This is a genomic window from Collinsella sp. CLA-ER-H9, assembly GCF_040092295.1.
GTDB lineage: Bacteria > Actinomycetota > Coriobacteriia > Coriobacteriales > Coriobacteriaceae > Collinsella.
The window spans coordinates 1-94,149 of record NZ_JBBNLV010000008.1 but is presented as its reverse complement, the minus strand read 5'-3'; the positions used below and the strand labels follow the sequence as shown (position 1 = coordinate 94,149).

Annotated in this window: 69 protein-coding genes and 3 tRNA genes; 62 read left to right on the top strand and 10 right to left on the bottom strand. The window is 59.9% G+C overall.

Features of this window, described 5'->3' with window-relative positions; all coding sequences use genetic code 11:
• The first annotated feature begins 202 nt into the window (after positions 1-202).
• From AAAX73_RS06540 to AAAX73_RS06515, 6 genes are all read left to right on the top strand, one after another.
• Positions 203-279: transfer RNA gene (locus AAAX73_RS06540), tRNA-Arg, on the top strand.
• Between the two features lie 268 nt (positions 280-547).
• Positions 548-624 (top strand) — tRNA-Arg (locus AAAX73_RS06535).
• A gap of 364 nt (positions 625-988) precedes the next feature.
• Complete coding sequence (locus AAAX73_RS06530) at positions 989-3,430, top strand: hypothetical protein (protein ID WP_349125426.1); 2,442 nt, start codon at positions 989-991, stop codon at positions 3,428-3,430.
• Between the two features lie 323 nt (positions 3,431-3,753).
• The gene (locus tag AAAX73_RS06525) at positions 3,754-4,836 is read left to right on the top strand and encodes an ATP-binding protein (protein ID WP_349125425.1); all 1,083 of its coding nucleotides are present in this window, start codon (positions 3,754-3,756) and stop codon (positions 4,834-4,836) included.
• 68 nt (positions 4,837-4,904) lie between these two features.
• Positions 4,905-4,995: transfer RNA gene (locus AAAX73_RS06520), tRNA-Ser, on the top strand.
• A gap of 253 nt (positions 4,996-5,248) precedes the next feature.
• Positions 5,249-6,367 (top strand): IS1249 family transposase, encoded by a 1,119-nt coding sequence (locus AAAX73_RS06515; protein WP_349125424.1) that lies wholly within the window; start codon positions 5,249-5,251, stop codon positions 6,365-6,367.
• A 123-nt stretch (positions 6,368-6,490) separates the two neighbouring features.
• Here AAAX73_RS06515 and AAAX73_RS06510 read toward each other — a convergent pair whose 3' ends face one another.
• Positions 6,491-7,831: a serine hydrolase gene (locus AAAX73_RS06510; protein ID WP_349125423.1), complete on the bottom strand. Its 1,341-nt coding sequence runs from the start codon at positions 7,829-7,831 to the stop codon at positions 6,491-6,493.
• Positions 7,832-8,028: 197 nt separating this feature from the next.
• Between AAAX73_RS06510 and AAAX73_RS06505 the strand changes: the two genes are divergently transcribed.
• The 19 genes from AAAX73_RS06505 to larD all read left to right on the top strand — a co-directional run bounded on the left by AAAX73_RS06505 (position 8,029) and on the right by larD (position 33,893).
• Entirely contained in the window at positions 8,029-8,724 is a 696-nt protein-coding gene (locus tag AAAX73_RS06505) for a response regulator transcription factor (protein ID WP_349125422.1), read from the top strand.
• A 25-nt stretch (positions 8,725-8,749) separates the two neighbouring features.
• A complete protein-coding gene (locus AAAX73_RS06500; RefSeq protein WP_349125421.1) occupies positions 8,750-9,988 on the top strand; it encodes an ATP-binding protein in 1,239 nt (412 codons plus the stop codon).
• Positions 9,989-10,091: 103 nt separating this feature from the next.
• The gene (pstB, locus tag AAAX73_RS06495) at positions 10,092-10,967 is read left to right on the top strand and encodes a phosphate ABC transporter ATP-binding protein PstB (protein ID WP_349125420.1); all 876 of its coding nucleotides are present in this window, start codon (positions 10,092-10,094) and stop codon (positions 10,965-10,967) included.
• A 64-nt stretch (positions 10,968-11,031) separates the two neighbouring features.
• The gene (locus AAAX73_RS06490) at positions 11,032-11,760 is read left to right on the top strand and encodes a response regulator transcription factor (protein WP_089572665.1); all 729 of its coding nucleotides are present in this window, start codon (positions 11,032-11,034) and stop codon (positions 11,758-11,760) included.
• A 3-nt stretch (positions 11,761-11,763) separates the two neighbouring features.
• Positions 11,764-13,188, top strand: a complete 1,425-nt coding sequence (locus AAAX73_RS06485) for an ATP-binding protein (RefSeq protein ID WP_349125419.1) — start codon at positions 11,764-11,766, stop codon at positions 13,186-13,188.
• Positions 13,189-13,364: 176 nt separating this feature from the next.
• Positions 13,365-14,021, top strand: coding sequence for a Wzz/FepE/Etk N-terminal domain-containing protein (locus AAAX73_RS06480; RefSeq protein WP_349125418.1), 657 nt, complete (start codon positions 13,365-13,367; stop codon positions 14,019-14,021).
• Between the two features lie 2 nt (positions 14,022-14,023).
• Entirely contained in the window at positions 14,024-14,761 is a 738-nt protein-coding gene (locus AAAX73_RS06475; protein ID WP_349125417.1) for a CpsD/CapB family tyrosine-protein kinase, read from the top strand.
• Between the two features lie 17 nt (positions 14,762-14,778).
• Positions 14,779-15,429: a CpsB/CapC family capsule biosynthesis tyrosine phosphatase gene (locus tag AAAX73_RS06470; RefSeq protein ID WP_022094060.1), complete on the top strand. Its 651-nt coding sequence runs from the start codon at positions 14,779-14,781 to the stop codon at positions 15,427-15,429.
• Positions 15,430-15,468: 39 nt separating this feature from the next.
• Positions 15,469-15,969 (top strand): GNAT family N-acetyltransferase, encoded by a 501-nt coding sequence (locus AAAX73_RS06465; protein ID WP_349125416.1) that lies wholly within the window; start codon positions 15,469-15,471, stop codon positions 15,967-15,969.
• A gap of 201 nt (positions 15,970-16,170) precedes the next feature.
• Positions 16,171-18,195: a molecular chaperone HtpG gene (htpG, locus tag AAAX73_RS06460; protein ID WP_349125415.1), complete on the top strand. Its 2,025-nt coding sequence runs from the start codon at positions 16,171-16,173 to the stop codon at positions 18,193-18,195.
• A gap of 445 nt (positions 18,196-18,640) precedes the next feature.
• Complete coding sequence (locus AAAX73_RS06455; RefSeq protein ID WP_349125414.1) at positions 18,641-21,406, top strand: YhgE/Pip domain-containing protein; 2,766 nt, start codon at positions 18,641-18,643, stop codon at positions 21,404-21,406.
• Positions 21,407-23,596: a YhgE/Pip domain-containing protein gene (locus tag AAAX73_RS06450; RefSeq protein ID WP_349125413.1), complete on the top strand. Its 2,190-nt coding sequence runs from the start codon at positions 21,407-21,409 to the stop codon at positions 23,594-23,596.
• 338 nt (positions 23,597-23,934) lie between these two features.
• Positions 23,935-24,918: a DMT family transporter gene (locus AAAX73_RS06445; RefSeq protein ID WP_349125412.1), complete on the top strand. Its 984-nt coding sequence runs from the start codon at positions 23,935-23,937 to the stop codon at positions 24,916-24,918.
• A gap of 116 nt (positions 24,919-25,034) precedes the next feature.
• The gene (locus AAAX73_RS06440) at positions 25,035-26,333 is read left to right on the top strand and encodes a M20 family metallopeptidase (protein WP_349125411.1); all 1,299 of its coding nucleotides are present in this window, start codon (positions 25,035-25,037) and stop codon (positions 26,331-26,333) included.
• Between the two features lie 3 nt (positions 26,334-26,336).
• Positions 26,337-26,756 (top strand): hypothetical protein, encoded by a 420-nt coding sequence (locus tag AAAX73_RS06435; RefSeq protein ID WP_349125410.1) that lies wholly within the window; start codon positions 26,337-26,339, stop codon positions 26,754-26,756.
• A gap of 192 nt (positions 26,757-26,948) precedes the next feature.
• Positions 26,949-28,262: a histidine--tRNA ligase gene (gene hisS / locus AAAX73_RS06430; protein WP_349125409.1), complete on the top strand. Its 1,314-nt coding sequence runs from the start codon at positions 26,949-26,951 to the stop codon at positions 28,260-28,262.
• A 338-nt stretch (positions 28,263-28,600) separates the two neighbouring features.
• Positions 28,601-31,333: a phosphoenolpyruvate carboxylase gene (locus tag AAAX73_RS06425; RefSeq protein WP_349125427.1), complete on the top strand. Its 2,733-nt coding sequence runs from the start codon at positions 28,601-28,603 to the stop codon at positions 31,331-31,333.
• Positions 31,334-31,834: 501 nt separating this feature from the next.
• Positions 31,835-33,112 carry a nickel-dependent lactate racemase gene (larA, locus tag AAAX73_RS06420; RefSeq protein ID WP_349125408.1) on the top strand — a complete coding sequence of 426 codons (1,278 nt, stop codon included), beginning with the start codon at positions 31,835-31,837 and terminating at the stop codon, positions 33,110-33,112.
• A 49-nt stretch (positions 33,113-33,161) separates the two neighbouring features.
• On the top strand, positions 33,162-33,893 hold the full coding sequence (gene larD / locus AAAX73_RS06415; RefSeq protein WP_349125407.1) for a D/L-lactic acid transporter LarD: 732 nt from the start codon (positions 33,162-33,164) through the stop codon (positions 33,891-33,893).
• 307 nt (positions 33,894-34,200) lie between these two features.
• Here larD and AAAX73_RS06410 read toward each other — a convergent pair whose 3' ends face one another.
• From AAAX73_RS06410 to serB, 4 genes are all read right to left on the bottom strand, one after another.
• Positions 34,201-34,740, bottom strand: coding sequence for a TetR/AcrR family transcriptional regulator (locus AAAX73_RS06410; protein ID WP_349125406.1), 540 nt, complete (start codon positions 34,738-34,740; stop codon positions 34,201-34,203).
• A 2-nt stretch (positions 34,741-34,742) separates the two neighbouring features.
• Positions 34,743-35,660, bottom strand: coding sequence for a LarC family nickel insertion protein (locus tag AAAX73_RS06405; protein WP_349125405.1), 918 nt, complete (start codon positions 35,658-35,660; stop codon positions 34,743-34,745).
• Positions 35,661-35,670: 10 nt separating this feature from the next.
• Positions 35,671-36,453, bottom strand: a complete 783-nt coding sequence (gene larB / locus AAAX73_RS06400) for a nickel pincer cofactor biosynthesis protein LarB (RefSeq protein ID WP_349125404.1) — start codon at positions 36,451-36,453, stop codon at positions 35,671-35,673.
• A 114-nt stretch (positions 36,454-36,567) separates the two neighbouring features.
• On the bottom strand, positions 36,568-37,203 hold the full coding sequence (gene serB / locus AAAX73_RS06395; RefSeq protein ID WP_349125403.1) for a phosphoserine phosphatase SerB: 636 nt from the start codon (positions 37,201-37,203) through the stop codon (positions 36,568-36,570).
• A 256-nt stretch (positions 37,204-37,459) separates the two neighbouring features.
• On the opposite strand from serB, the gene aspS reads away from it, so the two are divergent.
• The 7 genes from aspS (at position 37,460) to AAAX73_RS06360 (ending at position 43,354) form a co-directional block, all read left to right on the top strand.
• Positions 37,460-39,247: an aspartate--tRNA ligase gene (gene aspS, locus AAAX73_RS06390; RefSeq protein WP_118227174.1), complete on the top strand. Its 1,788-nt coding sequence runs from the start codon at positions 37,460-37,462 to the stop codon at positions 39,245-39,247.
• A gap of 145 nt (positions 39,248-39,392) precedes the next feature.
• Positions 39,393-39,641 carry an HPr family phosphocarrier protein gene (locus AAAX73_RS06385; RefSeq protein ID WP_035136856.1) on the top strand — a complete coding sequence of 83 codons (249 nt, stop codon included), beginning with the start codon at positions 39,393-39,395 and terminating at the stop codon, positions 39,639-39,641.
• A gap of 189 nt (positions 39,642-39,830) precedes the next feature.
• Complete coding sequence (locus AAAX73_RS06380) at positions 39,831-40,073, top strand: FeoA family protein (protein WP_271729059.1); 243 nt, start codon at positions 39,831-39,833, stop codon at positions 40,071-40,073.
• Positions 40,074-40,113: 40 nt separating this feature from the next.
• Entirely contained in the window at positions 40,114-40,335 is a 222-nt protein-coding gene (locus tag AAAX73_RS06375; protein WP_006234774.1) for a FeoA family protein, read from the top strand.
• A gap of 123 nt (positions 40,336-40,458) precedes the next feature.
• Positions 40,459-42,786: a ferrous iron transporter B gene (locus AAAX73_RS06370; RefSeq protein WP_349125402.1), complete on the top strand. Its 2,328-nt coding sequence runs from the start codon at positions 40,459-40,461 to the stop codon at positions 42,784-42,786.
• A gap of 175 nt (positions 42,787-42,961) precedes the next feature.
• Positions 42,962-43,162 (top strand): hypothetical protein, encoded by a 201-nt coding sequence (locus tag AAAX73_RS06365; protein ID WP_035136858.1) that lies wholly within the window; start codon positions 42,962-42,964, stop codon positions 43,160-43,162.
• 45 nt (positions 43,163-43,207) lie between these two features.
• Positions 43,208-43,354, top strand: a complete 147-nt coding sequence (locus AAAX73_RS06360; protein WP_349125401.1) for a hypothetical protein — start codon at positions 43,208-43,210, stop codon at positions 43,352-43,354.
• Positions 43,355-43,453: 99 nt separating this feature from the next.
• Here AAAX73_RS06360 and AAAX73_RS06355 read toward each other — a convergent pair whose 3' ends face one another.
• Entirely contained in the window at positions 43,454-44,158 is a 705-nt protein-coding gene (locus tag AAAX73_RS06355; RefSeq protein ID WP_117583373.1) for a response regulator transcription factor, read from the bottom strand.
• Positions 44,151-46,886 (bottom strand): sensor histidine kinase KdpD, encoded by a 2,736-nt coding sequence (locus AAAX73_RS06350; protein ID WP_349125400.1) that lies wholly within the window; start codon positions 46,884-46,886, stop codon positions 44,151-44,153. Before AAAX73_RS06350 ends, AAAX73_RS06355 begins: the two co-directional genes overlap by 8 nt.
• A gap of 334 nt (positions 46,887-47,220) precedes the next feature.
• Between AAAX73_RS06350 and kdpA the strand changes: the two genes are divergently transcribed.
• From kdpA to ligA, 10 genes are all read left to right on the top strand, one after another.
• The gene (gene kdpA / locus AAAX73_RS06345) at positions 47,221-49,044 is read left to right on the top strand and encodes a potassium-transporting ATPase subunit KdpA (RefSeq protein ID WP_349125399.1); all 1,824 of its coding nucleotides are present in this window, start codon (positions 47,221-47,223) and stop codon (positions 49,042-49,044) included.
• Between the two features lie 15 nt (positions 49,045-49,059).
• On the top strand, positions 49,060-51,120 hold the full coding sequence (gene kdpB / locus AAAX73_RS06340) for a potassium-transporting ATPase subunit KdpB (RefSeq protein WP_349125398.1): 2,061 nt from the start codon (positions 49,060-49,062) through the stop codon (positions 51,118-51,120).
• Between the two features lie 12 nt (positions 51,121-51,132).
• A complete protein-coding gene (gene kdpC, locus AAAX73_RS06335) occupies positions 51,133-51,723 on the top strand; it encodes a potassium-transporting ATPase subunit KdpC (RefSeq protein ID WP_349125397.1) in 591 nt (196 codons plus the stop codon).
• Between the two features lie 248 nt (positions 51,724-51,971).
• Positions 51,972-53,921 carry an NAD(P)/FAD-dependent oxidoreductase gene (locus tag AAAX73_RS06330; protein ID WP_148331705.1) on the top strand — a complete coding sequence of 650 codons (1,950 nt, stop codon included), beginning with the start codon at positions 51,972-51,974 and terminating at the stop codon, positions 53,919-53,921.
• Positions 53,922-54,127: 206 nt separating this feature from the next.
• Complete coding sequence (locus AAAX73_RS06325) at positions 54,128-54,820, top strand: GntR family transcriptional regulator (RefSeq protein ID WP_148331704.1); 693 nt, start codon at positions 54,128-54,130, stop codon at positions 54,818-54,820.
• A gap of 124 nt (positions 54,821-54,944) precedes the next feature.
• Positions 54,945-55,967, top strand: a complete 1,023-nt coding sequence (locus AAAX73_RS06320) for a LacI family DNA-binding transcriptional regulator (protein ID WP_158567272.1) — start codon at positions 54,945-54,947, stop codon at positions 55,965-55,967.
• A 134-nt stretch (positions 55,968-56,101) separates the two neighbouring features.
• The gene (locus tag AAAX73_RS06315) at positions 56,102-57,439 is read left to right on the top strand and encodes a glutamine synthetase family protein (RefSeq protein WP_349125396.1); all 1,338 of its coding nucleotides are present in this window, start codon (positions 56,102-56,104) and stop codon (positions 57,437-57,439) included.
• Between the two features lie 50 nt (positions 57,440-57,489).
• Positions 57,490-58,152 (top strand): response regulator transcription factor, encoded by a 663-nt coding sequence (locus AAAX73_RS06310; RefSeq protein ID WP_118080888.1) that lies wholly within the window; start codon positions 57,490-57,492, stop codon positions 58,150-58,152.
• A 208-nt stretch (positions 58,153-58,360) separates the two neighbouring features.
• A complete protein-coding gene (locus tag AAAX73_RS06305; protein WP_118080890.1) occupies positions 58,361-59,821 on the top strand; it encodes a trypsin-like peptidase domain-containing protein in 1,461 nt (486 codons plus the stop codon).
• A 248-nt stretch (positions 59,822-60,069) separates the two neighbouring features.
• Positions 60,070-62,298 (top strand): NAD-dependent DNA ligase LigA, encoded by a 2,229-nt coding sequence (gene ligA, locus AAAX73_RS06300; protein ID WP_118080892.1) that lies wholly within the window; start codon positions 60,070-60,072, stop codon positions 62,296-62,298.
• A gap of 162 nt (positions 62,299-62,460) precedes the next feature.
• Here ligA and AAAX73_RS06295 read toward each other — a convergent pair whose 3' ends face one another.
• Positions 62,461-63,807 (bottom strand): MATE family efflux transporter, encoded by a 1,347-nt coding sequence (locus tag AAAX73_RS06295; protein ID WP_118080894.1) that lies wholly within the window; start codon positions 63,805-63,807, stop codon positions 62,461-62,463.
• A gap of 357 nt (positions 63,808-64,164) precedes the next feature.
• Here AAAX73_RS06295 and AAAX73_RS06290 point away from each other — a divergent pair, with 357 nt between their 5' ends.
• From AAAX73_RS06290 to gatB, 14 genes are all read left to right on the top strand, one after another.
• Positions 64,165-65,202, top strand: a complete 1,038-nt coding sequence (locus AAAX73_RS06290) for a hypothetical protein (protein ID WP_118934959.1) — start codon at positions 64,165-64,167, stop codon at positions 65,200-65,202.
• 235 nt (positions 65,203-65,437) lie between these two features.
• Positions 65,438-66,493 carry a GTP 3',8-cyclase MoaA gene (moaA, locus tag AAAX73_RS06285; protein WP_349125395.1) on the top strand — a complete coding sequence of 352 codons (1,056 nt, stop codon included), beginning with the start codon at positions 65,438-65,440 and terminating at the stop codon, positions 66,491-66,493.
• Positions 66,494-66,497: 4 nt separating this feature from the next.
• Positions 66,498-67,802, top strand: a complete 1,305-nt coding sequence (gene mobB / locus AAAX73_RS06280) for a molybdopterin-guanine dinucleotide biosynthesis protein B (RefSeq protein ID WP_349125394.1) — start codon at positions 66,498-66,500, stop codon at positions 67,800-67,802.
• A gap of 268 nt (positions 67,803-68,070) precedes the next feature.
• Complete coding sequence (locus tag AAAX73_RS06275; protein WP_349125393.1) at positions 68,071-69,351, top strand: MFS transporter; 1,281 nt, start codon at positions 68,071-68,073, stop codon at positions 69,349-69,351.
• A 235-nt stretch (positions 69,352-69,586) separates the two neighbouring features.
• A complete protein-coding gene (locus tag AAAX73_RS06270) occupies positions 69,587-70,408 on the top strand; it encodes an HAD family hydrolase (RefSeq protein ID WP_349125392.1) in 822 nt (273 codons plus the stop codon).
• 573 nt (positions 70,409-70,981) lie between these two features.
• Positions 70,982-74,386, top strand: a complete 3,405-nt coding sequence (locus tag AAAX73_RS06265; protein WP_349125391.1) for an FctA domain-containing protein — start codon at positions 70,982-70,984, stop codon at positions 74,384-74,386.
• Positions 74,379-76,043 (top strand): SpaA isopeptide-forming pilin-related protein, encoded by a 1,665-nt coding sequence (locus AAAX73_RS06260; RefSeq protein WP_349125390.1) that lies wholly within the window; start codon positions 74,379-74,381, stop codon positions 76,041-76,043. The genes AAAX73_RS06265 and AAAX73_RS06260 overlap by 8 nt, the downstream gene beginning before the upstream one ends.
• Positions 76,044-76,151: 108 nt before the next feature.
• Positions 76,152-77,891: an isopeptide-forming domain-containing fimbrial protein gene (locus tag AAAX73_RS06255; protein ID WP_349125389.1), complete on the top strand. Its 1,740-nt coding sequence runs from the start codon at positions 76,152-76,154 to the stop codon at positions 77,889-77,891.
• A 513-nt stretch (positions 77,892-78,404) separates the two neighbouring features.
• On the top strand, positions 78,405-79,373 hold the full coding sequence (locus AAAX73_RS06250) for a hypothetical protein (RefSeq protein WP_349125387.1): 969 nt from the start codon (positions 78,405-78,407) through the stop codon (positions 79,371-79,373).
• Positions 79,355-80,128: a hypothetical protein gene (locus AAAX73_RS06245; RefSeq protein ID WP_349125385.1), complete on the top strand. Its 774-nt coding sequence runs from the start codon at positions 79,355-79,357 to the stop codon at positions 80,126-80,128. The genes AAAX73_RS06250 and AAAX73_RS06245 overlap by 19 nt, the downstream gene beginning before the upstream one ends.
• A 132-nt stretch (positions 80,129-80,260) precedes the next feature.
• On the top strand, positions 80,261-81,178 hold the full coding sequence (locus tag AAAX73_RS06240; protein WP_349125383.1) for a class C sortase: 918 nt from the start codon (positions 80,261-80,263) through the stop codon (positions 81,176-81,178).
• Between the two features lie 304 nt (positions 81,179-81,482).
• Entirely contained in the window at positions 81,483-81,794 is a 312-nt protein-coding gene (gatC, locus tag AAAX73_RS06235) for an Asp-tRNA(Asn)/Glu-tRNA(Gln) amidotransferase subunit GatC (RefSeq protein ID WP_349125382.1), read from the top strand.
• Positions 81,794-83,308, top strand: coding sequence for an Asp-tRNA(Asn)/Glu-tRNA(Gln) amidotransferase subunit GatA (gatA, locus tag AAAX73_RS06230; RefSeq protein ID WP_349125380.1), 1,515 nt, complete (start codon positions 81,794-81,796; stop codon positions 83,306-83,308). The genes gatC and gatA overlap by 1 nt, the downstream gene beginning before the upstream one ends.
• Positions 83,308-84,984 carry an Asp-tRNA(Asn)/Glu-tRNA(Gln) amidotransferase subunit GatB gene (gatB, locus tag AAAX73_RS06225; protein ID WP_118256189.1) on the top strand — a complete coding sequence of 559 codons (1,677 nt, stop codon included), beginning with the start codon at positions 83,308-83,310 and terminating at the stop codon, positions 84,982-84,984. The genes gatA and gatB overlap by 1 nt, the downstream gene beginning before the upstream one ends.
• Positions 84,985-85,200: 216 nt before the next feature.
• Here gatB and AAAX73_RS06220 read toward each other — a convergent pair whose 3' ends face one another.
• Positions 85,201-86,205, bottom strand: coding sequence for a helix-turn-helix transcriptional regulator (locus tag AAAX73_RS06220; RefSeq protein WP_349125378.1), 1,005 nt, complete (start codon positions 86,203-86,205; stop codon positions 85,201-85,203).
• A gap of 114 nt (positions 86,206-86,319) precedes the next feature.
• Between AAAX73_RS06220 and AAAX73_RS06215 the strand changes: the two genes are divergently transcribed.
• The 6 genes from AAAX73_RS06215 to AAAX73_RS06190 all read left to right on the top strand — a co-directional run bounded on the left by AAAX73_RS06215 (position 86,320) and on the right by AAAX73_RS06190 (position 93,440).
• Complete coding sequence (locus AAAX73_RS06215) at positions 86,320-88,143, top strand: ABC transporter ATP-binding protein (protein WP_346971877.1); 1,824 nt, start codon at positions 86,320-86,322, stop codon at positions 88,141-88,143.
• On the top strand, positions 88,144-89,901 hold the full coding sequence (locus tag AAAX73_RS06210; protein WP_349125376.1) for an ABC transporter ATP-binding protein: 1,758 nt from the start codon (positions 88,144-88,146) through the stop codon (positions 89,899-89,901). It abuts the gene before it with no gap.
• Between the two features lie 195 nt (positions 89,902-90,096).
• Entirely contained in the window at positions 90,097-90,342 is a 246-nt protein-coding gene (locus AAAX73_RS06205) for a DUF6110 family protein (protein WP_329738587.1), read from the top strand.
• A gap of 78 nt (positions 90,343-90,420) precedes the next feature.
• Entirely contained in the window at positions 90,421-92,436 is a 2,016-nt protein-coding gene (locus tag AAAX73_RS06200; RefSeq protein ID WP_349125374.1) for a heavy metal translocating P-type ATPase, read from the top strand.
• A gap of 138 nt (positions 92,437-92,574) precedes the next feature.
• Positions 92,575-92,928, top strand: a complete 354-nt coding sequence (locus AAAX73_RS06195; protein ID WP_349125373.1) for a hypothetical protein — start codon at positions 92,575-92,577, stop codon at positions 92,926-92,928.
• Positions 92,925-93,440, top strand: coding sequence for a PIN domain-containing protein (locus tag AAAX73_RS06190; RefSeq protein WP_349125371.1), 516 nt, complete (start codon positions 92,925-92,927; stop codon positions 93,438-93,440). Before AAAX73_RS06195 ends, AAAX73_RS06190 begins: the two co-directional genes overlap by 4 nt.
• A 58-nt stretch (positions 93,441-93,498) precedes the next feature.
• Here the strand turns inward: AAAX73_RS06190 and AAAX73_RS06185 are convergent, their stop codons facing one another.
• Positions 93,499-93,933 (bottom strand): hypothetical protein, encoded by a 435-nt coding sequence (locus AAAX73_RS06185; protein ID WP_349125369.1) that lies wholly within the window; start codon positions 93,931-93,933, stop codon positions 93,499-93,501.
• Positions 93,934-94,149: the final 216 nt, after the last annotated feature.

Genomic DNA, 94,149 nt, shown 5'->3' with positions numbered 1-94,149 from the left:
TCCGGACATGCCGTCCTCCGATCTCCCGGGGCCGGCCGATCCGGCCCTCAGGGTATCGGGTTCCCACATTCATCCGTACATGTACGGATGAATGTGGGAGGTGTTCGGATAAAGTCGATAATCAAGGATCACCACTCCGTAAAATTTTTTCAAATTGTCGCTTGACCCATCGGGGGCTCGCGTGCATAATAATCCGTGCGTTGCGGCGTTACCTCAGCTGGATAGAGGGTCTGACTACGAATCAGAACGTCATAGGTTCGAATCCTATACGCCGCACCAATTGACTTTAAAGCTCCCGGCAACGGGGGCTTTTCTTATATGGGAGCATTGCGGAGATTCGAACCTCGGTCGAAGCCGGAGTGGATGCGCGGAATCCTATACGTCGCACCAATAGACTTTAAAGCTCCCAACAACGACTGCTCTTCTATATCGCGAGGCATCGAAGATCGCACCAAGCCCTCCAAATGAGTAAAAACTAAATTCAATAACTTTTTTTGAAAAAATGCTTGACCATTATTCAGTCCATGTGCATAATAATCAACAAGTCGCGGCGTTACCTCAGCTGGATAGAGGGTCTGACTACGAATCAGAACGTCATAGGTTCGAATCCTATACGCCGCACCATTTGAGATTAAAGCTCCCGGCAACGGGGGCTTTTCTTTTACGTAAACACTGCATGGATTCGAACCTCGGTCGAGGCGCGAGCGTGAAGCGGACGCGGAGCGTCCGTAGCGAGCGGGCGAGTCCGCCGGCGGGCGGGCGAAGCCGGTGCGGATCCGCGAAGCGGATGCGCGGAATCCTATACGCCGCACCAATTGAAATTGAAAGCCTCCGGCAACGGGGGCTTTTCTTATGGGCAGGCGTCGCATGGATTCGAACCTCGGTCAAAGGGGACTATTTCTCATCGACTCGTGTAAGATTTCGAATATGCGCCTTGGTGAGCCCGTGGCGCGCTCTTTCTTTAGACGACCGATCAGGGTGATATTTCGTGGCAGAGCGTCCGACATACAAGCTCAGGTTTCTCGATCCCAAAAAGCGCTTTCCGGCCATGCCCGAGCAGCCTGCGGGACGCTCGTATGGCGTGGTTTGGAAGCTCTTTGACGAGGACCCGCATGAATCATGCTATGTCGTCGAATTCGTCGGCAAAAGCCATGTGTCGCTTTTGGGCTACGTGAGCGTTTCGGGTGAGGTCTATAAGGTGGACCGTCCCGTTAACGAGGTATCGCTGCCCGACGATCCCGACATGCAACTGATTCTTGACAAGTCCGATTCCAATATCGGTGAGATTGCGGTCAGGGGCGCCGATGGGACGATGCATTCCCGGGCGCGAGTCATCGGCTCTCCCGAAGGCACCATGCGCGAGCAATCCGATCGCGAGACGTGGAATTCGACACGCAGCCTTCGCTACGGCGAGTTCATGGCCTCGATGTTCTTGCGTTACGTGGTATTCGCCGATTCTGAAAACGCTGTCTCAAGCACGGCAGACGGTGACGGCCTCGACGAGGGCATGAAAAATGCCGTCGACAAGATCAAACTTGTAAAACTCCCCGAGCCGGTTGAGGTACTGCTGGGTTTTGATTCCACGCCGCTGCCCGATGCAATCGAAACGTTGCTCTACCGCATTGACCATACAGATAATCCAAGTGGCATTGAGCGCTATGCCGCCGCTTTGATGGGCGAAGTCAATCTGCCTCGCCTGCGCACCATTGCGGCCAAAACCGAAATGAGCCTGGCGCGCATCGATCGCTCAAGGCTCTTCTATCTCAATTTTGACCGTAGCCTGCTGGACCAGGACGAGATCGATACCCTGCTTGCCGTCGAGTGCCGCCTGAACCGCCTATCGGGCATTCTTGAGCGTATTGGGGCAGGGTTGGGCCCCGTTGCCTCGTCGCCGAGCTTTGAGGGCTGCTCGCTCTTTGACCTATGGCACATCAGCAAGACGACAAACGACGTTCCTCGCCTGCTCGAAACGCTGTCGAATGACAACCCGTGGGCCAAGCCGGGGACGGTTGCGTGCCAGCCGGGTGGCGAGTGGGACGTTCGCACCCGCTTTGCACGTATCGTAGAAGCGCTCAACGTGGTCACGCGGCTCGACTACACCTATCGAGCGAACGTCGCCGAGGGCATCATGCTGGTGCGATTTGGCCGCACGGTTGTCGATGCTATGCCGCAGCGCGAATACGATGCTCAAGATGACGCCTGGCGCGAGGTGGATGAGCCTAAGCGCGCAGCATGGGCCACCGAGCACGATGCGCGTATTGCGCTTACACTCGCAGCGGCATGCTTTGCCTCGGGTGCTCGCATCACGCGCTGCTACGTGCAGATTGCGGCTCCCGACGGCGAGCAGGGCGAGCGCGTTGTTAAAACGTACTCCTTTGGCCGTGCGGCTTATCTGGCCGATTGCGTTTCTGTCGCCAAGGATCTTGAGAGCATGGATATGGACGATATGCCGTGTAAGCGTGTGCTTGAGGCGTATGAGGCAGATGCACCGGACATGATTGAGCCTGCAGAGGTTCACGCCCGGCCACGTGATGACCATCGTCCACTGCCGCCTGCGCTTCGCGATTTGCTGCTCGCTGATACGGCTGATGAGCTTGAGGTCATGGAGGAGGACGATGACCCGTATGTGGCGCGCGTCATTGAGTTGCGCGAGCGGGCCAAAGTTGACCGTGCGGGTGCGTTTGAGGGCTTTTCTCGCCTTGTCGAGGAACTGGAAGCCAAGTGTGCTGTTGCTGAGCTTTTGGCGACGGGCCCGGTGCAGACCCAGTTCTGCGACAACCAGCTGGTGCGCATGGTGCTGCCGGTGATGGAGGAAGACCGTTCCGTGCGTATCCTTCGCGCTCCCGATGCGCTGTATTTTGCCCAGCACGAGATCTGCAGCTTTTACGCCGAACAAGAGGACTTTGAGCGTGCACTGCCCGAGGTGCGTCGTCTCTACGATTTGGCGCGCTCGTCCATGCAGTCTCACTTTGCCCTGATCAACGTGCTAGCACGCCTGGAGCGCTATGACGAGATTATCGAGGTGGCGCGCCACGGCCTGCGCATCGCCAGCGACCGGCCTTCGATCGGTTACCTGTTCTATCGCCTGGCGTTTGCCTATTGGAACTGCGACCAGCTCGAGCTGGCGCTGGCGTGCTACCGCCTGGTGCCGCGCGGCGAGGAGTCAGGCGGCAGCGCGCAGGAGGAGATGCAGGGCCTTATGAACGAGATGGGCGTCATCAAACCGCCCACGTTTGAGGAGGCTGTCGAGACCATCCGCAAGGCAGGTCTTGAGCTGCCGCCGGTGCCCGCCGTGACCAATCAACTCGCGGATGCTGCCGTGCAACTCGTCGATAACGGCTTCTTTTTCTTGGCGCGCGGCTGCATCTATCAAATGTGGCGCACCATGGGCAACGACGAGCTCGGCTCCCTCAACCGCTCGCTGGGGTAGGAGCGGCATAGAAGGGCTGGACCGCGCTTGTCATCCCATTTGCTCGCCATGCCGACAAAACGAAGGGGCTACTGCTACCGGCGGTACCGGGAACATTTGCGTATAGATAAGGTATAACGAATTTAAGTCGTAACGAATTAAAGTACGAATTACTGTATCGAGCAGGTTGCCGACAAATTGAATGGAGCCATTTGTATTGGCTCAGGTGGGTGGCTCCAGCAGGACCGGTAAGGTCAAAAGCGGCTAGGTCTGCTAAACCTGTTAAACTCTGCTAAAGTTGCTAAACTTTGTTAAAGTTGTTAAAACTAGCAGAGGAGGTTCGAATGTCGAAAGCCATTAATCCCTTTAAGCCAACGGCGGGCATGAATCCGCCTGAGCTTATCGGACGTGACGCTGTTTTGGATGATTTTGCCGAGGCCCTTGAGAATGGTCCTGGTGCCCCCGATCGACTCATGCGCATCTCGGGCGTCCGAGGCACAGGTAAAACGGTGCTTCTCAATGCATTGGGCGATCTTGCGCGAAAAAAAGGATTCGAGGTTGTTGACGTCGCCTCGAATGCCGGTTTTTGCAGTAGAATCCTCGAGGCTCTACAGCGAAATGTTCGTCTTGAGTCAATGTCGATTCCCCCATCTATTCGAGGAGTCAGCCTTGGCTCCGTTGAGGTATCGAAGTCGGCATCTCATCTGGGCGAGGCAATGTACGATGCCGCGAAGCGCGGAGGTCTGCTCATTACGCTCGACGAGATTCAGGATGCCTCAACTGAGGAAATGCGCGAGCTGGGCAATGAGATGCAGCTTTTGATTCGCCAAGGGGCGAATGTCGCTTTTGCATTCGCTGGCTTGCCAACATCGGTGGATGGCGTGGTGGTTGATGATACCCTTACGTTCCTTCAGCGGGCAAAACATATCGAACTCACTCGTCTCTCCGATTTTGAAGTCGGCGGATCGTTTGAGGATACAATGAGACGAGCGGGCAAGGAGCTCGATGAAGACGCCGCTGAGCTATTAACAAAGGCGTCAGCAGGCTATCCCTTTATGGTCCAGTTGGTCGGATATTACGCTTGGCAGGCTGCTGCGCGCAGCGGGGCGGAGAGCGTGAACGAAGGGTCCGCGCGTACGGGTATCCAAGCAGCTCTTGATAGCTTTAATGCTATGGTGATTGCCCCGGCGCTGCGCAGGGTTTCAGAACGACAGTTTCAGTATCTTGCGGCAATGGCTCAATGCGAGGGCGATGAGATTGCCAACGGTGATATCGCCAAAAAGATGGGGCTGCCGGCGAACAAGGTCGGCTCGTATCGTAAACGTCTCATCGATGCGGGGTTGATTGAGCCTGCGGGCTATGGCTGTGTTTCGTTTGCAATTCCGTATATGCGTGACTATTTGTTGGAGGCGGTGCGGGAAAGGTAAAAATGGAATCGCTCCAAATTCCCTCTTGCCCATCCTCGACTGTTTGGTTACTATAGAACGGCTGTTACGGAGAGCTGACCGAGAGGCCGAAGGTGCTCGCCTGCTAAGCGAGTATGCCCCAAAAGGGCATCTGGGGTTCGAATCCCCAGCTCTCCGCCAGTAAGACTTTAAAGAAGGGTTCCGAAAGGGACCCTTTTTTAGTTGAACCACGTTAGCTGGGGATTCGGGCTTATAGGACATAATGTGTGTCCACGTTGGGGGCATCGGCGCAGGTCGATGCCCCTTTTTCAGCCGCTTAAATTCCGTGCCCGCTTTTAACCGCTCGGACAGAATGTGTGTCCGGTTGCCTATCGTTCCCGCAGGTAGATAACCTTTTCCGGAACCGTTAAATACCCTTTCGGAAGAGGTGCCCATGAAGGCCGTTTATTGCCCCTACTGCGGCGGTCGGACCAAGCGCAACGGCAGGACTTCATCGGGGTCCCAGCGGTGGAGGTGCACGTCCTGCGGCGCGTCGACGACGGTGAGGTACGACGACACGGCGACGAGGCTGGACGAGTTCCTCGGGTGGCTCCTCTCCAAGGACTCCCAGGCGGCGATGCCGGGCGGCGGGCGTTCCTTCAGGCGCAGGACGGCCGAGTTCTGGGAGGTCTGGCCCATGCCCGTCCCCGACGGCGAGCTGCACCGCGTGCTCTACGTCGACGGGATCTGGGTCGCGCGCGACCTCGTGGTGCTCATATGCTGCAGCGGCGAGCGGGTGGTCTCCTGGTACATGGCGAGGTCGGAGAACTCGAGGGCGTGGTCGGCCCTCATGGCGCCGATCCCGGCGCCCGAGGTAGTCGTCACCGACGGCGGGAGCGGGTTCGCCAAGGCCGTGCGCGAGACCTGGCCGCGCACCAGGGTCCAGAGGTGCACCTTCCACGCCTTCTCGCAGGCCAAGCGCTACACGACGACGCGGCCGAAGCTCCAGGCGGGGCGCGAGCTCTACCTCATCGCGCGCGACCTCATGGGCATCGAGACGCTGCACCAGGCCGAGCTCTGGGTCGAGCGCTACCTCGACTGGTGCGGGTTCTGGGCCGACTTCCTGGAGGACAGGACCGTGGTGGACGGCAGGAGGGCCTGCACCCACGAGAGGCTGAGGCGGGCGCGCTCGTCGCTGTCGTCGCTGGTGTCGGCGGGGACGCTGTTCACCTACCTCGACCCCGCCCTGGCCAAGGCCGGCCCGCTGCCGTCGACCAACAACATGATCGAGGGAGGGGTGAACTCGCAGCTGAGGGCCGTCCTGCGCAACCACCGGGGGCTGACGTCGGTCAAGCGCGTGAAGGCGGTGTTCTGGTGGTGCCACGCGCACTCGGGGGACGCGAGGACTGCGCGCGAGAAGCTCGCCACGATGCCGACCGACGCGGACATCGACTTCCTGTTCAGCGTCTACTCCGCCTCGCCGTCGCGCGAGGACGGAGGGCCGGAGTGGGGCGACAGGGCCGTGTGGGAGGACCTCCACCACAGGGACCCGTACCCGTTCTGGCTGGATTAATGGATGGAAACGGATGTTCTATCGGGACACACATTATGTCCTATAAGCCGGGATTCGAACCCTCAAAAAAATGAAGCGCCCCGTTGGACGCCTCATTTGGTTCGATGTGATAACGCTTTGGCCCTACACCTCAGGAGCCTTGGCTACGGTTTCGCTCTCGGCTGTGAGCGGGCGGTTGTCGATGCGGCGGCCCAGGCGGTCGAGCTTCACGAGCAGCCACTCGATGGGATTGAGCCCTGTTCCTTCCTCGTCGGCAACCAGGTCCATGACGGCAATCTTGGTGCTGCCCTGTTTAAGCGTAACGCTGCCCACCTTGTCGCCCACATGCACCGTGCCCGAAAGATCGTCGTAGCTAACCTTTTCGGTCACCTCGCCGGCAAGGGAAAACACGGTCGCTTGCGCCGTAGGATCGGCGAGTGTGGCGTCGATCGTCTTATCAGTCCAGTCGGTTTGACCAATGCGCGCCATAAGCGGGTTGCCGTTGGCGGTCTTTTCCTGCGTGTTGGCGATTGCGACCGTCACCTTGTGACCGTAGTACCAATTGGCAAGGATTGCGGTATCGGTAAAGCGCTGGTCGGTGGTGGTGGAGTTCAAAACGACAGTGTAGATCTCGTCGCCATCGCGGTTGTAGGCACCCGTAAAGCAATAGCCTGCATCGTCGGTAGTGCCGGTCTTGCCACCGATGTTGCCATCTTGGCCCAGCAAATAGTTATGCGTGTCCATGGAATGCGAATGGTCGGTGCCGTCGGCGCCCGTGACCTCGATCCAGGAATCCTCGCTCGCTACGACCTTGCGGATCGTGTCGTTTTTCATGGCCTCCTGCATCATCAGCGCTACGTCGTGTGCGGTTGAGTGCATATCGCCAGCCCACTCATCAAAGTCCAGACCATGCGGGTTTTCAAAAAGCGTACCGGTGCAGCCGAGCTTCTTAGCGCGCTCGTTCATGGCCTTCACAAATGTGGCCTCGGCGTCTTTGGTCTTAGGGTCGATCTTCTTGCCCATATATTCGGCGAGCACGATGGCGGCGTCGTTGCCCGAGGGAATCATCAGGCCGCGCAGCGCCTGCTCCACGGTAAGCTCGTCGCCTTCGAGCAAGCCGGCGGTCGAATTACCCACGGTGGCTGCGGCGTTGCTCACCGTGACCTTCTCGTCCATCTTGCAATTCTCAACGGTTAGGATTGCGGTCATGACCTTGGTGATCGAGGCGATTTTGACCTGCTCATCGGCGCCGCGCCCATAGTAGACGGTGCCGTCTTTGCCCATGACGAAGGCATTGGTCGCATCGATATCGGGTAGATTTTCGGCCGTGATGCCGCGCGCATCGGCGGTTTTGCCACAGACATTGTCGGTCGTGAGCACTTGGGCGCCGGCGACGGTGGGCACGCCAGCGGCAAGGGCGATAGCGCAGACAAAGCCGGCGGCAAGCTGGGCTGAGCGCTTTGTAAAAGAGGTGAGGGACTTCACAGATTTCGCTTTCGACGGGATGGTCTCTTCTGGAACTAGAGTATATCGTTTGCCGGCATCGGCGATCATCGCGTGCGTGCGCGGCCCACATCCGCGCCCGAACGGGCACAAGGGTGCTTAAGGCCGACTTAATCACCCACGCTTGTTGTGTGTGACGGGCGCCCCCTCGGGCATAATGGAGCGCGAGAGGAGCACGCATGAACGAACGCATACTGGTAGTTGATGACGAGAAGGCCATCGCCGACCTAGTTGGCATCTACCTTACAAAAGAAGGCTTTGACGTACAGGTCGCCTATAGCGGGGCCGATGCTGCCAAGGCAATCTTGGAGCAGGAGTTCGATCTGGCGCTGCTGGATGTCATGCTGCCCGATATCGATGGCTTTGAGCTGTTGCGTACGATCCGTTCCAGCCATACCTATCCCGTGATCATGCTGACGGCGCGCGATGCCCAGCAAGACAAGATCGAGGGCCTTTCGCTTGGCGCAGACGATTATGTGGTCAAGCCGTTCCGTCCGCTGGAGCTCATTGCACGCGTCCATGCTCAGCTTCGTCGTTATACCAGCTACGGCAGCCGCGCACAGGCGGCCGAGTCGCCGATCATCCAGCTCGACGGCCTCGAGATCAACCGCGACGCCCGCTCTGTGACGGTGGACGGTGCGCCGGTGCGCCTTACGCCCATCGAGTATTCCATCTTGCTGTATCTGGTCGAGCATCGTGGTAGCGTGGTGCCCGTGGAGGACCTGTTCCGCGCGGTGTGGAACGAGGACTTTATGCCCGGCTCCAACAATACGGTTATGGTGCACATTCGCCATCTGCGCGAAAAGATTGGCGACGATGCCCAGAAGCCGCGCTTTATCAAAAACGTCTGGGGCGTCGGCTACATAATCGAATAACGCCTTTGATGGTTGGGGAGTAGATATGACAAAAGACGATAGGCGGGCATTCGAGGTACCCGATCGACTCTTTGAATACGTAAGGGCGGTCGTTGACAACCGTGCGTTAGCGACGGTGCTGCTCTTTTTGCTGAGTCTGCTGCTCATCGGCATTGACAATATCGTTGGCATCCTGGCAGTTCTACTCATTGGCTTTTTGCTGATTGATCGATTCGAAATCGTTCGCCGCTGTGTGGTGATCGGCGGCGCCGCGTGGACTATTACGTTGGCGATCGGGTCCATGGCGCTTGGCGGTATTGGCGAGCCCGTATTCTTTGACGCCGGCTTTGTGTTCAACATGCTTGGATTTGTGCTGGCGCTTGCCGTGTGCGTCCTGTTCTTCTGCGGACGCGCCCTGTACTACCAGGGTTACGAGCAGGGCGAGCTGCACGCCGACCGCGTGATTGCCGCCCGCATTCAGGATCGTCTGATCGATAACCCCGACACATGGGACAACATTGACGGCGACTTCCTCGAGGTCGAGGGCGCGCTCAACCGGGCGCGCGATTGCGAGCGTAGGGTTCAACAAGCCCTGCGTGACGAATCGCACCGCAAAGATGACCTGGTGACGTACCTGGCGCACGACCTGCGCACGCCGCTCGCCAGCGTGGTGGGCTACCTTTCGCTCTTGCAGGAGGCCCCCGATTTGCCGCTTGAGCAACGTGCACGCTTTACGGGCGTGGCACTCGACAAGGCCCACCGGCTCGATGCGCTCATCGAGGAGTTCTTCGACATCACGCGCTTTGATTTCCACGATATCGTGCTCACCCGCAGCTACGTCGATTTGGGGCTCTTACTGGCACAGGTGGCCGACGAGTTCTATCCCATTCTCAACGAACAGCATAAAGAAGCCCAGGTTGATATCTGCGAGGATCTGACGGTGCTCGTGGACGGCGACAAGATGGCTCGCGTATTCAACAACATCATGAAAAACGCCGTTGCCTATAGCTATGAAGGCTCGATGATCACGATTGAGGCCAGACGTTTGGGTAACGGCGGCGTGCGCGTACGATTTATAAACCAGGGCGATCCGATCCCTGAGCCAAAGCTCAAGGTGATCTTTGAGAAGTTCTATCGCCTGGATGCGGCGCGTGCGACCAATCGCGGCGGCGCTGGGCTGGGTCTCGCCATCGCCAAGGAGATTGTATGCGCGCATGGCGGCACCATCGCGTGCGAATCGACGCCCGAGCATACCGTTTTTACCATCGAGCTGCCCGCCGCGTAGCGTAGGCGCCCTTACAAACACCTGACAATGCGCTCACGTGCGTATGAGCCGCGGTTTCTACTATCGATACTGCTGAATTGATATCGACGTGGAGGTATGCGGTATGACGGCTGGTGTGGCTATGGAGCCCACGGAGCTCGAGGAGCTAATGGAGGCGCGAGCCGAGGCTGCGCACGAGCGCGAAGTCGGAGACGCGACGCGCCCCACGGCGCAGGACCTTGCCGCCTCGCCGACGCGCATCGACGTCGAGGGCCTCGACCTGTTCTATGGCGACCACCACGCACTTAAGGACGTGTCCATCAAGATCCGCGACAAGCAGATCACCTCGTTTATCGGTCCTTCGGGCTGCGGCAAGTCGACGCTGCTACGTTGCTTTAACCGCATGAACGACGGCATCAAGGACTGTCACATAGAGGGCAAGATCGCGCTCGATGGCCAAGATATCCTGGGCGACTACGACATCTGCCGTCTGCGCCAGCGCGTGGGCATGGTGTTCCAGCGTCCTAACCCGTTTCCCATGAGCATTTATGACAACGTCGCGTACGGCCCCCGTGGCATGGGCGTGCGTGATCGCGCTGTGTTGGATGAGCTGGTCGAGGATTCCCTTCGTCGCGCCGCGCTCTGGGATGAGGTCAAGGACAAGCTCAAGGAGTCGGGCCTGGGTCTTTCGGGTGGACAGCAGCAGCGCCTGTGCATCGCCCGCGCACTTGCCGTGCAGCCCGACATTCTGCTGATGGACGAGCCGACCTCGGCGCTCGACCCCGTGTCGACGTTGGTGGTGGAGCAGCTGGCCTGCGAGCTCAAGGAGACCTGCACGTTGGTGGTCGTGACGCACAACATGCAGCAGGCCGCGCGTATTTCCGATTCGGTTGCGTTCTTTTTGCTGGGTGAGCTGGTGGAGCACGCGCCAACCGCGCAGCTCTTCAAGAATCCGACCGATCCGCGCACGGCGGATTATTTGACGGGACGTTTTGGCTGATACCATCTCGTAAAGGTACCTTTAGGGTTAAGATGCGGTCATGCCGGCCGCAAAGGGGTTCAACATGATCTATTACGTCGAGGACGATGACAACATCAGGGATTTGACGGTCTATGCGCTGCGCAAGCAGGGGATCGAGGCCGAGGGCTTTTCGTGCGATGGCGAGTTTAAGGCTGCTGTGGCGCGACGGGTGCCCGATGCTGTCCTGCTCGACATCATGCTGCCCGATACCGATGGCCTGGCGATTATGCGTCGCCTGCGTGCCGATCGCCTGACGGCGACGGTGCCCATCATGATGCTTACCGCCAAGGACACCGAACTCGACAAGGTGATGGCGCTCGATGGCGGTGCCGACGATTACCTGACCAAGCCGTTTTCGCTCATGGAGCTTGCCAGCCGTTGCCGTGCGCTGCTGCGTCGCGGCGGCATGGTCAAGCAGGCGAGCGATGTGCTCAGCGTGGGCGACATCGTGCTTTCGCCCAGCCATCGCGAGGTGACCGTTGCCGGCGAGCCGCTTAAGCTCACCCTGCGCGAGTTCGACCTGCTCGAGTACCTCATGCGCAAGCCCGGCGTTGTCTTTACCCGCGAGTCGTTGCTGCAGAGCGTGTGGGGCTGGGACTTCGACGGCGGTTCGCGCACCGTTGACGTGCACGTGCAGACGCTTCGCCAAAAACTGGGCGAGCATGCCAGCGCCATCGAGACCGTGCGCGGCGTGGGCTATCGCCTGGCCGAGCCTTCTGCCGGTGATGGTGCCGAAGGCGACGACACCGCGGCCACCGCATCGGAGGAGTAACCCGTGGTCTTCGCCCCCCAGGGAAAACATACGCTGTCGCACCGCGTTTTTGTGACGATCTTTGTCTGCGCCATGGCGGTTATCGTGGCGTTTACGGTGCTGGGTGCGTTCTTTGTGCAAAACACCTTGGCGGATGCCACGAGTGCCAATCTGGCGCAGGAAACCGAGCTCATTGCTGCCGCCCTCGACGAGCAGCAGGAGCCCATCCCGTTCTTGCGTAGCCTCGATCGCGAGGACTTGCGCATCACGCTGATTAACAAGGATGGATCGGTTGCCTACGACAACGAGGCGTCGCCTTCCACACTGCCCAACCACGGCGATCGCCCCGAGGTCATCGAGGCCTTTGAGAATGGTTCGGGTTCCGCGGAGCGTGCAAGCTCTACGCTCGACGAGATTATGCTGTATCGCGCCGTCGCCCTTGATAACGGCCAGGTTGTCCGCTTGGCGCAGGCCCAGCCTGGCGTTGCGGCGATTTTGCTGTCGATGGTGGCGCCGATGCTGCTTATCGCAGCAGCGGGTGCGGTACTCTCGTTTTTCATGGCGCGCCGCGAGTCCCGTGCCATCATCGCGCCGTTACAAGAGGTGGATTTGGACCACCCGCGCCGTAGCTATGAGCACGCCTATGCCGAGATGGTCCCCATGCTTGAGCGTATCGAGTCGCAGCGCCAGGAACTCAAGCGCCAAATGGCGGTGCTAGCGGACAACGACCGTATGCGCCGCGAGTTCACGGCGAATATCACCCATGAGCTCAAGACGCCACTTACGGCGATTTCGGGCTATGCCGAGCTCATCGCAAACGGCATGGTTGAGGGCGAGGATGACCTGCGCAACTTTGGCGGTCGCATCTATCGTGAGGCGGGCCGCTTGGCAGCGCTTGTCAACGATATCCTTACGCTGTCTAACTTGGACGAGGCCGAGCGTGCAACTGAGGGCGAGGCGGTGCCCATTGGGTCCACGGAGCCTATTGAGCTCTCGCGTGCCATCTACACGGTTGAGCAGCGTCTTGAACAGGTTGCCCGTCAGGCGAATGTGACGATAAGTCATGAGACCAAGCCTGTGGTCATCGAAGGCGTGTCGCGCTTGATTGACGAGCTCATCTACAATCTGGCAAGCAACGCCATTCGCTACAACCAACCTGGCGGTACGGTCACGCTGCGCTGCGGAACCAACGATGAGGGCCGTCCGTACCTGTCTGTTGCTGACACGGGTATCGGTATTGCGCCCGAAGAGCAGGGTAAAGTGTTCGAGCGTTTTTACCGTGTGGACAAGAGTCGTTCTAAGGCGCGTGGCGGAACAGGCTTGGGTCTGGCCATCGTTAAGCATGCCGCCGTGTATCACCATGCTTCGCTCGACCTATCGAGCGAGCTGGGTGTGGGGACTACCATCACGGTGACGTTTCCCGTACAGCAGGACGAATCATTTGCGTAGCAATGCAGCAAACGTGTTGTTTTGACGCCGCACCGGGGTTGCCGATGCGGCGTTATTATTGCGCAACATTGCCGTATGTGCTGTATCTTATGTATAGAGTTCGGACTTGGCGGAAAGATGCGATATGATACGAGCAGTTTTGTCGATATGAACTAGGGAAATGAAAGGCAAACTGCATGACCCTTCTCGAACTGTTCCAGCTGCTTAAAAAGCACCTCAAGCTGGTCATCGCCCTTCCGGTGATTTGCGCGGTCGCCATGGGCATCGTGTCCTTCACCATGATGGACAACACCTACACCGCCACGACGAGCATGTACGTTCTCGCCAAGACCGACGATAGCAGTCAAATGAGCTACACCGATCTTTCGGCGAGCCAGATGCTTTCCAACGATATCGCCACGCTGCTCGATAGCGATAGCGTTAAGGGTGGTGCTGCCAAGGATCTGGGCCTCGCCGATCTGGACGACTACAAGATTTCCGTTTCCTCCGAGACCACGACGCGCGTCATCACGCTTTCGGTGACGGGCACCGATGCCGAGGAGACGGCAGAGGTGGCAAGGGCCATGGCCAGCTCGGTGAGCACGGTCGCCCAGAACGTCGGCGCTGCCCAGAGCATCAACGTTATCGATAAGGCTAAGACCCCCGAAGCTCCCAGCGGCCCCAAGCGCGCGCTGTACGTCGCCGTTGCGTTCCTCGCCGGTATCTTTATCGCAGTTGCCTATGTCGTTTTGGCAGACATGCTCAATACCCGCATCCGCGGTGCCGAAGAGGCAGAAGAGCTCCTGGGTATTCCCGTTGTTGGCCGAATTCCGGCTATGAAAGGTGGTAAATAGGCATGGCTAAGGCAAAGAACACCGATAAGCTCGTTGTACAGAATGCCGCCAAGACCCTTCTGGCCAACATCCGCTTTGCGAGCGTGGACGACCCCATTCGCACCATCACCGTTACCTCCTCGATTCCCAACGAGGGCAAGTCTACGGTTGCCATTAACCTTGCTCAGGCAATCGCCACGAGCGGCAAGTCCGTGCTCCTGGTCGAGGCCGATATGCGCCGCAGGTCCCTTTCCGATATGCTCGGCGTTCGTTCGCGCGGCGGACTCTATGCGGTCCTTTCCGAGCAGATTTCCATTGACCAGGCAATTGTCGAGACGGGTCAGAAGAACTTTTACTTTCTCGATGCCGAGCCGCATATTCCCAATCCTGCAGACATCATCGTCTCTCATCGCTTTTCCAAGTTGGTCAAGGCACTGTCTGCTAAGTTCCAGTATGTCATCTTCGATGCTCCTCCGGTCGGCACCTTCATCGATGCTGCCGAGATTGCCAGCCTGACCGACGGCACGCTGTTTGTGGTGCGCGAGGACTTTACCAAGCGCGAAGAGGCGCTCAACGCTATCGCCCAGCTTAAGAAGTCCGAGAAGGTCAAGCTCATCGGTACCGTCATGAATTACTGTGAGACCGAGACCAGCGAGTACTACTATTCTTACTACACCAAGGACGGTAAGAAGGTTAAGAAGGGCTCCGCCGATCAGGGCACTTCCAAAAAGGGCATCTTCACCAACCGGGCAAACGTTTAGTTGATTAAGGCCGACCTATGCGTGACATTCATTGCCATATCTTGCCGGGTGTAGACGACGGCGCCGCCGACCTCGATGAGAGCTTGGCGATGCTCGAGGCTGCCAAGCGGGCCGGTGTAACCAGAATCGTTTGCACTCCTCACTGCCGTGATCCCTATTTTGATTACGACAAGATGTGGGATGCCTTTGAGCTGCTGCGTGATAACGCTGACGGTTTTCCGCTCCAAATGGGCTTCGAAGTCAACCACCGAAAGCTCGTTGAGCTTGGTATCGATGCCGCGGAGCACTTGCATTTCGATGGGACCAACGAGTTCCTGCTCGAGCTTTCGACGCATGCCGATGCGTATGCGTTTAGAGAGTACGAGAACACGATTTACGATTTGCAGTGCCGTGGCTACCAGGTGATCATCGCTCATCCTGAGCGCTATCGTGCGGTTCAAAAGGATGTAAGCGTGGCGGAGCGCCTGGTCGATATGGGCTGCAAACTGCAGGCTTCGGCGGACTTTATTGCCGGCGGTCGCTTTGGTCGCGAGAAAAAGCCGGCACAGCGCCTGTTCGATCAGAACCTGTACAGCTTCATCGCGAGCGATGCCCATAACGTGGGTCATTACGACTGCCTGGCGAAGGCTCGCGCGAAGTTTAGCGTGCGCGGAGCTCATTTTCGCTAAAATCTGTCCCTAACGTTCGCATTGAATGAAAGGGCAGCCATGGATATCCAACTTAAGACGGGATGCTTTGATGACGCGGCGTTGGTGCGCCGCGTCGTTTTTATGGCCGAGCAGGGCTACGAGAGCGAGTTCGACGCTATCGACGAGGACCCGAACTGCATTCATGTGACGCTCTATGTAGACGGCGAGCTTGCCGGTTGCTCGCGCGTGTTTCCCGAAGAGCTTGAGCGCGTGGCTGACGCAGAGGCCCCGGTGTTGCCGGCATGCGACATGGACGAAGGCGTTGCGGCGGGGGAGACCTACATTATGGGGCGCGTCGCCGTGCTGTCCACCATGCGCCGTCGCGGTCTGGCAAGCAAGATTGTCGAAGCCAGCGAAGCTGCTGCGCGCGATGCCGGCGCCAAGCTCATAAAGTTGCATGCACAGGAGTACGTGCTGCCTCTCTACGTCAAGGCGGGCTACACGCAGATCGCGCCGGTAGACTACGAAGACGAGGGCCAGCCCCATGTCTGGATGGCCAAACTGCTGGGTGACAGATAGGGACGTTCCTTTTCTGCCGGCAGTTGGGGCACTCCTTGGCAATTGGCGCATCAGAGCGCTTTGACATACAGTTTTTCGATTCCGTATGTATATATGCGCGCTAATGGGTTATAAAATCTAAGTCTGAACATAGCAGGTCTGCGATGCGGCTCGGGCAACCGGGCCGTTTTTGCGGACGGGGGTAGCGCGAAAGGACTGCACATGCGTCAATTTAAGACCGAGAGCAAAAAACTGCTCGACCTTATGATCAACTCCATCTACACCAATAAGGAAATCTTCCTGCGCGAGCTTATCTCTAACGCGAGCGACGCCGTCGACAAGCTCAACTTTAAGAGCCTGCAGGACCCGAGTGTCAAGCTCGATCAGGGCGACCTGGCTATTCGCGTCTCCTTTGATAAAGACGCCCGCACCATTACCATCTCGGATAACGGCATTGGCATGACCGCCGAGGAGCTCGAGCGCAACCTGGGCACCATCGCCCATTCCGGCTCCGAGGAGTTTAAGACCGAGAACGCCGAGCAGCAGGGCTCCGATGTGGATATTATCGGTCAGTTTGGCGTGGGCTTCTACTCGGCCTTTATGGTCGCCAGCCATGTGAAGGTCGTGAGCCGCGCCTATGGCGAGGATACCGCCCACGTTTGGGAGTCCGACGGTCTTGAGGGTTACACCATCGAGGATGGCGAGCGCGCCGAGCACGGTACCGATGTCATTCTGACGCTGCGTGAGAACGAGAAGCTCGACGCCGACGGCGAGGCCGAGACCTACGATCGCTTCCTGACCGAGTGGGGCCTCAAGAGCCTGATTCAGCAGTACAGCAACTATGTGCGCTACCCGATTCAGATGATGGTGAGCAAGAGCCGCCAGAAACCCAAGCCCGAGGACGCGCCGGATGATTACAAGCCCGAGTACGAGGACTACCAGGAGCTCGAGACCATCAACTCCATGACGCCAATCTGGAAGAAGCGCAGCTCCGACGTTGAACAGAAGGATTACAACGAGTTCTACAAGTCCACGTTCCACGACTTTGACGATCCGGCGCGCACCATCAGCTTCCATGCTGAGGGCACGCTCGAGTATGACGCCCTGCTGTTTGTGCCGGGCCGCGCGCCGTTCGATCTGTACAGTAAGGACTACGAGAAGGGCCTGGCGCTCTACAGCTCCAACGTTTTGATCATGGAGAAGTGCGACGACCTGCTGCCCGACTACTACAACTTTGTGCGCGGTGTCGTGGACTCTGCCGACGTGACGCTCAATATTTCGCGTGAGACGCTGCAGCAGAACCGTCAGCTCAAGGCCATTGCCAAGCGTGTCGAGAAGAAGATCACCGCCGACCTTGAGGATATGCGTGACAACGACCGCGAGGCCTACGAGAAGTTCTTTGAGAACTTTGGCCGCGGTCTTAAGTACGGCATCTACTCGAGCTATGGCATGAAGGCCGATGAGCTCGCCGACCTGCTGCTGTTCTGGTCTGCCAAGGAGCAGAAGATGATTACCCTGGCCGAGTATGCCAAGGGCATGCCCGAGGATCAGAAAGCCATTTACTACGCCGCCGGCGACTCGCGTGAGCGCTTGGCCAAGATGCCCGTGGTAAAGGGCGTGCTCGACCGCGGCTACGATGTACTGCTGCTGACGCAGGACGTGGATGAGTTCACCTTCCAGGCCATGCGTGAGTACGTGGCTGCCGATATGCCCAAGGTCTACGAGGATGACGCTGCTCGCGAGGCTGCCGAGAAGGCAGTTGCCGATGGTGCCGAGCCTGAGGTCGAGGATCGTCACCTGGAGCTTAAGAACGTCGCGACCGGCGATCTTGACTTGGCGACCGATGACGAGAAGAAGGAGGCCGAGGACGCCACCAAGGAGAACGAGGACCTCTTTAACGCCATGAAGGAGGCGCTCGGCGACAAGGTCGAGAAGGTTGCCGTCTCCGCGCGCCTGACCGATGCCCCCGCCTGCATTACCACCGAGGGCCCGCTTTCGCTCGAGATGGAGAAGGTGCTCCAGAAGGGTCCCGAGGGCGCGCCCGACGGTATGCCCAAGAGCCAGCGCGTGCTCGAGCTCAACGCCAAGCACCCGGTCTTTGCCAAGCTCGTCGCTGCCCAGAAGGCGGGCGACACCGACAAGATCAAGCAGTACTCCGGCCTGCTCTATGACCAGGCCCTGCTGGTCGAGGGCGTTTTGCCCGAGGACCCCGTGGCCTTCGCGGCGGCTGTCTGCAACTTGATGTAGTTAGGTAGTTACGCGGTTTTACCAAACCGCGTAACAGCTCGACGCTGCAAACGCCCCTAAGCGGCAATCTGACGTTCAATCGTCGGTCGCGTACCGAAGTACGCTTCCCTCCTCTTTCGCGTCACCTTGCTCGCTTAGGGGCGTTTTCGCTTACTTATGCTCAACCAGCGACGCTTTCGTGGTCCTAAGTAGTCATTGGGGGCGTTTTTGTTTGACTAGTCGTTTAAGAACGTCCCCGATGCTATTTGAATTGCTAATTTGTGCGGGTTGTGGTTTTGTGACCTGCTGAAATTTAAGATACTGTACAACTGTACGTTAATTCGTCTTCGTAGTATATTGCTACCCGCAAAACTCAATACCATTGTGCCCTGAGACGCTAAAGCGCCTACGTACAATGGTTGTCGATAGTACGATTTGATTCAACGACAGGATGGATGGCCCAAGCGTGAGTCTCGGCAGCAAACTATCCGATGCAAAGGTCTCCTTTGCGATATTCAAGCGCGACATTAAGCGACTACTTGTGAACCCCGTCGCCTTGGTGGTTACCCTCGGCGTGTGCGTTATTCCCTCGCTGTATGCCTGGTACAACATCGTGGCAAACTGGGATCCGTACGGAAACACTCAGGGTATCAAGATTGCCATCGCCAACAACGATCAGGGCACCCAAAACGACCTGGTGGGTGAGCTCAACGCGGGTGATAAGGTCGTCGATCAGCTCAAGGAGAACGATCAGTTGGGCTGGACCTTCGTCGATTCGGCGGCCGACGCCAAGGAGGGCGTCGAGAGCGGTGAGTACTATGCGGCCATCGTAATCCCCAAGAACTTCTCGGATAACCTGGTCTCGATGCTCGACGGCAACTACCATCAGCCCAAGCTTACGTACTACGTCAATGAGAAAAAGAGCGCTATTGCACCCAAGGTTACCGACACCGGTGCAAACACCATCGAGCAGCAGATTAACTCGGAGTTCGTCTCCACGGTGGGTGAGACCGTTGCCAGTATTGCCAAGGATGCCGGAGTCGATTTAAAGGACAAGGCAACCCAGGCTCAGGATTCGTTGGCCGGTTCGGTATCAGAGGCTTCTGACACGTTGGGCGAAGTGCGTGATTCGATTGGCGACATGAATGCCGCCATCGATAAGACGAGTGGTTCCATTGCCTCGGCAGATGCAGCACTTGCCGGTCTGCAGGGTCAGGCGCCGTCGCTGACGCAGGCGATCTCCCAGGGCAACGACCTGCTGGGCGAGGCTCGCGCCACGGCGGGTAACTCTGTCGCCTCGCTCTCCAAGGCGCTCTCGGAAGGCAGCCTTGCGCTCACCAAGACGTCAGCCTCCGCGAACGCTGCGATTGGCAAGCTGACGGGCACGATCACATCTACGACCACCCGCATCGACAACTCGCTCGAGTCTCTCCAGGCGACGATCGACCACAATAAGGCCGTTATCGGGCACTTGGAAATTCTCGTCAATGACACGTCGACAGGTTCCAAGGAAATTGACGCGCGCATTGTATCGACCATCGATTTGCTCCGCAAGCAGAATGAAAAGCTTCAGAGCATCAAGGACGGTCTGTCTGCACAGTCGAGCGCCATGGCGAATGACGCCGCGGCTGTCTCGGGTGCCAGCGACGCTATCAATAACGCAATCCAGACCGGTGCGACCAACCTTGGCCAGGCCCAGACGGACCTGGGTCAAAACGCGCTGCCGAAGGCCTCGAGCGCGCTTGATTCATTTGCCGCCGTCTCGGGTGATCTGACGGGAATCGTGTCTGGCCTCACGCCTACTATTGCAAGTGCGCGCGGTACACTTTCGCAACTCAACGCTACGCTCGGTCAGGCCAAGACCACGCTGTCCCAGACCGACGCCTCGCTTGCCAAGGTCCAGGACAAGCTCGCCACCGCCGCCAACGACATCGCGGCGCTGCAGACCTCCGAGTCCATGGGCGAGCTGGCCGACCTGATGGGCGTCGACGTCGATGACGTTGCTGACTTCATGGCATCTCCGGTCGAGCTGACCTCCAAGTCGATCTATCCGGTTAAGAGCTTCGGCTCGGGCATTGCTCCTTTCTACACCAATCTGGCGCTTTGGGTGGGCGGCTACGTGCTCATCGCCATTTACAAGCTCGAGGTCGATCGCGAAGGCGTTGGCAGCTTTACCGCGCGTCAGGGCTACTTTGGCCGCTGGTTGCTCCTGGTGATCCTGGGCGCGTTGCAGGCCATTATCGTTACGGTGGGAGATCTTGTCATTGGTGTACAGTGCGTCAGTCCGCTCCTATTTGTGCTGGGCGGCATCGCCATCTCATTTACGTACGTCAACATCATTTACGCGTTGTCCACTACGTTTAAGCATATCGGCAAGGCAATCGGCGTCATTCTTGTCATCGTGCAGATCCCGGGTTCGTCGGGCATGTACCCCATCGAGATGATGCCCGGCTTCTTCCAGTGGCTGCACCCGCTGCTGCCCTTTACCTATGGCATCAATCTGCTGCGTGAGACGGTCGGCGGCATGTATTCGTTCAACTACCTGTTTAACCTGTGCATTCTGGGCGTGTTCTTGATCGTGGCGCTCTTTATCGGCCTGCAGCTGCGTCCGCTGCTGCTCAACCTCAACCTGCTCTTTGATAAACAGCTTTCCACGACCGGTATGATGATTTGCGAGTCTAACGACCTGCCGCGCGAGCGCTACTCCTTGCGAACGGCCATGCGCGTCGTGCTCGATTCCGATTCGTACCGTCGCGAACTGCTCGATCATGCGGTCGCCTTTGAACATCGCTACCCGTACTACATCAAGGGCGGTTTTGCCGCCGTGGTGGGCGTTCAGGTCCTGCTCTTTGTCCTGTCGACGGTTCTCGATATCGACAATAACGGCAAGATCATCCTGCTTGTCATTTGGATCATCTCGGTTATTGCCATCTGCGGCTGGCTTATCAATATCGAATATATCCGCGCGAGCCTCAATACCCAGATGCGCATCTCGGCGCTTTCCGATGAGGACCTGCGTCGCGAGATGCGCGAGCACACGGCCGCCATTCCTGCCGCCCGCCGCATGTTTGGCCTCAACGCCAGCGAGCGTGATGCCAAGGGTGGCGATCAGTCCACGGGCCGCTTGCCGCATATAGGCTCGCACCATAAATCTCAGGGCAGCGACAGCACAGCCACAAATGATGGAGATACCACCCCGCTTGGCAAGCACTCCAAAGGAGGTGAGGCATAAATGAAGAACATCCTGCATCTGTTTAAGCGCGATGTCCAAAACGTGTCTCGCTCCGTAATCGGCTTGGTTGTCGTGATGGGCCTCATTATCGTGCCGTGTCTGTACGCGTGGTTTAACATCGCCGGCAGCTGGGATCCGTACGGCAACACCGGCAACCTCAAGATCGCCGTGGTCAACACCGATGAGGGTTACGAGAGCGATCTGATCCCCGTCGAGGTTAACGTGGGCGAAAACGTGACCGCCACCCTACGCGGCAACGAGAGCTTCGATTGGGTTGTGCTTAACGATCGCGATAAAGCTATCGAGGGCGTAAAGTCGGGTGCGTACTATGCGGCCGTCGTTATCCCCAAAACGTTTAGCGCTGACATGATGACGCTTTTCTCGACCGACGTGAAGCACGCCGATATCGAGTTTTACGAGAACCAGAAGGCCAACGCCATCGCGCAGATCGTGACCGAGAAGGGTTCGAGCGCCGTTCAGAACCAGGTTAACGAATCTTTTACCGAGACCATTACGAGCGTCGGTCTTAAGACGGTGTCCAGCCTGCTCGATTACATGAGCACCGACCAGGTCAGCAACTTTATCGCCAACCTGTCCTCGACGCTCGGCGATTCGGTCCAGGACCTGCAGGACGTTCAGGCCAGCGCAACGTCGCTTGCGGGCATTTTGAGCTCCACGGCCGATTCGCTGACGTCGGCGAGCGGTATGCTCCAGCAGACGGGTACGGTCGATGAGTCGACCAAGCAGCTGATGGAGCATGCCAAGAGCGGCATCGATGATTCCAAAGAAGCGCTTAAGACGGCAAACGATGCCATCGATGCCGCGATCGATGGAAGTGCGGGTTCGTTCGACAATGTGTCTGCCGAGCTCGCGAAGGCGTTCGATGCCGCGAACCAGCATGTCGACCTTACGGTGTCCCAACTCAACGATGCCGCGACGGCGCTCAATACACGTGCCGACGATATCGACGCCACGGCCGACCAGCTCCGCAGCTTTGCCGATCAGGTGAGTGACGAAAAGCTCCGGGACAGCCTCAAGTCTGTGGCTACATCGCTGGGCAGGATCGCGACGGAGTATCGTAACAATGCCAACGACCTGAGGGCAACCGCTAAGTCCCTTTCTGACAGTATGGCAGAGGTCAACAGCACGCGTGCCGAGGTCGACCAGGCCATCGCCGATGCCAAGGCGGGCATCTCGGGCGCTAAGTCTGACTACGATTCCACGTTCTCGGTCAAGGCCAAGGAGCTCAAGAAAACTATTTCGGGCGTGTTGGATTCACTCGACGGCATCTCGGGCGACCTGGATAGCGCTGTTGCCGGCCTGACCGACGCATCCGGTTCGCTGGCAAAGGGTCTCTCCAAGGCCGCAAAGCTGGTCAACAAGGCTTCCGATCAGCTGGGCGAGGCGTCGGACAAGATCAGCGCGTTCAAGGACGAGCTCGACGGCGCCCTGATGTCGGGTGACCTGGCGACGATCAAGACGATGATCGGCAACGACCCCGAGGGCCTGGCCGTGTCGCTTTCCGGCCCCGTCGCGCTCGACCGCAAGCCGGTCTATCCGATTCGCAATTACGGCTCTGCCATGGCGCCGTTCTACACGATTCTGTCGCTCTGGGTCGGCTCGATCGTACTGGCGGCCATGATGAAGGTCTCGGTCGACGACGAGCTCATCAATGAGCTCATCCCCGTACGCCTGCACGAGATCTATCTGGGCCGTTACCTGTTCTTTGGCGGTTTGGCCCTGCTGCAGGCGACGCTCGTGTGCGCGGGCGACATCCTGTTCTTTGGCATTCAGTGCGACAACCCGCTGCAGTTTGTGCTGGCTGGCTGGGTCGCGAGTCTCGTGTTCTCCAATATCGTCTACACGCTTACGGTTTCGTTTGGCGATATCGGCAAGGCGCTCGCCGTCGTGCTGTTGGTCATGCAGGTCGGCGGTTCGGGCGGAACGTTTCCCATCGAGATGACCGGCCCCGTGTTCCAGGCGATCTATCCGTTCCTGCCGTTTACCCATGGCATCAACGCCATGCACGCTGCCATGGCCGGCGCCTACCATATGGAGTACTGGGTTGAGCTGGGTATTCTGGCGAGCTATCTGATTCCGTCGCTGGCCCTAGGCGTCGTCTTCCGCCGCCCGGTCATCAAAGCCAACGACTGGATCATCGAAAAGCTGGAGAGTACTAAATTAATCTAGCGCAACAATGTAAACGCTGATGCTGCGGCAATGCCAGCGAGCGAGCCGCATTTGCGCCAAGGTGACGTGAAATGAAAGGGCACTGACCTTCTGGTCGCGCCCTTGAAATTGAACGTCAGATTGGCGTGAATGCGGCTCGCGCAGCGTCGGCCGGTCCGCCGTTCGGTAGAACGGCGGAACAAGGCGCTTTAGCGTAGTGAATTGCGTGGGTTGCTTGGTTGTTGCTACAGTAGCGGGGCGTGCCGGGGGTCCGGTGCGCCCTGTTTTATTTGACCATGAGGCGGCATGCGGTCAAGCGCGTGCGGACACCACGCCCAGATTGAGCGCGAGGATGCCCTATGCCCCAGCATGTCACTGACAATATCGAAATGATGCCCGATAGCCCTGTTGCTCGCGAGGACCTGGGTGCGGGCGGCGCCTCCCGTGGCGCCGGTGCTCGTTCGCCGTTGTTCTGGAAAGTTCTACTGCTTTCGGTGGCGATTATCTGGGGCTACTCCTTTACCACTATGAAGGACGCGCTCGACACTATTCCGGTGTTTGAACTGCTCTACGTGCGCTTTCTGCCTGCGGCGTTGGTCATGTTTGCCATCTTCTACAAGCGCATCATCGCGCATCTCAACGCCCGCAACCTTATCGTCGGACTTGGAATGGGCGCACTTATGTGGGCCGCCTACGCTCTGCAGACAGTCGGTCTGGCGCACACCACGGCGGGCAAGAACGCTTTTTTGACGGGCACTTATTGCATTCTGGTCCCGTTCGCGAGCTATTTCCTAAGCGGCGAAAAGCTCACCCGCTATAACCTGGGTGCAGCACTGCTGTGCCTGGCGGGCATTGGCTTGGTGGCGCTCGATAGCGTCGAGTTCAATGTCGGCGATGTCATCACACTGGGCGGCGCGGTCTTCTTTGCCATCCAGATGGCGGTGACCGCCAAGTATGGCCGCAAGATGGACATCAACGTCATCACGTTTTGGATGTTTGTGGGCAACGGCGTGCTGAGCCTGATCTCGTCGCTGCTATTCGAGACCCAGGCGCCTCTGTCCGTGTGGACGCCGAGCTTTATCGGCGTAATGGCCTTTCTCTCGGTGGGCTGCACGTGCGTGGCGCTGCTCATCCAAAACGTCGGCCTGGCGCATGTCCCGGCTTCGACGGACTCACTGCTCCTTTCGATGGAGTCGCCTTCGGGTGTGTTGTTTTCGGTGCTGCTGATGGGGGAGGCGCTCACCTCGCGTCTGCTCGCCGGCTTCGCGCTCATCTTCCTGTCGATTATCTTGAGCGAGACGCATTTCGATTTCTTGCGCCGAAAATCACACCCGCAATTGTAAACAACTTGTTGCGCCGCCCTCCCAGGGCGGCATTTTTTATGTCATGCCCTTACAGTTGTGCCTTGCACTTTACGCTATCAAAGTGCGTGCTGCAAAAACGTTACTGGAGGGCATCTATGGCACCAGCTCTGTCCGATTTTCAACCGCAACCAGCGCCTCAGGCTACCACAGCGGCGCAGACCGCTATCGGTGACGGTCTTGTCGCAGAAGCTCAGGCTTTTGCAGACGAGCTCGCTGCGTGGCGACACGATCTACACCAGATGCCCGAGCTCGGTAACAATCTTCCGCAGACGTCTGCCTATATCCAGGCACGTCTGGACGAGATGGACATCCCCCATACCACGCTCGTCGATGGTTCCTGCGTTGTGGGCCTTGTCGGCGCCGGTGCCGCCGCGGCCCAGGGCAATGGCGTCTGCGCGGACGAACAGGCCGGTACGGTCGTTATGCTGCGCGGCGACATGGATGCGCTGCCCGTTGCCGAGGAATCGGGCGAGCCTTTCGCTTCCACCAACGGTTGCATGCATGCCTGCGGCCACGATATGCACGCGACGGCCCTGCTCGGTGCGGCCCGTTTGCTCAAGGCCCGCGAGGCCGAGCTTGTGGAGGCCAACGCCACGGTGAAGTTGCTGTTCCAGCCGGGCGAGGAGACCTTCGAGGGCGCCCGCGCCGCCATCGCCGACGGTCTGCTGCAGAACCCGCGCCCTCAGGCGGCCTTTGCCATGCATGTCAACAGCCAGTCGCCGCTTGGCCTGGTGCTCTACGGCAGCCCGGCGCTCTCGGGCGTGTACGGTTTTCGCATCACGCTTCAGGGCAAGGGCGGCCATGGCTCGAGCCCCGAGATTTGCATCGACCCCATCACGGCCGGCGTCCATGTGCATCTGGCGCTTCAGGAGCTCATCGCTCGCGAAGTGCCGGCGGCCAAAGAGGTCGCACTTACCGTCGGTAAGTTTGCTGGCGGCCTGGCGGCCAACGTCATCCCCGACACCTGCGTGCTCGAGGGAACGCTGCGCGGCTTTGATGTTGAGCTCATGGCTCACCTCAAGACCCGCATCGCCGAGGTCGTTAACGGCGTTGCTGCAACATATCGTACGCCGGCGACCATCGAGACGCTTTCGGATGTTCCGCCGCTTGTACTCGACAGCGATATGACTCAGGCGTCGCTTGGCTATGTGGGCGCAGTGCTGCCCAAGGCGGCTTTCTTGCCGCTTTTCCATGCCATGGCGAGTGAAGACTTCGCGCTTATCTCGAGCGAGATTCCGAGTGCGTACTTTACCGTGGGCGCGGCCGTAACCGACACGGACGAACACTTTGCCCAACACCATCCCAAGGCACGTTTTAACGATGCCGAGCTTCCCCTCGGTGTCGCGGCTTATACCGCCGTCGCTTTGGGCTATATCGCCGACCACAAGGAGTAACCAATGCCCCAGCAGCGTAAGTTCTTCCCAGGTTGGCTCGTCGTGGCCTCCGGCTTTGTCATCATGGCCACGTGCTACACGATTTTCGTCAACTGCATGAGCCTGTTTCAGCCGCTCATCGTCAGCGACTTGGGCATTTCTCTTGCGCAGTACAACATCTCCAACGCCATCTCTACCGTTGTGAGCGTTATCGGCTCACTTGTGATCGGTCATGTGGCCGACAAGGTGAGCGGTCGCGTTTTGGGCTCCCTCACTGTTATCGCCACCTCTGCCGTTCTTGCCGGCATGAGCTTTGTCGGTGAGCTGTGGCAGGTCTACGTGCTCTTTTCTGTTCGCCCCGTTCTGCCCGTGGCCGCCTTGGAAGCCGAATGGATGCTCGTACCATCATTCGGCTTCCAAGGCGGCCACGGGCCTACGAAATGATCCGTTTTCCTCCGTCCCCAACAGATCACGTGATCCGAAGGGGACGGAGGAAAACGGATCGGCTGCCGCGGCGGCACGTCTGGCCGAACGAGTCCCCATACCCTCGTTCGGTCAGACGCGCCGCCGCGTTTCTGCTTTGTGCCGTATAATGTCCATTACCTATGACGCGATACAAAAGAAAGGTGTTTGCCCATGCAGGCACAGAAGGCGGAGGGAACCCGCGACCTTATCGGCGCCGAGATGCGCGCCTGGCAAAAGATGCAGCAGATTGCTGCCGGCGTGTTCGAGCCGTTCGGTTTTAAGCCCATCGAGACGCCCGCGATCGAGCAGGTGGACGTGTTTGTCCACGGTATCGGCCAGTCGACCGACGTCGTGCGCAAGGAGATGTTCCGCGTGTTTAGCGGCGCCAACCTGGAGCGCGTCTTTACCGAGGGCACCGATACCAAGCTTAAGCCCAAGCAGCGCTTGGCGCTTCGCCCCGAGGGTACGGCCGGTGTGGTGCGCGCCGTCGTGGAGAACAACCTGGTGCCCCAGGGCTCCACGCCGTTTAAGGCCTATTACGCCGAGGCCATGTTCCGTGGCGAGCGTCCCCAGAAGGGTCGTCTGCGTCAGTTCCACCAGGTGGGCATCGAGTGGCTCGGCGCTCCCGATCCGGCTGCCGACGCCGAGTGCATCATCATGCTCATGGAGTTCTACAAGCGCCTGGGCTTCGATCTTTCCAAGCTTCGTCTGCTTATTAACTCGATGGGCGATGCACAGTGCCGTCCGGCATACCGCGAGCAGGTCAAGCAGTTTATCCTCGATCACGCCGACGAGATGTGCGACGAGTGCCGCGAGCGCGCCGAGCTCAACCCGCTGCGCGCCTTCGACTGCAAGAACGACCATTGCCGCGAGATCATGGCCGACGCCCCGCTGATGGGTGACAACCTGTGCGACGAGTGCCGCGAGCACTACGAGCAGGTCAAGCGCTATCTGGATGCCGCCGGCATCGAATATGTCGAGGACCCCACCCTGGTGCGCGGCCTGGACTACTACACCCGTACCGTCTTTGAGGTCGAGGCCCCCGGCGCCGGCGTCGGCTCCATTGGTGGCGGCGGTCGCTATGACGGCCTGGTCGAGCTCGAGGGCGGCAAGCCCACGGCGGGCGTCGGCTTCGCCGTCGGCTTTGAGCGCGCCCTGCTGGCCCTGCAGGCCTTTGGCAGCGACCTGGGTGCCGAGGAGGCCCCGTGCGTCTATGTCGCCAACGCCGGCAAGGAGCTGCGCCAGAACGTCTTTGCCATTACGCAGGAGCTTCGCGCCGCAGGCATCGTGACCGAGGCCGACTATCAGGGCCGTTCGCTCAAGGCTCAGTTTAAGCAGGCCGACAAGGTGGGCGCCAAGCTCATTTTGGTCTTGGGCGGCGACGAGCTTGCCGCCGGCAAGGTCAAGGTGCGCGACATGCAGAGCCATGACGAGGTTCTCGTCGATCTGGCCAATGTGGTCGAGGCGGTTCGCGAGCGCCTGTAGCGCATCTTTTTGAGCTGCGGGCCTGCTAACGTGCCCTGCTCATGGAGAGCGATTGTTACGGGGGTGTTTCGCTTTTATGCGGAATGCCCCCGTTTACGTATGCCGCCTACCGAGAAATACGACCATTTGGGGCAAAAACCCTTGCAATGCAGAAAATACTTTTGTGTGGTAAAGCGCAATCAGTGTCGAAAGTATTTCTCAAGCGCCTATAATGAATACCGCATGTTACGTGCATAGAAGGAGGAATGGGAGGAAACGTGGCTGAGAACCTAAGCAACCAGTCTGTACCCGAAGCCGCGGCGCGCGTCGCTGCCGTGGTCAACCGCCTCGTTAACCGAATCGGCTCGAATGCCGAGTCCAGGGAGCGTCTCGCCGAGATCGAGATCCCCGAGGAGCTGCGCGATAATCTGGCGCTGTTCCTGCGCCTGGAGCGTCGTGTGCTTAGCGAGTATGATCCTGAGATCGCGGACCTGTTCGACAAGATCCTGTCGGCCGAGATTGTGGCCAATGCCGGCAACCCCGGTACCCGCGCTGCCGACGAAGCCGTCGACGAGCAGGGCGTGCCCACCGCCGACGAGCCCACTGCCGTGGCATTTCGTGAGGTCGTCGATCTGATCGACAGCCTGCCGCTCGATAAACAGCAGGTCATTGTCCGCGCCTTTACGAGCTTCTTCCATCTGGCAAACCTGTCGGAGGAGAACTACCGTGTGGCGCAGCTGCGCGAGCGCGAGGCCGGCGCATCGACCGATACCGAGGTCGATCCCGCCAACGAACTCACCGTCGCCTATCACCAGTTGGTAAACGAGATGGGTGTCGAGGGTGCCAATGAGCTGCTCGGCAAGCTTGAGTTCCATCCCGTCTTTACCGCGCATCCCACCGAGGCCCGTCGCAAGGCCGTCGAGGGCAAGATTCGCCGTATCTCCAACCTGCTGGAGGAGCGTCCGCGTCTGGGCGGCTCCGACCTGGTGGAGAACGAGCGCCATATGCTGCAAGAGATCGACGCCCTGGTACGCACGAGCCCCATCGCGTTAAAGAAGCCCACGCCGGTCGAGGAAGCCGATACCATCATCGACATCTTCGATAACACGCTGTTCGACGTTATCCCCGTCATCTACCGTCGCTTTGACGACTGGGTGCTGGGCGACAAGGCCGGTACCGTGCCGCCGCTGTGCCCGGCGTTCTTCCATCCCGGCAGCTGGATCGGTTCCGACCGCGACGGTAACCCCAACGTCACCGCCAAGGTGAGCCGTGAGGTCGCCGCCAAGTACTTCACTCACATGGTGCTCAAGCTCGAGGACAAGTGCCGCCGCATCGGCCGCAACCTCACGCTCGAGGCCACCTACAGCAAGCCGTCTGCCGAGCTCATCAACCTGTGGAACCATCAGGTCGAGATGAGCACCCAGTACACGGCACGCGCCGAGCTGATCTCCGAGCACGAGCCGCATCGCGCCGTCATGCTCGTCATGGCCGACCGTCTGAACGCCACCGTGCGTCGCATCACCGACACCATGTACCACAGCGCAGACGAGTTCTTGGATGACCTGCGTGTCGTTCAACGCTCCCTGGCCGCCTGCGGTGCCGTCCGTGCTGCCTACGGCCCGGTCCAGACCATCATCTGGCAGGTCGAGTCCTTCGGCTTCCATATGGTCGAGATGGAGTTCCGTCAGCACTCCGTGGTGCACGCTCGCGCCCTCAAGGATATCCACGAGAACGGTATCCATGGCGACCTGCAGCCCATGACGCGCGAGGTCATCGATACCTTCCGCGCTATCGGCTCCATCCAAAAGCGCTACGGCAAGAAGATGGCGCACCGCTACATCATCTCGTTCACCAAGAGCGCCCAGCATGTGGCCGACGTCTTTGAGCTTGCCCACCTGTCCTTTGCACACGAGGAGGATGTCCCCGAGCTCGACGTGATTCCGCTGTTCGAGCAGCTCGAGGACCTCGAGGGCTGCGTCGACGTGCTCGACCAGATGCTTACACTGCCCGTGGTGCAAAAGCGCCTTGCCCAGACCAACCGCCGCATGGAGGTCATGCTGGGCTACTCCGACTCCTCCAAGGATGCCGGTCCTACCACGGCTATGCTCGCGCTGCACTCCGCGCAGGAGCGCATTGCCAAGTGGGCCGAGAAGAACGATATCGATCTGGTGCTCATGCACGGTCGCGGCGGTGCCGTGGGCCGTGGCGGCGGCCCGGCCAACAAGGCCGTGCTGGCGCAGCCCAAGGGCTCGGTTAACTGTTTCTTTAAGCTCACCGAGCAGGGCGAGGTCATCTTTGCCCGCTACGGCAACCGCACGCTGGCCCAGCGCCATGTTGAGTCCGTTGCCGCCGCAACGCTTTTGCAGTCGGCCCCGAGTGTCGAGAAGACCAACACTGAGACCACGCAGAAGTTCTGGGATATGGCCGAGAAGCTCAACGCCGCAAGCCACGAGCGCTATCTGGACCTGCTGAACACCGAGGACTTTACACCGTGGTTCTCGACCGTGACGCCGCTGACCGAGGTCGGTCTGCTGCCGATCGGCTCGCGTCCCGCCAAGCGCGGCTTGGGTGCCAAGTCGCTCGACGACCTGCGTACCATTCCGTGGATCTTCAGCTGGAGCCAGGCGCGCATCAATCTGGCCGCTTGGTACGGCCTGGGTACCGCTTGCGAGCAGTTTGGCAATCTGGACCAGCTTAAGGCTGCCTACCAGGAGTGGCCGTTCTTCCGTACCTTTATCGACAACATCGAGATGTCGATTGCTAAGACCGATCAGCGCATTGCCAAGATGTATCTGCATCTGGGCGACCGCCAGGATTTGTCCGAGAAGGTCTTCACCGAGATGCAGCTCACGCGTAAGTGGGTTCTTGCCATCGTCGGTGACGAATGGCCGCTGCAGCGCCGCCGTGTGCTCGGCTGCGCCGTCCGCGTGCGTAATCCCTACGTCGACGCCCTGTCCATCGCCCAGGTCCGCGCCCTTCGCGAGGTGCGTATGAACCAGGACGAGATGGCGGAGGAGAAGAAGGCCGAGTACATGAGCCTGATTCTTTCGACTGTGACCGGCGTCTCGGCAGGATTGCAGAACACGGGGTAATCGATAGCCCTGTGGCTCTCACCGGGACCCGACGGGTTTCCCTCTGAATGCGTCCTCGCACTTGAAGCCCCCTTATCCTGCTCCTTCGGAGCTGCGGATAAGGGGGCTTCGTGCTGCGGAATGCATTCAGAGGGAAACCCATCGGGTCCCTTCGTCCTCGGTCTTCTGGGATTAAAGCTGATGAAAATAAAGTGCGCTTCGCGCCCAATGTGGAGTGCGGCGAGGGCTTCTTGCGTCCTGCGGAGTGTGCTTAAAAGTAAGCTGATGGCGGGCCCTGCGATGTCCGGTCTTCGGCGGATTACTGGCTGGGGGAATAATGGTGCGCTTCTCGCCTTACGACTGTAGCGGCCGCGGTCTCGTTTGGGATCGCGGCCGTTTTGTTGTGGGTCAAATATGAACGTTGTGTTAATGAGTCGGTAGACGGTGGTGTTTTTCGGTGAGCGGCGTATCCTTCCAACGGTTTATCTAGTGTGTCAGTTGAAAGGAAGAGGGCGCTCGTCATTGTTTGAATGTGAACTGCCGTTTGACCACAAGACGTTGCATCTGGAACTCGAGGATAAGAACTTCGCGGGTGTGATGGAAGGTCATCAAAACGAGTTTAAGACTACGAAATCGCAGGAAGAGCTGGTAGAGGAGTCGCTTGCCAACCCTTATGGCTCGCCTTCGCTCGAGGAGCTTTGTGCTGGCAAAAAGGACATCGTCATCATTAGTTCCGACCACACGCGCCCCGTTCCCTCGCGTGTGACGATGCCTATTCTGCTGCATCACATTCATGCCGCTGCGCCCGAGGCTCGCGTGCGTATTTTGGTTGCTACGGGTATGCACCGTCCGTCGACGCACGAGGAGCTCGTCAATAAGTATGGCGAGGAGATCGTTGCCAACGAGGAAATCGTTATGCACGTCGCGACTGACGACAGCATGATGAAAAAGATCGGCACCCTGCCTTCTGGTGGCGAGTGCATCATCAACAAGATTGCTGCCGATTGCGATCTGCGGCTTGCCGAGGGCTTTATTGAGCCGCACTTCTTTGCCGGTTTCTCTGGTAGCCGCAAGTCCGTCCTGCCTGGCATCGCCAGCTACAAGACCATCATGTACAACCACAACGGTCAGTTTGTGAATGATTCCCACTCGCGTGCCGGCAACCTGTGCCATAACCACGTGAGCGAGGACATGTTTGCCGCCGCCGAGATGGCCCACCTCGCCTTTGTGCTTAACGTGGTGCTCAACGGCAAGCACGAGGTCATCGGCTCCTTTGCCGGCGACATCCACAAGGCGCACGAGGCCGGCTGCGAGTTCGTGAAGAGCCTTGCCGGCGTTGAGCCCGTCGAGTGCGAGATTGCCATCACCACCAACGGTGGCTACCCCCTCGATCAGAACATCTATCAGGCCGTGAAGGGCATGTGCGCTGCCGAGGCCACGCTTCCCGAGGGCGGCGTGATCATCGACGTCGCCGGTTGTGCCGACGGTCACGGCGGCGAGGGCTTCTATCACAACATCGCCGACAACGATCCCGCAGAGTTTGAGCGCGCCTGCATCGATCGTCCCAAGGACGAGACCCTGCCCGACCAGTGGACGAGCCAGATCTTTGCCCGCATCCTGGCGCATCACCCTGTGATTATGGTCACCGACCTGTGCGATCACCAGATGCTCAAGGATATGCACATGACGCCGGTCAACACTATTGAGGAGGCGCTCAAGCTCGCCTTTGAGATGAAGGGTGCCGATGCCAAGGTTGCCGTCATTCCCGATGGCCTGGGCGTTGTCGTCGCGCAGCACTAGTGCGCGGCCTAAACGAATCGTTTTTAACCGACAAGAAAGATAAGGTTTTATGCTTACCAAACTCCTCTGCGAATTCGGCGCAACTGCCCTCATGATCGTCTTTGGCGTGGGCGTGCACTGCGATACCGTGCTCAAGGGCACTAAGTATCAGGGCTCCGGCCATATGTTTGCCATCACCACCTGGTCTTTTGGCATCTCGGTCTGCCTGTTTGTCTTTGGCGGCGCCGTGTGCATGAACCCCGCCATGGTGCTTGCCCAGTGCATCGTCGGCTTGGTGCCGTGGAGCAGCTGCATCCCCTTCATGATTGCCGATATGCTCGGCGGCTTTGTGGGTGCCGTGATCGCTTGGTTTATGTATGCCGATGAGTTCAAGGCTTCCGAGGGCGTCGTCGACCCCATTGCCCAGCGCAACATCTTCTCGACCAACCCCACCACCGAGGGTACGAACTATGCCCGTAACTTCTTCTGTGAGGCTATCTGCACCTTTGTGTTCATCAGCGCCATCCTTGCTGCCGCTAGCCGCGCCGGCGAGAACGTTCTGATGCTCGCCATCTGCGTCGGTCTGATCGTTTGGGCTGTTGGCATGGGCATGGGCGGCATCACCGGCTTCGCCATGAACCAGGCTCGTGACCTTGGTCCTCGCATGGCCTATCAGGTGCTGCCGATTAAGAACAAGGCTGACAACAACTGGAAGTACGGCCTGCTTGTTCCTGGCATCGCTCCGTTTGTCGGTGCCGTTCTGGCCGCGCTGTTTGTGCACGGTTTCTTGGGCATGTTCTAGTCCGAGCAATTGATATAACGTCCGGTCACGGCACAAGTTAACTTCCCGCCGCGTCCTCGGACATGCAAGAAGCCCCCGCTGCGCACTTCGTGCGGCGGGGGCTTCTTGCGTCCTGCGGAATGCGGCGGGAAGTTAACTTGTGCCGTGACCTGCGGGAATCCGGGTTCGTTCGTACAAGCAACCCAACATATATATCTGAATTTGGATGGGAGGGGCTTGTTGCTGGTAGGGACGTTGGGCTGCTGCTGACACTTTGGGATGTATCGCGCTTTGGGTTGGGGGCGGGGCTTTGGAATGAGGGGTTTACTTAGTTGAAGAGAGGCTTAATGGCTGATAGGTAGTCTTTGGCTACTTCGGCCTTATCTGCTTGGAAGTTGTGCCAGGCCCACCATTGGACCATTCCTACGAAGCTTGAGGCTATGTGGTGTAGTAGGAAGCTTCGGTCCATGGTGGCGGCGGGGCCGTTTGGGTCGGTGGGGACGGTTTCGGCTGCTCGTGACATGATGGTCTTGCGTAAGCAGTCGGCGAAGACGCGTGAGCCGGCGCCAGCTACGAGGGCTCGTACGCCCTGGCGGCGCTCCCAGAGGTTGTTGAGGATATGCTCGACTTGTACGAGCGGATCATCGAGCGGTGTGCCATCGTCGTCGAGGGCGTGGGTGCAGATGTCGCTCACGAGTTCGGACAGTAGGTCATCTTTGCTCTTGAAGAGGCCGTAGAAAGTCGCGCGGCCTACGTGAGCGCGCGCGATGATGTCGCCGACGGCGATCTTGCCGTAGTCCTCCTCGCGAAGGAGCTCGGAAAACGCCGTGACAATGGCGGCGCGGCTTTTTGCCTTGCGGGCATCCATGGCTATGCGTCCATGTGAACGAGCAGGCAGCGGAGCGTACCGGAGCAACCCTCGTAGGGGCGCTTACCGGCGCCGTAGCCGACGGCCTCGATGCGGTAGCGGGCCGGCAGGTGCTCGGACGTGCGCAGTGCGGCGACGATGGCGGCGCCCGTGGGCGTCACGAGCTCACCGGCGACCGGCGCGGGCGTGAGGGCGATATTGCCCGCTTGGCACAGGTTGACGACAGCGGGGACAGGAATGGGCATAAGGCCGTGGGCACAGCGGATGGTGCCGTGACCCTCGGAGAGCGACTCGACCACGATGTCCTCAATACCTAGGTCATCGAGGCAGATGGCGACAGAGCAGACGTCGACGATGGAGTCGATGGCGCCCACCTCGTGGAACATGACGGTCTCGGTCGTTTTGCCGTGGGCCTTGGCCTCGGCGGCGGCGAGCGCGGTAAAGATGGCGAGCGCGCGACGCTTGGCGCCATCGCTTAGCTGCGAGTCATCGATGATGGCGGTGATATCCGCCAAAGAACGGTGGTGATGGTGGTGGGCGTGATGGTGACCCTCGTGGCCATGACCGTGGGCCTCATGGTCATGCTCATGGCAGTGCTCGTGTTCGTGCTCGCCATGATCATGATGGTAGTGCTCATGCTCATGTGTGTGCTCGGTGCCCGCTTCGTTGCCGTAGAGCCAGGCCATGTCGTGGTCGTGGTTCTCGAGCTCCTCAGCCAGCTGAACATCAAAGTCGCAGGCGTCGATGCCATGCTTGTTTACGCGTGTAACGGCAATCTCAAAGCCGCCGACCGGCAGCGTGGCGAGCTGGTCGCGCAGATGCTCCTCGCTGGCGCCCAGGTCGAGCAGGGCCGCGACGGTCATGTCGCCGCTGATGCCCGAGGCGCCGTCGATGATAAGCGTGTGCTGATGGTTGGACATGAAATGCTCCTTAGCGGGCGCAGGACGTGCCGGCGCTCAGATGATTGATAAGACTTGCCTGATAGGCGGCGCCAAAGCCGTTGTCGATATTGACGACCGAAACGCCGCTGGCGCAGGAGTTGAGCATGGCGAGCAGTGCGGCCATGCCGCCAAAGTTCGCGCCATAGCCCACGCTGGTGGGGACGGCGATGACCGGACAGCTCACAAGGCCTCCGATGACGCTCGCCAGGGCGCCCTCCATGCCGGCGATGGCGATGACCACCTGCGCCTGGGCAAGTTCCTCAGCATGAGCGAGCAGGCGGTGCAGGCCGGCGACACCCACGTCGTAGAGGCGATCGACCTCGTTGCCGTAGAACTCGGCCGTCAACGCGGCTTCTTCGGCGACGGGCAGGTCGCTCGTGCCGGCGCAGGCGACGACGATGCGTCCGTTGCCGGTAGGGGAGGGCTTGCCGCCCACGAGGGCGAGCTGTGCGTCCGGGACATATCCCAGGTCGATGCCGTTGCCAAGAAGCTCAGCGGTGCGCGCGGCTTTTTCGGCATCCAGGCGCGTGACCAGGATGCGCTCCTGGCCGGCATCGCGCAGTGCTTCGATAATGGCGGCAATCTGATCGGCGGTTTTACCGGCCCCGTAGACAACCTCGCCGGCTCCCTGGCGCACCCCGCGCGAAAGATCGAGCTGCGCAAAGCCCAGATCGGCGGTCGGAGCCGTCTGGATGCGCGTGAGGGCGTCGGCAGGGGTGACTGCTCCGCCGGCAACATCGCTCAGCAATTGCTCAAGATCTCGCTTATCCATATATGTTCCCTTCGACGGCGCAAAGTCTAGCACTCAAAGGGTATGTTTCCGAACACTAAGACAAAATTGTTCGGAAACTATAGGACAGACTGATTCAATTGTTAGACGGATCGACTAGTCGCGCAGGATGATGTCCATGGCGAGCATCAGGTTGCGCTCGTCGATGGTAAACGGGGCGGCCTCGCGCGTCTTGGGCTTGGCACAAAACGCGATGCCCGTGCCTGCGGCCTGGATCATGGGGATGTCGTTGGCGCCGTCGCCGATCGCGACCGTATGGGCCATGTCGACGCCGCACTCAACTGCCCAGTCCAGCAGCTGGATAAGCTTGGACTCCTTGGTCACGATGTCTGCCGCCAGCTTACCCGTGAGCTTGCCGTCCACGACCTCCAGGCGGTTAGCCAGGCAAAAGTCGATGCCCGCGGCGGCCACGATCTTATCGGCGACCTCGTGAAAGCCGCCGCTTACCACGCCGACCTTCCAGCCCTTGCTGTGCGCCGAGCGCACAAGCTCCAGCGCGCCGTGGGTGAACGTCACGCGCTCAAAGGTGCGCTCGAACACGCTCTTGTCCAGGCCGGCAAGCAGCCCCACGCGCTCCTCGAGCGCCTGCTTAAAGTCAAGCTCGCCGCGCATGGCGCGTTCGGTGATCTGTGCAACTTGCTCACCCACGCCGGCCTCCTCGCCCAACAGGTCGATGACTTCCTGGTTGATGAGCGTGGAGTCGATATCCATAACGATGAGGCGTGCAGTCATGGTGGGCCTTTCCGAGTGCTGTTTTATTGGGGCATATTGTCGCACGTGACGAGCGCGGGCGGGTGTCGCGGCGCGTCAATTGTTTCGTCTCCGTCAAGTCTTTGGGCAGGAGCCACTTTTTCGCGGCACATCGACGCGAGTGCGATAAGATAGAACGCCATGTCTGGCTGCGCGGTTTACGCAGGCTGGGCAAATCTGTACGACGCCGCCCGGAACGACACGGGGCGGCACAGATCCATAAAGGAGGATCACTGGTATGAGCCAGACCCGTCCCATCGATGAGCATTCCATGCACACCCGTACCTGCGGCGAGCTTCGCTTCGAGAACGTGGGCGAAGAGGTCACCCTCACCGGTTGGGTGAGCCGTCGCCGCGACCACGGCGGCCTTATCTTCTGCGACCTTCGCGACCGTGAGGGCATCACGCAGCTCACCTTCGACCCCGAGCACTCCGACGGCGATGCCTTTAAGATCGCCGAGACCATGCGTCCCGAGTGGCCCATCAAGATTCACGGCGTCGTGCGCGCCCGTGGCGAGGAGACCACCAACACCAAGCTCGCGACCGGCGAGATCGAGGTCCTGACCGATCATGCCGAGGTGCTCAACACTTCCGTCACCCCGCCGTTCCAGATCGAGGACGGCATCGAGACCAGCGAGGACACCCGCCTGCGCTATCGCTATCTGGACCTCCGTCGTCCCGAGATGATGGCCAACCTCAAGCTGCGCTCCGACTTTACCTTTGCCATTCGCGAGGCGCTGCACAACCGTGAGTTCATGGAGGTCGAGACGCCCTCCCTGTTCAAGTCCACGCCCGAGGGCGCCCGCGACTTCATCGTTCCCAGCCGTATTCAGCCGGGTAACTTCTACGCCCTGCCGCAGTCTCCGCAGCTCCTGAAGCAGCTGCTCATGGTCGGTGGCGTCGAGCGCTACTACCAGGTTGCCAAGTGCTTCCGCGACGAGGACCTGCGCGCCGACCGTCAGCCCGAGTTCACCCAGGTCGATATCGAGATGTCCTTCGTGGACCAGAACGACGTTATGAGCGCCCTCGAAGAGGTTCTTGCCGATGCCTTCGGCCGCATGGGTGTCGAGATGCCCACGCCGCTGCGTCGCATGAACTACTGGGAGGCCATGGACACCTATGGCTCCGACAAGCCCGATACCCGCTATGGCATGCACTTGGTCGACCTGACCGACATCTTCGCCAACTCCAAGTTCAAGGTCTTTGCGACTGCCGCGAACGAGGAGGGCTCTGTCGTCAAGGCCATCAACGCCAAGGGCGCCGGGGCCTGGGCTCGCGCCAAGATCGATAAGCTTGCCGGCGTGGCTTCCACGTTTGGCGCCAAGGGCCTGGCCTGGATCGCATTCCGCGAGGACGGCTCCATCAACAGCCCCATCGTCAAGTTCTTCTCGGACGAGGAGATGGCCGCCCTGCGCGAGCGCATGGACGTCGAGCCCGGCGACCTTGTGATGTTCGCCGCCGGCCCGCGCCTGCTCTCCGACGAGATCCTGGGCGGCATGCGTTCCCACATGGCTAACGCGCTCGAGATCAAGCGCGAGGGCCACGACTTCCTGTGGGTCGTCAACTTCCCGCTGTTCCACTGGGACGAGGACCGCAAGGCTTACGCTGCCGAGCACCAGCCCTTCACCCTGCCGACCGAGACCGACATCGCCAAGATCGAGGCCAATCCGTTGGCAGCCGGTTCTTGCACCTACGACTTTGTCATGGACGGCTTTGAGGCCGGTGGCGGCGGTATGCGTATCCACAACGCCGAGATGCAGATGTCCATGCTCAAGCTCCTGGGCTTTACCGAGGAGCGTGCCGAGTCTCAGTTTGGCTTCCTCATGGAGGCCCTCAAGTTTGGTGCGCCCCCGATGGGCGGCTTCGCTCTGGGCCTGGATCGCGTGTGCATGCTGCTCACCGGCTCCGACTCCATCCGCGACGTCATGGCGTTCCCCAAGACGGCCAGCGGCTCCGACCTCATGTCGGGCGCTCCGAGTGCCGTTTCTGGTGCCCAACTCAAGGACGTCAGCCTGCGCCTGATGTAGGCGAGCGGCTACATAATGCCCGTAACGAGGGAAGGACGTGTGCCTTCCCTCGTTTTTTGTGGGACGGGGATGCGGCCGGTAACGTACAATAACTACCACGTGGCTGGGTTTTGCCGGCCGAATGTGCGATGCCGCGGGAGGGGACATGGTCGAGTTTACAAAGACGATTAAAGATCCGTTGGGACTTCATGCCCGCCCGGTTGCGCTGCTCTATGACATCATTGCCAAGCATCGTAGCGACGTGTCAGTCAGCATCGGCGATCGCCACACGGATGGCCGCGATGTCATGGGACTCATGGCCCTCTATGGTGAGTGCGGCGAGGACATCGTGTTCCGCGTTTCGGGCGTAGACGAGGCTTCCTGTGTCACATCGATTAGAAACCTCTCGCTCTAAGCATGACAGGGCGTGGTAAAGGATGGTCCTTTGCCGCGCCCTTTTGTTTCATATAGGAAACTTTTCCGAAAACTGAATAGGGACCCTTTCCAAAAAGTTAACCACGTGCTAGTTTACTATAGCGAACATAGACGTGGTTAACTTTTGCTGCGTCGATGTTGAGGACGAACTGACGTTAGGAGCTCACTCATGTCTTGCGGACCGCAGATGCCGGCTATGCCGCTTTCGATGGTAAAAGCGGGCGAAACCGTGCGCGTGTCTCGCGTAAAGGGCAATGAGGATATGAAGCACCATCTCAAGGACCTCGGCTTTGTCGAGGGCAGTGAGGTTCACGTGGTGAGCTCGAGTGGCGCCAATATCATCGTCACCGTGCTGGGCGCACGCTTTGGCATCGATTCCAAGGTCGCCATGCACATCATGACCGTCGGTTAGTCGACGGTATTTCTGTACGCACTGAAAGGGGGACAAGTAAATGAAGACGTTGGGTGACGTTAAGGTGGGCGAGAGCTCTACCATCGTCAAGCTTCACGGCGAGGGCGCGCTTCGCCGTCACCTTATGGACCTGGGGCTCATCAAGGGCACGTCGTTTAAGGTCGTAAAGGTTGCACCGCTCGGCGATCCGGTCGAGATCAACGTGCGCGGCTACGAGCTTTCCATCCGCAAGGAGGAGGCTGCCGTCGTCGAGGTCCAGTAAGGGCCCGCGGCAACTATTTATGCAGATAAAGTTAGGTTTTTCTAACTTAAATTTGCAATGTTGAAGCACATTATCCAGCCCGTGCGGAGAAAGCAGCGCGGGCACACAAGGAAGAAGGATTGAATGGCGGATTCTCAGATCCATGTCGCGCTGGCGGGTAACCCCAACTGCGGCAAGACCACGCTTTTCAACCTGATCACCGGCGCCAACGGCTACGTTGGCAACTGGCCCGGCGTCACGGTTGAGAAAAAGGAAGCCAAGCTCCTGAGTGACAAGAACGTCACGATTACGGACCTCCCCGGCATCTACTCGCTTTCCCCCTACAGCCCCGAGGAGCAGTGCTCGCGCGATTACCTCATGAGCGGCGAGCCCGATGTGGTCGTCCAAGTTGTCGACGCGACCAACCTTGAGCGCAATCTGTACCTGGCACTTCAGGTCATCGAGACCGGCCTGCCCGTGGTCGTGGCCCTCAACATGGCCGACCTGGTCGAGAAGAACGGCGACAAGATCGACACCGACAAGCTGTCCAAGAAGCTCGGTTGCCCGGTCATGATGATCTCGGCCCTTAAAAACAAGGGCATCACGGAGCTGTTCGAGCAGGTCAAGAAGTCCGCTGCTTCCAAGGGCCAGGTGCCGGAGCACAAGTTCGATTCTTCTATCGAGGACGTTCTGGACCACATCGAGAACAACCTGCCGGCGAGTGTTCCCGCCAACAAGCGTCGCTACTACGCCGTCAAGCTGTTTGAGCGCGACGCGGACGCCTGCAAGCTCATCAACCTCACCAAGGAGAAGGCCGCTCGCGTCGAGCAGCTGGTCGCCCAGTGCGAGCAGGATTGCGACGACGACGCCGAGTCCATCATCACCGGCGAGCGCTATGGCGTGATCGCCCACATTATTGACGAGTGCCTCACCAAGGCTCCGGCCAAGATGAGTACCTCCGAGAGGATCGACCGCGTGGTTACCAACCGTATCCTGGGTCTGCCGATCTTTGTGGTCATCATGTTCTGCGTGTACTACATTGCCGTTTCCACCCTGGGCGGCACGGTGACCGACTTCACCAACGACCAGCTCTTCGGCACCGACGGCTGGTATGTGCTCGGCCAGGGTCGCGACGCCTACGATGAGGCTGTCGAGGCCGCGGGCGACGACGCCGACTCGGTCGACCCGGCGGAGTTTGGCCCCTATGTCCCGGGTCTCACCACCGTGGTGCACGACGCCCTTGTGGCCGGTGGCACCGAGGACGGTGGTCTGGTCGATTCGCTCGTCTGTGACGGCATCGTCGGCGGCCTGGGCGCCATCTTCGGCTTTGTGCCGCAGATGTTCCTGCTCTTTATCATGCTGTCTTTCCTGGAGGACTGCGGCTACATGGCCCGCGTCGCCTTCATCATGGACCGCGTGTTCCGCCGCTTTGGCCTGTCCGGTAAGTCCTTCATCCCGATGCTCGTGTCCTCGGGCTGCGGCGTCCCCGGCGTCATGGCCACCAAGACCATCGAGAACGAGAAGGACCGCCGCATGACGGTCATGACCACCACGTTCATCCCCTGCGGCGCCAAGCTGCCGATTATTGCCCTGCTCATGGGTTCCATCATCGGCGATTCTTCCACCACCGCCGCATGGATCAGCCCGCTCTTCTACTTCCTGGGCGTCTTTGCCGTCATCGCCTCGGGCCTCATGCTCAAGAAGACCAAGCTCTTCGCCGGTCGCCCGACGCCGTTCGTCATGGAGCTCCCTGCCTACCACTTCCCGGCGATCCGCTCTTGGGCGCTGCACGTGTGGGAGCGCTGCTGGGCCTTTATCAAGAAGGCCGGCACGGTCATCTTTGCGTCCACCGTCGTCGTTTGGTTCCTCTCCAACTTTGGTAGCTACAACGGCTCCTTTGGCTTCCTGCCTGCGATGGACGGCATCCCCGAGGAGTTTATGGATTACTCCGTGCTTGCCATGCTCGGCAACCTGGTCGCTTGGATCTTCGCCCCGCTCGGCTTTAGCACCTGGCAGGCCACGGCGCTGACCGTCTCGGGCCTTGTCGCCAAGGAGAACGTCGTCGCCACCGCCGGCTCGCTGCTCTCCGTTGCCGACGCCGCCGAGACCGACCCGAGCCTGTGGACCGCGTTTGCGGGTATGTTCCCGACCATGGGCGCTTGCGTTGCCTTCGGCGCTTTCAACCTGCTGTGCGCTCCGTGCTTTGCCGCGATGGGTACCATCCGCAACCAGATGGACTCCGGCAAGTGGACCGCGATCGCCATCGGTTACGAATGCGCCTTTGCTTGGGTCATCGGCCTGTTCATCAACCAGTTCTACAACCTGTTTGTGCTGGGACAGTTTGGTGTCTGGACGGTTGTGGCCATCGTGCTGCTCGTTGCGATGCTCTTCCAGATCTTCCGCCCCATGCCCAAGCATGTTTGGACCGACGAGGACGAGACCAACACCGCTTCTGCCACGGTTTCCGCCTAAGTCCGAATAAGGATTAGCCCCTTTCCAAAAGCCCGGGTGTCCCAGCGACCCCCGGGCTTTTTGGTGGGGGAGATGTGACGTTTCCGCAGATAAAACCGACCAAAATAAACCTGTCCCTTTTTGGTGGGTTGAGAATGGGGTAAAGTAAGTGATGGTTAACTAGAGGAGGCTTGCTATGGCACCTATCGATATTGTTGTACTGGCTGTTATCGGCATTGCGTTTGTCGCCGTGTGCGTGCGCATTTATCGCAAGGGCACCTGCGCCGACTGCGCTCAAGGTGGCGTTTGCACGGGACATTGCTCCAACAAAAAAACCTGCGCCGCACTTAAGGGCGTAGACAAAATCGCCGAAGACTTGGGCCGCGGTATCAAATAAGGCCTGACATCCAAACACCCCGCGAGCATCCGCTCGCGGGGCACTTTGCGCATTTGGGCGCGAGCGCGGCGAGTTGAAGAGTATTTTTGGGGTATCGCTAACTATGTGGTCAACGGCCCGCTCACCGTGGTTCATGCCGTGGCAGGCGCTAAGCTCGCCGTCGAAGGCATGACCAACTACCTGGGCCTCTAACTCCATCCCATCCATTAGTTGCGGTGAAATACGGACTGTTTTGGCTGCCAAAAGCCTCATCTACTCCGTATTCCACCGCAACTTTTTTTGTGAGGTGGGCTAGAGACGCTGCATGCGGTACCCGACACCCATGTGCGTCTGAATCATCTTGGGGTGAGAGGGGTCTGCCTCGATCTTCTTGCGCAGGGTGCGCATGAACACGCGCAGGCTCGCCAGATCGCTGTCCCAGCTCGTGCCCCATATCTCGCGGGTGATGAAGGTGTGGGTGAGCACCTTGTCGACGTTTTTCGCCAGAAGGACGAGCAATTTGTACTCGGTTGGGGTGAGCGAGAGCTCGCGTCCGTCTTTCGTCGCGTATCCCGCGGCGTAGTCGATATGCAGCGGACCGTTGTCAAACGTGCTCGCTTCTGTCGACTCGCTCGACGCCATCGAGGAGCGCCTCAAATTCGCACGGACGCGCGCGAGCAACTCATCCACAGAAAAGGGCTTGGTGAGGTAGTCGTCTGCCCCTGCGTCAAGTGCTGCAATCTTGTCGGAATCTTCGGTGCGCGCCGAAATGACGATAATGGGGACTGCCGACCAGCTTCGGATCTTCGTGATGACCTCGATACCGTCAATGTCAGGAAGGCCGAGGTCGAGCATGATGAGGCTGGGGCCGTGCGACACCGCATCCATGATGGCGGCCTGGCCGTTGCAAACCTTGCTCACGACATAGCCGTGGAGGTCAAGCGCGGTCGAAACGAGGTTTTGAACGGTCAGGTCATCTTCGACCAGGAGGATGCGTGGCTTAGCGGCATTATTCATGAATCTCGATCTCCTCGGCAGGCAGGGTAAAACGGAAGATGGCCCCATGGGGGTGGTTGTCGCGAACTTCGATGACGCCGCCATGCGCCTCCACGATGGAGCGGCAGAGCGACAGCCCAAGGCCGATGCTTCGACGCGAATCCACGGGCCGCGTATTGCTTGAGGTGAAGAAACGCTCAAAGATATGAGGCTTGTCGCAGTCTGCTACACCCGGCCCATCGTCTGCGACGTCCACCACGATGAACTCACCCTCGCGACGTGCGCTGATGGTGACAGTCGAGTCCTCGGGCGTGTATTTGAAGGCGTTCATGATGAGATTCGTAAGCACCTGCATGATGAGATGGACGTCGATGCGTACCAGCAGGATGTCGTCAGTGTGCTCGATGGTGACGGCACGTCCATGCGATGCTTGGGCGACATGGCTGAGGGCGGCCTCGATGACCTCGTCGATGAGCTCGGATGTTAAGTTGAGGCGAATGGTGCCGTCCTCGACGCGTGCGATGGCGAGGAGGTTTTCCACGGTATCGATAAGCCAGAGGGAATCGTCGTAGATGGCATCGGCAAGATCGCAGCGCTGTTCGAAGCTGAGCTTCTCGTCGCTCTTCCGAAGGATTGCCGCAGATCCGGATATAGCCGTGAGGGGTGTCCTCAAATCGTGGCCGATGGAGCGCAAAAGGTTGGCGCGCAGCTGCTCGTTTTTCGCCAAGACCGCAGCCTCTTCGCGCTCTTGCGCCGCCCGGTCGCTTTCGAGCGCCAAGGCGCATTCACCTACGATAGATAGGACGATCGAATGCTCGAAGGCTTCGATCTCGCGCCCCTCCAGGGCGATGCCGATGACACCGAATACCTTGTCGCCGGTGCGAACCGCGAGGTAGAGACAGTGTGCCTCAGGCAGGGTCCGCGTGCTTGCGCCCGCGCGCTTGTTGTTGGTGTAGGTCCAGGTTGCAACGGCGCGCTCGTAGTCGGTGAGCAGCGACGCGGATCGGTTTTCGGTGCCAGCGGACTCATAGAGCGCTTTGCCGAGCGTGCCGTGTTCGGCGGTGTAGAAGACCACGTCGAGTTTTAGCAGTTTGATGAGTTGGTTCATGGCGACGCGGGCGCACTCCTCCGCGCTATGGGCTTGCTGCAAGAGCTGGTTCGTTTCGAGGAGTACGCGCGTTTTGAATGCGTTCTCGGCGGAGGTACGGGCGTTGTCGGCGATGCGCGCAGTTAACTCGCCGGCGACCATAGCGGTAGCGAACATGATGCCGAACGTGACCAGATAGCTTCGGTCGTAGCTGGCGAGCGAAAACAGAGGCGTGACGAAGCAGAAGTTGTAAAGCACTACAGAGAGCACGCTCGATACGATCGTGCAGATACGCCCCGTCGTGGTGACGGCGGTCAGCAGGGCCGTGAGGATATAGAGGGATATGATGCTGGAATCGGCAAATCCCAGATGGCGGAAAGCCGTGCCGATCGCCGTGGCGACAAGAGAGAGGGCCAGCGTGCGAAGCACGTTTCGGCTGTTGGGCGGCTGCAGGGCGAGCGTACGGCGGCGTCCTTTGGGCCGGGAGGGCGGAGTCGACTGGTCTGGAATGATGTAAATGTCGAGGTTCGGGGCGAATGTTATGAGCTGTTCTACGAGAGATTTGCGGCCAAAGAGGGCCTGACGGACGCTGCTGCGCTCGCCCGTGCGCCCCATGACGATCTTCGAAATACCCGACAGGCGCGCGAACTCGGAGATCTGAAACGCGATGTCGTCGCCATAGACGGTTTCCATATGTGCTCCGAGCTGCTCGGCTAGGGCGATATTGGCTGCAAGCTTGGTACGCTCATTATCGCTCATGGCTTGCGTGTGCGGGCTCTCTACGAACAGGGCGACGAGCTCGCTGCGAAACGCTTTCGCCATGCGCGCGGCGGCACGGACGATGCGGGGATTGGTCGGCGCCGGGGAGACACAGACTAAGATACGCTCCCTGGTGTAGTAGTCACGGTTTCCCAGCACGCGTGCGGCGTCTGTGAGGTGGCCGGTGCGATCGGCGCAGCGGCGCAGCGCGATTTCTCGGAGTGCGGTGAGGTTCTCGACGGTAAAAAAATGCTGTTGCGCTCGGGCGGCTTGCGCGGGACGGTAGACGAGGCCGGCGCGAAGGCGCTCAAGTAGGTCTTCGGGCTCTATGTCGACGAGCTCGACCTGGTCGGCATCATCGAAGATACGGTCGGGGATTCGTTCGCTCACGACAACGCCGGTGATGGATGCAACCATGTCGTTTAGGCTCTCGATATGCTGAACGTTCACGGTCGTATAGACGTCGATGCCCGCATGTAGAAGTTCCTCGACGTCTCGATAGCGTTTGTCGTGGCGAGACCCCGGCGCATTCGTATGGGCGAGCTCGTCGACAAGGATGAGCTGAGGGGCGCGTTCGATAGCCGCATCTAGATCGAACTCGCTGAGCGCAATGCCGTTGTGCTCGATGAGTTTACAGGGCACTTTCTCAAGCCCTTGTGCAAGATGGGCAGTTGCCGGACGTTCGTGCGGCTCAATGTACCCCGCGACGACGTCAACACCTCGCCGCTTGGCGGCGTGGGCGGCTTGAAGCATCGCATAGGTTTTGCCTGCGCCGGCAGCGTAGCCAAAGAAAATCTTGAGGTGTCCCCGGCTGGTTCGAGCGTCATCGGCGACCTCGTCTTTCTCAATTGCCTTGAGGATGAGGTCTGGATTGACGCGAGTGTCCGATGCGTCGCGCTGCATAGCGTAGCCTTTCTGAAGCGTTGTCCATGCGTGCATACGCGGTGAGGACGCCACTGTATGCTCGCGAGGTCGAGTATAGGCGCACTGCAGCCGCAATAGTGCTTTCTACCTGCATCTTTACGGCATCTTAAGGACGTGGGCCCCGGCCCTCACGCCTCTTTAATCCCTAGAAGCGTTTACTGTCCCCAGACGCTTGCGAGAGCAGGCGTCCGAGACATCGGACCGCGCGTGAAAGGGGCGGTAAATGGACATCCTCAGTCCCATCATCGGAGTCGTCTGCATTGGACTCTTTATCTATTACATCTACATTCTGATGAGGAGTGATTCGTAAACTATGGATGCTGCGATTCAGTACATCTTGTACTTTGCCGTGCTCGTCGTCTTGGCCGTTCCGCTCGGTCGGTTCATGGCCCATATCATGGATGGTGAGCATACGTTCCTGTCGCCTGTGTTTGCTCCTGTGGAGCGTGGCGTCTATCGTCTGCTTCGCATCGACGCGGCAGAGCAGATGGGGTGTAGGCGCTATCTGGCGAGCGTGCTGGTCTTTTCGGGGATCGGCCTCGTGGCTCTTGTGGCACTCCAGGTGCTTCAGTCTTTCTTGCCAGGCAATCCCCAGCACCTGCCGAGTGTGTCATGGGACCTGTCGTTCAATACGGCTGCTTCCTTCATAACCAACACCAACTGGCAATCCTATTCCGGTGAGACCACCCTGTCCTACTTTGTGCAGTTCATGGGCCTCACCGTGCAAAACTTCTTGTCCGCCGGCACCGGTATTGCGGTCATGTTCGCGCTCATCCGCGGTTTCCGTCAGGTCAAGGAGCAGGGTCTGGGTTCCTTCTGGGTCGACCTCACCCGCACCGTCCTGTATGTGCTCATCCCGCTGAACCTCGTGTTCGGCATCTGCCTGGCTGCCGGTGGCGTTATCTCCAATTTTCAGCCGGCTCAGAAGGCTGAGCTCGTAGAGCCCGTTGCTGTCCAGCCTAATGCAGACGGCGGTTGGAGCGTCATCGACGGCGCCCAGATCGAGGGCGACACGGTCAAGGTCGACGGCAAGGTCGTCGAGGGCGCCCGCGTGGTCACCGAGCAGTTTTTGCCCCAGGGTCCTGCGGCCAGCCAGGTTGCCATCAAACAATCCGGCACCAACGGCGGCGGCTTCTTTGGCGCGAACTCTGCGCATCCGTATGAGAACCCCAATGCCTTCACCAACATCATCGAGATGACCAGCTTGCTGCTGATTCCGGTCGCCTGCTGCTTCACCTTCGGCATCGGTGTCAAGAATGCCAGGCAGGGCAAGGCCATCTTCGCGGCGATGTTTATCCTGCTCGTGGTCTTTACCGGCATCATCGCCGTTAACGAGCATATGGGTACGCCGCAGCTGGCAGATGGCGGTGCGGTCAACATCGAGATGACCGATGGCCAGGCGGGCGGCAACATGGAGGGCAAGGAGAGCCGCTTTGGCATCGCCTCCTCTTCTACCTGGTCCGCTTTCACGACGGCTGCTTCCAACGGCTCGGTCAACTCCATGCACGACTCCTACACCCCGCTCGGCGGGTTTGTCCAGATGCTCCAGATAGCGCTGGGCGAGGTGGTGTTCGGCGGCGTGGGCTGCGGCCTGTACGGCATGATCGGCTTCGCCATCCTCACGGTATTTATCGCCGGCCTTATGGTCGGCCGCACGCCCGAGTTCCTGGGCAAGAAGATCGAGCCGACCGAGATGCGCTGGGCGGTGGTTCTGTGTCTCGCCACCCCGTTCGCCATTCTGGTGAGCTCCACTATCGCCTGCATGGTGCCCGGTCTTGTCGACCAACTCAACAACGGCGGGGCGCATGGCTTCTCCGAGGTCCTGTACACCCTTACTTCGGCTGGCGGCAACAACGGCTCCTCATTCGCCGGCATGAACTGCAACATCCCGTGGATCAACGTGCTGCTGGGTATCGAGATGCTGTTCGCGCGGTTCCTGCCGATTGCGGGCACGCTCGCCATCGCGGGCTCGCTGGCCGGGAAGGGCAAGGTCGCCGAGGGCGCCGGCACGCTTTCCACCACCAATGCCATGTTCGTGTTCCTGCTGGTATTCGTCGTTCTGCTGATTGGCGCCCTGAGCTTCTTCCCGGCGTTGGCGCTTGGTCCCGTTGCCGAATTCTTCCAGATGGTTGCGTAAAGGAGTCGCAGATTTATGGCTATGCAAAAAGACATGATGAGCCGCGCGGTGCGCGATTCATTTGCCAAGCTTGACCCCCGTGTCCAGGTCCAAAACCCGGTCATGTTCCTGGTGTGGCTGTCGGCCGCCATGACCTCCATTCTGGCTATCGCCTCAATTATTGGGGTACAGGACGCCGACGTCCCCACGTACTATGTGATCGCCATTGCCGTCATTCTCTGGCTGACCGACCTCTTTTCAAATTTTGCCGAGGCGCTTGCCGAGGGCCGCGGTAAGGCGCAGGCAGATTCCCTGCGCGCGGCGAAAAAGGACGTCGAGGCCCATCGCATCGAGTCCGTCGAGGATAAGGACCGTTTCACGGTCGTTCCCGGTACCAAGCTCTCACGCGGGGATCTGGTGGTCGTGCGCGCCGGCGAGCAGATTCCGGGAGACGGCGATGTCATCGAGGGTGCCGCCTCGGTTGATGAGTCGGCCATCACCGGCGAGTCTGCACCCGTGGTTCGTGAGGCTGGCGGCGACCGTTCTGCCGTCACTGGCGGCACTACCGTGCTTTCCGATTGGATTGTGGTGAAAATTACCAGCGAGCCTGGCCAGAGCTTCCTGGATAAGATGATCGCCATGGTCGAGGGCGCCGCCCGCAAGAAGACCCCCAACGAGGTCGCGCTCGAGATCTTTCTGGTTGCTCTGTCCGTCATCTTCATCCTCGTGACGATCGCACTGTATTGCTACTCGAGTTTCTCTGCAGGGCTCAACGGTATGGCGAATCCCACCGCTGTGACCACGCTCGTTGCCTTGCTCGTCTGTCTGGCGCCCACCACCATTGGTGCGCTGCTGTCCGCCATTGGCATCGCCGGCATGAGCCGACTGAACGAGGCCAACGTGCTGGCCATGTCCGGCCGCGCCATCGAGGCCGCCGGCGACGTCGACATCCTCATGCTCGATAAGACCGGTACCATCACCTTGGGCAACCGCCAGGCCGCTGAGTTCATTCCGGTCGACGGTGTCGATCCGGCAGAACTCGCCGATGCCGCGCAGCTGTCCTCTCTGGCGGATGAGACCCCCGAGGGCCGCTCCATCGTCGTGCTCGCCAAGGAGCAGTTTGGGCTGCGCGGCCGCACACTCGAGGATAAGGGCATGGAGTTCATCCCTTTCACCGCGGCGACCCGCATGTCCGGTGTGAACTACGCCGACAGCGAGATTCGCAAGGGTGCGGCCGATTCCGTTCGCGCTTATGTGGAGGCTGCCGGAGGAGTGTTTTCGAAGGAGTGCGACGAGGCCGTCGAACGCATTGCGAAGGTGGGCGGCACCCCGTTGGTCGTGGCAAAGGACCGACGTGTGCTGGGCGTCGTCTACCTTAAGGACATCATCAAGTCCGGCGTGAAGGAGAAGTTCGCCGACCTGCGCCGCATGGGTATCAAGACCATCATGGTGACGGGTGATAATCCGCTGACGGCCGCCGCCATCGCAGCCGAGGCGGGCGTGGACGACTTCCTGGCCGAGGCCACCCCCGAGGGCAAGCTCGAGAAGATCCGCGCGTTCCAGCATGAGGGCCATCTGGTCGCGATGACCGGCGACGGCACCAACGACGCGCCGGCGCTGGCGCAGGCGGATGTCGCCGTGGCCATGAACACGGGAACCCAGGCTGCCAAGGAGGCCGGCAACATGGTCGACCTCGACTCCAGCCCCACCAAGCTCATCGATATCGTGCGTATCGGCAAGCAACTGCTCATGACCCGCGGCTCGCTCACGACCTTCTCGGTCGCCAACGACGTCGCCAAGTATTTCGCCATTATCCCGGCGCTATTCTCGCCGATCTACCCCGGGTTGGACACCCTCAACATCCTGGGGCTCACCAGCCCGTTGACTGCCGTGCTGTCCGCCATTATCTACAACGCGCTGGTCATCGTCGCGCTGATTCCTGCCGCCCTGAAAGGCGTGAAGTACCGCGAGCTTTCGTCCGGCCAGCTGCTGACCCACAACCTGCTGGTGTGGGGTCTGGGCGGTATCGTGGCGCCGTTCGTATTCATCAAGATTATCGACATGCTGCTGGCCTTGTTCGGCATTGGCATGATGTAGACGGAGGTTTGTATGTTCAAAGGTATCGCATCGCGCGCACTTGGCGTGTTCGCGCTGTTTACCATCGTCTGCGGCCTGGGATACACGCTCGTGGTGACCGGCGTCGCGCAGCTTGCGTTTCCGTACCAGGCGAACGGATCGCTTATTACGGTCGACGGCAAGGTTGTGGGTTCCGAGCTCATCGGCCAGAACTTTGATGACGAAGCCCACATGTGGGGTCGTATCCAGAACGTGTCAATTGTCGAAGGCGAAGACGGCGAGCTCATGGCGTATGGTGTCCCGTCCAACCTGTCCCCGGCGAGTGAGGAGTATCGGCAGCTGATAGATGCGCGCGTGAAGAAGATCCGCGCCGCCAACCCCGATGCCGATATGGACGCCGTGCCCGTCGATCTGGTGACGTGTTCGGGGTCCGGTCTCGACCCGGAGATCTCTCCGGATGCCGCCGAGTACCAGGTTCCGCGCCTTGCCAAGGCCACGGGCAAAAGTGAGGACGAGGTGCGCGACATCATCGCCGCGTGCACCAAGGGCCGTTTCCTCGGCGTGTTCGGCGAGCCCACGGTCAACGTGCTCAAGGTGAACCTTATGCTGGACGGCGCGCTGTAGGTGAGGAAGTGGCGGATGAGGGCATGACTGACTATCTGAGCCCTCAATTCCACCCCGCCCATCAGTTGCGGTGAAATACGGACTGTTTTGCCTGTCAAAAGCTTCATCTACTCCGTATTCCACCGCAACTTTTTTATGAGGGTCGGGATTGAAGGTGGGGAGTGCGAGCGAGTGCGAATGCGGCGGTTACTGATACGATAGGTACGTTAGCAACTGCCGCCGAGCGGCTCAAACGAAAGGAACCCTGTATGGAGTCCTCCGCCTATCCAATGCTCTTTAGCCCGATCAAGGTCGGTACGACCGAGGTCAAGAACCGCGTCTTTATGCCGCCGGTGTCCACCAACCTGGCCGATCATGGCTATGTGACCGACGACTTGGTCGATCATTACCGTGCCCGCGCCAAGGGCGGCGTGGGCCTGATCATCACCGAGGTCGTGACGGTCGAGCCCACCTATACCTATCTGCCGGGTGACATGTGCTGCTACGACGACACATTTATCCCCGGCTGGGAAAAGCTCGCCGCGGCCGTCCACGAGTATGGCTGCAAGATCATGCCGCAGCTCTTCCACCCCGCCTACATGGCCTTTAACATTCCGGGCACGCCGCGCTTGATCGCTCCGTCCTTTGTGGGCCCGTCCTATGCCCGCGAGGCGCCGCGCCCCATTACGGTCGACGAGATCCACGAGCTCACACATCAGTTTGGCGATGCCGCTGTGCGCATGCAGAAGGCTGGCGTCGATGGCGTCGAGGTCCATGCGGCGCACGCTCACGGCATGCTTGGCGGCTTTTTGACCCCGCTCTACAACAAGCGCACCGACGAGTACGGTGGCTCGCTCGACGCCCGCATGCGCTTCCTGCTCGAGGTCATCGCCGAGATTCGCGAGCGCTGCGGCAAGGACTTCATCATCGACGTCCGTATTTCGGGCGACGAGTACACCGACGGCGGCCTGACCCTCAACGACATGATCTACGTCTCGCGTCGCCTGGAGAAGGCCGGCGTCGACATGATTCACGTGTCGGGCGGCACCACCATCAAGCGCGGCTCTGCGATTCCCGCCGCCGGCACGCAGCAGGCCTCGCACGCCGCCTGCTCGCGCGAGATCAAAAAGCACGTCAACATTCCCGTCGCCACCGTCGGACGCATCAACGAGGCCTGGATTGCCGAGGAGCTAATTGAGGACGGCGCTGCCGACATCTGCATGATGGGCCGTGCCAATCTGTGCGATGCCGAGTTCTGCAACAAGGCTGCTGCCGGTAACGCCGACGACATCCGCCCCTGCATCGGTTGCCTGCGCTGCCTGAACGGCATCATGTTTGGCAAGCGCATCTCCTGCACCGTCAACCCGGACGTGGAGCGCGACGAGGCTGGCTACGAGCCTGCCGCCGAGGCAAAGAACGTGCTCGTTGTGGGTGCTGGTCCTGCGGGTATGGAGGCAGCCTACATTGCCGCCAAGCGCGGTCATAACGTGGTGCTCGTGGATAAACAGGACGAACCGGGTGGCGAGATGCGCATCGCAGCCGTGCCGCCGGCAAAGCAGGAGCTCACCCGCGTGATCAAGTATCAGTACCGTCGCCTGGCCGAGGCCGGCGTCACGTGCGTCTTTGGCACCGAGCTCTCGGCCGAGAACATTCAGCGCGACTACGCGGGCTACGAGGTTGTCCTGGCTTATGGCGCCGAGCCCATCGCTCCGGCCTTCATGCAGGGCTTTAAGCAGGTTATGACGGCCGACGACCTGCTGGGCGGCAAGGCTTTCCCGGGTAAGAAGATCGTCATTGTGGGCGGCGGTACCGTTGGCTGCGAGACGGCCGATTACCTGGCCCCGCTGGTAAACGACCTGTCGCCGGCCAATCGCGATGTCACCGTCATCGAGATGACCAAGACGCTCGCCGCCAACGAGGGCGGCGCCGGTCGTGCGGTGCTTATCACGCGCATGCTCTCCAAGGGTGTCCACGTGCTGACCGAGGCCAAGGTGACCGAGATTACCGAGGACACTATCAGCTACGAGAAGGACGGTGAGATTCACACCATCGCCGATGCCGATACGCTGGTGCTTGCCATGGGCTACCGCCCCAATACCAAGCTGGCCGATGACCTTGCCGCTGCCGGCGTTGCCATCCACGTGCTGGGCGATGCCCAGAAGTGCGGAAACATCCGCGACGCCATTGGCGACGGCTACAAGATTGCCTGCGAGCTCTAATCAATCCCTTGGCGCATGAGGAGGGGCGTCTCTGCGCCATCCGATAGCAAAACAGCGGTGGTGTCCCGGGTTTCGGGATGCCGCCGCTTGCTCTTGTGATCCTGGCGACGCGAGCGCACCCCCATTTCACCTCAGCTGAAGGAATGGGGGATGCGATAGTATTACGGGTGATATTCGACAAACCGTGGGCTTCATCCGAGGGCTTTATGGAACAACACCAGCATTATCAGAGCCTGCAAGACCAGGCATACAACGCACTGCGCTCCAAGATCATCTATGCTGAGCTCAGGCCCGGCACGCGCCTTTCGGCGATTGGTCTGGAAAAGGAGACGGGGATCGGGCGCACGCCCATTCGCGAGTCCTTTGTGCGCCTGCGCGAGCAAGAGCTGGTGGAAACGCGTCCCAAGAGCGGCACCTACGTCTCTAAGATCAGCATGGAACACGCCGAGAATGCCTGTTTCTTGCGCGAGAAACTCGAGAGAAGCGTGCTTATTAAATGCTGCTCTGCCGCCACGCCCGAGCAAAAGCATCGGCTCGAGCAGATTCTTGCCGAGTCCGAGTCGCTCGACCATAGCGAGACGCGTCGCTTTTTCGATCTGGACAACCTGTTTCATGAGACGTGTTTTGAGATTGCCGGTCGTCACATGCTGTGGAATTGGATGAAGAGCGTCAACACGCATTTTGAGCGATACAACTGGTTGCGTATGGTGTCGCAGGACCTGGATTGGGAGCCGATTCGTCGGCAGCATCGCCGGATTCTCGAGGCCATTAAGAGGGGCGATACCGACACGGCGAGCTATCTGGCAGAGACGCACTTGCACCTGATGCCCGAGGAGCAGGGCCCGGTTATCGCCTTGCATCCCGACTACTTTGAGCTGTCCAAAGACTCGTCTATCTAGCCCATCACTGCATCTGCTCGAGACGCAAAAACGATGCTGCTCACCCACAGCGTTTTGCAACTGAGAATTTTAAAAAATGCCTAAAATGGCTCAGACCGCCGACAATTGGGAAACGGGGTGCGTTATGGCGCAGATGAGAATCAAGGACATTGCCGCCGAGGCGGGCGTGAGCCCGGCCACGGTCTCGCGCTATCTCAACAACCGCCCCGGGCAAATGACCGAGGAAACCCGTGCTCGCATCGCGGCGGTTATCGAGCGCACCGGCTATCGCCCGCGTGCCGCCGCGCGCAATCTACGCAGCTCGCGCACCAACCTCATCGGCGTGATCCTGGCCGACATCGCCAACCCGTTCTCCAGCGCCATGCTCGAAGGGCTTTCCGTCAGCGCCGCCGCGCGCGGCTGCTCGCTCATGACGGCCATTAGCGGCAACGACCCCGCTAAGGAAGCGGAGTCGCTCACCAGGCTTATCGACGCCGGCGTGGACGGCCTGGTCGTCAATACCTGCGGCGGTAACGACGAGGCAATCGCCGCGGCCGCGGGGCGCCTGCCCGTTGTACTGCTCGACCGCGACGTTGCCGACGGTGGCATCGATCTGGTGACCTCCAACAACCGTGAGCTGGTCGCCGGCCTGGTAGACGCCTTGGCTGCTGCGGGCAGCGAGCGCCTGTGCCTGCTCACCGAGGCAAGCGACGGCAGCCCCGTGCGTCGCGAGCGCGCCGAGGCCTTTGTCGACGAGCTTTCGCGACGCGGCCTTGCGGGCGAGGTCGTCACCCTGGCCGACGGTGGCGCCACGGGCGTCAGTCGCCTGGACGAGACCATCCGCGGTTATGCGGGTAAAAAGCTCGGCCTCATTGCCGTCAACGGCCTGGTCTTTCTGCGTCTGACCGAGGCACTGGCACAGTTGGGACCTTCGTTGCCGGCTGGCCTCAAGATTGCGACGTTTGACGATTACCCCTGGAACCACGTGCTCTTTGGCGGTGTGACCACGGCCGCGCAAGACACCCTTACCATTGCCGAGCGCGTAGTCGAGCGCCTGTTCGAGCGCATCGACGTTGTTACCACCACCGTGGGCGAGGCCGCAAAGCTGGCGCCCAAGTGCATCGAGATCCCCGGCCACATCGAACACCGCGCCTCGACCTCGCGCTAGCCGTTCGTTCGCAACTGCCTGTTCGCGCACGTTTTTTGAGCGCTTGATACGCTTTAACCCTGCGGAAACATTTTTCTGCGATAGTATCTGCGATATAGACCAGTCGAAACCCGCCCGAAAGAAAGGGGAGCGACATGAACCAGCAGAACATCGATTACGTACTCCGCTCCGTAGAGCAGCGTGACATCCGCTTTGTGCGTCTGTGGTTTGTCGACATTCTCGGCCGCCTCAAGAACTTTGCCATTAGCCCCGAGGACCTCGAGGTCGCTTTTGAGGAGGGTATTGGCTTTGACGGCTCCGCCATCGAGGGCTTTGCCACGCCTGAGGAAGCTGACATGCTGGCGTTCCCCGATGCTTCGACCTTCCAGATTTTGCCGTGGCGCCCGAGCCATAATGGCGTCGCCCGCGTGTTCTGCGACGTGTGCACTCCCGATCGCAAGCCGTTTGCCGGCGACCCGCGCGATGCCCTGCGCCGAATGTTCCGCAAGGCCGAGAAAGCTGGCTATCTGCTCAACGTGGGCGCTGAGCTGGAGTATTACTACTTCCCCGACGAACACACCCCCGAGCCGCTCGACAACGTGGGCTACTTCGATCTTTCGGTGAGCGATGCCGCCCGCGACCTGCGTCGCAATACGGTCCTCACGCTCGAGAAGATGTCCGTGCCCGTGGAGTACACCTTCCACGCCGCCGGCCGCTCGCAGCACGGCATGAGCCTGCGTCACGCCGAGGCCCTGAGCATGTCCGACGCCATCACCACGGCCAAACTCATCATTAAGCAGCAGGCCTACGAGAGCGGTTGCCACGCCTCCTTTATGCCCAAGCCGTTGGCGGGCGAGGATGGCAGCGCCATGTTTTTGCATCAGTCGCTGTTCGACCACGACGGCAACAACGTCTTTTGGGGCGAGGGCGACGAGAAGTACCATCTCTCCGACGTTGCCAAGCACTATATGGCCGGCATCCTGGCGCATGCCCGCGAGATCAGCGCCATCACCAACCCCACGGTCAACTCGTACAAGCGCATCACCACGGGTGGCGACTCCGTGCCGCAGTACGCCACGTGGGGCCTGCGCAACCGCGCGAGCATGGTCCGCATCCCGGTCTACAAGCCCGGCAAGCAGCTGTCCACGCGCATCGAGCTTCGTAGCCCCGACCCCATGGCCAACCCGTACCTGGTCAACGCCGTCACGCTGGCGGCTGGTCTCGACGGCATCGAGCGCAAGCTGGAGCTCCCGCCCGAGGCCACGGCCGAGACACTCAAGCTTACCGACCGTCAGATGGTCGAGGCCGGCTACACGCCGCTGCCGCGCTCGCTTAAAGAGGCACTCGACGTGTTTGAGGACTCGCAGTTTATGAAGGATGCCCTCGGCGAGCACATCCACAGCTTCTTCCTCAAAAAGAAGCGCGACGAGTGGCATAAGTTTGAGTCTACGATCACCGAGTGGGAGATCAAGCACTACCTGGCGAACTCCTAATCGCGCTGGCTTGTTCCAGTACGATTGAGCTCATTTCCTTGGAGGCCGATATGTCCGAAAAGAGTGCCCTGTTCATGGCGCGCACGACGCGCTTCCACGAGTTTGCCCGCAGCTTGACGACCACCCTGGGTGTCGAGGTGAGCCTGGCCACCCCCGATTCGCCGACTGCGGCGCACGACTTCGACCTGCTGATCCTCGATTCCGATGGCATCCGCAGCGACCGCATCGATCAGATTGCCAAGTGGCTTGACGATCGCGGCGGCGTCCCCATGTTGGTGATTGTCGACGACGAGGCGCTCGGTACCTTGCGCCTGCCCAATCACGCGCATGCCGACTTTGTATGCCCCACGGCGACGCCCAACGAGCTCAAGGCTCGCGCGCAGCGCCTGATGGGCGAGGAGGAGACCGTCGCCGCCGACGATGTGCTCAACATCGACAACCTCGAGATTAACCTGGCTACCTACCAGGTGACGCTCGATAGCGAGCCCATCGACCTGACGCTGATGGAGTACTCGCTGCTGAGCTTTTTGGCGACGCATCCCAACCGTGCCTACAGCCGCGAGGTACTGCTGCACCGCGTGTGGGGCTTTGAGTACTGCGGCGGTACGCGTACCGTCGACGTGCACATCCGACGCATCCGCTCCAAGGTGGGCCCGCAGATCGCGGCACATATCACCACCGTCCGCGGCGTGGGCTATCTGTTTAAGGACTAGCTTTTCGCCACAAAGGGGACAGGCACCTTTGTGGTGGTTTTGCCGCATGCGTGGGTTCCTTTCGGGTCCGCAACAGAACTTAAGCCTTCCTAAAAGATTGCGTTCTCATACACGTGCACCCGCATATTGGGGTACAACTCAACGTGAACAATGATGGCCCGCCACGTGTTTGGCGGGCCTTTGGTTATTTGACGAAAGGATCGCAGCTATGAGCGAGAACGATTCTCAGCGTCCCCAGGACGCGGGCAACGCCGGCGAGACCCAGCAGCAGCCGCGCGTGCAGGTGGAGTCGACGCCTGCCGACAGCAACATTCCCTACGTGCAGGCCTACGACACACAGACTGGCAAGCCGCTGGGCAGCCAGCAGGTTGTAAACAAGCACACAGTGGTCAAGACTAAGACCAAAAAGCTGCCGATCTTTATTACGGCACTCGCCGGCTGTGCCTGCGGCGCCCTGTTGGTCATCGCACTCATTATGAGTGGCACACTCGATATCGGCGGCGGAAAGAATGCCGTGACGGCGGGTGCTTCGGGTTCGTCGACGCAAAAGATCACGATCGACTCCGAGGACACCACGCTGGCTGAGGCCGTTTCTGCCAAGGCATTGCCCTCCGTCGTTTCCATCACCGCCACTTCGAGCGGTAGCCAGAATGGCTCGCTTTCGCAGTCTGCTGACGAGTCGGATAGTTCGGGCAGCGTCGGTTCGGGCGTTGTGCTCGATACCGAGGGCCACATCCTCACCAACAACCATGTGGTCGATGGCTATGACCAGTACGTGGTGACCATGGACGACGGAACCACGTACGAGGCCGAGTTCGTGGGCAACGATGCTTCGAGCGACCTGGCCGTCATCAAGCTCAAGGATGCTGACGCCTCCAAGCTCACGCCGATTGAGATCGGTGACTCCTCCAAGCTCAACGTGGGCGAGTGGGTCATGGCGATCGGCTCGCCGTTCGGCAACGAGCAGTCTGTCTCCACGGGTATCGTGTCGGCGCTGTATCGCTCCACGGCCATGAGCTCTACCAGCGGCAACACCATCTACGCCAACATGATCCAGACCGATGCCGCCATCAACCCGGGCAACTCCGGCGGCGCACTCGTCAACGACAATGGCGAGCTGGTGGGTATCAACTCGCTCATCGAGAGCTACTCGGGCTCCAGCTCGGGCGTGGGTTTTGCCATTCCGGTTAACTACGCCAAGAACATTGCCGACCAGATCATCGACGGCAAGACGCCGGTGCATCCATACATGGGCGCTACGCTTTCGAGCGTCAATGCGCTCAACGCCCGCACCAACAAGCTGAGCACCGATAGCGGCGCGTATGTGGCAAGCGTCGTCGAGGACGGTCCTGCCGCCAAGGCTGGCGTCCAAGAGGGCGATGTCATTACCAAGCTGGGCGACGATGAGATTACGAGTGCCGATGGCCTGATCATTGCGCTGCGCAGCCACGAGGTGGGCGAGAAGGTCGAGATCACGCTCATGCGCGGCAAGGACGAGAAGAAGGTCACGGTTGAGTTGGGCTCTGACGAGGAGCTGCAGAGCCAGCAGCAGGACGACAGCGCGACCGACACCGGCAACGGCGGCATCACCGACGAGCAGTTGCGCCAGTACCTGGAGGAGCTGTTGGGCCAGCAGGGCCAGGGTCAAGGCTACGGCCAGGGTTACTAGCGAGCCGTTTCGCACATATCGAGGCCAGAGGGGCTGTCCCATCAACGTGGGACAGCCCCTCTTTTCTTATTGATCCGTTGGGGACGGAGGAAAACGGATCATTTAGAGTTGATAAGAGCATGGTTGGATCGCGCGATCCACCCCGGTCTAGCGGCTGCCGATTCGGTGCGGTTTGAGACCGCTATTCGGCCCCGTTGCGACCGGTGGTACTCTTGTATCCGTTTGAAATCGAGCGAAGGAGTGCCGCTATGGAGCAATCGAGCCTGTTTGGTGACGGCGTGGACATCGATACCGAAACGCCCACGACCGCGGAAGCCGCCGCACCGGCCGATGCCCGCGCCCAGGCGGCGGCGCGTGCGGCCGAGCTGCGCCACGAGCTCGATTACCACGCCTATCGCTACTACATGCTCGACGCGCCCGAGATCACGGACGCCGCCTTTGACAAAATGCTCGTTGAGCTGCAGGAAATCGAGGCGACCTACCCCGACCTGGTGACGTCCGACAGCTATACCCAGCGCGTGGGCGGCTACGTGAGCGAGCAGTTTACGCCGGTCACGCACATGGCGCGCATGTATTCCATGGACGATGCCATGGATCTGGACGAACTCGACGCATGGCTCCAGCGCACTGAGGATGCCCTCGGTGCCGGCAGCGTCACCTATACCTGCGAGCTTAAGATCGACGGCCTGGGCGTGGCGCTTACCTACCAAAACGGCGCCTTCGTACGTGCAGCCACACGTGGCGATGGCACCACGGGCGAGGACGTGTCGCTCAACGTCCGTACCATCAAAGATGTGCCCATGCACCTGTCCGAGCCGGCGCTCGCCCACATGGGTGCCGACCGCGAACGTACCATCGAGGTACGCGGCGAGGTCTACATGCCCAAGGGCAGCTTTGTACGCCTGAATGAAGAGGCCGATGCCGAGGGCCGCGACCCCTTTGCCAACCCGCGCAACGCCGCCGCCGGCAGCCTGCGCCAAAAGGATCCCAAGGTCACGGCGCGCCGCGACCTGGCCACCTTTATCTACGCCATTGCCGATACCGACCCGCTGCACGTCCACAGCCAGCGCGAGTTCCTCGACTGGCTGCGTAGCGCCGGCTTTAGCGTCAACCCCAACGTGGCCCGTTGCGCCACGCCGGCCGAAGTTCACGAGTTCTGCGCTCAGGCGCTCGAGCATCGCGGCGACCTGAACTACGACATCGACGGCGTGGTCGTAAAGGTCGACAGCTTTCAGCAGCAGCTTGACCTGGGCTTTACTGCCCGCGCACCGCGCTGGGCCATCGCCTTTAAGTTCCCGCCCGAGGAAAAGCAGACCGTCCTGCGCGAGATTCGCATTCAGGTGGGCCGCACCGGTGTGCTCACGCCGGTCGCCGAGTTCGACCCGGTGACGGTCGCCGGCTCCACCATCGCGCGCGCCACGCTGCACAACATCGACGAGATCCGCCGCAAAAACGTGCGCGAGGGCGACACCATCATCGTGCACAAGGCGGGTGACGTGATCCCCGAGGTCGTGGGCCCGGTGCTCGATAAGCGCCCGGCCGATTCGGTTGACTGGCACATGCCCGAGGCCTGCCCCGTGTGCGGCAGCCCCGTGGTTCACGAGGATGGCGAGGTTGCCTACCGCTGCGTCTCCATCGATTGCCCCGCACAGCTCAAGGAGCGCCTGCTCCACTGGGTGAGCCGCGGCTGCATGGACGTCGACGGCCTGGGCGATGAGATCGTCGACAAGATGATCGCCGCCGGCCTGATCCATGATGTCGCGGACTTCTACCAGCTTACGGTGGACGATATCGCCGGCCTGGACACGGGCCGCACCTATGCCAGCTCCAACAGCAAAAAGGGCGTCAAGAAGGGCGACCCCATTCCGGTAGGCCTCAAGACGGCCGAGAAAATCATCGCCGAGCTCAACAAGTCCAAGAGCCAGCCGCTCGGTCGCGTGCTGTTTGCCCTGGGCATCCGCCACGTGGGCAAGAGCGTGGGCGAGGTCATCGCCGAGCGATTCCTGTCGATTGACAAGCTCATCTTGGCGAGCGAAGAGGATATTGCCGAGTGCGAGGGCATCGGTCCCAAGATTGCGGCGAGCGTCAAGCAGTTCCTGGCCGTGCCCGAGAACCTTGCCGTGCTGGAGCGCCTGCGCCAGGCGGGCCTGCCGCTCGAGGTTGACCTAGGCGCCGCTCATGCGCAGGCCGCAGCCAACGCTGGCGTGGCGGGTGAGCTTGCTGACGCACAGCCGCTTGCGGGTCTGACCTTCGTGCTCACCGGCACGCTCGTCAACCGCACCCGCGACGAGGCGGGTGCGGCGCTCAAGGTGCTCGGCGCCAAGGTTTCGGGCAGCGTGTCAAAGAAGACAAGCTATCTGGTCGCCGGCCCCAAAGCGGGCTCCAAGCTCACCAAAGCCGAGCAGCTGGGTGTGCCCGTGCTGGACGAGGACGCACTCGAGCAGATCTTGGCTACCGGTGAGGTGCCCCAGGCTTAAGGCATCAATAGTCAAATTGAAGAACCGCCCGGAAAGCATGATTGAACTGCCTTCCGGGCGGATCTTATTTGGACGGGGCAACGGGCACTGTGATCTGCGTCACGTAGGTTGTGGGGTCGTCGCTGATGATGTCGTCGATGAGGGCGATCTCGCGTTGTCCCGCTACGCTACCAACTTGTCAAAAGCCCCGCGCCGGTTGAGTACGGTAAACGCGACAACGCAAATGACTGCCGACAAAATCGACCCGCACGGCGACGCGATGCCCATGGGAAAGAGCGTGTCGGAATAGGCGTTCGACAGCAGCCATGCACCGGGCACGCGAATGAGCGCCACGGCCAGCACGTTGTGCGCAAAGCCGATGTAGCTCTTGCCGTATGCAGCGAAAAAGCCGCTAAAGCAAATGTGGATGCCGGCAAAGATTGCATCGAAAATATAACTGTGCATATAGCCGGTACCGGCGGCGACCACCGCGGCGTCCTTGGCAAAAAAGCCGATAAACGCCGGCGCCACCAGCCACATCAGCGCCGTGATCAGGCAGCCGTACACCACCGAGATCGTCATGGCGTCCTTGAGCACCTGACGCGCGCGATCGCCCTTGCCCGCGCCGGCATTTTGCGCCGTGAGCGCGCTGACGGTGGCGCCCATGGAGCTCGGCACAATGAACAAAAAGCTGATCATCTTCTCGACCAGGCCCACGGCGGCGGCGTCGACGAGCCCTCGGTGGTTGGCGATGACGGTGATAAACATAAACGCCACCTGGATACAGCCGTCCTGCACGGCCACGGGCACGCCGATCTTAAGAATGCTGCCGAGCACCTCGGGCTGGGGGCGCAGGTCGCTGCGCTTAACGTGGATGTTCGTGCGGCGGCTCTTGAGCCACACGAGCGCGAGGACAACGCTGGCCGTCTGGGCGGTTACCGTGCCGAGCGCCGCACCCACGGGGCCGAGCCCCATGTGTCCGATAAACAGAAAGTCGAGCGCGATGTTGATGATGCATGCCACGCCAATCACGTACATGGGCGAGCGCGAATCGCCCAGCCCGCGAAAGATGGCCGAAAGAATGTTGTACGCGGCGATAAACGGAATGCCGACAAAGCAGATACGCAGGTAGGCGGCGGTTCCTTCGATCGCCTCGGCCGGCGTGCCAATGAGCGCCACAACCTGCGGGCACAGCGCAAGCAGGACAACGGCCAGCACCACCGAGACACCCATAAAGAGCGTGATGGTGTTGCCGATGGCGGTCTCGGCACGGTCGAAGCGACGCGAGCCCACGGCGTGGCCGACAATAACCGTCGTTCCCATGGCCAGGCCCACAAGCGTCACGGTAATGATATAGAGCGTCTGCGCGCCATTGCCCACGGCGGTGATGCCGGCGGCGCCGCTGAACTGCCCCATCATGTACAGATCGGCCATGCCGTAGAGCATCTGCAAAAAGTACGAGAGCATATAAGGCAGGGCAAAGACCGCGATGGTCTTGAGGACATTGCCGCGTGTGAGGTCGTGTTCCATGGGCGGGGCTTTCTGGCTGGGTTTGTTTACGTACCAGTGTAGTGAAAATCCTACAACGATTGTAGAGTCAAGGTTTATGTTGGGTGCCGGGCGAAAAAGTGAGCCTGTATTCATTTCCCATGGCTTAAAAGAGCTGGATTAACCCGTTCGAGCACGATGCTTTGACCCCTCCATGCCCCTCACCTAGCCTCAAACCATCACAACATTCGCCGTTTTTTGCCAAAATCGGGAAAAGCATCGAATGTTGTGATGGTTTTTCTGCCACTCGGCCGGGTGGAATCGCTTTCTTGTGCACGAAGGTGTGCGGACCCGTGGGCAGGGGAATAAGGTTGGTTATCCGACTCCATTGGAGGGCTCATGGACCTGCCGATCGTCTTGTCCCATAAGACTGCCTGGCTGTACCACAACGTGGCGCGCCCATCCGAGCCGCTCTCGCGAGCAAGCAGCCTATACGATGAGGACTCGCTTGCTAGCGAGGCGGAGCCGACTGCGAGCCTGCCCAAATTGGGACTCGATGCCAAGGGACTGAGGGCTTCAACGGCAGTTGGGATCGTTACCGACTATCTGGTTTCGCTTGGTATTCCACGAGAAGAGCTCGATCATATCGACACGCTCGTCAACTTCGATTTTGAGCGCTCGACGCCGGCTGGATTTAGGTGCCACGTGTTTGGGGCGCCGGTACCTCCAGGCCATCTTATCGAGGTGGCAGAGGGCCTTCTGGTGGTTGATGAGGCCATGTGCTTTGTCCAGGCGGGTTCGTGGATGAGTGAGCCCGAGCAGCTGGAATATGGCTACGAAATCTGCGCCCGATACCATTTGAATCATCTGTCGACAGGCGATTATATCGAGATGGGGCAGAGGTATACCGTTGCCGACTTGATTGCCTATTGCAATGAGAACCGATCTCGTCAGGGGGCTATACGCGCGGCCGCCGTGCTCAAGCGCGTGCACGATGGCGCGCGGTCGCCCATGGAGACGGCCACCGCAATCATGGTCGTAGCAAAACGTTTCCAGGGCGGGCTGGGATACGCCAAAATCGAGCTCAACCATAGGGTCGATGTTCCCAACGAGTTCAAGTGTCTCGCAAAGGCCGGGTATTTCGAGATTGACGTATATGCGCCTGCGAGCGGTACGGGGATTGAATACAACGGCTCGGACCATCTTGATAAACAGCGCAGCGCGTCGGATGCGGAGCGTATGACCGTACTGAGCGCGCTGGGCTTTAGGATGATCGTCCTCACCGGGACTCAGTTTGCCCATCAGCTGCAATTGCACCGGGCGATGAACGCCATTGCGCTCGCTATGGGCCTCAAGTGCGACCGAAGCGAAGCGTTCCAAAAGCGGCAGAACGACCTTCGAGAATTCGTGATTCGCCACTGGGACGGCGGCCTCTAGGGGCGCTTTGGTCTTTCTACGGGGTGCCGTGGGCAGGCAAACCATCACAACATTCGACGTTTTTTGCCAAAAACGGGAAAAGCATCGAATGTTGTGATGGTCTGTGTGTTGAGGATGGGCTTGGAAAGTCCGTTTTGCTCGAAGCGACCTGTCCTGTCGTACGGGTGTCGGCATGATTCTCCCGTGGGGTATTATGTTTTCCGAAGAATAAAACGCCGCGTGAGGGGAGGGCTGCGTGGACGGGCACGTGCAACATGACGGCTTTGGCCGCGATATCAACTACCTGCGCATTGCCGTTACCGACAAGTGCAATTTCCGCTGCATTTACTGCATGCCGGTCGATGGCGTGGCGCCCCGTGCACACGACGAGCTACTCAGCGCCGAGGAAATCGCCCGCTTTGTGCGCTTGGTGGCGGGGGAGGGCATTCGCCGCGTGCGCCTGACGGGCGGCGAGCCGCTGGTCAGCCGCCGTATCATTCCGCTCATTCGCGACATCCGCGCGATTCCGCAGATCGAGGACATCTCGCTCACCACCAATGGCGCCCTGCTGCCCAAGCGGGCGCCCCAGCTCAAAGATGCCGGGCTTGACCGCGTCAACATTTCGCTCGACACACTCGACCCTACGCTCTTTGGAAAGATCACGCGCCTGGGTCGGCTCGAGCAGACCATGGCTGGCATCGACGCGGCGCTGGTTTGGGGCTTTGAGCCCGTTAAGGTCAACTGCGTTGTCGTGCGCCGACTCAACCAAGATGTGGCGGCCCTCGCGCGGCTCACGCTCGACCGCCCCATCCACCTGCGCTTTATCGAATACATGCCCATCGGCGACGAACACACGAGCTCGCATTGCACTGTGGACCCGCATGCGCCCGCGCTCAATCCCGAGCTGTGGGACGCGAGCGATACCGTGCCGAGCGACGAGCTGCGGGCGCGCATCAATGCCGGGGTCGCCGCGACGGGACTGGGCGAGCTCGAGCCGCTCGACATCAGCGACGCTCCTGCCGGCGCGGGCCCTGCGCGCTATTGGCACTTTCCGGGCGCGGCGGGAACGGTCGGCTTCATCAGCGCCATGTCCAACCATTTTTGCGCGAATTGCAACCGTCTGCGCCTGACGGCCGATGGCAACGTGCGTCCGTGCCTATTCAGCGATGCCGAGTATTCGGTGCGTGAGGCGCTGCGCCGTGGTGATGATATGCAGGTACTTTCGATTTGGCGCGATGCCGTGGCCCACAAACCGCAGGAACACGCGATAATTGAGGGCACGCAACGATTTATGTCCCAAATCGGAGGATGATCATATGGCCAAGAGCAGGTACGCCGATGCCACCAAGGCCGCTCGCAGGGCCGCGATGTCTGCCCACAAAGTCACGGCCGTGGCGAATGCTGGCAACGCCGACGCGTCCGCACAGCCGACTGCCAGCGCTGCCACCGAACCCGCCCGTGACGCCCGCCGCGACGAGCTGACGCACGTGGACGCCAAGGGCGAGGTGCGCATGGTCGACGTGTCCGACAAGGCCGAGACCCATCGCATTGCCATCGCCGAGGGCACCATCCTCATGCATCCCGAGACGCAGGCCATGGTACTGCAGGACCGCGCCAAAAAGGGCGACGTGCTTGCCTGCGCGCGCGTGGCGGGCATTATGGCCATCAAACGCACGAGCGACATCATCCCCATGTGCCATCCGTTGCTCATTACCAAGAGCAAGTGCGATATTGCGCCCATCGCTGCGGCGGGGACGCCGGCCGAGGACGTGCCCGAGGGCTGGGCGCCGGCGCGCGCGGACGGGCAGGTTGGCTTTCACGTACTGGTTACGGCCGGCGTAACGGGCAAGACCGGCATTGAGATGGAGGCTCTGACCGGCGCGAGTGCCGCGTGCCTGACCATCTATGACATGTGCAAGGCGGTCGATCGCGGCATGGAGATCGTTGACGTTCGCCTGCTGCACAAGGAGGGCGGCCGCTCGGGCGTGTGGGACCGCGCAGAGCGTCAGGCCGCTGCCGTTGAGTCCGTGGCCGCTGACGGTGCCGCGCCCGCGAGCGCACCCGTCGCCGTTGCACCCGCAGCTCCCGCCCCGGCCGTCCCCGCGATCGCGTTTATCGGCTACCAAAACTCGGGCAAGACCACGCTCGTCGAGAAGGTCATTGCCGAGCTCACCCGCCGCGGTCTGCGCGTGGGTTCGCTCAAGCATCATGGGCATCACGGTTTTGATATCGATGTGCCCGCTAAGGACACCTGGCGCCATCACCAGGCCGGATCCAAGCACGTGGGCCTCATCTGCGCCACGCGCTGGGCGGAGTACGCCGACACGCGCGAGGAGGACGAGATGCCCGCGCGCGAGCTGCTGTCGCGCTACAACGATGTCGACGTGGTGATCATCGAGGGCTACAAGACCGAGGGCTTCGACAACATCGTGGTCGCGCGCTCCGGTGTCGACCGTCTGCGCGGCAAGAGCTCGCTCGACCTGGTCGACGGTCACACGCTGGCCCTTGCCTGCAACGAAGCCCTGGCGCGTCAGGCGTTCGATGCCGGCTTTGCGACCCGAGCCATCAACATCAACGACGCCCGAGCCATCTGCGACCTCATCCAAGATCATCTGGCCTAAAACCTGCCAAAAAGGGACAGGTTTATTTTGGCGGGTTTTATCTGGGCAAACGTCACTTCCACCACAAAGGGGCCAGGCACCTTTGTGGTGGTTTTTTTTGCTTTGGTAGATGTGTGGGACATGCCTTACAATCTACCAAGTAGTTCATGACGGGCGAAAAACGAAGAAAAGGGGCTTGATGCGTCCTTAATGTTTCATGCGGATAGATTGATTTGACAGACGGTGGCGAATGCCCACCGCCCGTATTCGTATGAAACAAGGAGTCTCCATGCTCGCATCTCTTTTCTCAAAGCCTCAATCATCGCTGTCCGTGCAGGCCAAGCGGCTGGTGGCGATGCGCTTTCTCATCTACACCGGGTTTCAGACCAGTTATTTTATCGGCGTCATCGGAACGCTCACCTATGCAGACGATGCCTCAGTCGTGGCGACATCGCTGGCCGTTCTGTTTATGAACGTTTTCGTGATCCTGGGATCCTTTGCGGGTGGCGCTGCGCTCGACGCCTGGGGTCCGCGCCGCCATTTCTTGCTGAGCATCATCGGCGCTCTCGCAACTGGCACGGCAATCATCGCCTTTGGCAGCGCGACCGGCGTCGTCCTACTCGGCGCGGTGTTTCTGGGCTTTGTGATGGGATTCGCCCAGCCCATCGCCACATCCTATCCGGCTTACCTCACCGACGATCCTGTCGAGCTCAAAGACATCAACTCCGCCATCGCCATGTTTTCAAACGTGAGTATCATCGTTGGCCCCACGCTGGGCGGCTTTGTCGCGGCGGCTGCGTCGTCGCGCGCGGTGTTTGTGCTCATGATGCTCTTTACCGTGCTGGCGCTCGTCGCCGGTTGGGGCTTTAGGCCGCAGACCAGCCATGTCGCCGGGCATGCGGATGCCGATTCGGCAGAGGAAGGGGAGCGTGCGGGACAAAGCTCCAACCCCAGCGCATCCTCCCGTGCCACCTTCGCAGCCAGCATCAAGACAGTCTTCACCAACAGCGTTCTCGCCCTGCTGTTTTGCATCATCTTCCTCTCGAACTTTGGCTACGGTGCCTTCGATCCGCTCGAGTCGTTTTTCTATCGCGATGTTCTGCACGTTGGCGTTGAGTGGATGGGCTGGCTCTCGTCTGCCTGCGGTGTCGGCGCGGTGCTGGGTGCCGTGCTCGCGCTCCGCTTGCCGCCGCACCTGGTCAACCTTAAAACGCTGCTCGTGGCGCTTATGTCCGTGGGCCTGGGAAGTCTGCTCCATGTGGGGACACCGTACGTGGGCGTGGCCCTTGTCGGCCAGATCGCCCTGGGTATAGCTTGGGGTGTCGTCAACCCGCTCCACAACACCATTGTGCAGACGACGGCTCCGCTCGAGCAGCTTGGTCGCGTCAATTCGGTCATGGGCTTTGGCAATATGTTCGCTGGCGTGGCCCCTCTGGCGGTTGCACCGTGGCTGGCGGCAACATTTGGCGTGCAGCAGACGCTCATAGGGGCGGGCATGGTCGTGACGGCGGTTCCCGCGGCGTTGCTGCTGTTTGGACGCGATCACTTGGATCGTGCCGTAAAGCAGTAAGAAACAGGTAAGAAACCATCACAACATTCGATAAAAATCGCGATTTTGCCGAAAAACGTCGAATGTTGTGATGGTTTGCGCCCTGGGCCAGGCCATCCTTCGGGTTCGGCCGCCACAAAGGGGCCAGGCACCTTTGTGGCGGTTTTGCACCAAAGCGCCCCGTGCGCGCCTTGGTATACCATGTACGCCGTTTGCGAATACACCCCACACCGCCGCTCTGCCCAGAAAGGCCCCCATGGACGCCACCTTCAGTCACATCAAAGCCGTGTTCTGCGATATCGACGGCACGCTGCTCACGAGCCAGCACACGGTGTCCCCGCGCACCGTGGCGGCGATCCGCGCCCTGCGCGAGCGCGGCGTACTCTTTGGCCTGTGCACCGGGCGCGACGCCCAAGCGACCGAGGCCATATACGAGCTCTGGGGCATCGAAGGTCTGGTGGACGTGCTCGTGGGTTGCGGTGGCGCCGAGGTCATCGACCGCGCGCACGACATCAACGAGCTGAGCTACCGGCTACCAGGCGAGACCATCGCGCGCATCTGCGAGCACATGGCAGGCCTGCCGGCAACGCCCGTTTGCCCTCGGGACGGCGTACTCTATGTGCCCGAGAGCAATGCATGCGTCGAGCACCTGTCGCGTGTCGACGGCGTGCCCTACAAGGTGGTCGACTTTGCCGAGTTTTTGCGCGAGCCGCAGACCAAGGTGATGTTTACCATGGCGCCCGAGGCGATGCCACAGATCATCGAGCGAGCATCGACGTTCGCCGACGACACCGTTAAAGCGGCTGCTCTGCAGACCACGCAGCGACTCTACGAATTCATGGATCCGCGCGTGTCCAAGACGCGCGGCCTTGTGCGCGTGGCGGAGCTCAACGACATGGAGCTCCAGAACATCTGCGTGTTTGGCGATGCCGATAACGACACCTGCATGGTGGCCGACGCCGGCGTGGGCGTGGCTATGGCAAACGGCAGCGACGCTACCCGTGCCGCCGCCGACTTTGTAACCGCGAGCAACGACGAAGACGGCATCGCGATCTTTATCGAGGAACATCTGCTGTAGCGCTAGGGCAGAATCACCACAAAGGGGACAGGTGCCTTTGTGGCGGCCTCAGGCGATTTGGGCGAATTGATGCCTAAAATCTGCGCACAAAATCAAATATGATTGTCTGAACATCACGCTTCTAACCACCGATGGGTTAAAGATATTCTCATCGGTTTAGTAAGGTATTCCTGCTGGCTAATGACCTACCGCTCACGGTCGATTTTCGACCGTGAGCGGGATGTTTGCTCTTGAGCAAAATGTTGTGCAAATAAATCTAATGCTATTAAAAAACTGTTAACTAGCTTAATTACCAGTAAAAATAGATATTTCAAAGCGAATAAACGAGGGTTAATCCGAGCAGATGTCAAGAGAATTGAGAATTCGCTACAAAACTATCAGTATTTTTGCTTAGATGTTCAAACAATCGTTACAATATGTACTACAAGCGTGCGCAATTACAGATTGCGCAGATACGTTTGATAGGGAAAGAGCAAGATCGCGGTCTCTTGGGGAGGAGACATCGATGAAAGCGAATTCGGACAAATCTAAGCAGAGTAATAAAGCGACGCGCCGTGTACTGGCAGGCGTTTTGTGCGGAGCCTCCGTGTTGAGCCTGGTACTGTCGCTCGTCATGCCTCCGATCTCACAGGCCATTGCCAACGATGCCCAGACGGTTTTTACCGAGAAAACTGTGATGGGGGGGGTTCCTCAAGTGAGTCTACTGATGTAGATAACACCAACAACGGGGATACCGAAAACCAGAATAGTGACGAGACCGAGGGCGACGAGACTGGCGACGATGCCCAGCTTGAGGGACAGTCCGAGGAAGAGCAGCAGAACGAGGGTACAACGACTTCGGATGATGAAACCGTTGTTACGGCTGCGGAAAACGAGCAGGCTGAAACAGCTGCCGAGGAAATAACTAGCACAAAAGAACTTTGCAGTAAACTTCAGGGTGTTCAGGCGGGTGAGTTCGCCAGTTTCAAGCTGATGCAGAACATCGAGTACAACGGCGAGATTTTTCTCAAGAATAGCGGAAGCAATATCACCCTAGATCTTAATGGCTTCAAAATAAAGCACTCGGGCATTAACCAGAACAAGCCGCTTTTCAGTGTGAGTAATAGTGCCGAGTTCACAATCAAGGATGATTCTAATCAGGATGCCGAAAAGGTCACTCCCGGTCAGAAGCTGGATGATCAAGGCCAGAAGTTTACTAGGGATTATTATGGCAAGAATGCCAAGGTCGACTATGACAACGATGACATCCCGACCACGCTCACCTATTTCGTAACCAAGTCGTCCGCTAGCGGTACGAGCACGGCGGAAACGCTTGAAACACATACGGTCAACATCAAGGGTGCAATTGTCTCAACTGCGTCCACGGGTTCCGCGTTGAGGCTCATTAACGTCTACGATCACGGCAAGTTTAACCTTCGGGGCGGTACGCTTACGCAGAAAAAGGACTGCAATGTCGGCAACCTCATCTATGCCGAGAACGGCTCCACCGTCAATATGAGCGATGGCTACGTTTGCGGTGCAACCTCTAGGAGCCAAGGCGCAGGCATCGAACTCAAAGGTGAAGGTACGACCCTTAATCTGACCGGTGGCGTGATCGCAGGCAACTACGCTCCCAATGGCGGCGGTGTGTACTCGAACGGCTCGAGCGTATCTATTTCGGAAAATGCGGTTATTTCGGGCAATGCGACGTTCAATGGGGAAAGCGATCAACCTGGCTATGGCGGCGGCATTATGGCCGTAGGCGGCAGCGTAGCCGTTTCCGGCGGCTATATCACGAATAATAGAATGTCTAAATTCTGTGGCAAGGATGGCAATGGTGACCACGGCGGCGCTGGGCTTGCTGCCAATAACGGCGCCCATGTCACCATTTCTGGTGGCCAGATTACCGGCAACTACTCCGAGGAAGCCGGCGGCGGTGTTTACGTCACGGATGTCAACCGTAATAACCAATCCCGTACGGGTATGGCGTGGTTGAATATCACGGGAGGAATTATTGCCTCTAACGTGAGCTACCGATCTGAAGGTGCTGGCATTCGAGTGGGCCAGATGGTTGACGCGATGATAAATGGATCGTCAAACGATAGCCCAGTCTACATCACTAATAACCACTGCATGTCTCGCTTTGACTGGGGCGGCGGCGGTATCTTCGTCCAGGGAAACTCGAATACGGGTATGGAAAAGACCGCTGGTAGATTATTTGTATACAACTCGTACATTAGCAGTAATACCGCTGGTGGCTATGGTGGTGGCGTTGCAGTCTGCCCGACGGGCAAGACGTTGGTAACGAACACTAAGGGCACGGCAATCTTTGGCAATTTGTCTGCCGGCGCTGAGTATGATAACGATGACCATAACAGTAAACCTTACGACAAAGATAACAATTCCGGCAATGACGTTATGCCCCATCTTTCAGGTGGTGGTAGTGGCAAGAATCAAGATAAAGATGCATACAGATCGAAGGTGTTTCGCGATAGGGGTCATGCCGATTTCTTCCTTGCGGCAGCGGCTGGCCATCAGGAACCGCTTGCGGCAGTAATCGGCAAGATGCTCGGCGACGGAGACGCCAGGTATTCTGGAAGCAAAGAACGCAGTGATACCAAAGAACTCAGTGAGCCTATCGATATCCCTGCCAATGGCGGCGTGAAGATTTATCGGAGCGTCGGTCTGACTTCGGGTGTCCAAGTTGGAAGTGATGAAGCGAAAAATGCGCAGAATGCTGCGACAACTTTCATCACGGGCAACTATTCTTGGGATCATGGCGGCGGTATCATGTCGAACGGCGACCTGTACCTAGGCGTGCCTGCGGATACGTACGTCTACCCGAGCCTTAAGCTCAAGGCGACCAAGAAGCTGGAAGGCCGCGACCTCAAAAAAGAGGAGTTCTCCTTTACGGTGTATCGCAAGGATTCGAAAGATCCTTTCGCTAATGGGACATTCAATCGCGACGCTTGCACTGAGGCAGGAACTGCAAATAATGATGCAGACGGCAGCATCACGTTTAACCTTGGTGAGCAGTTTGCAGCGAACGGTACGGCTGACACGATTACATACTATTTGGTTGAAAATGCTGGCACTGATTCCGACATCACGTACGACCCGGCCGTGTACGAGATTGTGGTGACGGTCGAGGACCATCAGACTGTGCTCATGTCTGTTCCGACGCAGAAAGATCCGAACTCGACTACAGATCTCATAGTTCATAACTACACGATTAAGAGCATGACTGTAACCAAGCACTCCGGTGATTTAACTAGCGATCCGCGCCCTGTGCAGGCAGATTCTGACGGCTATTATTTGGTCGCTGGCTCCAATGGGGAAAAGACCTTCACTAACGTGTACACTCAGTACACCTCCAGCGGCTCTTGGACTCCTAAGGCGACCAAGGTCGTTGAGGGTGGCGAGATGAAGGAGTTTACGCTCGAGTTTGCGGATAACGCGGACTTCAAAGATGCCACGACGGTTAAGACCGACCCCAAGGGCGAGATTCTCACCACTGCCGACGGCAAGAAGTCTCAGACCCGGAGCTTCGACGAGATTGAGTACAAACTCGATCAGCTCGACAAGCTCAAGACCGACTCGACTGGCCGTGGCGCTTCCAAGACCTTCACGTACTACATGCGCGAGAAGGACGATAGCTCGATTTTCTCGCATTACAAGTTTGATCATTCGGTCTATAAGCTTGACGTCACGATGGCGGATCAGAAAAATGGCAAAATCGTCCCCGCGAAGGTGACCTACAGGAAGGGAACCGTTGACTCCGATGGCAAGTGGAACGCAGACCCCCATGCCAAAGAACAGGACCTCACCGACACCTCCACCCCCACCTTCACCAACACCTACTCCATCACATTGCCCCTTTCTGGTATGTCGGGCGTCACTCTGACGTACCTTGCCGGCGCGGCGATGCTTTGCGTCGCTGCAGCCTGGATGCACGTTCGCCGCAAGGCGAGCGCGAAGGGAGGCGAGCGTCGTGAATAAGAAAGTTTGCTCCTTCCCGATCTTGTTTGCGCTGCTCGCCCTCTTGATCGGCACCTGCGCGGTTGTGTTCCCCGCTTCCGCGCAGGCCGCGCCGACCTCGATCGGTTCCATCACGGTGAGCAGCACCGTGGCGCGCAGCTACGACGCCTACCAGATCTTTAGCGCCAACGTTATCGACGACGACAACGACGCTAAGATCGCCACCGACCTCGCCTGGGCAAGCGATGCCGTGCGCGACGCCGCGCTGCCTGTGCTGCACAGCGCCGGCATGCCCAAATCCCAGACCACAGCGCAGGAAGCTGCCGAGTGGCTCAACGCCGATTCCCACCTTACGAGCGCGCTGAGCGCACAGCTCGCTCGTTCCCTCCAGAGCTCTGGCGCCGTGCCCGTGGCCCTTAACGCGGGCACGACGGCCGAGCTGCCCTGCGGCTACTGGCTCATCGTCGCCGACGACGACGCCATCTCCCAGGACCAGGCCGGCACCGCGCCGATCATGGCCCTGGTCGGCGGCGGCGCCGTCACCGTCAAGCCCAAGGCGGCGACGCCCAAGGTCCAAAAGTATGTGCTGGAGGACAGCACCGCCGCCTGGCAGAAGGCCGCCGACGCCACGGTCGCCGACGACCTGTGCTGGCGCCTCTCTGCCACGGTCCCGGCGGGTCTTACCGCCTACGATACCTATACGGTGCGGTTCGTCGACACCATGAGCGCGGGGCTCGACCCCTCCAAGGTGGCCGCGAGCATGCGCGTGTACGTGGCGGCGGGCGCGGACGGCGGCTTTGACGCCGTCTCGGTCGGCAGGGACGGCCGCGCCGGCACCGACCCCGCGAAGGGCTGGACCGACATCACGGCCCAGTGCGGGGTCTCGGTCGACGGCAAGACCTTCACCGCGCGCACCGGCGACCTGATCGCCGCGCTCGGCGGGGCCGACGCCTTCACCGCGGGCGCCCGCGTGGTCGCCGTGTACAATGCGCCGCTCAACAGCGCATGCAACCACGGCATCGCGAAGGGCAACCCCAACGAGGTCTACCTGCGCTACCCGCGCTCTCCCTTTGCCGACCAGTCCGGCGACGCCGGCTTCACCCGCACGCCGAGCGACGATGCGTGCGCCTACACTTGGGATCTCGCGCTCACCAAGCGCGGCAGCGACGGCGACAAGCCGCTTGCCGGGGCGGTCCTGAGCATCGCCGACGATCGCGGTCGCACACTGGCGGCCGACGGCACGTGGGATGCGGAGGGCAAGGCCACCGTCACCACGGGCGAGGACGGCCGCGTGACCGTCTCGGGCGTGGACTCGGGCAAGCTGGAGGTCCGCGAGCTCAAGGCGCCCAAGGGCTACGCCGCCTTCGAGGGCACGCGCTCCGTGACGGTCAAGGCCGAGGGCCTGGACGTCGACCAGGTGGCCGCCGCCAAGCCCAAGCTCACCATCACGGCCGAGTCGCCCCTGCGCGCCGACAGCGCGGACGGGTCGACGGGCAGCCTGGAGGCGTCGCTCATCAACACGCCCACCGGCACACCCCCTAGCATTACCACCGGAGGCTTTATGCCCTCGACTGGCGATATGGCAATGTACGCCGCGGCCGCCGCAGCGGTCGCCGGAGCCGCGCTCATCGTGGTCGCGCTCCTGGTCAAGCGGGGAGGTGGCAGCCATAAAGAGTAGCTGGCAGCCCCACAGAGAGCGGGGCGAGACGTAGCGAAGTAGATGCTAAGGTTCAGACAGATGATGACCGATCGAATGAGAACCAACCGGAAAATGGAGGAAAAGAAGATGAGCATGAGCAAGAACATCGCCCGCCTGGCAGTAACCGCCGGCCTCACCGCAGCCCTGAGCTTCGGTGGCGTCATGGCCCCGGTCACGATGGCGTTTGCTGAGAATGTGGCGGCTCCGGCCAACAGCATCACCATCAACAAGAATGCCAATAATGGCAGCGTGAAGTACAAGGCCTACCAGATTTTCGAGGCCGATGTCGTGGATGAGACCGGCAAGGTCGTTTCGAATGTTAAGTGGGCAACTGGTGTTAGAGATCCGACCAAAACCGCTATTATCAATGCTATTAACAATAAGCAGGACGGTGCGCTGAAGGCTACTGCTAGCGCGCAGGATGTTGCCGATTGGCTGACTGCCAACATTACTGGGACCACAAACACGACGGTTCTCAAAGACACCGATTTGCTCAATACGCTTGCTGGACTGGTTGCGAAGGACGTCACTCCGACTAATCCGACCAATCCGACGGGCACTACGGATGGTTCGTTTGCGGCGGGCACCAAGGTTTCTTTCGATAAATCCGGTTATTACCTGTTTCTGACTGACGCGGGCACTTTGGCTTCGGATGAGTCGACGACCGGCAGCAAGAATACTGCCACTTCGCCGATTTATGCCGTCGTGGGCGCCGGCGATGTGATTGTCAGCGAGAAGACCAGCATTCCTACCGTCAAGAAGGAAGTTCGTGAGGGTACATCATGGGGAAAGGTGAGTGACTCGTATATTGGCGAGGAGGTCGAATATAAACTGACTGGCTCCGTCGCGAGCAACATCGCTACGTTCAATAAGTATGAGTACGTATTTCAGGACACGTTGAGCAAGGGTCTTGAAGTCGCGAAGAGCGACGATGGCACGCCGAAGGACCTGCGCGTCTACATAGTCAACAATGGCACCCAGATTGAGGTTAAGCATGATGACAAGGATGGGTATAAGGTAACTTCGTCAAAGGACGAGAACACAAAGAAGGAAAAGCTCACTATTTCTTTTGACAACCTTAAAGCCGTTAAGAGCACCAGCAATTCCGAGATTGCTGTTGATGCTTACTCTAGCGTGGTCGTAACCTACAAGGCTAAGCTCAACAGCGAAGTCGAATACAGGGCCGATGGAGCCACCAATGAGGTCAAGCTTGTCTATTCCAACAATCCCATGACTGATGATAAGGGCACTTCTGAGTCGGACAAGGTCACTGACTACGTCTTTGGTCTCGATGTCACTAAGACTGCTTCGGATGATCAGCAAAAGAAGCTTGTTGCTGGATTTAAGGTTAAAATGATCGAGGAAGGTACCACTCCTGTTTCTGGTGATCAATGGCTGACGCAGACTGGTGGGCTTACCAGCGACGCAAGTAAAGCTGGAGTGTTTACGACCAGTGAGACTGACAGCAAGGTTTTTATTCCCGGTCTTGTTGCGGGTAAGTACGAGATTACAGAGTGCACGACGCCCGCGGGTTATAACTCCATCAGCTTTACCATTGTGGTGACGCCTACATACAATGAGACGACCGGCGAATTGAGTGGGCTCTCCGTAAACCCCAGCTCTAATATGGTCACTTCTAAGCTCGATGGAAACGTTACCTCGACCAGGATTCCCATCACCATCGAGAACAAGAAGGGCTCCGGCCTCCCGCTCACCGGCCTTAACGGCGTGACCTTCACTTGGATCGCTGGTGGCGCGGTGCTGTGCATCGGCGTGGCGCACCTCATCCGCAGCCGTAAGCAGACCGAGGAGTCCGAGCAGGAGTAGCGCTCACCCACCCATCCCTTTGGCAGGCGAGAAGTGATGGCCATGAGACTTGCGGACACTTTTCTCGTCTATCTACGTTCTTGCTTCGCCATTCTCTTTTCGGGGCAGACTCCGCGCTGGAGTCTGCCCCGTTTTTTGGGGACAACGCAGCCAGCTTCCACCGTCCGATGCGGGCACATTCGTCATCGCGTTTCTTGACTCGTATGAGGTTCGGTTTAAGGTCCGTAGGCGCACGCGCGGTGCGGACGGTAGAAGGCATTTGCGCCGCAACAAGCGCAAATAAGAATGCCCGGGGTTAGAGGCCCGGGCATTTAACAAAACCAGAAAACTAGGCCGCCCGCGCTCTCGTACACTTACGCGGGGTGCGTCGTTTTCTATTGACATTGTATCCCGAATCGCCCAGTCAATCCGGGACATTTTGAAAACTCAAATATGGGCTTAGGCGCGAACGGAATCTCGTTAATTCCGAAAATTATGTATAATTCCAATATAAACTGGAATCGAACGAAAACAATGGAAATGAACGAAGCGCTAATCTACTTACAAGAAGCACTAGGCCTCTCCGCCAAGGCCAGAGCTTGGCCTGGATTCGCACGCTTGCCGCTGCATCTGCGGGCGATTGAGGTCCGCACTGTTGACGCAAACGGTTTTTCGTTTTTGCTTGCAAGTTTGCCTACTGGCGTCGGGCTTCCCGAGGCTAAGAGAGTCTATAGTCAGCTCGCCTTGCGCGCGGAGACTCCTGTTGTCGTTTCGTTTCCTGATGCCGATGCACGTCAGCGCAAAGCGTTGGTCGCACAAGGGATTCCCTTTGTCTGCCCCGGTAGACAGGCTTTTCTTCCATTTATGGGCACAGCCTGTACGGAGAGGGGCGGTGCCCGGTTTCACAATCACGCGACCAAGATGTCACCCAACGCGCAGGCTGCTGCAATCTGGGGAGCAGCCCAGGAGCCATATCGCCCCTATGACCTTTGTCGTGCGCTTGGGATTTCGGCAAGCCGCGCGAGTGAGGCCATAACCGAGCTTGTTGACAGGGGGCTCGCGAGGCGCGAGCGTTGCGAGCGACGTGTCGTCGTGTTCCCTGTTGCCGTTGATCTTCTGCTCAGCGAGCACATGGCAGAGCTCTCCTCGCCTGTCTCGAAGGTCTTTTTTGCAAGGAAGACACCGCAGATTGACTGTCTTGTTGACGCCGGGGAGACGGCGCTCGCTGCGCGTTCGATGCTCGCTGCGCCGGGCATGGAACAAAAGGCCGTCTTAAGAAGTACATGGCGTCAACTGAGCGACCTCGAAGTCGCAGACGGGGAGTTGCCGGATAACGAAACGGCGATGATCCAAGTGTGGCGCTATGCGCCCGTGTTTGCCGACTCCTCCCGCGTCGATGACATTTCGCTTGCGCTATCTTTGGCGGCAATCGACGATGAGCGAATTCAGCTCGAAGTCGATCGCATGTTTGGAAAGGAATATCCATGGCAAGAAGCGCTGTAGAGGGTCTCCAAGAATTTCAGCAGCATATGCAAGAAGCTGCAGGATCGTATGCCCTTATCGGCGGCACAGCATGCGACATTTTGCTCGCGGAGGCGGGGCTTTCATTCAGGGCGACTCATGATTTTGATGTGGTAATTGTCGCCGATGACCGGTTGTCTCAGACGGCAGAAGCCATATGGACTTTGGTGCGTGATGGCGGCTACCGCTGCGGCTGGGGCGAAGGCAAAGGCTCATGTTTTTATCGGTTTACAGAGCCAAAGAGGCCGGGTTACCCCCATATGATCGAGCTCTTCGCGAAGTGCCCCGACTTTCTAAAGGGTCGTGAGGGGATTGATGTGGCGCCAATTCGCGTTGATGAAAACATAAGCAGTCTTTCGGCAATTTTGTTGGACGATGCTTACTACAGCTTGTTCCTTCAGGGAATTCGGACCGTAGGCGGCGTTTCGGTCCTGGGTACGGAATACATTGTCCCGTTCAAAGCGAAGGCGTATCTCGACCTAAAAGCTAGAAGGGAAGCGGGGGAGAACGTTGATTCGAGGAAGGTAAAAAAGCATAAACGCGATGCGCTGAGGCTTGCTCAGCTGCTTGGCGAGTCGGAAGGTGTCGACCTGCGCGGAGAACTGAAGGACGATATGCTTGCGTTTGTTAAAGATTGTGAGGTGGGCGACGTCAATCTGAAACAGATCGGGGTTGTGGGCGCAACGATGGTGCAGTTGCTCGAGACGATGAAAGCAACATATGGCTTGATTGGTTGAGTGGGGTTACGTGGCCCGGACGGTGCAGTCTAACTGCGTTGTCCGGCGTACGAGCTCGCTAATCGGCTATTATTTGTTTAGACAACTTGAGTTGTAGAGGAGTGACCGGCGATGGTGCAGGGCGCCAAACATATGAAGAGCAATAACGCCGCGGACAACGGCGGCTCAAGCCCTCAGCCCAAACCTCAACCAAAGCCCAAGCGTCGTCGCAAGCGACTGCCGCGCTGGGCCGACAGGCTCATCACCATCGTCATCATCCTTATCGGCGTGGGCCTTATGACCTGGCCGTGGATCTTGGACCGGCTCGAGGCCTCGGGCGTGTTCAACCAGATCAGCACCGTGTCCAGCACCGTGGACGCGCTATCTGCCGAGGAGCGCGAGCGCATCCTGCTCCAGGCGCGCTCCTTTAACGAGCAGCTGGCGGGCGAGGCCACCGAGCTTCCCGCCGACCAGATCGAGCCCTACGCTCAGCAGCTCATCTTTGACCGCGACCCCATGATGAGCTGGGTCGAGATCCCCTCCATCGACGTTAGTATGCCCATCTACCACGGCACGACCGAAGAAGTCCTTATGGCGGGCGTCGGCCACCTGGAGGGCACGAGCCTGCCGGTGGGCGGCACCTCGACGCATTGCGTGCTCACCGCGCACTCGGGCATGCGCAACCTGAGCATGTTCGACGACATCCACTCGCTGGAGCCCGGCGACCTGGTGCTGCTGCACACCATGAACAAGACGCTCGCCTACAAGATGGTCGACTCCGAAGTGGTTCTGCCCGAGGAGATGGAGTCGCTGACCATTGAGCCCGGCGCCGACAAGGTGACGCTCGTCACCTGCACGCCCTACGGCGTGAACGACCATCGCCTGCTGGTGCATTGCGTGCGCACCAAGTACAGCAAGAAGGACGTCGACAAGCAAAAGTCGCTGGCCGGCCGCCACTGGGGCAAGCGCGAGTTTGCCGTGCTCATCGTGGTTGTCGCCATTGTGTTGTTACTGCTGGACATTGTGGTCCACGCGATCCGCAAACGCCGCAAGGCCAAGGCCTCGGCATAGGACATCGTTCGGAACCACCGCAATGGGGACAGGCACCTTTGTGGTGGTCGGGACTTCCAAACCATCACAACATTCGATGAAAATCGCGATTTTGACGAAAAGCGTCGAATGTTGTGATGGTTTTCGTTGCGGGCGGGACGGTTTTCGCTATGGACGGTGCGGTTTCGCTGCAGAACCGCCGGACCACGCCCTGCCAACCCGCCGCCCACGTTACGTTTTCGCTGCATTTGGGTAAAGCACCTGCTCCAAGCGGCGTTGCCTTGTATACTAGAGCGGTTTATCTGTTATGCGGAAGGGAGCGCCTATGGCACTCAGCGAGAAAGACGTGCGCGGCATCGCCGAGTACGCAAAGATCGCACTGACCGATGACGAGCTCACCCAGATGACGTCCTACATGAACGACGCCGTCCAGATGCTCGAGCCCGTCTTGCAATATGACTTGCCCGACGTGGAGCCCACGTTCCATCCCATCGGAAGCCTGTCCAACGTGATGGGCGATGACCTGCGCAAGCCCGAGCGCGACCTGCCGCTCGACGTGGCGCTCGAAAACGCCGGCAGCGCGCGCGACCGCTACTTCCGCGTGCCGTCCATTTTGGGAGAGGGGGAGAGCGAGTAATGAAGCTCAATCTCGATCGATTCACGGCCGCGCAGCTGGCCGAGCACGTTGCCGCCGGCGATTTCTCTGCTACCGAGGTCGCGCAGGCCTCGCTCGAGGCCATCGAGGCGCGCGAGGGCGGAGTCCAAGCATTTCTGCAGGTGGCGCCCGAGCTCGCGCTTGAGGCTGCTGCCAAAATCGACGCCCGTCGCGCTGCCGGCGAGGCCCTGCCCCCGCTCGCGGGCGTGCCGCTGGCCATCAAGGACAACATGAACCTTGTGGGCACGCACACCACCTGCGCTTCCCGCATGCTCGAGGACTACCAGAGCGTCTACACCGCCACCTGCGTCCAGCGCATGCTCGATGCCGGCTGCCTGCCCATGGGCAAGGCCAACATGGACGAGTTTGCCTTTGGCAGCTCCACCGAGAGCTCGGCGTTCCGCCGCACCAACAACCCCTGGGATACCGAGCGCGTGCCCGGCGGCTCCTCGGGCGGCTCCGCTGCCGCCGTCACCGCGGGCGAGGTCGCGCTCTCATTGGGCTCGGACACCGGTGGCTCCATTCGCCAGCCGGCGTCGCTGTGCGGCGTGGTGGGCTTTAAGCCCACGTATGGCGCCGTGAGCCGTTACGGCGTGGTTGCCTTTGGCTCGTCGCTCGACCAGGTGGGGCCCTTTGGCCGCACGGTCGAGGATGTCGCGCTGGCCATGAACGCGCTTACCGGTGCGGGCCACGATCCGTATGACTGCACCAGCCAGGATTGCGCCGTCGACTTTACCGAGCATCTCAACGACAGCATCGAGGGTAAGCGCGTGGGCATCATTCCCGCGTTTATGGAGGCCGAGGGCCTGACGCCCGAGGTCAAGGCCGCTGTTCAGCGCGCCGCCCAGGAGCTGCAGAACCAGGGTGCCGAGCTCGTGGAGGTCGACCTGCCGCACCTGGACGCCGCCATCGCCGCCTACTACGTCATCGGCCCGGCCGAGGCGTTCTCCAATCTGGCCCGCTTCGACGGCATTCGCTACGGCTATCAGGAGGAGGGCTGTGCCAACCTGTCCGACCAGAGCTCGCTTTCGCGCGCCCACGGCTTTGGCGCCGAGGCCAAGCGCCGTCAGATGCTCGGCGCCTACCTGCTGAGCTCGGGCGTGTACGACAAGTACTACTATGCCGCGCAGAAGGCCCGCACGCTCATCACGCAGGACTACGACGCCGCGTATGCCAAGGTGGACACCATCCTCATGCCCGCCTCGCCGCGCACGGCCTTTAAGTTTGGCGAGATCAGCGACCCCACGCAGATGTACCTCTCCGACCTGTACACCATCTCGCTCAACATTTGCGGCAACGGCGGTATCTCGGTGCCGCTGGGCCTGGGCGAGGATACTCAGCTGCCCGTTTCTGCCCAGCTGGTGGGACCTGCCTTTAAGGACCGTCAGCTGCTCACGTTTGCCCGCGCCCTGGAGCGCGGCTTTGCCGATGCCGCCACGGGTGCGCCCGCACTTTCCGTCGCGCCCGATTTTGCCGGGAAGGGAGGCGAGCTGTAATGAAGGAGCTTTCCGAGGTCCTGCAGGACTGGGAGGCCGTGATAGGCCTGGAGATCCATACCGAGCTCACCGCACTCGATACCAAGATGTTCTGCAACTGCAAGCTCAGCCACGATGACGAGCCCAACGCCAACGTGTGCCCGGTGTGCCTGGGCCTGCCCGGCGCGCTGCCGGTGCCCAACAAGCGCGCCATCGAGAGCATCGTCAAGGCCGGTCTCGCCACCAACTGCGAGATCCAGCGCCACTCGATGTTCTACCGCAAGCACTACTTCTATCCCGACATGGCCAAGAACTTCCAGACCACGCAGGGTCCGGTCGCCTTTGCCATGTACGGTCACCTGGACCTGGACGTGACCGGTCGCGGTGCCGCTGAGCGCCCCGACTGCGCATTTGGCGAGGCCGAGGCCCAGAGTCTGGCGAGCGCCTCGGCCAACGCCGAGGGCCTGTCCACGTCCATGACGTCGACCATGCGCGAGGGCAACCAGCGTGCCGGCCACCTGGCCAGTTATGACGCGTCCAACCTGCAGATGCCCGAGCGTCGCGAGGACGGTTCCTACACGGTGCCCATCCGCATCCTGCGCATCCACATGGAGGAGGACGCCGCCAAGATGGTCCACGTGGGCGGTGCCGAGGGCCGCATTACCGCCGCGGCCGAGTCGCTCGTCGACTACAACCGCTGCGGCACGCCTTTGATTGAGCTCGTGACCGAGCCCGATCTGCGTACGCCCGAGGAGGCGCGCCTGTTTATGGAGAAGCTCCGCCGCATCTTTGTGACGCTGGGCATTTCGGACTGCTCCATGGAGAAGGGTTCCATGCGCTGCGACGGCAACGTGTCGCTGCGCCGCCGCGGCGAGACCAAGCTGGGTACCAAGACCGAGCTCAAGAACCTCAACTCGTTTAAGAGCCTGCACGATGGCCTTGCCTACGAGATTTGCCGCCAGGCCGAGGTGCTCGAGGAGGGCGGCATCATCTATCAGGAGACCCGCCACTGGGAGCCCAGCCGCAAGCGCACTGTGGTCATGCGTGTGAAGGAGACGGCCGACGACTATCGCCTGTTCCCCGATCCCGACCTGGCGCCGTTCGATCTGGATGACGAGTTCATCGACCGCTGCCGTGGCGAGATCCCCGAGCTGCCCGATGCCAAGCGCGCCCGCTTTGAGGCCGACTTTGGCATTAAGGCGGCCGACGCCGAGCAGATCGCCGGCGACCCGGAGTTTGCCGAGTTCTTTGAGGCGGCCGCTGCCGGTATGGCCGGCAAGGAGGCCCAGACGGTTGCAAACTTGCTGGTGAACGAGATGATTGCTTACCTTAAGGGCGCGGGCGTGTCGCTCGCCGAGTCCGGTATCGCGCCGGCTCAGGTGGCAGCACTCGCCAAGCTGCTGGCGACCGATGCCATCAGCTCCAACCAAGCGCACGAGGTCTTTGAGGCCATGGCCCAGACCGGTGACGATCCCAACAAGATCGTCGACGAGCGCGGCATGCGTCAGGTGAGCGATGCCGGTGCGTTGCAGCCGATCGTGGACGAGGTGCTGGCTAACTGTGCCGATCAGGCGCAGCAGTATCGTGACGGCAACCAGAAGGTCATCGGCTTTTTGGTGGGCCAGTGCATGAAGGCGAGCCGCGGCAAAGGCAACCCGAAGCTCTTCAACGAGTTGCTGAGAACGTCGCTCTCGTAAACGGGAACCGAGGGGCCGGGCGCAGGGCCTTGCCTCTCAATTTCGGACAGTCCTGACTCACGACGGAGGCGCCACTGGCGCCTCCTGTTCGTGCGGAACTCATTGAGAGGCAAGGCCCTGCGCCCGGCCCCTCGGTTCCGTAACGACTCGGCCGTTCGGGTCAGGCGGGGCTGAATGGAATTTGGTGAATGAGGGCGCCGTTGGCGCCTTCATTCTTTATATATGTTGGGAGCGCCAAGCGGTGGGGGTGGTGCCGGTGTGTTGCTTGAAGGCTTGGGCGAAGGCGGCCTGCTGAGGGTAGCCTAGACGCTCTGCCACCTGCGCTATCGTGAGCGCGCTATCGGCCAAAAGGTCCTGTGCTCGCTCCATACGGCGTCTGCGAATGTAGGCGCCCAGGGACTCGCCAGTTTGGGCCTTAAAGGTGGCGCATAGCTTGGAGCGGCTTGTGTAGAGCCTCTCGGCCACCTCGTTGATACCCACACGTCTGCCTTTGTCGAGCTCGCACTCAATCATCGCCGTTGCTTCTTCGGCAATGGTCGCGCTGGCGCGTGTGTCTGCCGCCTGCTGCGCCTGCTTGTGGGCCGCGCGCGAACAGGCGAGCTCCGCGACCATGGTCTCCACGATGCCTTGCATATAGACGTGTCCGCCTACGGTGCGGGCGCGGTCCTCGTTAATCCGGCGCAGCGTGTGGCAGATGGCAGACGTCGCCTCCTCGTGCCACGACTCGGCAAACGCTTCAAAGACTCCTGCGAACTCAGTGGGATACCGATGCTCCAGCTCGTCAAAATACCCGGGCAAAAAGAGCACCGAGCGCGAGTGATAAAGCTGCCCTGCAAACAGCGGACTTAGCTCCTCGCCGCAGCTATCTTGGATAAAGCTGCACACCGCGCTGTTCGGCCACGGTCCATGCAGGGGTTTAAGGTTCGCAGGCGTTATGCCGGCTTCGGGCATGCACATGAGCGTGGGCGCGCTGACCTCGCTCACGCACGCGTACGGTTCGGGTGTGTATTCGGCCAGGTACATATCGTGCGTCGGGGTAATGTAATGCTCCATGACGATGCAGGCAGGGGAGAGGGGCATGATCCATGCGCGTCCGTGCGCCCGATCGTTTGCCACCTCGCCGGTAAAGACGGCGCCCTTGCCGGTAAGCTCCAGGCCAAACTGCTCAAACTGCGGTGCATAGAGCTCGGTTATGTCGGTCGCTGCCCGCCGTATTTGCAAAAGCGTCCCTTTCCTTTGCAGAAACGTCCACGCCTGGCTCGATTGTGAGCCATGGCTAACACATCAATGATAAGTTCATTACGGTTAACTCTCAAGCCGTTAGAAAGGAATCTCATGGCAAAGGGATCAAAAAAGGAAGGCGGCGGTATCGGCGAGCTGCTTGCATATGCCGGCGACCGTAAATCCCTAACATATTTGGGCATGGCCCTCTCGGCGCTCTCGCAGCTGCTGAGCTTTGGCCCGTACGTGTGCATTTGGCTTGTCGCGCGCGATCTGATCGCCGTGGCACCTAACTGGAGCGAAGCCTGCGGCATCGCGACGTATGGCTGGTGGGCCGTGGGGTTTGCGCTGGCAAGCATCGTGGTCTATTTCGTGGGGCTCATGTGCACGCACCTGTCTGCGTTTCGCTGCGCGTCCAATATTCGCAAGACTACGAGCGAGCACCTGCTTAAGCTGCCGCTTGGCTACTTTAACACACACGCCACCGGTGAGCTGCGCCGTATCGTAGACGGATGCGCCGCTTCCACAGAGACTTTGCTCGCACACATGCTGCCCGATATCGCAGGCGCCGCCGCCATGGTCGTGGGCTTGCTCGTGCTGCTTTTCGCCCTCGATTGGCGCTTGGGCGCGGCATGCCTCATTTCGGTGGCCGTTTCGTTTTGCGCCATGGCCACCATGATGAGCGGCAAGGGCGCCGAGTTTATGAAGGCCTACATGGGCGCGCTGGTCAAGATGAACAAGACCGGCACCGAATACGTGCGCGGCATCCCCGTGGTCAAGGTGTTCCAGCAGACGGTCTACTCCTTTAAGGCGTTCCACGACGCGATCGCCGAATACGCCGACATGGCGCAAAACTATGCGGGCACGTTCTGCCGAGGCCCGCAGGTGCTCAACCTTACCGCGCTCAATGGTCTTGTGACATTCCTGTTGCCCGTGGCGTTGCTGTTGGCGCCGGGCGAGACGGACTTCGCGCATTTTATGGCCAACTTCACGTTTTACGCGATATTTTCGGCCGTGGTACCAACGGCCATGACCAAGCTCATGTTTGTGGGCGAGGCCTCTCAGATGAGTGCCGATTCGCTGGCTCGCATTCGAAGCGTCATGGATTCCAAGCAGCTCTCCGTGCCTGCCCAGCCCAAGCACCCCGCCGGCGGCGACGTGCGATTTGAGGACGTGAGCTTTACCTACGAGGGTGCCGAGGCACCTGCCGTCAACCATGTGAGCTTTAGCGTTTCTGCAGGTAGCACCCTCGCGTTGGTGGGTCCCTCTGGCGGCGGTAAGTCAACCTGTGCCAGTCTGATCCCGCGTTTTTGGGATGTTTCCGCAGGTCGTGTGCTCGTAGGCGGTGTAGACGTTCGCGACATGGATCCGCACGAGCTTATGGACCAGGTCGCCTTTGTGTTTCAGACCAACCAGCTGTTCCGGCAAACACTTGCCGATAACGTGCGTGCCTCCAAGCCTACAGCTACTGACGACGAAGTGCGCGCGGCCCTCTCCGCGGCCCAGTGCGACGATATCGTGGCCAAGCTCCCGCAGGGCATCGACACCATGCTCGGCGCCGGCGGGGCGTACCTTTCGGGCGGCGAGGTCCAGCGCGTGGCACTCGCCCGCGCAATCCTTAAGGACGCGCCCATCGTGGTGCTCGATGAGGCCACAGCGTTTGCCGACCCCGAGAACGAGGCGCTCATCCAGCGTGCCTTTAGCAAACTGGCGGCGGGTCGCACAGTCATTATGATCGCGCACCGGCTTTCGACCGTGGTGGGGGCCGACAAGATCGTGGTGCTCAACCAAGGTAGCGTGCAGGAGACTGGCACCCATGCCGAGTTGCTGTCCCAAGAGGGTCTGTATGCCAAGATGTGGGCCGAATACGAACAGGCCGCGAGCTGGAAGATCACTGCTGCCGCGGATGCCGCCGTCACGAAGGGAGGCGAGGCCTAAATGTTCGCCTCATTCCAAAAGAAGTATTTCCTATCCGATAAAGGCGTCGCCGGCGTAAAACGCGGCATTTTCTGGACCGCGCTCACCAATCTCATTACCATGGCCGGCATGGGCTTATTGTTCCTGGTCATGGCCGGTTTTGTCGAACACCTCGCCACCGGTGCCGACCTGCCGGATGCCCTGCCGATTGTGGGCGGCCTCCTGGTCTTTTTCGTGTTGCTCTTTGCCTCTAACTGGCAGCAGTATTACTACACCTACTGCATCTTTTACGAGGAGTGCGGCAAGCAGCGTATGGAGATCGCCGAGCGCTTGCGCAAGCTGCCGCTGTCGTTTTTTGGCCGTCGTGATCTGGCCGATTTAACCGAGACCATTATGGGCGACGTCCAGGCCATGGAGCACGCCTACAGCCACGTGCTGGGAGAGCTTTGGGGTGCCATCATCGCAAGCGTCATTGTGTTCGTGGCGTCGCTGTTCTTTTGCTGGCAGCTGGCGATTGCGGCGTTTTGGAGCGTTCCCGTGGCCTTTGCCGTGCTGTATCTGACGCGCGGCCCCATGATCCCGGTGTTCGACCATGTGCGTGCCGAGAAGGTCAAGGTTACCGAGGCGATCCAGGAGACGCTCGACTGCGTGCGCGAGATCCGCGCCACCAACCAGGAGGCTCATTATCTTGAGGGGCTCAACGCCGTGATCGATGCCGAGGAGCGCGAGACCACCAAGGGCGAGCTCGCCAATGGGCTTTTGGTCAACTCCGCCTTTGCCATCCTGCGCCTGGGGATTGCCACCACGTTGGTCACGGGCGCTGCGATGGTCGCCTCCGGCCGGGTCGACTTTTTGGTGATGTTTGCCTTCCTGCTCATGGTGAGCCGCATCTATGCGCCCTTCGATCAGGCACTGATGCTGATGTCCGAGCTGTTTGCCGCCGAGTCGTCGGCCAAGCGCATGCGCTCCATCATGGAAGAGCCCGTGGCGCGGGGCAGCGAGCAGTTTGAGCCCGTAGGTCATGACGTGGTGTTCGATCACGTGGCATTTGGTTATGGTGCGGGCGAGGACGGCCGCGCCGGCGAGAAAGTTCTTACCGATGTGAGCTTTGCCGCCAAAGAAGGGGAGGTCACGGCACTGGTCGGTCCTTCGGGTTCCGGTAAGTCCACGGTGAGCCGCCTGGCCGCGCGCTTTTGGGACGCCACCGAAGGCACGGTCACCGTGGGCGGCGTGGATGTTGCAAGCGTGGATCCCGAGGTGTTGCTGCGCGACTACGCCATTGTGTTCCAAGACGTGTTGCTCTTTGACGACACGGTGATGGGAAACATCCGTCTTGGTCGTCGCGATGCCACCGATGAGGAAGTGCTTGCTGCCGCGCGTGCCGCCAACTGCGACGAGTTTGTGAGCCGCATGCCGCAGGGCTATGACACCATGATCGGCGAGAACGGCTCCAAGCTGTCCGGCGGTGAGCGCCAGCGCATCTCTATCGCCCGTGCGCTGCTCAAAGACGCGCCGATCGTGTTGCTGGACGAGGCGACGGCGAGCTTGGATGTGGAGAACGAGACCGTGGTTCAGCAGGCGCTCTCCCGTCTGCTTGCAGGTAAGACGGTTATCGTTATTGCCCACCGTATGCGTACGGTGGAAAATGCCGACAAAATCGTTGTACTCAAGGATGGTGTGGTTGCCGAGCAGGGCACTCCGGCGCAGCTCAAGGCGGCAGGTGGAGAATTCGCCCGCATGGTGGCGCTGCAAAAGGAAGCAGCTACCTGGCAGTTGTAAGAAGGGGCAAAGGGACAGTCCCTTTCTCACATTGACAATCGGTTACTCCGCATCGTTAATTTTCAAAAGGTTAGCCATGGCTGACCTAGATAGTTAGATAAAATTGAGATATTTCAAAAGCGTGCTCGAGCAAACTTGTTTACTCGGGTGCTGAAGCACCATGCCGCGTCCAATGCGGCAAAAGGGAGAAGCAACATGAAGAAGTCGACGTTCAATACCCTGCTTGTCGGTGGCGGTTTTCTGCTTGGCACGGCCGGCATCAAGCTGCTTACCAGCGCTCCGGTCAAGAATGCCTGCGTTCAGGGCATTGCGTGCGGCATGCGCATCAAGAACGGCTACCAGGACATGGTCGAGCAGGCCAAGGCTAATGTCGACGACATGGTTGCCGAGGCTGCCTACATCACCCAGAGCGAGGCCGCTGCTGACGAGGCAACCGAGTAACGCTCCCAGGCACAAACTATGAGATTCTCGATTATCAGCGAGATCCCCGGCAGGACCCGCCTCCAGTTGGCGGGTCCTGTGCCAGAGAGCGATCTCGATGCGCTTCTAAAGCTCAGTGGCGAAATCGATGGCGTGCGCAAGGTGCACGTCTACGGCCGCATCGGCCAGATGGCGCTCGAATATGACGAGCAGCGTCGTGCAGGCGTGCTCGATGCTCTGGGCGCACTCGACGCCCAGGCCATTGCCGACGCAAAGACGGGTTACGTGATGCAGCTTGAGCCACGCAAGCACAAGCTCGTTATGGATCTTGCCACACTCATCGGCGCTCACTATGCGCGCCGATGGTTTTTGCCCACGCCCCTGCGTGCGGTGTTTGTCGTAGCCGGTTACATGACCTTTTTGCGCGCCGCCCTCCGTGAGCTCGCGCAGCCGCGCCTGACCGTTCCCGTGCTTGACGCGTCGGCCATCGGCATTTCGTTCGTCAAACGTGATGTCGACACCGCAGGGCAGACGATGTTCCTGCTCAACGTGGGCGAATTGCTCGAGGACTACACCCGCGCCATGAGCGAAAACGAGCTCATCAACTCGCTGCTCGATGTGCCCGACAAGGCGCAAAAGGTCGTCGGCGACACCGAGGTAAGCGTTGCCGCGACCGAGCTTGAGCCCGGTGACTTGGTGGCCGTGCGCACCGGCATGTCCATCTGCATTGACGGCGTCGTCGAGCAGGGAAGCGCCATGGTCAACCAGGCGACCCTGACCGGCGAGCCGCTTGCCGTCGAGCGCAGCGCAGGCGACGACGTGTTCGCCGGAACCGTCGTGGAAGACGGCAGCATCTTGGTGCGCGTGCGCGCCAACACGGCGCAGACCAAGCTGCGCTCGATCGTCTCGCTCGTGCAGACGGCCGACTCGCTCAAGTCCGAGGGCCAGTCGCACATGGAAGACCTCGCCAACAAGATCGTCCCGTGGAACTTCCTGCTCGCGGGCCTGGTTGCGCTCACCACGCGCAGTCTCATTAAGACCTCGGCGGCACTGATGGTCGACTACTCGTGCGCGCTTAAGCTCACGGGTTCCGTTGCCGTCATGACCGCTATGAGCGATGCTGCCAAGATGGGCGTCATGGTCAAGGGCGCGAAGTACTTTGAGTCGTTTGCCAAGGCCGATACCATTGTCTTTGACAAGACCGGTACGCTGACCGAGGCCCAGCCGCGTCTAGCTTGCGTGCTCACGACCGACGGCTGGAGCGAGGACGAGGTCCTGCGCCTTTCCGCTTGCTTGGAGGAGCATTTTCCGCATCCGGTGGCGCGTGCCGTGGTCAATGCGGCACGTGAGCGCGGGCTCGAGCACCGCGAGCGCCATGCTGCCGTCGAGTACATCGTGGCGCACGGCATCGCTTCGTCCATCGAAGGGCGTCGCGCCATCATCGGTTCAGCGCACTTTGTATTCGAGGACGAGGGCGCGCAGCTCGAGTCCGACATCAAGGAACGCATTGAGTCCCAGATGCAGGGGCTGTCGCCGCTGTATCTGGCGGTCGACGGCACCGTTGTGGGCGTGCTCGGCATCGAGGATCCGCTCAAGCCCGGGGTCCGCGAGGCCATCGCCGACCTGCATGCGCTGGGCGTTAAGCACGTGGTCATGCTCACGGGCGACTCGGAGCGCACGGCCGAGCGCATTGCTCGCGCGGCTGGTGTCGATGAGTTTAAGGCCGAGCTGCTGCCCGAGGACAAGTACGCCTATGTGGAGCGGATTAAGCGCGAGGGGCGCCACGTTGCCATGGTGGGCGACGGCGTCAACGATTCGCCGGCGCTCGGTTTGGCCGACGTGGGCCTGGCCATGGGTGGCGGAAGCGACATCGCCAAAGAGGTCGCCGACATCATCTTGACCGACACGGATCTCGCCGCGATCGTGCGCCTGCGCCGCATGAGCCAGGGGCTTATCGACCGTCTGACGAGTTCGTATTCAAGGGTGATGCTCACCAACTCGGCGCTATTGGCATTGGGTATTACCGGCATGATCACTCCGCAGACGTCGTCACTACTGCACAACGGCTCAACGATCGCCTACAGCTTGGGCAACGCGAAGGCATATCTGCGCTAGCACTTTTACTTTAGTTTTCGGCCTGCATTTGGGCGGTGTTGCAGCCGCCAGAATGCAGGCCTTTTGCGTTTGACCATGTGCTAGCAGCAATATATAGTTGTGCTAGCTAAGATAGCAGAAGTCGAAGGTGAGGTTGAGATGGGTGCTGTTGGCGGCATGGCGCAGGTGAACGTTCGCGTGGATCGCCAGGTCAAGAACCGTGCCGAGGAAGCGCTGCGGCTTTCGGGCGGGTCACTGCCCGAGCTCATCAAAAAGGTGGTGGCCAAGGTCGCGCAGGGTGGCGGGCAGTGCGAGGAAGTGCTTGCGGCCGTCGACGACCGGCAGCAGACCGTCGCGCCCGATACTCCGTTCGCCGCATCATGGGCGGCGGCGGATCAGCTTTACGCGGACCTGGGCATCGCTACGTCGCCCGTATCCGACGATCGCGGTTGGGAAACAATCTATTCCGAAGCCATGGACGAGCGCTATCGCCAAAAGGGGATGATCCAGTGAGTGGGGCGCCTCTCAAGATCATGGTGGACGCCAACGTATGGGTTGATTCGTTTTGCGTCGACCATGCCGAATCGCTTGCCGCGCGTGCGTTTATTGGGCAGGCGACGGAGACGGGGTCGTTACTGTTCTTTCCGGTGCATATCGCTAAGGACGTGCTATACGTTGTCCAACACGAGCTGAAGCGTAGCGTTCTTGCCGTCGGGGGAGCGCTCGACGAGGCTTCTGCCCGCGCAATTGGCGATGCGGCACTGGCGTTTGTTCGGAATATGACCGAAAACGCCACCGCCGTGGGCGCAGACGCATCCGATCTGTGGCTAGCCGACAAATACTTAGCGCTCCATTGCGATTACGAGGACAACTTGGTACTCGCCGCATGCAAACGCGCCCAGGTTGATTACTTGGTAACTAACGATCGCAAACTGCTCGAACATGCCGATCTTGCAGCAAAGACACCTCGTCAAATGATGCCGATTCTTGCTTTGGCCGAACGCGGCGGCGCGGCTATCGGTTGACGCGAACTGTTTACGGGCCTCTTGGACGACGATGCGCTAAGGGACCCGCGTCTGCTATTTACAAAAGCTCGGCCTTAATGGCGGGACTTTCTGCGAGCTGCTCGGCTGCCTTTTCTTCGGAGCTGTCGAGCGCGGCTAAGCTGCGGTAGACCCACTCGTTGACCTGGGTGTTCTTGACGCCTGCGGTCTGCATAAGGGCGCCTACCTCGCAGATTGCTGTGAGCAGATCGGCTTTGGGACCCGCGAGCTCGACCTCGATGCCGTGGTAGGCGGACACGCCGCGGTTCTCACTCACGTGGTCGATAAAGCCCTCGACGGTCTCAAGCTGCTGGGCGAGAGCTGCATCATCGTCAGCGTCCAGCGCGACGAGTGCGTTCGATACCGTGAGGGCGGGATGTCCGCAGGGGACAAAGCCCTCGATGACATCCATAGCTTCGGTAATGGTTGAGCCCAGGCCCACGAGGGCATTGACGAGTTGCTGCTTGGTATCCATAACGGTCCTTTCGACGGGTCAATTTTGCTTGGCGAAAATATACGTGACGCGTTCGGTGACAAAAGTGCGAAGTATGGTGCACATTATGGGGTTGATTTCCAATCTCAGCCGAACACATTGAGCAAATAGCCCATTCCCGCAGTTAGCCGAACGCCCCCGCGGCCCCTCCCGGGGTCCGGGGGCGGCATTTTCCCAGTTGAAGGAACGGTGGAGATG

Bases quoted from the DNA above. Each gene is read 5' to 3' on its own strand.
- AAAX73_RS06525 (WP_349125425.1), top strand. From the start codon at position 3,754: ATGTCGAAAGCCATTAATCCCTTTAAGCCAACGGCGGGCATGAATCCG.
- AAAX73_RS06515 (WP_349125424.1), top strand. From the start codon at position 5,249: ATGAAGGCCGTTTATTGCCCCTACTGCGGCGGTCGGACCAAGCGCAAC.
- AAAX73_RS06505 (WP_349125422.1), top strand. From the start codon at position 8,029: ATGAACGAACGCATACTGGTAGTTGATGACGAGAAGGCCATCGCCGAC.
- AAAX73_RS06500 (WP_349125421.1), top strand. From the start codon at position 8,750: ATGACAAAAGACGATAGGCGGGCATTCGAGGTACCCGATCGACTCTTT.
- pstB (WP_349125420.1), top strand. From the start codon at position 10,092: ATGACGGCTGGTGTGGCTATGGAGCCCACGGAGCTCGAGGAGCTAATG.
- AAAX73_RS06490 (WP_089572665.1), top strand. From the start codon at position 11,032: ATGATCTATTACGTCGAGGACGATGACAACATCAGGGATTTGACGGTC.
- AAAX73_RS06480 (WP_349125418.1), top strand. From the start codon at position 13,365: ATGACCCTTCTCGAACTGTTCCAGCTGCTTAAAAAGCACCTCAAGCTG.
- AAAX73_RS06475 (WP_349125417.1), top strand. From the start codon at position 14,024: ATGGCTAAGGCAAAGAACACCGATAAGCTCGTTGTACAGAATGCCGCC.
- AAAX73_RS06470 (WP_022094060.1), top strand. From the start codon at position 14,779: ATGCGTGACATTCATTGCCATATCTTGCCGGGTGTAGACGACGGCGCC.
- AAAX73_RS06465 (WP_349125416.1), top strand. From the start codon at position 15,469: ATGGATATCCAACTTAAGACGGGATGCTTTGATGACGCGGCGTTGGTG.
- htpG (WP_349125415.1), top strand. From the start codon at position 16,171: ATGCGTCAATTTAAGACCGAGAGCAAAAAACTGCTCGACCTTATGATC.
- AAAX73_RS06450 (WP_349125413.1), top strand. From the start codon at position 21,407: ATGAAGAACATCCTGCATCTGTTTAAGCGCGATGTCCAAAACGTGTCT.
- AAAX73_RS06445 (WP_349125412.1), top strand. From the start codon at position 23,935: ATGCCCCAGCATGTCACTGACAATATCGAAATGATGCCCGATAGCCCT.
- AAAX73_RS06440 (WP_349125411.1), top strand. From the start codon at position 25,035: ATGGCACCAGCTCTGTCCGATTTTCAACCGCAACCAGCGCCTCAGGCT.
- AAAX73_RS06435 (WP_349125410.1), top strand. From the start codon at position 26,337: ATGCCCCAGCAGCGTAAGTTCTTCCCAGGTTGGCTCGTCGTGGCCTCC.
- hisS (WP_349125409.1), top strand. From the start codon at position 26,949: ATGCAGGCACAGAAGGCGGAGGGAACCCGCGACCTTATCGGCGCCGAG.
- larD (WP_349125407.1), top strand. From the start codon at position 33,162: ATGCTTACCAAACTCCTCTGCGAATTCGGCGCAACTGCCCTCATGATC.
- AAAX73_RS06410 (WP_349125406.1), bottom strand. From the start codon at position 34,740: ATGGATGCCCGCAAGGCAAAAAGCCGCGCCGCCATTGTCACGGCGTTT.
- AAAX73_RS06405 (WP_349125405.1), bottom strand. From the start codon at position 35,660: ATGTCCAACCATCAGCACACGCTTATCATCGACGGCGCCTCGGGCATC.
- larB (WP_349125404.1), bottom strand. From the start codon at position 36,453: ATGGATAAGCGAGATCTTGAGCAATTGCTGAGCGATGTTGCCGGCGGA.
- serB (WP_349125403.1), bottom strand. From the start codon at position 37,203: ATGACTGCACGCCTCATCGTTATGGATATCGACTCCACGCTCATCAAC.
- aspS (WP_118227174.1), top strand. From the start codon at position 37,460: ATGAGCCAGACCCGTCCCATCGATGAGCATTCCATGCACACCCGTACC.
- AAAX73_RS06385 (WP_035136856.1), top strand. From the start codon at position 39,393: ATGGTCGAGTTTACAAAGACGATTAAAGATCCGTTGGGACTTCATGCC.
- AAAX73_RS06380 (WP_271729059.1), top strand. From the start codon at position 39,831: ATGTCTTGCGGACCGCAGATGCCGGCTATGCCGCTTTCGATGGTAAAA.
- AAAX73_RS06375 (WP_006234774.1), top strand. From the start codon at position 40,114: ATGAAGACGTTGGGTGACGTTAAGGTGGGCGAGAGCTCTACCATCGTC.
- AAAX73_RS06370 (WP_349125402.1), top strand. From the start codon at position 40,459: ATGGCGGATTCTCAGATCCATGTCGCGCTGGCGGGTAACCCCAACTGC.
- AAAX73_RS06365 (WP_035136858.1), top strand. From the start codon at position 42,962: ATGGCACCTATCGATATTGTTGTACTGGCTGTTATCGGCATTGCGTTT.
- AAAX73_RS06355 (WP_117583373.1), bottom strand. From the start codon at position 44,158: ATGAATAATGCCGCTAAGCCACGCATCCTCCTGGTCGAAGATGACCTG.
- AAAX73_RS06350 (WP_349125400.1), bottom strand. From the start codon at position 46,886: ATGCAGCGCGACGCATCGGACACTCGCGTCAATCCAGACCTCATCCTC.
- kdpA (WP_349125399.1), top strand. From the start codon at position 47,221: ATGGATGCTGCGATTCAGTACATCTTGTACTTTGCCGTGCTCGTCGTC.
- kdpB (WP_349125398.1), top strand. From the start codon at position 49,060: ATGGCTATGCAAAAAGACATGATGAGCCGCGCGGTGCGCGATTCATTT.
- kdpC (WP_349125397.1), top strand. From the start codon at position 51,133: ATGTTCAAAGGTATCGCATCGCGCGCACTTGGCGTGTTCGCGCTGTTT.
- AAAX73_RS06330 (WP_148331705.1), top strand. From the start codon at position 51,972: ATGGAGTCCTCCGCCTATCCAATGCTCTTTAGCCCGATCAAGGTCGGT.
- AAAX73_RS06325 (WP_148331704.1), top strand. From the start codon at position 54,128: ATGGAACAACACCAGCATTATCAGAGCCTGCAAGACCAGGCATACAAC.
- AAAX73_RS06320 (WP_158567272.1), top strand. From the start codon at position 54,945: ATGGCGCAGATGAGAATCAAGGACATTGCCGCCGAGGCGGGCGTGAGC.
- AAAX73_RS06315 (WP_349125396.1), top strand. From the start codon at position 56,102: ATGAACCAGCAGAACATCGATTACGTACTCCGCTCCGTAGAGCAGCGT.
- AAAX73_RS06310 (WP_118080888.1), top strand. From the start codon at position 57,490: ATGTCCGAAAAGAGTGCCCTGTTCATGGCGCGCACGACGCGCTTCCAC.
- AAAX73_RS06305 (WP_118080890.1), top strand. From the start codon at position 58,361: ATGAGCGAGAACGATTCTCAGCGTCCCCAGGACGCGGGCAACGCCGGC.
- ligA (WP_118080892.1), top strand. From the start codon at position 60,070: ATGGAGCAATCGAGCCTGTTTGGTGACGGCGTGGACATCGATACCGAA.
- AAAX73_RS06295 (WP_118080894.1), bottom strand. From the start codon at position 63,807: ATGGAACACGACCTCACACGCGGCAATGTCCTCAAGACCATCGCGGTC.
- AAAX73_RS06290 (WP_118934959.1), top strand. From the start codon at position 64,165: ATGGACCTGCCGATCGTCTTGTCCCATAAGACTGCCTGGCTGTACCAC.
- mobB (WP_349125394.1), top strand. From the start codon at position 66,498: ATGGCCAAGAGCAGGTACGCCGATGCCACCAAGGCCGCTCGCAGGGCC.
- AAAX73_RS06275 (WP_349125393.1), top strand. From the start codon at position 68,071: ATGCTCGCATCTCTTTTCTCAAAGCCTCAATCATCGCTGTCCGTGCAG.
- AAAX73_RS06270 (WP_349125392.1), top strand. From the start codon at position 69,587: ATGGACGCCACCTTCAGTCACATCAAAGCCGTGTTCTGCGATATCGAC.
- AAAX73_RS06255 (WP_349125389.1), top strand. From the start codon at position 76,152: ATGAGCATGAGCAAGAACATCGCCCGCCTGGCAGTAACCGCCGGCCTC.
- AAAX73_RS06250 (WP_349125387.1), top strand. From the start codon at position 78,405: ATGGAAATGAACGAAGCGCTAATCTACTTACAAGAAGCACTAGGCCTC.
- AAAX73_RS06245 (WP_349125385.1), top strand. From the start codon at position 79,355: ATGGCAAGAAGCGCTGTAGAGGGTCTCCAAGAATTTCAGCAGCATATG.
- AAAX73_RS06240 (WP_349125383.1), top strand. From the start codon at position 80,261: ATGAAGAGCAATAACGCCGCGGACAACGGCGGCTCAAGCCCTCAGCCC.
- gatC (WP_349125382.1), top strand. From the start codon at position 81,483: ATGGCACTCAGCGAGAAAGACGTGCGCGGCATCGCCGAGTACGCAAAG.
- gatA (WP_349125380.1), top strand. From the start codon at position 81,794: ATGAAGCTCAATCTCGATCGATTCACGGCCGCGCAGCTGGCCGAGCAC.
- gatB (WP_118256189.1), top strand. From the start codon at position 83,308: ATGAAGGAGCTTTCCGAGGTCCTGCAGGACTGGGAGGCCGTGATAGGC.
- AAAX73_RS06215 (WP_346971877.1), top strand. From the start codon at position 86,320: ATGGCAAAGGGATCAAAAAAGGAAGGCGGCGGTATCGGCGAGCTGCTT.
- AAAX73_RS06210 (WP_349125376.1), top strand. From the start codon at position 88,144: ATGTTCGCCTCATTCCAAAAGAAGTATTTCCTATCCGATAAAGGCGTC.
- AAAX73_RS06205 (WP_329738587.1), top strand. From the start codon at position 90,097: ATGAAGAAGTCGACGTTCAATACCCTGCTTGTCGGTGGCGGTTTTCTG.
- AAAX73_RS06195 (WP_349125373.1), top strand. From the start codon at position 92,575: ATGGGTGCTGTTGGCGGCATGGCGCAGGTGAACGTTCGCGTGGATCGC.
- AAAX73_RS06185 (WP_349125369.1), bottom strand. From the start codon at position 93,933: ATGGATACCAAGCAGCAACTCGTCAATGCCCTCGTGGGCCTGGGCTCA.